Origin of the sequence: Streptomyces sp. NPDC056734 (genome assembly GCF_042790455.1) — a bacterium.
In the GTDB taxonomy this organism is placed as follows: domain Bacteria; phylum Actinomycetota; class Actinomycetes; order Streptomycetales; family Streptomycetaceae; genus Streptomyces.
This window is the reverse complement of sequence record NZ_JBHTZD010000007.1, coordinates 82,061-197,403: the sequence shown is the minus strand read 5'-3', so window position 1 is coordinate 197,403 and position 115,343 is coordinate 82,061. Positions and strand designations below refer to the sequence as shown.

Below are 115,343 nucleotides of genomic sequence, written 5' to 3'. Positions count from 1 at the left end.
GATCTGTGGACGGCCCCGCTGAACAAGATCTACATACAGCACCCGAGACTGTCGGACGATGAACTCGCCGAGGCCGCCCGCCAGGCCGCCGGCGGTTTCGTCAGCGTCGCCATGGCCGGTGAGGGCGTCGTCGAACTCCTCCCCCTGGGCCTCTCCAAGGCGACCGGGCTCTCCCTCGCCGCCCGCCGTCTCGGTCTGAAGGCCGCCGACACCATCGCCTTCGGCGACATGCCCAACGACGTCCCCATGTTCGGCTGGGCGACCCGGGGCGTGGCCATGGCCAACGCCCATGCCGAACTGAAGGCGGTGGCCGACGAGGTGACCTCCACCAACGACGAGGACGGCATCGCGGCGGTCCTGGAACGCCTGCTGGGTTGAGCGGGTTCGGTCGTACCGGGTTGAGCGTGAGCGGGCCTGGTCTTGCCGGGTTGAAGGTGAGCATGCCTGGTCGTGCCGGGTTGAGCTGACCCTGCGCTGCGGGACCGAGGCGCGCCCCGGTCGCGCCGGGTTGAGACGGGCCCGGCCCTGCGGCTACGTTCGCCCGTCATGCGATCACGTGAGTACGACCTGGACTTCCGCGACCGGGCCGGGCGGATACGGGCCTGGGGTCTCGCCCTGCTCGTGGTGGCGGGGGTGCTGTGGACGTGGTGTGCGGTGCTGCTGGTCACGCCGTACTCCGCCGACCGCCACCCCGACGACCAGTACCCCGACGACTGCGAGTCCCGCCTCTTCACCGTCCGCGGCACGGCCAACGAGGGCATCCAGAACGGCGACTACTGCGCCGACGAACGCGACTGGCCCGAGATCGTCACCCTCCTCGGCCTCTCCGTCCCTCTCTCCCTCACCGGCGCCACCCTCTTCACCACCGGCTCCCTCCGCCGCCAGCTGAGCGCCCACGCCGAGGCCATGCGAGAACTGGACCGCATCGCGGACGCGAGAGAAGAGAGGGAGGCCGCGGGGGGTTCTTGAGCGGAGGGTTCCTGAGCGGAGGGTTCCTGAGCGGGTGGGGCTTGGGCGGGGTGGGCTGTCAAGAGCGATCACTCGTCAGCAGGCGCCACCCCCAACCCCCCAGGGGCGCGGGGAACTGCGCGACCAGCCCCCACCCGCCCGCACCGAACCAATCCCCCCGGGTGGGCGGTCCACGCGAAGCCCCTGGCCTCACGTGCTCGAAGCGACCGCCCGGGAGCCGAACGCACTGTCGTGCAGGGACATCGCCCGGCTCCACCCCCGTTCCTGGCGCCGATCCGATCCGGCATCCGGGACATAAACCACTGTGCCGGTGCGGGAAGTTGGACGCCACCGAATTCCGGTGCGGAAGGGACAGCACGGGTCGGCGCCAAGTCGGCACCGCGACGGCACCCGGACCACACCCCGGGCGGACAGCCGCCCCCCACTACTCCCGGTGCCACCTGTGCCGACGCCCCTTGCTGAAGAACCACCCCGCGGGCGGCTCGTCCGAGCGCCACGGCTGCGGCTCCGGCGCCTTGCGGCTCCACCGGGCGGCCAGCATCCGGGCGCGGGCGGACGGCTCGGTCGTCCCGGCGGAGTGGATGAACTCCTCGTCCAGGACCAGGTCCTCGTCGTCCCAGTCCCCGGCACGATCCCCGGCACGGTCATCCTCGTGGTCGCCGGTGGCCGGCGTCTTGTCTGCCATCCCCGTTCCTTCCCGACGTGTGTCCCCCGTGGATTCAGGCGTTTTCGGGACATCTCCGCTGTCCCGTCCCGCCAGTGTGCCTCGGTGCCGGTGAAGCCCCTGTCAAGACCGGGAGCCGCACCGGCGGGCCCGCGAGGGTGCTGTCACTCCTCCCCGGCGAGCGTCAGCGTGCGCAGCTTCTGCCCGGCGTACCAGGTGGCGAGGACCGTCACCGCGACCAGCAGGACCGTCGCCGTGGTCAGGCTCACGTCCGAGGTGACCAGGTCACCGCCGGAGACCTTCTGGGCGACCGCCAGCGACCACTGCTGGACGCTGAGGGTGCGCGCGCCCGGCACCAGGGAGCCGAACAACGCCTCCCAGACCAGGGCGTAGACCAGGCCGAACACCACCGCGTGCCGGGAGACCGTGCCCAGCAGCAGGAACAGCGCCGCGTACGCGATCGAGGCGACCAGCGCGGCCACGGTGTAGGCGATGGCCACCTGCTGTCCGTTGCCGTTGAGGATGTATCCGGCGATCAGGGTCGGCAGCGCCGAGAAGACCATGGTCACGGCGATCGCGACGATCAGCTTGGTGAAGATGATCGTCGGCCGCTTGATCGGCTTGGACAGCAGATACACCACCGAGCCGTCGTCGATCTCCGGGCCGATCGCGCCGGTACCGGCGATCACTCCGATGAGCGGCACCATCGTGGCGAGCGCGAGGCCGCCGAGCAGGTCGCTGGTGGTCTGATCGTCCGTGCCGACCAGAGCGCGCACGATCACGGCGATCACGATCAGCAGCATCGGCAGCGCGCCGAGGATCAGGGCCCGGCGCCGGCCGAGCAGGGCCCGGTAGGTGAGCCGGGCGACTGTGGGGTCGTACATCTTGGCCTCCTACGCCGCGACGAGATACGAGAACACGGATTCGAGCGACTCGTCGGACGGCGAGACCGTGTGCAGACGGATGCCGTGGTCGCGGGCGACCCGCGGCAGCAGGGTGGTGAAGCGGCCGAAGTCGACGGCCTGGATACGCAGTGCGCCTTCGGCGAGGTCGACCTCGATGCCGGATGTCGACGGGTCGGCGATCAGCGCGGCGGCCAGCGCGCGGTCGTCGCTGGAGCGCACCAGATAGCGGTGCGGCCGGTCGGTCATCAGGCGGCGGATCTTGCGGAAGTCACCGCTGGCCGCGTGGCGTCCGGCGACCACGACCTCGATGTGCCAGGCGAGTTGCTCGACCTCTTCGAGGATGTGGGAGGAGAACAGGACCGTACGGCCCTCGTCGCCCATTCTGCGCAGCAGGTCCATCAGCTGCATCCGCTGGCGGGGATCCATGCCATTGAAGGGCTCGTCGAGCAGGAGCAGCGAGGGCTCATGGACCAGGGCGGACGCCATCTTCACGCGCTGGCGCATGCCCTTGGAGTAGGTGGCGATCTTGCGGTCCTGGGCGTACTCCATCTCGACGGTGGCCAGTGCCCGCTGCGCCTCCTTGTCGCCCAGGCCGTGCAGTTCGGCGTTCGCGACGACGAATTCGCGGCCGGTGAGGAAGTCGTACATCGCCTCGCGCTCGGGGACGACTCCGATGTGCCGGTAGATCTGCTCATTGCGCCAGACCGGCTCGCCGTCGAGGGTGACCGTGCCGGTGGAGGGGGCCAGGAAGCCGCCCATCATGTTGATCAGGGTGGATTTTCCGGCGCCGTTGGGGCCGAGCAGGCCGGTGACGCCGGGGCCGATGGTCATGGTGATGTCGTTGACGGCGACCACGTTGCCGAACCAGCGGGAGACATGGTCGATGGAGAGCGTGGTCACAGTCCGGCCTTTCGGTAGCGGCGCATCAGGAGGCCGTAGCAGGCGGCGATGGAGCCGAGGACGGCGAGGACGAAGACCACGCCCGCTCCCGTGGAGGGGCCGGTGCCGCCGGGGAACGCCGAGGTCGCACCGAGGAACGCGGTCTGTACGCCGTCGATCAGGGTGATCGGGGAGAACAGCCCGATCCATGGGACGGCCCCGGTGCTGCCCTGGACCTCGGCGATGGACTGGAGGGTGGAGACCGCGCCGTAGGAGATGGTCAGGACGGCGATGACGGCGGCGATACCGAAGCCGCGGCGCGGGGTGACCGAGGCGATGACCAGGCCGAGGCCGGCGAACAGCAGGGAGAGCAGAGCCACGGAGACGAGTCCCTGTGCGAATCCCTTGGTCTGGTCGGCGAAGTCCAGCTTGGCCAGCAGGGCGCCCACGTACAGCACCAGCAGCGGGGCGGCGGTCAGGACGAACAGCGCGGAAGCCAGCGCCGCGAACTTGGCGCGCACGTAGTCGGAGGTCTCGATCGGCCGCGAGAAGTACAGCGGGACGGTCTTGAAGCGCAGGTCGCGCGACACCGACTGGGGCGCCTGCGAGGCGACGTACAGGCTGATCACGGCCTGCATCACGATCGCGTAGCGGGTGTAGTCGAGGGGGAGTTCCTTGGCGTTGGTGGCGACGGCGACGGCGACCATGATGGCCGCGGGCACGCACATCACCACGAACAGCAGCATCGGCAGCACCTTGGACTTCACCGAGCGGCCGAGGCCGTAGGCGCCGCGCAGGGACTGCGAGTACAGCGAGCGGCGGGCGTAGGCGCGGCCGAGGCGGGGGCCGTCGTAGTTGCGGTATCCGATGTTGTGGATACGGGTCTGGTCGCCGGGCGGGGCGACGGGGTGCTCAATTGCCATGGCCGACCGCCTCCTTCCGCTCGCTCCGGGGCACGTCGGCCATGTCTGCCGCGTCGTCCTTGAAGACCTCTGCGATGTGGTGCCGGCGCTGCTCCATGCGCACCAGGCCGAGGCCGAGGTCTGCCACCAGGTCGCGGACCACGTCGTATGTCTCCTCGCCCCGCGCGGTGAGCAGCAGGGTGTGGCCGGCGCCGGGCAGGCCGCTGCCGTCGTGGACCTCCAGCCCGCGGGCGGTGAGTGCCTCGCGCAGGGTGCGCGTGCCATCGGGGTGGGTGTCGGTGTCGGTGACCTCGATGGCGAGGGTGGTGGTGATCTGGGTGAAGTCGGTGGTGGAGCTGGAGCGCAGCAGCTTGCCGCCGTCGACCACCACCACGTGGTCGCAGGTGCGCTCCAGCTCGCCCAGCAGATGGGAGGTGACCAGGACGGAGATGCCGAAGTCGGTGTGGATGCGGCGGATCAGGCCGAGCATCTCGTCGCGGCCGACCGGGTCGAGGCCGTTGGTCGGCTCGTCGAGGAAGACCAGCTTCGGGTCGTGGACCAGCGCCTGGGCGAGTTTGACGCGCTGCTTCATGCCCGTGGAGTAGCCGCCGATGGGGCGGTAGCGCTCCTCGTACAACCCGACATGACGCAGGGTGTCGGCGGTGCGCTCGCGGGCGGCGGTGGGTGGGAGGCCGGACATCCGGGCCATGTGCACGACGAACTCGGTGGCCGAGACGTCGGGCGGCAGGCAGTCGTGCTCCGGCATGTAGCCGACACGCTCGCGGATGTCGGCGCCCTTCGTGGCGACGTCGAGGCCGAGCACTTCGGCGCGGCCCTCGGTGGCGGGGGACAGACCCAGCAGGATCTTGATCAGTGTGGACTTGCCGGCTCCATTGGCTCCGACGAGTCCGGTCACACCGGGCCCGACGTCCACGGAGAGCCGGTCAAGAGCGGTCACCCTGGGGAACCGCTTGCTCAGGCTTTCGGTCGCGATCACAGTCACAGGTACGAAGGTAGTGATCCGGGCCACGCCAGTCGTCAGACCGGAGAGCCGTCTTCTCGTCACTCTGGAGTAGTAGGGGATCCCTAAGGTCCCCCTGAAGGGGGGTCCGGGACCCACCCCGAGAGGGCCACCCCAGAGAGCCGGGGAGTGGCCGGCCGGCATCACCCTTGTTGACCCGTGCTCTAACAACTGCGAGATTCGGCGAAGCCAGGTGACGACCACGTACCGCGACCGATGGGCGGGGATTCCATGAGGACGGCGGGCGGAGAAATGGCGCAGGGTGACGGAGGCATGGCCTCCCTCGAAGGGGCGCGGGAGCGCCGGGTGGCGACCGGCGGCGTCGAGCTGTGCGTCGTCGAGCTGGGCGACACCGCGGCGCCGACAGTCGTACTGGTGCACGGATACCCGGACAGCAAGGAGGTGTGGTCGAAGGTCGCCGTCCGGCTCGCCGGCCGCTTCCATGTGGTGCTCTACGACGTCCGGGGCCATGGCCGCTCGACGGCGCCGCAGCCGTTGCGGGGCGGATTCACGCTGGAGAAGCTCACGGACGACTTCCTGGCGGTGGCGGACGCGGTCAGCCCGGACCGGCCGGTGCATCTGGTGGGGCACGACTGGGGCTCGGTGCAGTCGTGGGAGTTCGTGACCGTCGCGCGCACCGAGGGACGTATCGCCTCTTTTACGTCGATGTCGGGCCCGTCGCTCGATCACTTCGCCCACTGGATCGACCGGCGTCTGAAGCGCCCCACCCCGCGCCGGGTCGGCCAGCTCCTCGGCCAGGGCGCCAGGTCCTGGTACGTGTACGCGCTGCACACGCCCGTGCTGCCGGAGCTGGCCTGGCGCGGCCCGCTCGGCAGGCGCTGGCTGAAACTCCTGGAGCGCGTCGAGCAGATCCCCGGCGACGGCTACCCCACCCCGTCACTGCCCCAGGACGCCGCCCATGGCGCGTGGCTGTACCGGGACAACGTACGGCGGCGGCTGGGCAGGCCGCGCCCCGACGCCTACGCGCGCGTGCCGGTGCAGCTCATCACGCCGCTGGGCGACGCGTTTCTGTCCGAGCGGCTGTACGACGATCTGGAGCGGTGGGCTCCGCGGCTGACCCGCAGGACGCTGCCCGCCAAGCACTGGATCCCGCGCACCCGGCCCGATCAACTGAGCGCGTGGATCGAGGAGTTCGTCATGGGCGTCGAGGGCGGCCGGACCAGGCCGCACAAGGCCACCGGCCGCCACTCCGACCGGTTCGGCGGGCAGTTGGTGCTGGTCACGGGCGCGGGCAGCGGCATAGGGCGGGCGACGGCGTTGGCGTTCGCCGCGGCGGGCGCGCGGGTGATCGTGGTCGACCGGGACGCCGAAACCGCCGCCGGGACCGCCGAGATGGCCCGGGTGATCGGCGCGCCGGGCGCCTGGGCGAAGACGGTCGACGTCTCCGACGAGCGGGCCATGGAGAGGCTCGCGGAGCAGGTCGCCACCGAGCACGGCGTGGTGGATGTGCTGGTCAACAACGCCGGTATAGGGCTGTCCGGTTCGTTCTTCGACACCACCACGGACGACTGGCGCGAGGTCCTGGGCATCAATCTCTGGGGCGTGATCCATGGCTGCCGCCTCTTCGGTCGGCAGATGGCCGAGCGCGGACAGGGCGGCCAGATCGTCAACATCGCCTCGGCGGCGGCCTATCAGCCGTCCAAGGTGCTGTCCGCCTACGGCACCACCAAGGCGGCCGTGCTGATGCTGAGCGAGTGCCTGCGGGCCGAACTCGCGGGCCGGGGCATCGGAGTCACCGCGGTGTGCCCCGGTCTGGTCAACACCAACATCGCCTCCACGGCGCATTTCGCGGGGGTGGACGAGGAGGAGGAGAAGCGCCGCCGAAAGCGCACCGCGCGGCTGTACGGACTGCGCAACTACCCGCCGGAGAAGGTCGCCGACGCGATCCTGCGGGCCGTGGTGCGCAATGAGGCGGTGGTCGCGGTGACGCCCGAGGCGCGTGGGGCGCGGCTGCTGGCGCGAGTGATGCCGAGGGCGCTGCGGGCGCTGGCACGGGTGGAACCGCCCATATAGGGCGGTGAGTTGGGTAACTCAGCCCACCTGGATCAGATTTCGCCAAATCGCTTGTATCCGCGCTTTCTTCGCGAAAGCCGTGGAAACGAGAGGCCGTTGTCCACAGAACCGCCAATTCCCCTGTGGATAACTACAGTTGGTTGTGGATCAAACCTGGCCCGCAAAATCATCTGCGTGATTCAGGTCTCGCCCGGCACTCTGGTGCGATGGATGAAAGACGCACGGTGAAGGTGTCGAAGTATCTCTCCAAGCACCTTCGCCACCAGCCCGACCGGATCGGGCTGGTCCTCGACGAGGGCGGCTGGGTCGAGATCGACGCGCTGATGGCCGCGGCGACGGCCCATGGCTTCCGGTTCACCCGCGAGGAACTGGACCAGGTGGTCGCCACGAACGACAAGAAGCGGTTCGCGATCGAGGACGGCCGGATCCGCGCCAGCCAGGGCCACAGCGTCGACGTGGACCTCGGCCTCCCGCCGGCCGCCCCACCGCCGTACCTCTACCACGGCACCGTCGCCCGCCATCTGGACGCGATCCGCGCGCAGGGACTGCGGCCGATGAACCGGCACGACGTGCACCTGTGGCCGACCGCGAGACCGCCACGCGCGTGGGCGCGCGCCGGGGACGGCCGGTCGTGCTGGCCGTGGACACCGGGGCCATGCATCGGGACGGGCATGTCTTCCACGTCAGCGCGAACGGGGTGTGGCTGACGAAGAGGGTGCCGCCGGAGTATCTGCGGTTCCCTGGGACGCGGTGACGGCCAGGGTGACGGTCAGGGTTCTGCGGCTTCCGGTGCACACCGACGGTCGCGGCGACTTCCGGGCGCCCTGAACACCCGGGCACCCGGAAACACTGACAGTCGCGTAAGCCGCGCTCTTCGTCGCATGATCGTCCTATGGAACACCTTCCCACCACCGAGGCCGCCGTCACCGCCCTCCGGGCCATCGCCGCGGAGTACGCCCGTGAGATCGAGGTCAGCCATGACATCGGCGCCGACCAGACCTCGCGCCGCAGCGCGTCGGGCGTCGGCGTCACCACCGACCCGGACGGTTCGCTGCCGCACGAGGCATACGTCGAGTTCGGCGGCTCCCCCGTGGTGGACGTCCGCCTCTTTCCCGACGACGACGCGCTGATCAAGGTGGACGGCGTGGAGTTCCACGACGTCCCGCGCGACGAGGTGCCCGGCTTCCTCCGCTCGATATTCGGCGGCCTGGCCTATGTCAAGGGCCGTTTCTTCCCGCCCGGCTACTTCCTGATCGTGCCCCTGCCCGGCGACCGCACCTACAAGGAGGCGGTCACGATGATCAGCCTCACACCGTGGCTGAGCGGACGCGTACGGTGACTGTTTCACGTGAAACAGGCCCCGGCCGCTTACGCTCGGAGGCATGAGCCTGCACCTGAGCACCGTGATCCTTCCGCATCGCCGCTGGCAGGAGGGGGGCCGGGCGTCCTGGGAGCGGGCCGAACAGCTCGGGTTCCATACCGCGTACACCTACGACCATCTGTCCTGGCGCAGCTTCCGCGACGGCCCGTGGTTCGGTGCCGTGCCGACGCTGACGGCCGCCGCCGGGGTCACCGAGCGGATGCGCCTGGGCACGCTGGTCACCTCGCCGAACTTCCGGCATCCGGTGACCCTCGCCAAGGAGCTGATCTCGCTCGACGACCTCTCCGGCGGACGTTTCACGCTCGGGATCGGCGCCGGGGGCACCGGCTTCGACGCCACCGCGCTCGGGCAGGAGCCGTGGACGCCGAAGGAGCGCGCCGACCGCTTCGGCGAGTTCCTGCCGCTGCTCGACCGGCTCCTCACCGAGGACTCCGTGTCGTACGAGGGCAACTACTACTCGGCGCACGAGGCCCGCAACATCCCGGGGTGTGTGCAGCGCCCCCGGCTGCCGTTCGCCGTCGCCGCGACCGGGCCGCGCGGGCTGCGGCTCGCCGCCCGCCACGGTCAGGCGTGGGTGACCACCGGGGACCCGAAGCTGTTCGAGCACGGCACCCCGGAGCAGTCGGTACGGGCCATCCGGGAGCAGGCCGAGCGGCTGGCGGACGCCTGCGCCGAGCTGGGCCGGGACGTGATCGGGCTGGACAAGATCCTGCTCACCGGGTTCACCCCGGACCGGCAGCGCCCGCTGGAGTCGCTCAACGCGTTCGTGGACTTCGCCGGGCGCCACCAGGAGATCGGCTTCACCGAGATCGTGATCCACTGGCCGATCCCGGACACGGACTTCGCGGCCGACGAGAAGGTCTTTCAGCAGATCGCGATGGAGGCGGTGGCACAGCTCGGATAGCGGCCCCGTCGGCAGCTCGGACAGCGGCCCCGTCGGCCGGTATCCGCCCGGGTGGGGCGGCCATGAGGCGGATACGTCGACTCCCACCCGGTCGTACTGGCATATGCGCGACAATGGCCGGGTGACCTCAGCGACTCGACAGCCCGACCTCCCGGCCGCCGCCGCGCCGCCCCGCCTGATCGCCACGGACCTCGACGGCACCCTGCTGCGCGACGACAAATCGGTCTCCCCACGGACCGTCGCCGCCCTCGCGGCGGCCGAGGAGGCGGGCATCGAGGTCTTCTTCGTCACCGGCCGCCCCGCCCGCTGGATGGACGTCGTCAGCGACCATGTCCACGGGCACGGCCTCGCCATCTGCGGCAACGGCGCCGCCGTCGTCGATCTGCACGGCGGGCCGGGCAGCCACCGGTTCGTGAAGGTGCGCGCGCTGGCGCGGGAGAACGCGCTGGACGCCGTAGGACTGCTGCGGGACGCGGCGCCCGGCACGGTGTACGCGGTGGAGCAGACGTACGGCTTCAACCAGGAGCCCGACTATCCCCAGCTGCACCTGGAGATACCGGACACGCTGGCCCCGGCCGAGGAACTGCTGGCCGGGGGCGCGCAAGGGTCCGCCGAGCCGGTGCTCAAGATCCTCGCGTACCACCCCGCGATGGACCCCGACGCCTTCCTCACGGTCGCCCGGCTCGCCCTCGGCGACCGCGCCAACGTCACCCGCTCCAGCCCCAGCGCACTGCTGGAGATCAGCGGCCCCGGCGTCTCCAAGGCCAGCACCCTCGCCCTGTGCTGCGCCGAGCGCGGGATATCGCCCCGGGAGGTCGTGGCCTTCGGTGACATGCCCAACGATGTCGAGATGCTGACCTGGGCCGGACAGTCGTACGCCATGGGGAACGCCCACCCGGACGTCATCGCCGCCGCGTCGGGACGGACGGTCGCGAACAACGAGGACGGGGTGGCCGTCGTGATCGAGCGGATGCTGGCGGAGCGGGTGGGGTAGCGGGCCGCCCTGCCTCCGCCTCCTGTCCCCCGCCGCCCGCAGGCCGGCGCGTCTCACAGCCCCACCCCGCGCGCCCCGAGCCACGGCATCGGGTCCACGCCCGAGCCCAGTTCCGGGGTGATCCGTACCTCGAAGTGCAGGTGCGGCCCCGTGGAGTTGCCGGTCGTGCCGGCCTGGCCGATCCACCGGCCCGGCACCACCCGTTCGCCCTGGTCGACGGCGACGGACGCGAGATGGGCGTACTGCGTGTAGTAGCCGCCGGGGTGCTGGAGCACGACCTGGATGCCGAAGGCGCCGCCGCAGCTCACCCGCACCACCCGGCCAGCCCCGACCGCCCGCACCGGCGTGCCGATCGGCACCGCGAAGTCCTGCCCGGTGTGCCGGTTGGCCCAGCGCGCCCCGCCGCTGCCGAACCCGGCCGACAGTTCGTACGTCTCCACCGGCGCCACCCACTCCCGTGCGAGCCGTTCCTCCGGCTGGTCCAGCCGTACGGCGCCCCGGCAGTTGCCCGCGGCGGCGGACGCGTCGGCCTCACCCTGCAACCGGCCCCGCGCCCGCTCCAGCTTCGCCTCGATGTCCTGCTTCAGCTCGGCCAGTTCGGCGGTGTGCTCCTCCAGCTCCCGCCAGGCCGCCGCGGCCCTCGCCTCGTCGGCGGCGAGCCGTCGCTCCGCGCGGACGCTCTTGTCGATGGCGTTGCCGACGGCCGTGTTCGTCTGGGCGAGAACACGCTGATTGCGCATCAGCTCCTCCGGACTGACCACGAGCAGGATCCGCGCGGCGGTCGGCAGCCCGCCGCCATCGCGGTACTGGGCGCGGGCGATCCGCCCCAGATCCTCGTGGAGTACGGCGATCTCCCGCCGTCGCTCGTCGAGCAGCCCCTCCAGCCGCCGGGCCTGCGTCCGCTGCCGCTCCGCCCCGCGCCGGCCCTCCTCGTACCGCCGGGCCGTGTCGGCCGCGTCCTCGTACAACCGGGCCACCCGCGCGGCCGTCCCACCGTCCGCGCCGCCGCCGCTCTCCGACGGCCCGGTCGGCCGAGCCGCGAGCACGGCGGCGGCACACAGCAGCACCGGAACGAGCAAGGGGCGGCGACGAAGTGAGCGCATGTCAGCGATCGTGTCCCGCGCGGGCGTACGGCCGCATGTTCACGTCGTACGGGTGGGGGACGGGTTGCTGCGGACGGGTGCCACGGTCGGCGTGTCGGTGGCGGTCCGTGCCTTTCGAGGCCGGTGTGGGGAGTTGGCGTGCGGGGTTGAGTCGTCAGCGGGGCGGGGTCAGCAGTCGAGACGGGGTGCGTCACGGGGACCAGGTACGCCACGGAGACCGGGTGCGTCACGGGGACCAGGTACGTCACGGGGACCAGGTACGTCACGGGGACCGGATCGGCAACCGAGACTCGGTGCGCCAGGGACCGGACCGGGTCGGTAACCGACACAGGATGCGCCACGGCCATGGGGGCCGAGTGGCGCCGCTGGAACGCCGCAAGGCGTCGCCGGGCAGCCGCAAAGGAGACGGCCGGACCTAGTACGGCGCCTCCCACACCACCGTCGTCCCGCCCCCGTCCGCCCCGACCCCCGGCCCGTACCAGCTGGCGCCGCCCAGGGACTCCGCGCGGAGTCCGAGGTTTCTCAGGCCGCTGCGCCGACCGCCCTCGCGGATGCCGACACCGTCGTCGGCGACCGTGAGGCGGACACCCGCCCGGCCGTCCGGCAGCCGTACCGTCGTGTCCACGACCACGTCGATCCGTGACGCGCCCGCGTGCCGGAAGGCGTTGGAGAGGGCCTCGCGCAGGGCCGCGATGAGGTTCTTGCCGGTCAGCTCGCCCACCAGGGCGTCGACAGGACCGACGAACCGGTGTCCGGGCTTGAAACCGAGCGGTACGGCGGCCGTGTTGATCTCCCGCAGCACCCGGGTGCGCAGCCCGGCCGGCGCCTCGGCCGGGCCCTGCTGGAGCGCGAAGATGGCCGTACGGATCTCCTGGATGGTGACGTCGAGTTCGTCGACCGCCCGGCCCACACCGTCGCGGACCTCTGGCACCACCGACCCGCGCTGTGCGCTCTCCAGCATCATGCCGGTCGCGAACAACCGTTGGATTACCAAATCGTGCAGGTCACGGGCGATCCGGTCGCGGTCCTCGAACACCGCGAGCCGCTCCCGGTCCCGCTGGGCCTCGGCCATCATCAGCGCGAGCGCCGCCTGCGAGGCGAACTGGATCGCGAGCGTGCGCTCGGTCTCGGTGAAGGGGCGCTCGCCGCGCGCCCGGGGCAGCACCAGGGTGCCGAGGATCCGGCCCTCGCTCTGGAGCGGCAGCAGCATCGTCGGGCCGTACGCACGGGCGAGGTGGGTGACCATCCGGCCGTCGGTGGCGGCGTCCTCGACGAACACCGCCCGTCCGTCGAGGAGTTCGGCGACGATCCGGCTGTCCGGCGGGACGACCAGACCGAGCGCGCTGGACGCCGGCTCGGAGGCCGCCACGGCGACGACCTCCAGACCGCCCTCTTCGGCGGGCAGCAGGACGAACCCGGCCGCCGATCCGGACAGTCTGCGGGCCTGTTCGGCGACGACCTGGAGGGCGTCATCGGCGTCCTGCCCGGACAGCAACGCGGTGGTGACGGCCACGGATCCGTCGATCCAGCGCTCGCGCTGCGTGGCGGCCTCGTACAGCCGGGCGTTGCCGATCGCGATGCCCGCCTCGGTGGCCAGCAGCCGCACCATCCCGAGATCGTCCGCGTGGAACGGCTCGCCGCCGCGTTTCTCGGTCAGATACAGATTGCCGAAGATCTCGCCCTGCACCCGGATCGGGACGCCCAGGAAGCTGTGCATCGCCGGGTGGTGCGGCGGGAATCCGCAGGAGCGCGGGTCGGATCCAAGGTCGGCGAGCAGCACCGGGTCGGGGTGGTGGATGAGCGCGCCGAGCAGGCCCCGGTGCCCGTCGGGCAGCCGCCCGATCCGCCGGGCCGTCGCCTCGTCCACGCCGTGGTAGACGAAATCGACCAGCCCGTCCCGGTCCTCGGCGACCACACCGATCGCCGCGTAACGCGCGTCGGTCAGCGAGACCGCGGTCGTGCAGATCCGGTGCAGCGTGGAATGCAGCTCCAGCCCGCTGCCGACGGCCCGCATCGCCTCCAGGAGCCGGGCGACCCGGGGATCGGGGCCACTGGGCAGGTCCCAGGGGGACGCGTCGCCGGGATCCCCGTCATCGGCGGGACCGGCGGGCGGTAGGGCAGTCATGCCCCGAGGGTAATTAGTCCCACTTGTCACGGAAAGTCGGACTCATGGGAGGAGTCAGAAAATCGGAACGCTTGGCCGAGGAGGGGACCATGCGGACGAAACCCTGCGGCCCAACACAGGGCCGCCTTACGGTCGGGACCCTGCGACCCGCAACAGTGCCTGACCCGCCACGCCCACCCACAGCCTGGCCACCCATACCGCCCCACCCCTACCGCCCCACCCCCACCAGCACCTCCGTCTCCGCCTCCCGCGCCGCCAGTTCCCGCAACGGCCCCTCCACGGCCGTCAGCTCGGCGTACGTCCCGCGCTGCACCACCCGTCCCGCGTCCAGCACGACCACCTCGTCGACGGCTTGCAGACCGGCCAGCCGATGGGTGATCAGCAGGGTCGTACGGCCCTCGGTCGCGGCCAGCAGATCCGCGGTGAGCGCGTCGGCCGTGGGCAGGTCGAGATGCTCGGCGGGCTCGTCCAGGATCAGCACCGGGAAGTCGGCGAGCAGCGCGCGGGCCAGCGCGAGCCGCTGCCGCTGGCCGCCCGACAACCGGGCCCCGTGCTCGCCGATCATCGTCTCCAGCCCGTCGGGCAGGCCCTTTACCCACTCCAGCAGCCGGGCGCGGGCGAGCGCGTCACACAGTTCGGCGTCGGTCGCGTCGCGCTTGGCCAGCAGCAGGTTCTCCCGCACGGAACTGTCGAAGAGGTGCGCGTCCTGGGCGCACAGCCCGACCAGCCGCCGTACGTCGTCCCCGTCGAGGGCGTACGCGTCCACCCCGGCCAGCGTGTACGCGCCGGACCCGGCGTCCAGGAACCGCAGCAGCACCTGGGCCAGCGTGGTCTTGCCCGCCCCGGACCCGCCCACGACGGCGATCCGGCGCCCCTCGCCGAGGGTGAGGTCGACCCCGGCGAGCGCGTCCCGCTCCTGACCGGCGTACCGGGCGGTGAGCCCCTTGAGGACGACCGGGAACGGTGACGCGGGCGCCTGCCGGGGCCGCTCCGGCTCCCGTACCGGCTCCGGCGCGTCCAGCACCTCGTACACCCGCTCGGCGCTCTTGTGCACCCGCTGGCGGAACCGCACCGCGATCGGCATGCCGAGCACGGCCTCGAAGGCGGCCAGCGGGGTGAGGACGACGACCGCCAGGAGCAGCCCGTCCAGCCGTCCGGCGGCGACCGCCTGGACGCCGACCAGTGCGGCGGCGGCCACCGTGAGGCCGGTGATCAGCGCGGTCAGTCCGTCGCCGAGCGCGGTGGCGGTGGCGGCGCGCGAGGTGATCCGGGTGAGCACCGAGTCGGCCTCGCGGGTCGTGGCGAGCCGGGCGGGCAGGGCGCCCGCGACGGTGAGCTCGGCGGTGCCGGTGAGCAGGTCGGTGACGCGCGTGGCCAGTTCGCCACGGGCGGGGGCGAGCCGGCGTTCCGCGCGCCGGGACACCGCCCCGGTGATCAGCGGCACCCCGGCGCCGGCCAGCAGCAGCCCCACCGCGAGCACCGCGCCCGCCTCGGGCAGCAGCCAGGCCGTGAAGCCGACGGACGCGGCGGAGACCGCCACGGCGGCACCGGCGGGCAGCAGCCAGCGCAGCCAGTAGTCCTGGAGCGCGTCCACGTCGGAGACCAGCCGCGACAGCAGATCGCCCCGGCGGGTCCGGCGCAGCCCGGCGGGCGCCAGCCGCTCCAGCCGCCGGTACACGGCCACCCGGGTGTCCGCGAGCATCCGCAGCACCGCTTCGTGCGACACCAGCCGCTCGGCGTAGCGGAACACGGCCCGGCCGATGCCGAAGGTGCGGGTCGCCGTGACGGCCACCATCAGATACAGCACCGGCGGCTGCTGCGAGGCCCGCGAGATCAGCCACCCGGAGGTCGCCATCAGTCCCACGGCACTGCCGAGCGCGAGGCTCCCGAGCAGCAGGGCGAGCAGGAGCCGCCCCCGCCGGGCACCCGACATCGCCCGCACCCGCGCGAGCACATGCGCCGGAGCCTGCTCGGAACCGTCGGCGGATGCCATCGCGTCGCCGGGTTCGGTCACCGCCTGCTCCGCGCCCGGAACCCCGTCGAACGGCCACGCCTCGGTGACCGGAGTCTCCTCGCCCGGCTGCCGCTCGGCGGTCGGTTCGGCGATCTTGGCCACCGGCTCCGGTGCCGCCGTCTCCGCCAGCCGCACCACCCGGTCGGCCACCGCCAGCAGCGCGGGCCGGTGCACCACCAGCAGCACGGTCCGCCCGGCCGCCAGCCGCCGTACCGCGTGCACGACCTCCGCCTCGGTCTCGCCGTCCAGCGCGGCCGTCGGCTCGTCCAGCAGCAGTACGGGCCGGTCGGCGAGGAAGGCGCGGGCCAGCGCGAGCCGCTGCCGCTGCCCCGCCGACAGCCCGGCCCCGTCCTCGCCGAGCACGGTGTCGGCGCCCTGCGGCAGCGCGTCGACGAACTCCAGCGCGCCCGCGTCCGCGAGCGCCTGCCGTACGGCGGTGTCGTCCGCGTCGGGACGGGCCAACCGGACGTTCTCCGCGATGCTCGCGGCGTACAGGTGCGGGCGCTGCGGCACCCAGGCGATCCGGGACCGCCACCGGGCCACGTCGATGTCGGCGAGGTCGGTGTCCCCGACCCGCACCCGCCCCTCGACCGGCCGGACGAAGCCCAGCAGCACGTTCAGCAAGGTGGACTTGCCGACGCCACTGGGTCCGACCAAGGCGACCGTCTCACCGGGCGCCACCAAGAAGGAGGCGCCGGAGACCGCGTCGACGGCCCGCCCGGGGTAGCGGACGGTGACGTCCTCGAAGGACAGCGCGTCTGCCGGGGAGGCACCGGTGCCCACGGGGAGGGCATCGGCGTCCGCCCGGGAGGTACCGGTGGCCGCCGGGGCCGTTCCCCCACGCCCGGGGGCCGCACCGATCTCTCCGGGGGCCGTACCGATCTCCCCGGAGGCCACACCGCAACCCACCGAGCCGGTACCGCCCCCCGTACCCCCCTCCGGCCCCGCAGTCTCCAGCACCGCGAAGATCTCCTCGGCCGCCGCCAGCCCCTCGGCCGCCGCGTGGTACTGCGCGCCGACCTGCCGCAGCGGCAGATACGCCTCCGGCGCCAGGATCAGTATCACCAGACCGACATACAGGTCCGATTCGCCGTGCACGAGCTGCATGCCGATGGTGACGGCGACCAGGGCGACCGAGATCGTGGCGAGCAGTTCCAGGGCGAACGAGGAGATGAAGGCGATCCGCAGCGTCCGCATGGTCGCCTGGCGGTACTCGCCGGTGATGCGCTTGATCGACTCGGCCTGCGCCTTGGCCCGTCCGAAGACCTTCAGCGTGGGCAGCCCCGCCACCACGTCCAGGAAGTGCCCGGACAGCCGGGACAGCAGTTCCCACTGACGGTCCATCCGGGACTGGGTCGCCCAGCCGATGAGCACCATGAAGACCGGGATGAGGGGCAGCGTGGCCACGATGATCGCGGCGGACACCCAGTCCTCGGTGACGATCCGCGCCAGCACCGCCACCGGAACCACCACCGCGAGCCCCAATTGCGGCAGATAGCGCGAGAAGTAGTCGTCCAGCGCGTCGATACCACGGGTGGCGAGCGCGACCAGCGAGCCGGTCCGACGGCCGCTGAGCCAGCCGGGACCGAGCGCGGCGGCCCGCTCCAGCAGCCTGCCGCGCAGCTCCGATTTCACGGCCGCGCCGGCCCGGTTCGCGGCGAGTTCGGTGAGCCAGGAGACCAGCGCCCGGCCCAGCGCGACGGCCACCAGCAGCAGCAAGGGGGTGCGCAGTTCGGCGACCGGCATTCCGCCCTGGAAGGCCCCGACCACCACTTCGGCGATCAGCATGGCCTGGGCGATCACCAGACCGGCCCCGAGGACGCCGAGGCCGACGATCGCCACCAGGAAGAGCCGGGTGGCACGGGCGTAACGCAGAAGACGCGGATCGATTGGTTTCACGTGAAACAGGCCCTTCGGGTCCGATCGGTCTGATCGGTCTGATCGGTCTGATCGGCGCCAGTCGGTCCGATCGGTGCCAGGGGGGCGTTTCACGTGAAACACCCCCCTGTGCCTGACCTAGTGCGCGGGGTCGGCGATGTGCTGCGTACCGATCCGCTTGCGGAACACCCAGTAGGTCCACGACTGATAGAGCAGCACGATCGGTGTGGCGATCGCCGCGCACCAGGTCATGATCTTCAGGGTGTACGGGCTCGACGAGGCGTTGGTGACCGTGAGGCTCCAGTCCGCATTGAGCGAGGAGGGCATGACGTTCGGGAAGAGCGAGAGGAACAGCATCGCCACGGCCGCGATGATCGTCACCCCGGACAGGGCGAACGACCATCCCTCACGCCCCGCCTGATTGGCACCCAGCGCCGCGACCAGCGCCACGACCGCCACGATCATGGCGACCAGGCTCTCGCCGTTGCCGTCCCGGACCTGCGTCCACAGCAGGAAGCCCAGCGCCGCCACGGCGGTGAGCAGACCGACCCGAAGGGCCAGCTTGCGCGCCCGCTCCCGGATGTCCCCGACCGTCTTGAGCGCCGTGAACACCGCGCCGTGGAAGGTGAACAGGGTCAGCGTCACCACACCGCCCAGCAGGGCGTACGGGTTGAGCAGATCCCAGAAGTTGCCGACGTACTCGAAGTTCTGGTCGATCTTCACGCCGCGCACGATGTTGCCGAAGGCCACACCCCACAGGAACGCCGGGATCAGCGAGCACCAGAAGATCGCGCTCTCCCAGTTGCGCTGCCACTTCTCCTCGGGTCGCTTGGCCCGGTACTCGAAGGCCACGCCCCGGACGATCAGACAGACCAGGATGATCAGCAGGGGCAGATAGAAGCCCGAGAACAGGGTGGCGTACCACTCGGGGAAGGCGGCGAAGGTCGCGCCGCCCGCGCTGAGCAGCCACACCTCATTGCCGTCCCAGACGGGGCCGATCGTATTGATCAGCACCCGCTTCTCGGGCCGGTTGCGGGCCAGCAGCTTGGTGAGCACCCCGACCCCGAAGTCGAAGCCCTCCAGGAAGAAGTAGCCGATCCACAGGACGGCGATCAGGACGAACCAGACATCGTGCAGTTCCATGACTGTGCAGCTCCCTCGGCCTAGTACGAGAAGGCCATCGGCTTGTCGGCGTCACGGGAGTCGCCGCCGATCTTCGTGGGCGGGTTCAGGTCGGCCTCGGTCAGCTCGGGCGGCCCGGCCTTGACGTACTTGACGAGCAGCTTGACCTCGATCACGGCGAGGATCGCGTACAGCGAGGTGAAGACGATCATCGAGGTGAGGACCTCGCCCTGGGACACCCCGGGGGAGACCGCGTCGCGGGTCTGGAACAGTCCGTAGACGACCCAGGGCTGGCGGCCCATCTCGGTGAAGATCCAGCCCCAGGAGTTGGCGATCAGCGGGAAGGCCAGGGTCCAGACGGCCAGTCGCCAGTACCACTTGCTGAGGCGGGAGCCGAGCGGCTTGTGGAACAGCACCAGATGCGGCACCTCGTCCTCGCCCGTCCGGTGCGCCCGTGGCAGCAGGAACTTCCTGCGGGTGAGCCACAGTCCGATCAGACCGATGGCCAGCGAGGTCATCCCGAAGCCGATCATCCAGCGGAAGCCCCAGTAGGCGACCGGAATGTTGGGCCGGTAGTCGCCCGGCCCGTACTTCTCCTGCTCGGCCTTGTTGACATCGTTGATGCCAGGGACGAACGAGCTGAAGTCGTTGTGGGCCAGGAAGGACAGCAGTCCCGGAATCTCCAGGGCGACCGTGTTGTGGCCCTTGTCGACGTCGCCATAGGCGAAGACCGAGAAGGGCGCCGGTGCCTCGCCGTCCCACAGGGCCTCGGCCGAGGCCATCTTCATCGGCTGCTGCTCGTACATGATCTTGCCGAGGGTGTCACCGCTGATCGCGGTGAGCAGTCCGCCGATCGCGACGGTGACCAGGCCGAGCCGCAGCGAAGTCCGCATCTCGCGGATGTGCCGCTTGCGCAGCAGATGGAAGGCGGCGATACCGACCATGAAAGCGCCACCGGTGAGGAAGGCCGCCGACAGGGTGTGGAACGCCTGGGCCAGCGCGGTGTTCTGCGTCAGCACCAGCCAGAAGTCGGTCAGCTCGGCCCGGCCCCGCTCTCCGTTGATCTTGTAGCCGACCGGGTGCTGCATCCATGAGTTGGCCGCGAGGATGAAGAACGCGGACAGGATCGTGCCGATCGACACCATCCAGATGCAGGCCAGATGGATCCGCTTCGGCAGCCTGTCCCAGCCGAAGATCCACAGGCCGATGAAGGTCGACTCGAAGAAGAAGGCGATCAATGCCTCGAAGGCCAGAGGCGCTCCGAAGATGTCACCGACGAAACGGGAGTAGTCGGACCAGTTCATACCGAACTGGAACTCCTGCACGATGCCGGTGACCACGCCCATCGCGATATTGATCAGGAAGAGCTTGCCCCAGAACTTGGTGGCCCTGAGGTACTTCTCCTTCCCCGTGCGCACCCAGGCGGTCTGGAGCATGGCCGTGAGGGCCGACAGCGAGATCGTCAGCGGGACGAACAGGAAGTGGTAGACGGTGGTGATGCCGAACTGCCAACGCGCCAGGGTCTCTGGCGCCAAAGCCATTTCCACGTCGTCGGTCTCCTTAAATCGCCGTGGACACAGTGGCAGTTTGCCCCTTACGTCACACCCAACCTGGGAGCAACCGGGACACGCTTGTGAACGCGTTCACATTCACAAGCCATTATGACGTACCGATTTTCGACTCTTGACAGGGGGTACCCCTTGGGGTCGCAAGGGGCGCGGGGCGTCCGGCGGAGGCCCTCGGCCGGGCATACGGAAGGGCACGACACCTGTGGCGTCGTGCCCTGTGACTGTGGCCGGGACGGAGGCGGGGGGCGGCGGGGGCCGGGGGGCGGCGGGGGGGGCGGACCGGTGCCGGCCAGCTGACCGCCGTACGTATCACTCGCGGGGCCCTACAGCCGCCGCACCCTACAGCCGCCGCAGCCCTACCCCTCCTTGAGGTACGCCTCCGCGACCTTCAGGAAGATGTCGTTGCCCTCGGTCTCGCCGATGGTCACCCGGACCCCCTCGCCCGCGAACGGCCGCACCACGACCCCGGCCTGCTCGCACGCCTCCGCGAAGGTCACCGTGCGCTCCCCCAGCCGCAACCACACAAAATTGGCCTGCGTCTCCGGCACCGTCCAGCCCTGGGCGCGCAGCCCCTCGGCGACCCGGGTGCGCTCACCCACCAGCGACCCGACCCGGCCGAGCAGCTCGTCCTCGGCCCGCAGCGAGGCGATCGCCGCCTCCTGCGCCAGCTGGCTCACCCCGAACGGCACCGCCGTCTTGCGCAGCGCCGCCGCCACCGGCTCATGGGCGATCGCGAAACCGACCCGCAGCCCGGCAAGCCCGTACGCCTTGGAGAAGGTCCGCAGCACACAGACATTCGGCCGGTTCCGGTAGATCTCGACGCCGTCCGGCACCTCGGGGTCGCGGATGAACTCCCGGTACGCCTCGTCCAGCACCACCAGGACATCGCCGGGCACCCGGTCCAGGAACCGCTCCAGCTCGGCCCGCCGCACGACCGTGCCGGTGGGGTTGTTGGGGTTGCAGACGAAGATCAGCCGGGTCCGCTCGGTGATCGCGTCGGCCATCGCGTCCAGATCGTGCACCTCGCCGCCGGTCAGCGGCACCTGCACCGGGCGCGCACCGCTGATCTGCGTGATGATCGGGTACGCCTCGAAGGACCGCCAGGCGTAGATCACCTCGTCGCCGGGGCCCGCCGTGGCCTGGACCAGCTGCTGGGCGACCCCGACCGAGCCGGTACCGGTCGCCAGATGCGTCAGCGGCACCCCGAACCGGTCCGCCAGCTCGTTCATCAGCCCCGTACAGGCCAGGTCGGGGTAGCGGTTGAAGGACGAGACGGCGGCGGTGACGCGCTCCAGCACCCCGGGCAGCGGGGGATAGGGGTTCTCGTTGGAGGACAGCTTGTACGCCTCCGGCAACCCGGAAGCGGCCGGCTTCCCCGGCTTGTAGGTGGGGATCCCCTCCAGCACAGCGCGCAGTCTGGGGCTCGTCTCGGTCACCACGGTCCTCCTCGCGACCACCGGCGGCCCGTCCCTGGCCCCCGGCATCCATTGCTCCACACCTTAGGAGGCTTCGGCCGCACTGTGTAACGGTCGGGGGTGAGGTCATGGCCTCCGGGTTGCGTGGCGACCAAGATCCCTGGCCCGCCGCGATTACCGCCCGGTGCCGCACCTGTCCCCGACGTTCACCGGCTCTCCGCGATTCGTTCGAGTCGGCCTCACCCGTCACACCGGCATCAGGGGCATCACCGTACGAACATGTACGAATCCGGGGGGCGCCTCACATATATCTATGCGCCGGTGGCTCACGCCGTGGCGCGCATCCCCCGTGAAGGTGAGTTGAGACCTCTTCGAAACATCGAGCACTTGGCAGGCGGGCGCTCGCCGACAAGTCACGTACTGCACCACGAGCCGCCAAGTCCCTTACATTCCAAGGCATTTACTCCCGAACGACCTTGCAGAAACGTGCCTGTCAACGGGTGCATATGCGCCCGCACTACCCCACCGCATGAGCCCTACTATCGGCTCGCCATGACAGCAGCAGGGAAGCACCAGGTGAGCCGCGCGGAAACCTCACGTCGAGGCAGCCGGCCGGGCCGGGCGGGCATCAGAGACGTGGCCGCCGCCGCCGGAGTGTCCATCACGACCGTCTCCGACGCACTGAACGGCAAGGGCAGACTTCCCGATGCCACCCGACGCCATGTCCGCGAGGTCGCCGAGCGGCTCGGTTACCGCCCCTCGGCGGCGGCCCGGACCCTCCGTACCGGCAAGTCGGGACTGATCGGCCTGACCGTGACGACGTACGGGGATGAACCTTTCACCTTCACCGAGTTCGCGTACTTCGCCGAGATGGCCAGGGCCGCCACCTCCGCCGCGCTCGCCCGCGGCTATGCCCTGGTCATCCTGCCCGCGACCTCGCGTCACGACGTCTGGTCGAACGTCGCCCTCGACGGCACGGTCGTCGTCGATCCGTCCGACCAGGACCCGGTGGTCAGTGAGCTGGTCCGGCAGGGTTTACCCGTGGTCTCGGACGGCCGCCCGGGTGGCGCGCTGCCGGTCACCGCGTGGGTGGACAACGACCACGAGGCCGCCGTGCTCGGCATCCTCGACCACCTCGCCGACGCAGGCGCCCGCCGGATCGGCCTGCTGACCGGCACCACGACCGACACCTACACCCACCTCTCCACCACCGCATACCTTCACTGGTGCGAACGCGTGGGCCAGGACCCGGTGTACGAGGCGTACCCCGCCCACGACCCGTGCGCGGGTGCCGTCGCGGCCGACCGGCTGCTCGCCCGCCCGGACCGGCCGGATGCGGTCTACGGACTCTTCGACCCGAACGGCACCGATCTGCTGGCCGCCGCCCGCCGCTACGGCCTGCGGGTCCCGGAGGACCTTCTCCTCGTGTGCTGTAGCGAATCCACGGTGTACGCCAGCACCGAGCCGCCCATCACCACGCTCTCGCTGAAGCCGCGCCGCATCGGCACGGCCGTGGTCCAGCTGCTCATCGACGCCATCGAGGGCGTCGAATCCGACCGACCCCTTGAGCAGGTGATACCGACGGAACTGATCATCCGGACCTCGTCCCAGCGACGGCCACCGCGAACGACGGTGAGCCCGCCGAGGTCACCGGAGCGGCGGTAGCCCCGCCGGGGCGGTGACGCGGGCACGGAAGTCGCAAGGGCGGGACCGACGGTCGTCGGGTCCCGCCCTTGGCATGTCGACGGTGAGATGGCGAGAGTGGGTGTGGGTATGTCGGAGGGGTGTGCCGGGCGGAGGCGAGCCGGTGCGGGTACGTCGGCCGGGGTACGTCGACGGAGGGGTGCCGGCGAGGAGGGCTCGGGCGCTGATGGCACTGTGCCGCTGCTGTCCCGGCGGGTCGGCGCGAACCCGTCGACGGCCGTGGCACTGCCGTCCCGGCGGGTCGGCGTCATCCGGTCGGTGGCCGTGGCGCCCCGCGGAGGGCGGGCAAAGCCCGGCCCAATCGGGGCGAAAGCCGCGGTGAACAGGAGTCTTGGCCCGATTCACCACCCCTGGGTCATCACATGGCACGATCCGCATTCCTATGATGGGCCCACGACACCGCGGGCCGCTGCGACCAGGCAGTCCGAGGCGGTGCACAGGCGGCGATGGTGGAGGGGTCGATGACTCAGGGGGCCGGTCAGGGACCCGAGGTGGAGCGGACGGCGACGTTGCGCGACTTCCGGGTGCCCGCGTACGTCCATGAGGCCGGCCCGTACGCCCCCAGCACACACCCCGGTGAAGCCGCCGGCCCCGGCGCCGGCGGGCCCGTCACCCAGCCCGTCGAGGAACCCGAGGGGTACACGCCGACCCAGCGTGACCTGCCGGTCATCAACCGGGGGGACACTCTCCAGGTGACCGTCGATCCGGCCGCGGACCCCGGGCCCGCCGCACCCCCCGACACCGGCCCCGGCCCGCTCTACGTCGTCGGCGACGTACACGGCTACCTCGACGAACTCGTCGCCGCCCTCCAGGACAAGGGCCTGATCGACGACGCCGGGCAGTGGTGCGCGGGCACCACCCGGCTGTGGTTCCTCGGCGACTTCACCGATCGCGGCCCCGACGGCATCGGTGTCATCGACCTGGTGATGCGGCTGTCCGCCGAGGCCGCCGCGGCGGGCGGCTACTGCAAGGCCCTGATGGGCAATCACGAACTGCTGCTCATCGGTGCCAAGCGGTTCGGCGACACCCCGGTCAACTCCGGCGCGGGCACGGCCACCTTCCAGGCCGCCTGGCTGCTCAACGGCGGCCAGAAGTCCGACATGGACCGCCTCCAGGACCATCACCTCCAGTGGATGGCCCGCCTAGACGCGGTCGAAGAGGTCGACAGCCATCTGCTCGTCCACTCCGACACCACCGCCTACCTCGACTACGGCCGGTCCATCGAAGAAGTCAACGACACCGTCCGCGAGACCCTCACCCGCAACGATCCGGACGAAGTCTGGGACCTCTTCCGCAAGTTCACCAAGCGCTTCTCCTTCCGCGACGAGGGCGGCGCCGACGCCGTGCGCTCACTCCTCGATACGTACGGCGGCACCCGGATCGTTCACGGTCACAGCCCCATTCCCTATCTGCTCGGCGAGGTCGGCTCCGAAGAGGGCGAGGACAGTGCCGGGCCGACGGTCGAGGGGCCGCATCTGTACGCCGGCGGGCTCGCCATCGCCATGGACGGTGGAGTGACCATGGCCGGGAAGCTGCTGGTGCAGCAACTTCCCCTGACTGTCTGACCCCTGCCCGATGCATACCTGAGCGATTCCGGGGCAGGCGACCCCTCCCCTGCCCTCGCTCCAGGTCCCACCGGAACCGCGAAACTGGGGCGCAGAACACCAGGCAATTTCGGTAAACCCCCTGTCACCGTGTGCCGTCACCGCTCTACCATCGGCTTATCCGTAGCAGGCTCCCCTCCGTTTCTGCCCGACGGCTCGTCCGCATGCGAGCCCCAAGCCCTACGGAGCATCGGGGGATGCACATGAACAGCGTTCCGCAGCACCTGCTGAGCGAGGACCGCCAAGAGTACGAGCGGATCCTCGATGAGGCGCTGCGCTCCGCACCACACCGTCCGGAGCTGGCCGCGGTCGGCCAGCGGCTCAACCCGGAACAACTGCGCACCATGGCACTCAACGCCACGTCTGTGATCACGGCCGCCGCGGCAACCGAGTACCAGCACTATGTGAAGGTCCGCGAGGAACTGCGCCACCCGGCGCCGTCCACCCCGTCGTCCGTCCATGACTCCGGCTCCACCGAGTCGGGTTCGGGCTCGGTGGGGCTCGCCACCACCATGGGAGAGGTCACCGAGGGGGCCGGCGCGGGTGCCGTCGCCCTCGTCGCGGTCCTGGCTCCCGTCCTCGCCGGCACGGCCGCGGCGATATTTCTGCTGGTCGGCTACCTCCTCAGGATGGCCGCGCCCGATCTGACGTTCGGCGAGACCCTGCTCACCACGGGCTGGGTGTTCGGTGCCATCACCGCCGTGGCGATCCTGGTCGCCGCCGTCGGACTGCTGATCACCGCGCTGCGCAACCGGCCGTCCCGGGAGAGCGGTGCCTACGGCGAACCGAACGGGGAGGTGGCACTGGCCAGGGAAGCCTGGCGCGAAGCGCTGCTGGAGCGCGGCGTCATGCCGTTCCTGCGCGACGCGCTCGCCGGCCCCGGCCCGGCCGCCCTGTACGGTACGACGCCGTCCGCACCGACCAGCCGCATGCCGCACCTGGGCTACGACCGCCCCGGCTTCACCAGCCCCGGCGACGGGTCCTCGAGTTCGCGCCCGAGTTTCAGCAGCCCGGACTACACCAGCCCGGACTTCGGGGGGCCGGACCACAAGCCGGAGTAGTCCGCGCTGTGCGTCCACAACCGCTCCCGCACGGACGCCGACGGACCGGAACCGAGCCGGGTATGCCTGCCGAGGAGGCGGGACACCCGACCGGTGACGGTCCCTACGGGTCCGTGCCGGGGGCGTCTGCGTGAGTGGCCTGCGCCCACCCTCTGCCGCACGGGGACCCGACCCCTGGGCTCACAGGTACCCACGTCTCTGCCTCACCGGGACCCACGCCTTCGGTCTTGGGGAACCCAGCCCCAAGGCTCAAAGGATCCCGGCGCGCCCCGCTGCCGTGATCCAGCTCGGGAACTCCGACAGCAGCCGGTCGTACAGCTCCGCGTCGGGGACCGTACTGATGTCGTCCACCGCGAAGAACCCGACATTGTCGACCCGGCGGCCGGGCAGGGTGTCGAACCGCTCCAGCACCCCGTAGTTCGACTTCCCCAGCCCCACGAACTGCCAGAAGACCGGCTCCTCCACCGCCTCCCTCAGCTCCTTCTCGATCTGCGCGTTGCGATAGACACCCCCGTCGGAGAAGAACAGCACCAGCGTGGGCGCCGCGGCCGGATTCTCCCTGACATAGCTTCTTATCTGGGCGATCACCTTCTGTTCCTCGTTCTGGATGCCTATGGCGCGCATGTCCACCTGCCCCGGCTGAAGCCCTCGCTGTGGCTTCTTGCGGCCGAAGAGGCTCAACTGACCGACCCGCACATGCAGTCGCAGCCACTCGGGCAGCTCCCCCAGCCGCAGATCGGGCAGCCGCGCGGCGTTCGACGCGAACGTCCATGCCTGCATCTCTCCGTCGTCGTCCAACTGTGCCGCCACGGCCGCCATCCGCTCGACCACATCGGCGACCACCCCGCGCGAGTACAGGTACGACATCGACCCGGAGGCGTCGAGCACGAGGATCACCCGTGCGACGACCCCCTCGGCGCCATGCTTGCGCAGACTGACCGCCACCTGCTCCTTGCGCAGGGACAGCCGCTTGCGCATGTCCACGGGCAGCTTCTCCTCGCCCTTGGTGAGACGAGGCCCACCCGGACTCGGCGTGACCGGCGCCGCCGCCGGGGGAGGCGACGGCACGGGAGTCGCCGGAGGCGGGGCCACCGGGGTTGCCGGAGGCGCGCTCACCGGAGCCACCGATGGCGGATTCACAGGCACCGGCGGCGACGGCAGGGCCGCGGGGGCCGACTGCTCCTCGTCATCGACTCTGATCCCGAAGTCCGTCGCCAGCCCGGCGAGACCGGAGTCGTACCCCTGCCCCACCGCACGGAACTTCCACCGCCCCTGCCGCCGGTACAGCTCACCGCCGATGAACGCGGTCTCGGTCGTCGCCGTCATCTCGAACCGGGCCAGCTCCGCCGACGTCCCGGCGTCCAGCAGCCGCAGGGTCAGCCCCGGCACCTGCCCGAACGTCCCGCCGTCGGCCGAGGCGCACAGCACGACCCGCTCGACCCCCGGCTCCAGCTCCCCGAGGCGCACCCCCACCGTGTCCGTCATGCCCGGCCCCGCCTGCCGTTTCCCTAGGTGGGTCACGGCGCCGGAGGCGTGCTGCGGCTGGTTGTAGAAGACGAAGTCGACGTCGTCCCGCACCCTCCCCGCCGGGGTGAGCAGCAGCGCGGACGCGTCCACATCCGGCACACCGGGCCCCCCGGACCAGCACAGCTCGACCCGCACCTCGGCGGAGTCGACCGGAAGGTTGGCACCCTTGCTCAGCGAACTCGATGTCATTCCCCCAGTCTGCCGACCTCCCGAGGCCCTGACGCCCCCTCGCCCGCATCTCTCCCGCGACTTCCGCGGGGAACCGGACGACGGGCAGCCGTCCGAGGTGCCCACGGTCACCGCTCCGTGGGCACCGTGCTACGGAGGGTCAGTCGGCGAGGGGCAGGTACACCCGGTTACCGGCCGCCGCGAACTCCTGGGACTTCTGGGCCATGCCCTCCTCGATCTCCGCTTTGGTGCCGCCGTGTTCGCGGCGGATGTCCTGCGAGATCTTCATGCTGCAGAACTTCGGGCCGCACATGGAGCAGAAGTGGGCCGTCTTGGCGGGTTCTGCCGGCAGGGTCTCGTCGTGGAACTCACGGGCCGTGTCCGGGTCGAGGGCCAGATTGAACTGGTCCTCCCAGCGGAATTCGAAGCGGGCGTCGGACAGCGCGTCGTCCCACTCCTGTGCTCCGGGGTGCCCCTTGGCGAGGTCGGCTGCGTGGGCGGCGATCTTGTAGGTGATGACGCCGGTCTTGACGTCGTCACGGTTGGGCAGGCCCAGGTGTTCCTTGGGCGTGACATAGCAGAGCATGGCCGTGCCCCACCAGGCGATCATCGCGGCACCGATACCGGAGGTGATGTGGTCGTACGCCGGCGCGACGTCCGTCGTCAGCGGGCCGAGGGTATAGAACGGAGCTTCATCACAGATCTCCTGCTGAAGGTCGATGTTCTCCTTGATCTTGTGCATCGGGACGTGTCCCGGGCCTTCGATCATCGTCTGTACATCAAAACGCTTCGCGATCCGGTTGAGTTCCCCGAGCGTGCCCAACTCCGCGAACTGCGCTTCGTCGTTGGCGTCCGCGATCGAGCCCGGCCGCAGGCCGTCACCCAGCGAGTAGGTGATGTCGTAGGCGCCGAGGATCTCGCAGAGTTCCTCGAAGTTCTCGTACAGGAACGATTCTTTGTGGTGGGCCAGGCACCAGGCCGCCATGATCGAGCCGCCGCGCGAGACGATGCCGGTCTTGCGGTTGGCGGTGAGCGGCACGAACGGCAGCCGCACACCCGCGTGGACGGTCATGTAGTCCACGCCCTGCTCGGCCTGCTCGATGACGGTGTCCTTGTAGATCTCCCAGGTCAGTTCCTCGGCCCGGCCGTCGACCTTCTCCAGGGCCTGGTAGAGGGGGACCGTGCCGATCGGGACGGGGGAGTTGCGCAGCACCCATTCACGGGTGGTGTGGATGTTGCGGCCGGTGGACAGGTCCATGACCGTGTCGGCGCCCCAGCGGGTCGCCCAGGTCATCTTCTCCACCTCCTCCTCGATGGAGGAGGTGACCGCGGAGTTGCCGATGTTGGCGTTGACCTTCACCAGGAACCGTTTGCCGATGATCATCGGCTCGATCTCCGGGTGGTTGATGTTGGCGGGCAGCACGGCCCGTCCCGCCGCGATCTCCTCGCGTACGACCTCGGGCGAGACGTTCTCCCGGATCGCCACGAACTCCATCTCGGGTGTGATCTCGCCCCGGCGGGCATAGGCGAGCTGGGTGACCGCGGCTGAGTCGCGGCTGCGACGCGGCTGGCGGGGGCGGCCGGGGAAGACCGCGTCGAGATTACGCAGCCCGCCGCGCGGCGAGGTGTGCTTGAGGCCGTCGTCCTCGGGACGGACGGGACGGCCCGCGTACTCCTCGGTGTCTCCGCGCGCGATGATCCAGTTCTCCCGCAGCGGAGCGAGCCCCCTGCGGACGTCGGGCTCGGCGAGCGGATCGGTGTACGGGCCCGATGTGTCGTACAGCGTGACCGACTGCCCGTTGGTGAGGTGCACCTGGCGGACCGGCACGCGCAGATCGGGGCGCGAGCCCTCGACGTACGCCTTGTGCCAGCCGATGGACTTCCCGTTCTCCCCTTCGCCGGAGACCCCGTTGGTGCCGGGGTCCCCGTGGGTGGATTTCTCCGCATCGCTGGAGGTCTGCGGGGAGGCAGGCGTGCGTGTGTCCTTGATGGTCATGAGACCTACTCCCTACGCCGGCATTACCCGGTAACAGGTTCGGCGGTCGACGCAGCGATTTCCGTCCCCCGACGCTTCATGGGATCCATCACCTGTGGTGGCTGATGTTCCACGTGAAACATCGCGAAGACGAAGGTCAGCGCCCTCTCAGCCCGGTGCTCCGAGCTCCCGCGTGTACAAAGGTGCCTCCACGCTAGCGTCAATTCGGGCGCGGTGAACAGAGGGCCTCTGCCGTTCTTGCGATGATCGGTCGGTGACCACACCGCAGGATCCCCCCTTTCCCCCGCCCGACCCGCCTCGCGGACCGGGCGGCCCTTCCGGCGCCGGCACCGGTCCCGGCGTCGGCTCTGCTGCCGGTACCGAGTCCGATACCGGCTCCGGTACCGGGTCCGGCCCCCACTCGGGGCCGGACTATGAAACCGGCTCCGTGCGTCGCCTTGGGGCGCGTTCCGGGCCGGGGGGTGCGGCTGGCGGGCAGCCGGGGGGGATGTCTGGCGGGCAGGTGCCTCGGCCAGGAGGGCAGGTTCGGCCCAGCGAGCGAGGGCGGGGCTCGGGTGGTTCTCCCCACGCACAGGATTTCGGTGGGCTTCCGGGGCAGGGCGTCGGGGCCGGGCCGATGGAGGGCTCGTACGGTCCGAACGTGGGGGCCGGGCAAGGGACGGAGCACAGCCAGGGTGGTCAGGGCCACGATCACGGCCAGGGACCCGGTGGTGAGTACGGCCGGGAGTACGGGGGCGGCTCCGGACCTCAAGGAAGCAGACCGGGCAATCGTCCCGACGCCGGCCACGGATCGCCCGGGCAGGAACACCACGACGGGCAGGGCGGCGGAGACGGGCACGGACACGGCCCCGGTGGCGGAGGACACGGCCACGGCGGAGGAGGGCTCGGAAGCGGACCCGGTGGAGGGGGGCTCGGCGGTGGGCACGGTCACAGCCACAGTCACGGCCCCGCCGCCCCCGTCTCCGTCCATCTGAGGAAGATCATCGCGGCCATCCTCGTACCGTTCGGCGTGGCCGTGCTGGTCGGGCTGGCGGTGCTGTGGCCCGGTGGCGCACCGGCGCACGAGCGGACCGGTGTCGGGTTCGACCGGCAGACCCAGGAGGCCACGGTCACCAAGGTCGAGCAGGTGGACTGCGCCTCGGTGAACGCCTCCGGGGGCACGCCGACCGGCGACACCTCCACCGCCGAGGGCTCGTCCGCCGTGCAGCAGGCGAACGGCACCTGCAAGCGGGCGACGATCCGGGTCGACACCGGCGCGGACAAGGGCCGTACGTTCACGGAGATCGTGCAGCCCGATCAGACCCGTCAGCTGGAGCAGGACCAGAAGGTCATCGTCGCGTACGAGCCCTCCGCTCCCGCCGATCTCCAGTACTCGGTGGCGGACGTCAACCGGCAGGTACCGATGGCGCTGCTCGCCGGGATCTTCGCGCTCGCCGTGGTGGTCGTCGGACGGCTGCGCGGTCTGATGGCGCTGGTGGCGCTGGCGATGAGTTTCCTGATCCTGAACTTCTTCATCCTGCCCGCGATCCTCCAGGGCTCGAACCCACTGGTCGTGGCCGTGGTCGGGGCGAGCGCGATCATGCTGATCGCGCTGTATCTGTGCCATGGGCTGTCGGCCAGAACCTCGGTGGCGGTGCTCGGCACGCTGATCTCGCTGCTGCTGATCGGTGTCCTCGGCTCGCTGTTCATCGGCTGGGCCGCGCTCACCGGGAACACGGACGACAACACCGGCCTGATCCACGGCCTGTATCCGTCGATCGACATGAGCGGTCTGCTGCTGGCCGGGGTGATCATCGGGTCGCTCGGCGTGCTCGACGATGTGACGGTCACCCAGACCTCGGCGGTCTGGGAACTGCACGAGGCCAATCCCACGATGGGCTGGAAGGGGCTGTACCGGGCCGGTATCCGCATCGGCCGCGACCACATCGCCTCGGTCGTCAACACCCTCGTCCTCGCCTACGCGGGCGCCGCGCTCCCCCTGCTGCTGCTCTTCTCGATCGCGCAGAGCAGCGTGGGGACGGTCGCGAACAGTGAACTGGTGGCGGCGGAGATCGTGCGGACGCTGGTCGGTTCGATCGGGCTGGTCGCGTCGGTGCCGGTGACCACCGCCCTCGCGGCCCTCGTCGTCTCGGCCGACCGTCCGGCGACGGGACGGCAGCCGGTGGGACAGGCGGTGCCCGCGGGGCCCATGGGGTCGGCGGCATCACCGGGACCGTCCGGAGCGGGTTCGGCACCCGTGGGCGTACGCACTCCTGCCGCCCTCGGCCGGAGCGGACGGGGACGACGGCGGAAGCGCTGAGGGGGGACGGCCGGGGAGAGGTAGCCGCGCAGGAGGAGGGCTGGGGGCCGGAGTGTCTGAGGGCCCGGTGACCCGGGGCGGCCGATGTCCCCAGGGCCCGGCCTCCTCGGGGAACCGTTACTGCACGCCCCCCGAGCCCCGTCCCACCCCCACGTGGGCCCACCGACCGCCGACTGAGGAAGCGTTACGCCGCCTCGATCGGCGGACGGCTCAGCCCGCGCTCTGTTCCTCGGCCAGGATGCGGTCCAGCGCCTCGTCGAGATGGGCGTCGAAGTCGGCGAGCGCGCCCTCCTGGCCGAGCGGGACCAGTTTGTCCGTGCGGTCGAGGAACGCCACGAGCGGCGCCGCCGAGGAGCGGAACAGGGCCTGGTCGCTGCCGACCTGAAGCCGGATCAGGATCTCGCCCAGCGTGTCGGCCTCGGCCGGTGCCACGTGCACATCGCCCTCGCCGCAGGGTCCCGCGATCCCGTCGACCAGCAGCTCCCGTCCGAAGGCCCAGGTCACGGGCGCGTCCCCGGGCAGATGGAAGGTCAGCCGCACGGCGTAGGGATCAGGGGCCTCGTAGCGCAACTCCACCGGGATACGGAATGACAGTTCCTCGGAGACGAGAAAGCTCATCATGACCTCTGCTTGAACTGTCTGTACGGATTCGCGCATCGCCTATCCCGCCATGTACCGGTGGACTGGCCGGGAATGTACCCCGACATTTCTTGGCATCTTGCTGAACGTACACAGCAGATCACAAGGAGTGAGTTTTCAGATACTGATAGAGATCGCAAGTGACCCGAGCAGGCGACCGATCTCGTCCTGGAGTTGACGAGTGGCGGGCAGCAGCCGGTCTGCCTGCTGGGCGGGCAGGGAGAGGGCGATCGTCGCCGCCGTGCTGCCGACCGTGATGGGGATCGCGGCGCACACCGTGCCCAGCGCGTACTCCTGGCGCTCGACGACCGGCGCCATCCGCCCCGTCCGTTCCAGGCGGCGCAGCAGGGCGTCTTCGTCACGCACGGTGTACGGAGTGATGGCCCGGACGGGGTATCGGTCGAGGTGGTCTCGGCGGGCGTCCTCACCGAGCTGGGAGAGCAGGCACTGTCCGATCGCGTGCGCGTGGGCGGTCTCGCGGAAGTCGGCCCATTCCTGAACCGCCGGGATGCCCGGGGTGTCGGAGACACAGCTGATCTCGATCTCGCCCCCGCGGTACATGGCGTAGTACACGGGTGCACCGATCGAATCCCGCCAATGTGCGAGCGCCTCGACGATCGTGCTGCGACGTTTCTGCCGTGCCGCGCTGCCGCTGAGCCGCTCGGCGGCCTCGCCGAGGAAGAACAGTCCCTTGTCGCGGCGCAGATATCCCTCGTGGCTCAGGGTGCGCAGCAGATGGTAGGCGGTGGGCAGGGCCAGGCCGGTCTCGCGGGCCAGTTGCTTGGCCGGGGCGCCGTGCTCGTGCTCGGCGACGCTCTCCAGGAGCCGCATCGCGCGCTGCACGGAGCCGATGAGGGTCGAGGGCTGTGGCTGCTGCGGGCGGGTGCCCGCCGGTTCCGCGGGCGACCGGTGCAGTTGCCGTACCGGGGGCGGCAGGGGGCGGGGGCGTACCGGGCGGGCGCCTGGGGGGACGGGCTGCTCGGGAGGTCGTACCCGAAGGGCCGGCACGGGGAGGGACCGGGCCGATGAGGTGTGTGCGTGGGGCACAGCGGATGCGCCGGTAGCGGCGGAGGGGGTGTCTACCGTGGCCAAGGGTGGCTCCCGGAGCGCGAGGGGGCGGCCCGTGCGGGGACACGGGAGGGAGGAGGGGGTGCGCCGGCGGCGAATGGTGCCGCGGCGGGTTCCGGACTTTAACCGTCCACCCTGGCCGGACGGCGGCGCGTCCGGGAAACTTCCCCCGCCCGAGGGACCCGTGACATACGTCACCGGGCCGTCGGTCACCCCTCCGCGCTCACCAGTCGCCGTGCGACGAGGAACTGGAGGTGAACTTCCGTACGACGTAGATCAGTCCGCCGACCAGGGCCACGAAGACCAGCAGCTTGAAGAGCAGGCCGATCACGAAGCCCAGCACGCTCGCTATCAGGCCGCCGAAGACGACCAGAGCGATGACCGGCACCGCGATCCACTTCACCCACCACGGCAGTCCCGCGAAGATCTCTCGCATCGCCCTTGTCCTTCTCTCTCCACCTGTCGGCCGTACCGGGCCCGTTGTGCCCTGCCCGGCCGGCAGGTCGTGTGATGTTCTGCCATCGATGCTAGGACGCCGGGGAGGCGTACGGGGGTCTCGCGCCCCTTGTCCTCCCCTGACCGGTCCCCTAGGGAATCCGGGGGCGGCGGGTCGTTTCTGCGGCGGAGAGGTGGGGGTGTGGCCCCAGGGGCGCGGTTCTGGTCCCCTGGGGAATTCGTTCCCGTGCCGGTCCCGTGCCGTTCCCGTGCCGTTCCCGTCGCCCGAGATCAGCTCTCCGGCGGGGAGAAGATCACCAGTACCCGCAGATCCTCGCTGATGTGGTGGAACTTGTGTGCCACGCCCGCCGGGACGTACACCACGCTGCCGCGCGCGACCTGGGTGGTCTCCATGCCGACGGTGATCGCGGCCCGGCCGCTGACCACGAAGTAGACCTCGTCCTGTTGGTGCGGCTGCTGCGGGTCCTGCTGGCCCGCGTCGAGCGCGTACAGGCCGGCCGACATGTTCCGCTCGCGCAGGAACTGGAGGTATGCGCCGTCGTTGGCGGCACGCTCCGCCTCCAGTTCGTCCAGCCGGAATGCCTTCATCGTATTGTCGCCCTCACGCCCGTGCTCGTAGCCGATCTGGTCTGCCACGATCAGACACATGAAGAATTTCGTAGTCAAGACGATCGCCAACGCGGGCGCCCTGGCGGTCGCCGTGTGGCTGCTCGACAAGATCACGCTCACCGGGGACAGCACGGGCAAGAAGATCGGCACGCTGCTGTTGGTCGCGCTGATCTTCGGTGTGGTGAACTTCATCGTGAAGCCGCTCGTGCAGTTGCTGAGCCTGCCGCTGCTGATCCTCACACTGGGCCTGTTCACCCTGATCGTGAACGCCCTGATGCTGCTGCTGACCTCGTGGCTGGCCGACAAGCTCGACCTGAGTTTCCAAGTGGACGGCTTCTGGACGGCGGTCCTGGGCGGCCTGATCATCTCGATCGTGTCCTGGGCGCTGAACATGCTCCTTCCCGATGGCGACTGACCGGCAGGAACTGACCCAGGTCTGAGCGGCAAGGACTGACAGGGACTGACAGGGACTGACAGGCAAGGACTGAAACGAGGGCTGAACGGCATGACCTATCGCGTCTGCTTCGTCTGCACCGGCAACATCTGCCGCTCACCGATGGCCGAATCCGTCTTCCGCGCGCGCGTGGCGGACGCCGGGCTGGCGGACCGGGTGGTGGTCGACAGCGCCGGTACGGGCGGCTGGCACGAGGGCGATCCCGCCGACCCGCGCACGGTGTCCGTACTGGAGGCGCACGATTACGACGGCGGCCACTCCGCGCGGCAGTTCCGGGTGTCCTGGTTCGCCGGCCTCGATCTCGTCATCGCGCTCGACAGCGGCCATCTGAAGGTGCTGCGCGGTCTCGCGCCCACCGCGCGGGACGCCGCCAAGGTGCGGCTCCTGCGCGCGTACGACCCCGCCGCGGGCGACGATCTCGACGTCCCGGACCCGTATTACGGGGAGATGGAGGGGTTCGAGGCGTGCCTTGAGATGGTGGAGGCCGCGAGCGACGGGCTGCTCGCGGCTGTGAGAGCGCACCTGGAAGGGCAGGCGGCATGAGTGATTCCGCTTCGACACGCCGAGACACGCCGAGGGGACACGGCACCCGCGCGGTGCATGCCGGGCTGCCGGAACCGACGGCGTTCGAGCCGGCCCTGCCGGGTCCCGTCTTCGCGGCGCACTTCCATCTGCCGGGCGAACCCACGGGACCGTACACCTACGGCCGCGACGAGAACCCCACCTGGACGCATCTGGAGCGCGCCCTGAGCGAGCTGGAGGCGCCCGGGGAGGACGACGTACAGGCGCTGGTCTTCCCGTCCGGCATGGCGGCGATCTCGGCGGTCCTCTTCTCGCAGCTGCGCGCGGGGGACGTGGCCGTCCTGCCGGACGACGGCTACCAGGTGCTGCCGCTGGTGCGCGCGCAGTTGGAGGCGTACGGCATCGAGGTGCGGACCGCGCCGACCGGGGGTGACGCCCAGCTCGGTCTCCTCGACGGCGCGAAGCTGCTGTGGATCGAGACGCCGTCCAACCCCGGGCTCGACGTGTGCGACATCCGGCGCCTCACCGACGCGGCGCACGCGCGCGGGGTGCTCGTCGCCGTCGACAACACGCTTGCCACGCCGCTCGGACAGCGCCCCCTGGAGCTGGGCGCGGACTTCTCGGTCGCCAGCGGCACCAAGCAGCTGACCGGGCACGGAGACCTCCTGCTGGGGTATGTCACCGGCCGCGACGCCGGGGCCATGGCGGCCGTACGGCGCTGGCGGAAGATCGTCGGGGCCATCGCGGGCCCCATGGAGGCCTGGCTCGCGCACCGGTCGATCGCGACGCTCCAGCTGCGGGTCGACCGGCAGAGCGCCACCGCCCTGGCGGTCGCCGAGGCACTGCGCGACCGGCGCGAGGACCTCGCCGTGCGCTACCCGGGGCTGCCGACCGACCCTTCCCATGCGGTGGCCTCGCGGCAGATGCGGCGCTTTGGATGCGTGGTGTCGTTCACGCTGCCCTCCCGCGCGCGTGCCGAGCGGTTCCTGGAGTCACTGCGGCTGGTCGAGGACGCCACGAGCTTCGGTGGCGTACGGTCCACGGCCGAGCGCCGGGGACGCTGGGGCGGCGACGCGGTACCGGAGGGCTTCGTCCGGCTGTCGGTCGGCGCGGAGGACCCGGAGGACCTGCTCGCGGACATCCTGGGGGCGCTGGAAGCGTCGGCGGGGTAGGCGGGGTGGCCGGGGGCTGCTCCGGCCTTTGCGGGCGGTGGCGCGGGTTCCCCGGTCGAGGTCGCTCAGAGGGCACGGACGGTCCGAGCCTCCCCCCCCCTCGACGAACGGATCGGCTCCGAGAACCTGCGCCGCAAGGGCGCGCCCACCTGGGTGCAGCGGGCGGCTGCGGGGTGGGGGTGACGGGGGAGGAGGGGAAGACGGAGGGAGCAGGAGGACGAGGCAGGAGGGGAGGTGAACGGCTGCTTTCCTCCGGGTTTACGGTGTGAGCAGAGAGGGTGACGCTTCGCGATGTTTCACGTGGAACCAGCCGGGCCACATTTCTCCCATGACCGTCCGACCCGTGGTCAAGCGCACCGCGCGTGCCGTTCTCCTGGACGGAGATGACCTGATCCTGATCAAGCGCACCAAGCCGGGCGTCGATCCGTACTGGATCACTCCCGGCGGTGGGGTCGAGCAGGACGACACAACCGTCGTCGACGCCCTGCACCGCGAGGTGTACGAGGAACTGGGCGCCAAGATCACCGATGTGGTGCCGTGCTTCGTCGACACCGTCGAGCACATCGGCGCGGACGGCGGCGCGACCGGGGTGAAGGTGCAGCACTTCTTCGTGTGCCACCTCGCCTCCATGGACCCGGCGCTGCGTCATGGGCCCGAAATGGACGAGCCCGCCGGTGAGTACGAGATCGTCCGCGTGCCGTTCACCCGGGTCGGGATCGCGTCCGTCCACCTCGTACCGCTGTCGCTGCGGCACTATCTCGACGGGAACATCGAGGGCGTACGGGCCATGCACGCGCCTGATCTGGGCTGAGCGGAGGCGGACGGGGCGGCGCGGGGCGGCGCCGGGCCTGGCTGGCACTGGTTGATGCTGGTTGATGCTGAGCTGAGCGGCTGGGGCTGTGCGCAGGCCAGCGGGGTGAGGGCGGTTCAGGTGCCCGCCGCCACCAGTTCCTCCACCGAGTCGTGGCGTATGCGGTCCGAGGGGACGCCGATGTCCCTGAGGGTGTTCACACCGCTGCGGATCATGCCCGGCGGGCCGGATAGATAGGCGTCGTACTCCATCCAGGGGCCGTACTCCCGCAGGACGTCCGTCAGTTGGATGTTCGCCTGCTCTTCGATGATCGCTCGGACCGAGAGCCAGGGGTGCGACTGCTGGAGGCGCAGCATCGTGTCGATGTCGTAGAGGTCGTGGTCGGTGCGGGCCCCGTAGAACACCTCCACGGGTCGCCGCTCACCGTGCTCGGCGACGTCCTCGACCAGGGCCTTGATCGGCGCTATGCCGGTGCCGCCGCCCAGGCAGAGCAGTCCGCTGTCCGAGGTGTGGTCCACGGTCATGGAACCGGCCGGAGGGCCCAGCCGGACGACATCGCCGGGGCGGGCGCGATGCACCAGGGCGTTGGAGACCCAGCCCGCCGGGATCGCCTTGACGTGGAAGGTGAGCAGACCGTCGGAGCGGGGTGCGGAGGCGAAGGAGTAGTGCCGCCAGACCCGTGGCCACCAGGGCGTCTCCAGGCTGGCGTACTGGCCCGCGAGGAAGGGGTAGGGCTGGTCGGGGCGGACGGTGAGCACGGCGATGCCGGGGGTCCGCAGTTCGTGCGAGACGACCTCGGCCTGCCACCACGCCGGTGCGCGCAGTTCGTCCACGGCGGCGGCATCGATCATCACCTGCGAGATCGTCGTGTACGCCCGGACCCAGGCGGCCTCGGTCTCGTTGTCCCACACGGCCGCGGCGTGCCGGCTCAGCGCGCCGATGAGGCACTCGCCGACGGCCGGGTAGTGCTCGGCCTTGGTGCCGTACTTGCGATGCCCGCGTCCGAGGTTCTGGAGGTAGTCGACAAGGACCGCGCGGTCGTCCAGGTGCTCGGCCGCCGTCAGCAGCGCCCTGAGCAGCCGGTCCCGCTGGGCATCCATCGCGGCCGGGAACAACTGGCGCAGATCGGGGTGGCGGACGAAGAGCAGGGCGTAGAAGTACGAGGTGACCTTGTCGGCCACCGGGCCTATCTCGGCCATGGTCCGCCGGATGAGCAGGGCGTCGGGGGACCCGGGCTGCGCGCTCAGCCGGGCCAACGTCTCCGGGGGCACGGACGGCACGGACTGTGATGCGGGTGTGGGCGTGGGCTGGGGGTGCGGCTGGGGGACGGACTGCGGAGGCCCGGGGCGTTCCGTGGTCGCCGTGGGCGCGGGCCGTTGAGCGGGGACGCGCTTGGCGAGGCTCGGCACCGGGGGGTGGGTGATCGCCGGGGCCGCCGTGAGGGAGGCGGTGTTCAGGGAAGCGGTACTTGGGGCGACGGTGGCTGCGGCGGCGGTGCCTGGGGCGGGGCTACTTGGGAAGGCACCACTTGGGGAGGCACCACTTGGTGAAGGCGCACCCGGGGTGGCGGTCTCCGGAGAGTCGGCCATCGCCCCGTCCGGTATTCGCTCCGCGTCGGCCGCCGACTCCCCCGGCCCGCCCTCGGCATCGGCAGCCGCGTCGGCGGCTTCGTCATCGGTATGCGCGCCGGCAGCCCTGTCGGCAGGCGCATCGCCCGGCCCGTCCGTCGGGACGTTCGTCGACCCGTCCCTCGGGACGTACGCGTCCGGCGCAGCCTCGGTCGGCGCGGAGTCGGGCTCACCCCCCGACGGCTGTGCATCAGCCGAGGTCGGCGGCTTCCGGACCGTCCGCAGTCCGGCCAGCCGGCGCCCCTCGGCCGCTTTCGGCTCGCCGCCCGGAGCGGGAGCGGGCTCCTTGCGTGGCTTGAACCAGCCACCGGCGCCCCCGGACGTGCCGTTGTCGGCCGACGTGGTGGTCGGAGCGTCCATGCTGTGCCTCGCCTCGAACATCTTGCGGTCGGTCTGTGCACTTCCTCGGTCGGAAGATGCCTGCTTTCCCTCGAAGACGGCGTGCCGTGGTGATCGTGCGGCCAACTCAGCCACATTCAACCCGTATGCACAGCCAGTACGGACAAGAAAGGCCACGGTGTGACATTGGCCCCAGTACGCTCATCCGCCCTGTTTCCGGCCTCGCACCGGATCGGTGCCGCTCGCCCTCACAAGAACCGGAGTTGACCATACCGGCCATCGCCGGACGCACAAGTACCGCCCGGCCTCCGGATGAATTCCTGGGACGGCAGGCAGGGGGCGTGCGGGGGCCAACCATCCGTTCCCTCAACTACCGGGCAGGAGGCACCAATTCGTAGGCATCCCCTAGATCCTTCCCCACGTAGGCATGGGTCGCGAGCCCGGACAGATGAAGGTCGGCGTTGATCGCGACGGACACCGGAACCGCGCCGAAGAGGTCCTTGTCCGACAGGGAGTCCCCATACGCGACACAGTCGGCTCGGGTCACCCCGAACTGTTCACACAGCCGGTCCGCGATCCGCACTTTCGCCGCCGCGCTGAGCACTCCGGCAGGGTCCAGGGGTTCCGTGAACGGCACGGCGGGAAAACGGGATCCGAATGCGGCGTGCGCTCCCCAGCCGGTCAGCCGCTCGACGAAGAAGGACGGCGAGAGCGATATGACGGCGCAATAGTCGCCCGCTCGGCGGATCTCGGCCCAGACCTCGCGAATCCGTGCCATCCAGGGCGCAGCCTCGAAAGCCGCCGTCACCTGTGGGTCGGCCAGTCCGGTCCACAGCCCATAGATCCGCTCCGCGTACTGCGGCGGGCCGATCAATCCCGCCGTGATCTCCTGTTCCAGCGTCATCGTCTCGGCCTCTAAACCGAGTTGGCGCGAGATCTCCAGGGGCGCGGACGTTCCGTACAGCAAGGTGCCGTCGAGGTCGAACAGATGCAGTCTTGGCATGGCGGCGAGGCTAGCGACGGAGAGCCGGGGTTCTCCGCCCAGCCCGACGACCCAGCCCAGGCGATCCGTTCCGATGGCTCAGCCGCCACGACTCGACTTCTGCGGCTCAGTTCCTGCGACTCGATCCCTGCCGCTCAGTTCCTGCGGCTCAGTTCCTGTGCGCAGTTCCAGCGGCTCAGTTCCGACGACGCCCGCCGTTCGCCGACACCCGCGACGCCCGCCGTTCGCCGACGTTTCACGTGAAACACCCCCCGGCCGCGAAAGCGCTGCCCACCGGGCCCCGGCGTGGCCAAATGCCGGTACGTGTCAGCCGAAACGGGTGGACGGCGGGGTCGCCCGTCGGACAGCCTGACCTGCGTGCCCACCTCTTCGCTCGCCGATCTGCCCATCCGCCGTCTGACCCGTCGCGATCTCAGGGACTGCGCCGACTTGTCCGAGGACAGGGGGTGGCCTCGCGAGGAGCACAAGTGGGGCCTGCTCCTCTCCGCCGGGCAGGGTTACGGCATCGACGATCCCGACGGCGGTCTCGTCACCGCCTGTGTCGTCACCGAGTACGGCCCGCACGGCCGCCCCGATCTCGCGGCCATCGGCATGTTGCTCGTCGCCGAGCGGCATGCCAGGCAGGGCGTCGGACGCCGGTTGATGCGCCACGTCGTCACCGAGATGGGCATCACCCCGCTGACCCTGCACGCGACCCCCAACGGGCGCCCGCTCTATGAGGAGCTGGGCTTCAAGGCCACCGGCCGCGCCGAGATGCTGCGCGGGCGATTCACCCCCGGCGGGCCGACGCCCCAGGTCGCCACCCGGGCCGCCACCGCGGAGGACATCTCCGCGCTGCTCCGCCTGGACGGCACGGTGTTCGGCAGCGACCGCACGCACCTCATCACCCGGCTCCCCGCCTTCGCCGACCAGTTGCGGGTGGCCGAGAAGAACGGCCGGATCATCGGCTACGCGGCTGCCTGGCCGAACATGGACACACAGGTCGTCGGCCCACTGATCGCCCAGGACACGGAGACGGCGAAGGCTCTCATCACCTCCGTCGCCGCCCACACCGACCGCCCACTGCGCACCGACCTCGACGTACGCCACACCGAGCTGCTGACCTGGGCGAAGGAGCGCGGGCTGGCGTCCGTCTCCTTCAACACGGTGATGACGTACAGGATCGGCGAGTTGCCCGGCGACTGGAGCCGGCGGTTCGCTCCGCTGACGATCGCGGCGGGGTGAGGTGAGTTCCGGCGCGGGCGCCCGGGAGGAATGCCGGGGCCGGCGGGCGCGCCGGTATGGGTTTCGGGAGTGGCGGGCGCGCTGATTCGGCTCCACTGACTCGGGTCCCGGTCCGGGACCGCTGACGCAGGCCGCAGGTCCGTCGGCGCCCCCTGCGCCGCGACCGGGCGAAGGTCAGCGGTGGGCCGCGCCAACGCCCCGCTCACCGGCCACGGCACCACCGCCCGAGCCCGCAGCGACCGATGCGGCCGATGCGCCCGATGCGTCGCCCGGGCCGGAGACCACCGCACCGGGCGGCCCCGTACGGCGTTCCAGCGCGGCCGACACCACGGCGAGGACCAGCGCCGCTGCGGCGAGCAGCCCGCCGACCCAGTTCGGGGCGGTGTAGCCGAGGCCGGCGGAGATGACCGTCCCGCCGAGCCAGGCGGCGAGGGCGTTGCCCAGGTTGAACGCGCCGATGTTCACGGCCGAGGCGAGTGTCGGGGCGCCGTGGGCCTGGTCGAGGACGCGCTTCTGGAGCGGCGGGACGGTGGCGAAGCCCAGCGCGCCGATCAGGAAGACGGAGACCGCCGAGAGCACCTTGTCGTGCGCGGTGAGCGTGAAGAGCGCGAGGACGACGGCGAGGCCGCCCAGCGAGACATACAGCATGGGCATCAGGGCGCGGTCGGCGAAGCGTCCGCCGATGAGGTTGCCGCCGACCATGCCGAGGCCGAAGAGGACCAGCAGCCAGGTCACGGAGCCTTCGGCGAAGCCCGCGACATGCGTCATCATCGGCGCGATGTAGGTGATGGCGGCGAAGACGCCGCCGAAGCCGAGGACCGTCATCGCCATGGCGAGCAGCACCTGGACGTTCTTGAACGCGGCCAGTTCGTGCCGCAGACGCACGCCTTCCGGCCTGGGTGTGTCGGGTACGAGCCTGGCGATACCGGCCAGCCCGACCACGCCGAGCACGGCGACGATGCCGAAGGTGACGCGCCAGCCCACGGACTGGCCGATGAAGGTACCCAGCGGCACCCCGACGACGTTGGCGACCGTGAGGCCGGTGAACATCATCGCGATGGCGCCGGCCTTCCTGGTCGGGGCGACCAGTTCGGCCGCGACGACCGAGCCGATGCCGAAGAAGGCGCCATGGGCGAGTGAGGCGACCACACGGCCGGCCAGCATGACACCGAAGGCGGGGGCCACGGCGGACAGCAGATTGCCCACGATGAACAGTCCCATCAGCAGCGTCAGCATCCGCTTGCGGGAGATCTTGGTGCCGAGGACGGTCATCAGCGGGGCGCCCGCCACCACACCGAGTGCGTAGCCGGTCACCAGGAAGCCGGCCGTGGGGATGGACACCCCGAAGTCGCTAGCGACCTCGGGCAGCAAGCCCATGATCACGAACTCGGTGGTGCCGATTCCGAAGGCCCCGATCGCGAGGGCCAGGAGCGCGAGAGGCATGGGGTGAGAGACCTTCCCAGACGATTGCAGATGCTCTTTGCCTGCGTCCACATTAATTGCACACGCCGCATATCTGCAAGGGCGGGATATTGCAGCCCTGCTCTATCCTGGCCGTCAGAGGCTTCGGGACGGAGGAATCACCCATGACAGCGACGGACCCCGCGCTCACCGCCCTCGCCCAGGGCTGGTGCGCCCTCTCCCTGCTGCACGGAAGGATCGAGGCCCACATCGAGCGCGCTCTCCAGGCCGGTCACGACCTGAGCGTGCGCGAGTACTCCCTCCTGGACGTGCTCAGCAGGCAGCACGACGGCGACGATGGCCACCTCCAGATGAAGCAGGTCGCCGACGCGGTCGTGCTGAGCCAGAGCGCCACCACCCGGCTGGTCACCCGGCTGGAGGACCGGGGCCTGCTGGAGCGCTATCTCTGCCCGACCGACCGCCGGGGCATCTACACCAACGTCACCGAGGCGGGCCTGAAGCTGCTGGCGGAAGCGCGGCCGACGAACGACTCGGCGCTGCGCGAGGCCCTGGACCAGGCGGCCCGGAATCCGGAGCTGGCACCGCTGGTGCGGGTGGTCGAGACACTGAAGGTGCCCGCACGGGCCGCATAAGGTGCGGGCATGGGAGATCTTGGAATACGCCCCGCCACGAGCGAGGACGTCCCCGCGATCGTCGGAATGCTCGCGGACGACCCACTGGGCGCCCAGCGTGAGTCGCCGGACGACATGACCCCGTATCTGGCGGCGTTCGAGCGCATCGACGCCGACCCGAACCAGCAGTTGGTCATCGCCGTCCGTGACGGGCGGGTGATCGGGACCCTTCAGCTCACGATCGTCCCCGGACTCTCACGGCAGGGTTCCACGCGCTCGATCATCGAGTCCGTACGCATCCACGCCGACGAACGCGGCGGCGGGCTCGGCACGCGGTTCATCGAGTGGGCGGTGGACGAGTCGCGGCGACAAGGCTGCCGACTGGTGCAACTGACGTCGGACGCGAGCCGTGAGGACGCGCACCGCTTCTATGAACGGCTGGGCTTCACGGCGTCCCATGTGGGATTCAAGCTCCAGCTCTGAGCGGGACGGGTGCCGGATCGGCGGGCGGAGGGCGGTGCGTGGCGCGCGGTCGGTGTCCTGTTGGCCGACAGGGTGGGGTGTTTCACGTGAAACACCCCAACGACCCCCGCACCCCGGGCCTCGCACCCGGGCCGCCACTCAGCAGCAACCTCGGAAGCCCACCCCCAACCCTCCACCACCTACTGAGAGCCCAGCCACCGAGAGCCCATTTCCTGAGAGCCCCCAGTTGACGGGAGGCTCCCCCAGAGCCTTCAGAGCCCACTCTGGCCGATCCCCCGCCACCCTTCCGGGTCCACCCCACCGGGCACGGGAGCCGTCTCGTCGTACGGCTGCCGGGTGAACACGAACGACCCGAGGTCCAGGTGGCTCACGGAGCCGTCGGGCCGTCGTACGGCCTTCAGCGACTCTCCGGCGTAGTAGCCCTCCAGCCCGGTCCAGGTGCCGTCGCCGTTGGGGCGGAAGCGTGAGCGCCGGCCGTTGCCGGTGAGGGGCCCGAGGGAGATCGACCCGTCGGCGGCCAGCCGCAGGGCGAAGCCGTTCGTCCCCCAGTACCACGGGCCGGCCAGCTCCAGCAGCGCCGGATCGGCCTCCCGCAGGGGACGCCACGGCTCGGGGATCCGGGGCTCGGCCTCGGCGACGATACGGACCAGATCGGCGCCGATCAGGGAGGGCATCGGGCCGGAGGTGCAGTTGGTCAGCACGACGGCGGCGACATCGTCCTCGACGCTGATGCTGAGGTTCGCCAGAAAACCCGGCAGCGAGCCCGAGTGGCCGACGAGCAGCCGTCCGTCGTGGCGCTGGAGCTGGAGGCCGAGGCCGTAGCTGGACCCGTCGACGATGTCGGCGGCCTCGCCGGGCGTGGCGGGGACGCGCATCTCCCGTACGGTCTCGGCGCTCAGCACGCGCTCGTCGCCCCGCGTCAGGAAGACGGCGAAGCGGGCCAGGTCGGCGGTGGTGGACCACAGTTGCCCGGCGGATGCCATGACGCCGAGATCCTCAGCGGGTTCGGGGAGCAGGACGTCGGCCCAGGGATGCACCGCCCAGCCGCCCGCGTGCGGCGCCTGCGGCAGCCCACTCGTGCGGTCCAGCCCGAGCGGCTCCAGCACCTCTCGCGTCAGCACGTCTTCCCAGGGCGCACCGCGCAGCTTCTCGACGAGGGCCCCGAGGACGCTGTAACCGGGGTTGGAGTAGTGGAACCGGCGTCCGACGGGGTGCAGGAAGGGCTGCTCACCCAGTACGTCGCTCAGCTCCGGGCGCAGGGACCCGGGAGTGCGCTCCCACCAGGGCGCCGGCGACTCCGCCGCCAGTCCGCCGGTGTGGGCGAGGAGCTGGGCGACGGTGACGTCCCCGAGCCCGGTGCCCGGGAGATGCTTCTCCACCGGATCCGCGAGATCGACCAGCCCTTCCTCCCGCAGCCGCAGCACCAGCACGGCCGTGAAGGTCTTGGAAATGGATCCGATTCTGAACTGCACGTTCTCGTCCGGCACCGCCCCGTCCACGGAACTCCGTGCCCCGGTCCACACCGTCCGCCCGCCCCGCACCACGGCCGCCACCAGCGAGGGCGCCCGCCCTTCGGCCTGTCCGACGGCGATTCGGTGCAGCAACGCACGGCGCGTCTGGGGAAGCAGTTCTTCGTGAGGTGTCGTCATACCCCCAGTCCACCTGCTGAGACGCCAAACGTCGAGCATATTTTGCCTTGTGAGAGAGACGGAACGCCTTCCGTTCGAAGGAACACCTGGCCTCGTACACCCCGTATGCCACCGTGTCCCCATGACCGAGCTGACCGAACCGAACGAACCCACCGAGTTGAGCAAACTGAACGACCATGCCGAACGGGTCGAACAGGTCGAACGGGTGAATGACCAGGACGAGATCCTGTCCATCGTGAACCGGTCGGAAGCCATCCGCCGGAACTGGCTTCACCGCATCGCGACGGTCGTGTGCCGCGACCCCGACGGCCGCATCCTCGTCCACCGCCGCCCGGACGGCGCGACCCTGTTCCCGGGCCACTTCAACTGGATGCTCGGGGGCGCGGTCAACGTCGCCGAATCGTACGGGGCCGCCGCCGCGCGGGAACTGACGGAGGAGATCGGCGTCCGAGCCAGCCCGCGTTTCATACTCAAGTTCCGGTGCGAGGGGGCCATCAGCCCGTACTGGCTCGGCCTGCACGAGGTCGTCGTCGCCGGGCCGATACACCCGGACCCCGCCGAGGTCGCGTGGCACGCGTGGCTGCGGGAACCCGAGGTCCACGCTCTCGCCCAGCATCGCGCCTTCGTCCCGGACGCCAGGGAGGCCTTCGACCGCTACCGCGCCTTCTGCGGCCGGTCGAGTTCGGTGGGCCCGTAGAGAGCGACGGCCGCCCCGGTCTCCAAGGCCCAGTAGCGGTCACCGTACGACCAGTGCCACCACTCTGTGGGGTAGTTGACCAGGCCGGCGGCGGTGAGTGCCGTGCTCAGGACGCCCCGCAGGGAACGCGCCTCCGCACCGATGTTGTCGGCCCAGGTGTAACAGGCGCCCGCGCTGTCCTCCGGAGTCGCGTTCATACGACTGCCCATGTCGAGTTCACGCCCGTCGTCATCAGCAAGCGTCAGGTCGACAGCCGCCCCGGCGCTGTGCGGCGCGATCTCGGGCGGGGAGACGTAACGGCTGGCTGCCGAGCGGACGTACGCAGCGTCCCATTCCGGGTGTTCGGCACGCAGTTGGGCCGCGTACTTCTCGAAGTAGCGCCGCTGGAGGAAGGGCGGACGATACCCCTCGACGAACAGCAGCCGCATTCCGCCGGGCAACAGCGCCTGTGCTTCGAGAAGTCGACCGAGCACACCTTCTCGCAGATAGGCGAAGGCACCGGCGGAGTCCTGCCATTTCCGCTCGTCCACCAGCAGAGGGCTGTCTCGGCGCACATCCACGAGCCGCTCACCGCACTCCTCCACCGGCACGGCGGCGACCTTCGGGTCGGACATCAAGACGATCTCAGTCATGACCCGATCATCTCGCGGACCTGCGACTTCCTTGGCCCTCTTCTTAGCCGACTGCTGATCAGGGGCGGCGATCCGGCAGGGAAGGACCGGCAGGGGCAAGCCCTCTTGGCCCATGGCCCATGGCCCAGGCGCTGAATCAGGTCTGCGCCATATCCACAAACCGCGAATAGTGCCCCTGAAAAGCAACCGTGATCGTCGCCGTAGGGCCATTACGGTGTTTGGCCACGATCAGGTCGGCCTCGCCCGCTCGGGGGGATTCCTTCTCGTAGGCGTCCTCGCGGTGGAGGAGGATGACCATGTCCGCGTCCTGCTCGATCGAGCCGGATTCGCGCAGGTCGGAGACCATCGGCTTTTTGTCGGTGCGCTGTTCGGGGCCACGGTTGAGCTGGGAGAGGGCGATGACCGGGACCTCCAGCTCCTTGGCGAGAAGCTTGAGGTTACGGGACATGTCCGACACCTCCTGCTGGCGGCTCTCGGCACGCTTGGAGCCGCCGGACTGCATCAGCTGGAGGTAGTCGATGACGACCAGCCGGAGGTCGTTGCGCTGTTTCAGGCGACGGCACTTGGCCCGGATCTCCATCATCGACAGGTTCGGGGAGTCGTCGATGTAGAGCGGGGCCGCCGAGACGTCCGGCATCCGGCGGGCCAGCCGGGTCCAGTCCTCGTCCGTCATCGTGCCCGAGCGCATGTGGTGCAGGGCGACCCGGGCCTCCGCCGACAGCAGACGCATCGCGATCTCGTTGCGGCCCATTTCCAGGGAGAAGATCACGCTCGGCAGGTTGTTCTTGATCGACGCCGCGCGGGCGAAGTCCAGCGCGAGCGTCGACTTTCCCATGGCGGGACGGGCCGCGATCACGATCATCTGGCCCGGGTGCAGGCCATTGGTCAGCGAGTCGAAGTCCGTGAAGCCGGTCGGGACGCCGGTCATCTCGCCCGTGCGCGACCCGATCGCCTCGATCTCGTCGAGCGCGCCTTCCATGATGTCGCCGAGCGGCAGATAGTCCTCGCTGGTGCGCTGCTCGGTGACGGCGTAGATCTCCGCCTGGGCACGGTTGACGATCTCGTCGACGTCGTCGTCGGCCGCGTATCCCATCTGCGTGATGCGGGTGCCGGCCTCCACCAGGCGGCGCAGGACCGCCCGCTCGTGCACGATCTCCGCGTAGTACTCGGCGTTCGCCGCCGTCGGCACCGTCTGCACCAGGGTGTGCAGATACGAGGCCCCGCCCACCTTGTTGATCTCGCCGCGCTTGGTCAGCTCCGCGGCGATCGTGATCGGGTCGGCCGGCTCGCCCTTGGCGTAGATGTCGAGGATCGCCTGGTAGATCGTCTCGTGCGCCGGTTTGTAGAAGTCGTGGCCCTTGAGGATCTCCACGACGTCGGCGATGGCGTCCTTGGAGAGCAGCATGCCGCCGAGGACGGACTGCTCGGCGTTGAGGTCCTGCGGCGGGACCCGCTCGAAGGACGGCCCGCCCCCCTCCCATTCCGCGCTCTCGGACCCCCGGTCGTGCTGCTCGTCGCGCCCGCGCGTGCCGTCGCCGCGCCGTCGGGAGGGCAGACGATCACCCGGACCGCTGTCGGCCCACGGGTCGTCCAAGGGCTCGGAAATGCTCACCGAGCCACCTCCTCCCGTCCGCCCAGCGGACCTCGCCGTGCCCCTCATTTCTACGGCACGGCACTGACAAATAAGAGGCCCGGCTCCGGTTGTGGCGCGTCGGTTTTATGACGGTTCATCAGCCGTCGGAGGGAGTGGGCGAGGGTCCACGTTAGGCCCCCGGGCACCGTCAGCCAATCTGGTTATCCACAGGCCATGTGGACGACGGCCCGGATGCTGTGGAGAACCCCCCGAAACCTGTGCACGACCCGGTGGACAGTGCTGTGAACAAGCTCGGCCGATGTTCGATAGAACACCTCTGACCTGCATCTTCACCGTCCACCGGCTGTGCAGAAGAAAAACTTTCCCAGTCGGCCCAAGATCACTTCAAGCCGTACGGAGGAGCACACACACCGCAACCACAAGTAAGGGTCACTTGCGCATTGCATCTCTTACCTGTGGACGATTACATTGGTGCTCATGACACAGGCCCCCGCCGCACCCAAGGCTGTCCGGCGACAGCACGATCGCGAGATCGTCTCGCTGGCCGTCCCGGCCTTCGGCGCACTTGTCGCCGAGCCCCTCTTCGTCATGGCGGACAGCGCGATCGTGGGCCACCTCGGCACCGCCCAACTCGCCGGACTCGGCGTCGCCTCCGCCCTGTTGCTGACCGCCGTGAGCGTCTTCGTCTTCCTCGCCTACGCCACCACCGCGGCCGTCGCCCGCCGCGTCGGCGCCGGCGACCTCCCGGCCGCCATCCGCCAGGGCATGGACGGCATCTGGCTGGCCCTGCTGCTCGGCACCGTCGTGATAGCCGTCGTTCTGCCCACCGCCCCGGGCCTCGTCAACCTCTTCGGTACCTCCGACACGGCGGCCCCCTACGCCACCACCTATCTGCGCATCTCGGCGCTCGGCATCCCCGCGATGCTCGTCGTCTTCGCCGCGACCGGCGTCCTGCGCGGGCTCCAGGACACCAGGACACCGCTGTACGTCGCCATCGCCGGCTTCGTCGCCAACGGCATCCTCAATGTCGTCCTGGTCTACGGCGCCGGACTCGGTATCGCCGGATCCGCCTGGGGCACCGTCATCGCCCAGTACGGCATGGCCGCCGCCTACCTGTTCGTCGTGATCAGGGGAGCCCGTCGCCACGGCGCCTCCCTGCGTCCCGACCTCGCCGGCATAAGAACCTCCGCACAGGCCGGCGTACCGCTCCTCGTCCGTACGCTCTCCCTCCGGGCGATCCTGATGATCGCCACCGCCGTCGCGGCCGGACTCGGGGACGCCGACATCGCCGCGCACCAGATCATCCTGTCGCTGTGGAGCCTGCTCGCCTTCGCCCTCGACGCCATCGCCATAGCGGGGCAGGCGATCATCGGGCGCTATCTCGGCGCCGGAGACATCGAAGGCGCCCGGCAGGCATGCCGTCGCATGGTCGAGTGGGGCATCGCCGTGGGCCTCGCCCTGGGACTCGCGGTGATCGTCGCCCGCCCGGTCCTCCTGCCCCTGTTCACCAGCGACAGCGCGGTGACGGACGCGGCCCTGCCCGCACTGGTCGTCGTGGCCCTCTCCCAGCCCATCTGCGGTGTGGTCTTCGTCCTGGACGGCGTGCTGATGGGCGCGGGCGACGGACGGTACCTCGCCTGGGCCATGATCCTCACCCTGGCGGTCTTCGCTCCGGTGGCTCTGCTGATCCCGACCCTAGGCGGCGAACTGACCGCGATCTGGGGAGCCATGACGCTGATGATGACCATGCGGCTGCTCACCCTGTGGTGGCGCACCCGCTCCGGCCGCTGGATCGTCACGGGCGCCACGCGCTGACCCGTACGCCCTCTCGTTCCGTTGCACAGCGACGTTTCACGTGAAACGTGGTGAAACGTCGTCCCGTTTCACGTGAAACACCACCCAGCGCACCCAGTGTGCCTAGCGCGCCCAGCGCTTCAGGTAGCCCCCACCAGCACTCACCCGGACCATGCGAGAGCACCCCCGGTCACGGGAAGCGAAAGCGAAGAGGGCCGTACCCAGTGGGTACGGCCCTCTTCTCAACTGCTCAAACCAAACGCAGCGTCACGCGGCGATGACCTCGATGTTGACCTTCGCGGCCACCTCGGGGTGCAGACGCACGGACGTCTCGTGGGCGCCCAGGGTCTTGATCGGGGAGCCCAGCTCAATGCGGCGCTTGTCGACCTCGGGACCACCGGCGGCCTTGATCGCCGAGGCGATGTCGGCCGGGGTGACGGAACCGAAGAGACGACCGGCGTCGCCGGAGCGGACGGCCAGACGGACCTTGACGCCCTCGAGCTGGGCCTTCACGGTGTTGGCCTGCTCGATGGTCTGGATCTCGTGGATCTTGCGAGCGCGGCGGATCTGCGCCACGTCCTTCTCGCCACCCTTGGTCCAGCGGATCGCGAACTTCCGCGGGATCAGGTAGTTGCGAGCGTAACCGTCCTTGACGTCGACGACGTCGCCCGCGGCACCGAGGCCGGTGACCTCGTGGGTGAGGATGATCTTCATGATTCGGTCACCCTTCCCTTAGCGCGCGGTGGAGGTGTAGGGCAGCAGCGCCATCTCACGGCTGTTCTTCACGGCCGTGGCGACGTCACGCTGGTGCTGCGTGCAGTTGCCGGTCACGCGGCGGGCACGGATCTTGCCGCGGTCGGAAATGAACTTCCGCAGCATGTTCGTGTCCTTGTAGTCCACGTACGTGACCTTGTCCTTGCAGAAAGCGCAGACCTTTTTCTTCGGCTTGCGCACAGGCGGCTTCGCCATGGTGTTTCTCCTGTGTGATCAAGAAGTGTGGGATACGACCCGCCTTCGACCACGGGCACAAGGCCCGAGGGACTAGAAGGGGGGCTCGTCCGAGTAGCCGCCGCCACCGCCGCCGCCGGAGGAGCCGGAGCCACCGCCCCAGCCACCGCCGCCGCCCTGCTGCTGGCCACCGGCGGGAGTGCCGGTCGCCCAGGGGTCGTCCGCGGGAGCGCCGCCGCCCTGCTGCTGACCGCCGCCGGAGCCGCCGCCCCAGCCGCCGCCCTGCTGGCCGCCGCCACCACCGCCGCCGAACCCGCCACCCTGACCACCACGTCCGGCGGTCTTGGTGACCTTGGCCGTGGCATTGCGCAGGCTGGGGCCGACTTCCTCGACGTCCAGCTCGTAGACCGTGCGCTTGACACCCTCACGGTCCTCGTAGGACCGCTGCTTCAGCCGGCCCTGCACGACGACGCGCATGCCTCGCTGGAGCGATTCGGCGACGTTCTCCGCCGCCTGACGCCAGACCGAGCAGGTCAGGAACAGGCTTTCGCCGTCCTTCCACTCGTTGGTCTGACGGTCGAAGGTGCGGGGAGTGGACGCGACACGGAACTTCGCGACGGCCGCACCGGACGGGGTGAAGCGCAGCTCGGGGTCATCGACAAGATTGCCGATGACCGTGATGACGGTCTCGCCTGCCATGGGTGAACCTCTCGGCGGGTTTGCTGCTGGCTGCTTGCTACTCGAATCCCGGTCTCCGCTGAGCTGAGGCTCAGTGGGTCTCGGGGCGGAGGACCTTGGTCCGGAGGACCGACTCGTTCAGGTTCATCTGGCGGTCGAGTTCCTTGACGACCCCAGGCTCGGCCTGGAGGTCGATGACCGAGTAGATCCCCTCGGGCTTCTTCTTGATCTCGTACGAGAGACGACGACGGCCCCAGGTATCGATCTTTTCGACCTTTCCGCCTCCGTCACGGACGACGGAGAGGAAGTTCTCGATCAGCGGGGAGACAGAGCGCTCCTCAAGATCGGGGTCGAGGATGACCATCACCTCGTAGTGACGCATGTGGAACCCACCTCCTTTGGACTCAGCGGCCACGGTCGTTCCGTGGCAGGAGGGTTGTGATGCGTTCGCAACGGTATCGGGCGCCACTGACAATCAGAGGTCGTCGGTGGCGTTCCCGCTCCGGACCGGGCGGTATGCCCTGGTCCCGGGCTGGGCAGACACCGGTGCAGAGGGTACAGACTACCCGCACACCCGCGTCCGGTTGAAATCCGGCCGGGAGGGCCGACAATCGATACACAACGGGTGTGTATGGCGCTACGATGCGCCGCCCTCTCGCAGGAGGTGCCCCATGGCACAGGCATTGCGACCCAACACCGCCGGATCTCTCTTGGCCTCGGACGGCAAGTCCCACCCTCTCCAGGACACGCTGCTCGCCGTGACACTGACGCTCGGAATCATCGCCTTCGTCACGGCGCAGTTCCACAGCCTCCATCTGCTCAGCTCCTGGACGGGCCTGGTGGGGATCCTCACCGGCGCCTACGGACAGTGGGTCTCGGTGACCACGCGTGAGCGATTCGGTCTGATCCTGGGTCTCGGTGCCTCCGCCGTCGGCTTCTTCCTCGGCATGGCGCACGGCGGTCTCTTCGGCGGGCTCTTCTGACCCGAGCGGACCGGTGATGCCGAACGGACCGGTGATGCCGTGCGGACCGGTGATGCCGTGCGGACCGGTGGCCCCGAACGGACCGGTGATCCCGATCGGGCAGATGGGCCCGCCCCGAACGGACCCATCAGTCCCGAACGGACCCGCCGACCCGCGTCAGCCCCCATGGCCCGGATCGCACCCGCGGACCAGCCGACCCGCTCGACCCCATAGCCCGGATCGGTCCCGCCGGTCCGAACGGACCCACACCCCCGTTCGTACCGGCCGACCCGAACGAACCCATGACCCCGAACGGACCCATGACCCCGGACGGACTCGCAGACCCGAACGGGCCCGTCCACAACACCCCCATCACCCGCACAACTCGCGCAACGCATACACAACACGCCGTCGCCCGCCCCCGTACTCCTCAGGCGGGGGCGAAGGTTCCGTGCGCCCGGTCGGGCTGAAGGCCGGGCGCAGTAGGCTTCGGCGCGAGAGCCGGAGCCCCTGTACCCATGGGGACACACCAGCCCGAGGAGCGCCCCGAATGACCCTGACCCTGAGGACCATCAGCCGCGAGCAGCATCTGGCGTACATCCAGAGTCTGCCCGCGGCGAGTCACATGCAGGTCCCGGCCTGGGCGGACGTGAAGGCGGAGTGGCGCGCGGAGAGCCTGGGCTGGATCGACGACCGCAGCGGTGAACTGGTGGGCGTGGGTCTGGTGCTCTACCGGCAGCTTCCCAAGATCAAGCGGTATCTCGCGTATCTCCCCGAGGGCCCGGTCATCAACTGGTTCGCGCCCAATCTGGACGACTGGATCCAGCCGATGCTGGCGCATCTGAAGCAGCAGGGCGCCTTCTCCGTGAAGATGGGCCCGCCGGTGATCATCCGGCGCTGGGAGGCCACGTCCATCAAGAGGGGCATCCAGGACCCGGATGTGAAGCGGCTGCGGGACACCGAGGCCGACTTCATCGAGCCGCGCGCCTTCGAGGTCGCCGACAAGCTGCGCCGGATGGGCTGGCAGCAGGGCGAGGACGGCGGGGCCGGCTTCGGCGACGTACAGCCCCGCTACGTCTATCAGGTGCCGCTGGCGAACCGGTCGCTGGAAGAGGTGCACAAGAACTTCAACCAATTGTGGCGGCGCAACATCAAGAAGGCCGAGAAGGCCGGTGTCGAGGTCGTCCAGGGCGGCTTCCAGGACCTTCAGGAATGGCAGCGGCTGTACGAGATCACGGCCGTGCGCGACCACTTCCGGCCCCGCCCGCTGTCGTACTTCGAGCGCATGTGGAAGGCCCTCAACTCCGAGGACCCCAACCGGATGCGGCTGTACTTCGCCCGTCACAACGGCGTGAACCTCTCCGCCGCGACGATGCTGATCGTCGGCGGGCACGTCTGGTACTCCTACGGGGCCTCCGACAACATCGGCCGGGAGGTCCGGCCCTCGAACGCGATGCAGTGGCGGATGCTGCGCGACGCCTACGCGCTCGGCGCCTCCGTCTACGACCTGCGCGGCATCTCCGACTCGCTCGACGAGTCCGACCATCTCTTCGGCCTGATCCAGTTCAAGGTCGGCACGGGCGGGCAGGCGGCCGAGTACCTCGGCGAGTGGGACTTCCCGCTGAACAAGCTGCTCCACAAGGCCCTCGACATCTACATGTCGCGCCGCTGAGTCCGGAACATCTGTTTCCATAGCACTCACACCTCTGCTACACCGCAGGTTCATACCTCTGATACACCGCAGCCAGGAGAAAGGTTCCAGGTCCGGCCATGGCGCTCACGCTGTATGTCGACACCGCGCGCTGGCGGGCGCACCACAAGCACGTGACGGAGCAGTTCCCGGGGCTCGTCCCGGTCTGCAAGGGCAACGGCTACGGGTTCGGGCACGAACGGCTCGCGGAGGAGGCCACCCGGCTGGGCTCGGACATCCTCGCCGTCGGCACCACGTACGAAGCGGCGCGCATCAAGGACTTCTTCGGCGGTGATCTGCTGGTGCTGACGCCGTACCGGCGCGGCGAGGAGCCCGTGCCGCTGCCGGACCGGGTGATCCGCTCGGTGTCCTCGATCGACGGTGTGTACGGCCTGGTGGGCGCGCGGGTGGTCATCGAGGTGATGTCCTCGATGAAGCGGCACGGCATCAGCGAGCAGGACCTGGCGCAGCTGCACGCCGCCATAGAGAACGTCCGCCTGGAGGGCTTCGCCATCCATCTCCCGCTGGACCGCACCGACGGCTCCGACGCCGTCGAGGAGGTCATCGGCTGGATGGACCGGCTGCGCGCGGCCCGGCTGCCGCTGCACACGATGTTCGTCAGCCATCTCAAGGCCGATGAACTCACCCGGCTCCGGCAGCAGTTCCCGCAGACCCGTTTCCGGGCGCGGATCGGCACCCGGCTGTGGCTCGGCGACCACGACGCCACCGAGTACCGCGGCGCCGTCCTGGACGTCACCCGCGTCGCCAAGGGCGACCGCTTCGGCTACCGGCAGCAGAAGACGGCCTCCGACGGCTACCTGGTCGTCGTGGCGGGCGGAACGTCGCACGGGGTGGGTCTGGAGGCCCCCAAGGCGCTGCACGGCGTCATGCCGCGCGCCAAGGGCGTCGCCCGCGCCGGACTCGCCACGGTCAACCGGAACCTCTCGCCGTTCGTCTGGGGAGGCAAGCAGCGCTGGTTCGCGGAGCCGCCGCACATGCAGGTGTCGATCCTGTTCGTGCCGTCGGACGCCCCGGAGCCCAAGGTCGGCGACGAGCTGGTGGCCCATCTCCGGCACACCACCACCCAGTTCGACCGCATCGTGGACCGCTGAGCCGACACGGGAACGCCCACCCGGAACACGGGAACGCCCACAGGGAACGCAGCGACGCTCACGCGGAACACAGCGACGAAAAAGGGCCGTACGCGAACCCGCGCACGGCCCTCGGTATGACGCGTCCCATATACCGGCCTCCGCGCCCCCCTCGGGGCGTCCTCCCCTGGACGCCCCGCCCGTTCGCTCACGGCGAACGGCTGTCCTGGACGTCCCCGTGGTCCCCCCGGTCCTGGCCGTCCAAGCCATCCCAGCTGTCCCCACGGTCCGGGCCACCCCCGCCGTCCCCCCTGCCCCGGCTCCCCCACTCCACCTGCGGCCCCTCGCCGTACTCCGCGGCAACGGCGGGCCGTGACGCCCGCGCCGCCGGGCCGATCGCGAAGACGTCCGGCGCGCGGTCGAGCACCCCGCCGGACGGGTCGTCGTCGCCCGCCAGCCGGACCACGTCCCGCTCCGGCATGAGGATGTCGCGTACGACCATCACGCACAGGTAGAGCGTCCCGATCAGGTGCACGCCGATCGCCCAGTGGTAACCGTCGGTCGGCAGGCCCTTGTGGGCGTCTCCGCTGGTCGTGTAGGCGAGATACATCCAGATGCCGAGGAAGTACGCCACCTCGCACGCCTGCCAGATCAGGAAGTCCCGCCACTTGGGCCGGGCCAGCACGGCCAGCGGGATCAGCCACAGCACATACTGCGGTGAGTAGACCTTGTTGGTCAGGATGAACGCGGCGACGATCAGAAACGCCAGCTGGGCGAAGCGGGGCCGGCGCGGCGCGGTCAGGGTGAGGGCCGCGACGCCCGCGCAGCTCAGCAGCATCAGCAGCGTGGCCAGGGTGTTGACGGTCTCGGTGCTCAGCGGGTCGCTGGAGTTCTGGGCCAGGATCAGCCAGAACGAGCCGAAGTCGACGCCGCGCTCCTGGCTGAAGGTGTAGAACTTCGACCAGCCGTCGAAGGCGAACAGCATCACCGGCAGGTTCACCACGGCCCAGGCGACCGCCGCGCCCGCCAGTGCCTTGCCGAAGTCGCGCCATTTGCCCGCCCGCCAGCACAGCACGAGCAACGGCCCCAGCAGCAGGAACGGATAGAGCTTCGCGGCCGTGGCGAGCCCCAGGAGCACTCCGAAGGCCACCGAACGGCCCCGTGACCACATCAGCATCGCCGCGGCCGTCAGGGCGACCGCGAGCAGATCCCAGTTGATGGTGGCGGTCAGCGCCAGCGCGGGTGCCAGGGCGACCAGCAGACCGTCCCAGGGGCGCCGGGCGTGGGTGCGGGTGACACACACGGCGATGACGGCCGCGCACACCATCAGCATCCCGGCGTTGACCATCCAGTACCACTGCTCCTGGTGCTGGATGGTGCCGCTGCCCGTGGTGAGCCAGGAGGCCACCTCCATGAAGACACCGGTCAGCACCGGGTACTCCAGGTACTCCATGTCGCCGGGCAGCCGGTCGAAGTACGGCACCAGCCCGTCCGCGAATCCGCGCCCCTGGTAGAGGTGCGGGATGTCGGAGTAGCAGGCGTGCGTGTACTGCGAACTGGCGCCGAAGAACCAGGCCCCGTCGTAGCAGGGCGCCTTCTGGACCAGGCCGAGGGCGAACATCCCGATCGCCACGAGCGCGATGACTCGTACCGGGGTCCACCAGGACGTCCCGAGCAGGGCGCGTCGTCCGATGGGGCCCCCGATCAGCTCGCTGCCGCTCGCCGCGACCTCGTCCGTCGTGGTGGGCCGCACGGTGTCCGGCTCGCGCGCGCTCGTCTGCGTCGATTCTGCACTGGGCATGGGGGACATCCTGCCGTACGCCGCTGGGGAAACGGCGAGGGCCGCCGCATCCGGTCGATGCGACGGCCCTGCTGCCTGCGGCGGACCCTGTTTCACGTGAAACGTCGGGGGTGTTTCACGTGAAACACCCCCGATGGGCGAAACCGGCTGGCCGGTCCTGCCTCCGAAGGGCTAGCCGGTCCCTCCGAAGAGGTTTCCGTTGCCGTTGTCGTTTCCGTTGTTCCCGTTGGTTTCCCCAGGGGTCTCCGACGGATCCGGTGAGCCGGTCGCCCCGCCGTCGGTACCGCCGATATCGGTGCCGCCGCTGTCCGTGCCGCCGTTGTCGGTACCGCCGTCCGCCTCGCAGCCGAAGAAGTCGGTGCAGGTCTCACTGGGCGCGGGCGGTGACGGAGTCGTCGGCGTCGTGGAGGCGGGAGGTGTCGGGGTCGGGCTCTCCTCTTCCTCCTCGGTCTCGGTGGCCGAGGGGGTCGACGACGGAGTCGGCGGCGGGGTGTCGTTGATGATCTCGCCGATGGGCTCGGGCTCCGGGAACTTCTCGGCCTCGGTGCCCTTGAGCGCCTCTTCCATGTAGTCGTGCCAGATCTCCGACGGGAACGAGGCACCGTGGATGGAGTCCTGGGCGCCGGTCCCGTACATCGGCAGGAACGTACGGTTCTGCACGTTCTCGTCGTCCGGGTACCGGAACATGCTGATCGCGGTCGACAGCTGCGGGGTGTAGCCGACGAACCACGCCGACAGGTTGTCGTCGGTGGTACCGGTCTTACCGGCCACCTCGCGGCCGGTCAGCTGGGCGTTGGTACCCGTACCGTCCTCGACCACGGTCTTCAGCACGTCGGTGACGTTGTCGGCGACCTTCGAGGTGAACGCCTGCTTCGGCGTCCCCGTGTGCTCGAAGACCTCGCCGTCCTTGCTGGTGACCTTGGTGACCGAGAACGGGTCGTTCTGCTCGCCGCTCTCGGCGAAGGTGGCGTACGAGCCCGCCATGCGGATCGCGCTGGGGTCGGAGACACCGAGGGAGAAGGACGGGAAGTCCATGCCGGCCAGGCTGTCCTCCAGCAGGCCCGCGTCGACGGCCGCCTCCGCCACCTTGTCCAGGCCGACGTCCATGCCGAGCTGCACATAGGCGGAGTTCACCGAGTACTGCATGGCCGTACGGAGGTCGATGTCGTAGTCCGGCTCCTCGCCGTACGTCTCGTCACCGTCGTTGACCTGGAGCCATTCCTTTCCGTCCTCGTCCTGCCAGACCGAGCCGTCGTAGTTGTTGATCTTCAGCTTGTTCTCGCCGCTGTACAGGCTCTCCGGGGAGGCCTGGGTGCGTTCGTCCTGGGCCTGCACCGGGCCCAGCTCCGGGTCTCTGACACCCCAGTTCATCGCGGCGGCCAGGACGAACGGCTTGAAGGTCGAGCCGACCTGGGCGCCGGTCTGGTCGGCGTTGTTGGTGAAGTGCTCGGTGGCGTCCGCACCGCCGTAGATGGCGACGATGGCGCCGGACGCCGGGTCTATCGAGGCACCGCCGAACTGGACGTGGGTGTCCGTGTCCGGGCGCTTCTCCGGGTCGATGTTCGCCTTCTGGACGTCCTCGACCGCCTTCTCCAGCTGCTCGACCTTCTTCTTGTCGAAGGTCGTGTGGATGGAGAGGCCGCCCTCGCGCAGCCGCTGCTCGGAGACGCTGGTCGTCTCCTCGTTGTTGACCAGATAGCCGTTGGCGAGGTCGACGAGGTAGCCGATCTGACCGCTCAGGGCGGTGTTGGAGCGCGGGTTCTGGACCTCGGGAAGCTCGGTGTACTTCGCCCGCTCCTCGGCGCTGAGGTGGCCGTACTCGACCATCTTGTTCAGCGTGTCCTGCATCTGGAGCAGCGCCCGCTTGCTGTTCGCCTCCGGCGTGGCAGCGGGGTCGATGGCGGTCGAGCCTGCCGGGTCGTAGTAGGTGGCGCCCTTGAGCGTCGCCGCCAGGAAGGCGCATTCGCCCGCGTTCAGGTCGATGGCGTCCTTGTTGAAGTACGCGCGCGCGGCGGCCTGAATGCCGTAGGCGTTGCGGCCGTAGTACGCGGAGTTCAGGTAGCCCTCCATGATCTCGTCCTTGGGGACGGAGGTGCCTACCTTGATGGAGACGAACAGCTCCTTGAACTTGCGGGTGAGGGTCTGCGACTGATCGTCCAGCATCGCGTTCTTCACGTACTGCTGGGTGATCGTGGAGCCACCCTGGGTGTCCTCGCCCTGGGCCATGTTGTACACGGCACGGGCGATGCCCATCGGGTCGACGCCGCTGTCCGTCTCGAAGGTCTTGTTCTCCTGCGAGATCACCGCGTTCTGCATTTCCTTGGGGATCTGCGAGAGGTTGATGATCTGCCGGTTGGTCTCACCACCGGTCGACACCATCTCGGTGCCGTCGCTCCAGTAGTAGACGTTGTTCTGCGCGGTGGCCGTCAGCGCCACGTCCGGCACGCTCACCAGCGCGTAGCCGACACCGGCGACGGCCACCAGGCTGCCGAAGAAGGCCAGGCACAGCCCGGACATGAGCCTCCACGACGGCACCCAGCGGCGCCAGCCGTCCCGGTCCACGCGCGGATAGTCGATGATCCGCTTCTTTCCGGGCGCGGCTCCGCGCGCTCTGCCCCGGCCGGGCCCGGTGGTACCGGCGCGGCGGCCTCCCCGGCCCGGTTCCGCCGCCCTGCGGCGGCCTCCTGCGCTTCTCTGCGCCGCGCGGCGGGCCTCGGCGCGGCCGCCGTACGGCCGGTCCTCGCCTTCCGACCCGTCATCCGAGCCATAGGCGTCGGAGGGAGACCCGGTGGCGCCTCGCGGTGCCGCACTGCGGCCGGAGGACGAGGCGGCCGGGCCGCGGCGGGCCTCGGCACGGCCGCCTCCCTGCGGCGGCGGCGGTTTGCGACGGTGCTCGCTCATCGAACGGTTACTCCTCGGGCAGGCGCATCCGTGCGCGCCTGGAAACAGCGGCTGGTTTCCGGTCCCCCCGAAGTACGGATGTGGTCTGTTCCGCATTCACCCGTACTGCACCGAGGACCATGACGTCCTCACGCGCCACGTGGTTCCCGGTGGTTCGCATGGCGGACAGACTACGCACCGTCAAAACCCGCCTAGCCCCGAAGTTCACCCCAAAACAGGCAACTTGCTCCCTACGAATCAGTGATGTGACGCCGTTCACCGTTCTCCCTCTTGTCCCACCCGGAAGGCCGTTCTATCGTCTAGATGTATCGAGTCGATACATCAGCGCGACATAAAGACCGTCACGGTGCCCGTCCGACGGGCCGCGGCAGAGAGGAGGCGACATGAGCCGGCGCTCAGGGATCCTTGAGTTCGCCGTTCTCGGCCTGCTCCGCGAATCCCCGATGCACGGCTATGAGCTGCGCAAACGACTCAACACATCACTGGGAGTGTTCCGGGCGTTCAGCTACGGCACGCTGTACCCCTGCCTCAAGACGCTGGTCGCCAACGGCTGGTTGATCGAGGAACCGGGGAACAGCACCGAGGACGCCCTCGCCGCCCCCCTCTCCGGCCGCCGTGCCAAGATCGTCTACCGGCTGACCGCGGACGGTAAGGAACATTTCGAACAGCTGCTCTCGCAGACCGGCCCCGACGCGTACGAGGACGAGACCTTCGCCGCCCGGTTCGCCTTCTTCGGGCAGACCTCGCGCGATGTCCGGATGCGCGTGCTGGAGGGCCGCCGGAGCCGGCTGGAGGAGCGCCTGGAGAAGATGGGCGCCTCGCTGGCCCGCACCCGGGAGCGCCTCGACGACTACACGCTTGAGCTCCAGCGCCACGGGATGGAATCCGTGGAGCGCGAAGTGCGCTGGCTGAACGAGCTCATCGAGAGCGAGCGGGCCGGCCGGGACCTCAGAGGTCCCGGCACCACGGGCTCCGCTCACCAGGACATACAAGACATCACTGGAGCGCCGGGCGGCCTGCCCCGGACCGGGGACATCTCCCGGCCGGATTCGCCCGACGACACCGCCACGTGACGCCCGTCAGGGCCTCACCGAGTACACACAGGGAGCAACCGGAATGGGTTCGGTTCGCGTAGCCGTCGTCGGCGTGGGCAACTGCGCCGCGTCGCTGGTGCAGGGCGTCGAGTACTACAAGGACGCCAACCCGGCGTCCAAGGTGCCGGGCCTGATGCACGTACAGTTCGGCGAGTACCACGTCCGTGACGTGGAGTTCGTCGCCGCGTTCGATGTCGACGCGAAGAAGGTCGGTCTCGACCTCGCGGACGCCATCGGCGCCTCCGAGAACAACACCATCAAGATCTGCGACGTGCCCTCCACGGGCGTGACCGTGCAGCGCGGCCACACTCTCGACGGTCTCGGCAAGTACTACCGCGAGACCATCGAGGAGTCCGCCGAGGAGCCCGCCGACGTCGTCCAGATCCTCAAGGACAAGCAGGTCGACGTCCTCGTCTGCTACCTGCCCGTCGGCTCCGACGCCGCGGCGAAGTTCTACGCCCAGTGCGCCATCGACGCCAAGGTCGCCTTCGTCAACGCCCTCCCGGTCTTCATCGCCGGCACCAAGGAGTGGGCGGACAAGTTCACCGAGGCGGGCGTCCCGATCGTCGGCGACGACATCAAGTCGCAGGTCGGCGCCACCATCACGCACCGCGTCATGGCGAAGCTGTTCGAGGACCGCGGTGTGGTCCTGGACCGCACGATGCAGCTCAACGTCGGCGGCAACATGGACTTCAAGAACATGCTGGAGCGTGAGCGCCTGGAGTCCAAGAAGATCTCCAAGACGCAGGCCGTCACCTCGCAGATCCCCGACCGCGAGCTGGGCGCGAAGAACGTCCACATCGGCCCGTCCGACTACGTGGCGTGGCTGGACGACCGCAAGTGGGCCTACGTCCGTCTGGAAGGCCGCGCCTTCGGCGACGTCCCGCTGAACCTCGAGTACAAGCTGGAGGTCTGGGACTCCCCGAACTCGGCCGGTGTCATCATCGACGCCGTGCGCGCCGCGAAGATCGCCAAGGACCGCGGCATCGGCGGCCCGATCCTCTCCGCGTCGAGCTACTTCATGAAGAGCCCGCCCGTCCAGTACTTCGACGACGAGGCCCGCGAGAACGTGGAGAAGTTCATCAGGGGCGACGTCGAGAGCTGACCCGACGCGCCAGGACAGGCCCCGGCGGGCGGGGGAGCGGGCAGGACGGCTCCCCGGCCCGGCGGGTCCGGCGGTCCGTAGAGGGTCCCCGGGCATTGCGCCCGGGGACCCTCCCCGTATGTGAGGCTGTGCCCCATGGCCGTCGTACGTGATCTGCGCGTTCTGCTGCGCTTTCGGGACTTCCGGCGCCTGCTCGCCGTACGGCTGCTCTCCCAGGGTGCGGACGGCGCGTACCAGGTCGGCCTCGCCACGTACGTCGTCTTCTCCCCCGAGCGCCAGGCCTCACCGGCCGAGATCGCCTCCGCGATGGCGGTGCTGCTCCTCCCGTACTCCCTGGTCGGCCCCTTCGCCGGCGTCCTGCTCGACCGCTGGCGGCGCCGCCAGGTCTTCGTGTACGGCAATCTGCTGCGCGCCCTGCTGGCCACCGGCACCGCCCTGCTGATGGTCAGCTCCGTGCCCGACTGGCTGTTCTACGCCTCCGCGCTGTGCGTCACCGCCGTCAACCGCTTCGTCCTTGCGGGACTGTCCGCCGCGCTGCCCCGCGTGGTCGACGCCGACCGCCTGGTCATCGCCAACTCCCTCTCCCCGACCGCCGGAACGCTCGCCGCGACCGCGGGCGGCGGCGCCGCCTTCGTCGTACGGCTGCTGTTCGCGGACTCCGACGCCGCCGTGGTCCTCGTCGGGGCCGGGCTCTATCTGTGCGGGGCGCTCGCCTCGCTGCGCATCCCGCGCGACCGGCTGGGCCCCGACCCGGCGCTGGTGCAGCCCCGCCTCGGCATGGCGCTCGCGGGCACCGCGCGGGATCTGATGGCGGTGGTACGCCATCTCGCCGCCCCGAAGCGCCGGCAGGCCGTGTGGGCGCTCGGCGCGATGACCCTGATGCGGTTCTGCTACGGCGCCCTCACCGTCACCGTCCTGATGCTCTGCCGGTACGCCCTGACCTCGACCCCCGAGGACGGGCTCGCCCTGCTGGGGCTGGCGGTGGGCGTCTCGGGGGCCGGGTTCTTCGCGGCGGCCGTGCTGACGCCCTGGGCGGTGGGGCGCTTCGGGCCCATCGGCTGGATCGTGGTCTGCTCGACGGCCGCGGCCGTGCTGGAACCCGCGCTGGGGCTGCCGTTCGCGACCGCGCCCCTGCTGGCCGCCGCGTTCGTACTGGGGCTGACGACCCAGGGCGCGAAGATCGCCACGGACACCATCGTGCAGTCCACGGTCGACGACGGCTTCCGGGGCCGGGCCTTCTCCGTCTACGACGTTCTGTTCAACGTGGCCTTCGTCGGCGCGGCCGGAGTCGCCGCCCTGATGCTGCCGCCGGACGGCCGCTCGGCGCCGCTCGTGCTGACCGTCGCCGCGATCTATGCCGTGGTTGCGGTGGCTATGGCCCGCTTTGGACGCCGGTAAGTGTCACATCAAGGCCACAGACACCGCCGAGAGGGCCGTGTTGTCAGTGGGGGCCGATAACTTACGTGGGTCTTAAGCGCGGTCAATTCGCGCTGCTCACCCATTCGTTCCATTCAGGGGGATCCCCAAGTGACTACGCCGCCTCCCCAGGGCAACCCGTTCGCCCAGAACCAGCCGCAGGGCCAGAACCCGTTCGCCCAGGGCCAGACCCCGCCGCAGGGCGATCTCCCCCAGCAGCCGGGCATCCCGCAGCAGGGCAACCCCTATGGTGCGGTGCCGCCGGAGCAGCCGCGCCGGAAGCTCAGCTTCAAGACCATCAAGAACATCGTCATCGCCGTCGTGGTCGTCAGCGTGGCCATCGGCGCGTTCATAGCCAGCCGGGACGACGCCGACCAGGCCGCCGTGGGCGACTGTCTGAAGTCCTCGTCGTCGTCCTCGGACGAGATGGAGATCGTGGAGTGCACCTCCACCGACGCCGAGGTCGAGGTCCTCAAGAAGGTCGACGGCAACTTCACGTCCCTCACCGCGGAGACGGAGTGCCGCACGGTCGAGGAGGCCACGAGCTTCTACGCCCAGACGGGCGACGGCGCTGAATTCCTGCTGTGCCTCAAGGATGTCTGATCGCGGGCGGGTAGTCCGGGGCGTCTGATCCGGGGCGCAATCCCGGGGCGTCCGATCCGGGGCGTCCGATCCAGCAGGGGTCGATGATTCACCAGCAGGGTCGATGTTTCACGTGAAACATCGAGAGGTTCGCTGAGACAAGCGGGGCCATGTTTCACGTGAAACATGGCCCCGCTGTCATGCTCCCGGGCCGACCGGTGGCCCGGCGGCCACCGGCTCATGCCTCCGGCTGCTCCGCCCACCATTCCTTGAGCGCGGCCACCGCGTCGCCGTGCTCCATCGGCCCGTTCTCCAGCCGCAGCTCCAGCAGGTGCTGGTACGCGGTGCCGACGGCAGGACCGGGCTTGATACCCAGGATCTGCATGATCTCGTTGCCGTCGAGATCGGGTCGGATCGCATCCAGCTCCTCCTGCTCCTTCAGCTGGGCGATGCGCTCCTCCAGCCCGTCGTAGGCCCGGGAGAGCGCGATGGCCTTGCGTTTGTTCCGCGTCGTGCAGTCCGAGCGGGTCAGCTTGTGGAGACGCTCCAGGAGCGGACCGGCGTCACGGACATAGCGGCGGACCGCGGAGTCGGTCCACTCACCGGTGCCGTAGCCGTGAAAACGGAGGTGCAGCTCGACCAGGCGGGAGACCTCCTTCACCAGCTCGTTGGAGTACTTCAGCGCCAGCATCCGCTTCTTGGTCATCTTGGCGCCGACGACCTCGTGGTGGTGGAAGGAGACCCGGCCGTCCGTCTCGAAGCGCCGGGTCCGCGGCTTGCCGATGTCGTGCAGCAGCGCGGCCAGGCGCAGGGTGAGATCGGGGCCGTCCTGCTCCAGCGCGATCGCCTGCTCCAGGACGATCAGGGAGTGGTCGTAGACGTCCTTGTGCCGGTGGTGCTCGTCACTCTCCAGGCGCAGCGCGGGCAGCTCAGGCAGGACGTGGTCCGCGAGGCCGGTGTCGACGAGGAGTGTCAGGCCCTTGCGCGGGTGGGTGGACAGCAGCAGTTTGTTCAGCTCTTCCCGGACCCGCTCGGCGGACACGATCTCCAGCCGGGCGCCCATCTCCGTCATCGCCGTGACGACCTCGGGGGCCACCTCGAAGTCGAGCTGCGCGGCGAAACGGGCGGCCCGCATCATCCGCAGCGGGTCGTCGGAGAAGGACGCCTCCGGCGTGCCCGGCGTCCGCAGCACGCGGGCCGCGAGATCGTCGAGGCCGCCGTGCGGGTCGATGAACGTCTTCTCCGGGAGCGCCACCGCCATCGCGTTCACGGTGAAATCCCGGCGGACCAGGTCCTCGTCGATGGAGTCCCCGTAGGACACCTCGGGCTTGCGTGAGGTCCGGTCGTAGGACTCCGAGCGGTAGGTCGTGACCTCGATCTGATAGCCGTCCTTCTGGGCTCCGACCGTGCCGAAGGCGATGCCGACCTCCCAGATGGCGTCGGCCCAGGGGCGCACGATCTTCAGGACGTCCTCGGGCCGGGCGTCGGTCGTGAAGTCCAGGTCGTTGCCGAGCCGGCCGAGCAGCGCGTCCCTGACCGAGCCGCCGACGAGGGCGAGGGCGAACCCGGCCGCCTGGAAGCGGCGGGCGAGATCGTCGGCGACAGGGGTGATCCGCAGCCGGTCGCCAGGCTCGCGGTCGGCCACCTGGCCCGGGGCGGTGAGGTTGTCTTCGTTGGCGTTCGGCACAACAGAAAAGGGTACGTGGCCCCGGCGCCTGCGAGCGCCTCGATTAACGGCGGCCGGAGCCGCCCCGCCCCGCCCCCTCCGCCTCCCCGCCCTTGATCTCCCCCTTAATAGCGCCCTCCCCCTATATACAGGCACATAGAGGCAGACCCGCAGGGCCTCCGAACGGACCCAGGCGGCTCCCCGGGCGATCCGCCCCGTCCCTCCCCGATCTTGTGAAGCGGTCCGCGGCACTTCCCCTCAGCGCGCATCGTTACCATGCGTGGACGCACATTCCGACGAGCACTGACGACGACTAGGGACGGGCGAGCGCGTGGCCGAGGCGGCAGACATCCAGGGGACGTGTCCCTCACCTGCCCGCCCACCTGCCCGCCGATGGCTACGGCGCACAGGAGTCCTGCTCGCGAGCGCCCCGCTGCTGGCGGGTCTGTTCCAGCTGACCGCCGCGCCGTCCGCCCAGGCGGAGCAGTCCTCGGTGCAGGCCGCGTCCGGTTCGCGCACGGTCGGCGTCTCCCTCGACTCGCTCTCCCCGAGCATCCCCGGCGAGGGCGACACCATCACGGTCTCCGGCACGCTCACCAACAACGGCAAGCAGGCCGTCACGGACGCCACCGTCGATCTGCGGATCGGCCCCGAGCTGACCACCCGCTCGGACATCGACGACGCCGCCGAGCGCACCGGATACACCCCGGGCGCGGACGGCTCCCCGGTCGGCGACGAGTACGCCCAGGACTTCGCCCGGCTCGCCCCGGGCGTCGCCCAGCGCTTCAGCATCTCCGTACCGGTGGACGAGCTGGGCCTCGGCGGCAGCGGTGTCTACCAGCTCGGGGTGGCGCTGTCCGGCGAGACCGCCGCGCAGCAGTGGGAGCAGGTGCTGGGCTTCCAGCGGACGTTCCTGCCGTGGCAGCCGGACGGGACGGACGTCCGCACGAAGACGACCTTCCTGTGGCCGCTGGTGTCCACCGTCCACATGTCGGCGGAGACGGACTCCAACGAGCAGCAGACGCCGGTCTTCCTCAACGACGACCTCGCCAAGGAGATCGCCCCCGGTGGCCGCCTGGAGCAGCTGGTGGCGCTGGGCAAGGAACTCGACGTCACCTGGGTGGTCGACCCGGACCTGCTGGCGTCGGTGGACGCCATGACGCGCAGCTACGAGGTGCAGGGCCCCGGTGACACCACCACGCCCGGCACCCACCAGGAGGTCGCCAAGCAGTGGCTGGCGGACCTCCAGGGCGCGGTGGCGGGCAAGGAGGTCGTCGCGCTGCCGTTCGGCGACCCGGACCTGGCCTCGCTCGCGCACAACGGCACGAATGTCACCGGCTCGCTCAGCCGCCTCAAGGAGGCGACCGACGTCGTCGCCAACACGGTGGAGCCGATCCTGCACGTGCAGCCGACCACCGACTTCGCCTGGCCCGTGGACGGCGCCCTCGACCCGTCGATCGTGAAGGTCGCCACGTCCGCCGGCGCGGACAAGGTGATCGCCCGCAGCGACAGCCTGGAGGAGACCGGCGGGCTGCCGTACACGCCCTCGGCGGCCCGGCCCATCGGCGGTGGCACCACGGCCGTGGTGGCGGACTCGCGGATGTCCACCGCCTTCGAGGGCGATCTGACGACGGCGTCGGCGGACTCGCTCGCCGTGCAGACGTTCCTGTCGCAGAGCCTGATGCTGAACCTCCAGTCGGACCAGCAGCGCAGCATCGTCGTCGCCCCGCAGCGGATGCCGACCGCGAGCCAGGCCCGCGCGATGGCGACGGCACTGACCGCGCTCCAGGGCAGCGGCTGGTCCGAGGCGCAGAACCTCACCGCGGCGGCCGAGGCCAAGCCGGACCCGGGCGCCACCACCAAGGTGCCGTCCGCCTCCGCGTACCCCTCGTCGCTGAGCAAGCAGGAGCTGCCGGCCACGGCCTTCGACGAGATCGCCACCACGCAGGACAAGCTGGACAACTTCAAGGTGATCCTCACCGACGAGTCCCGTGTGGTGACGCCGTTCGGGCGGGCCATGAACCGGGAGATGTCCACCTCCTGGCGGGGCCTGGCCACGGAGGCCGCGAGCTTCCGCAACGGCGTGGAGAACTATCTCGACGATCTGGCCGGCCAGGTCAGTCTGATCCAGAAGTCGGAGACCAAGCTCTCCGGCCGCAGCGCCACGATCCCGGTGTCGGTGCAGAACAACCTGGTCCAGGGCGTCGAGAATCTGGTGCTGCGGCTCACCTCCACCAGCCCGACCCGTCTGGAGATCGGCGGCAACGCCTACGCGGAGCAGCCGGTGACGGTCTCCGGCGGGCACAGCCAGTCGGTGAAGTTCGACACGTCCGCCAACGCCAACGGCCGGGTGACCGTGATCGCCCAGCTGTTCACCGAGGACGGCCAGGCCTACGGCCAGCCGGTCACGTTCGACGTGAAGGTCACCGAGATCACCGCCACGGTGATGCTGGTCATCGGCGGCGGTGTCCTGCTGCTCGTCCTCGCCGGGTTCCGGATGTACACCCAGCGCAAGCGCGCCGCGCGGGAGGCGGCCGAGGCCGGGCCGGACGACGGGGACGACGCTGACAACGCCGATGCCGGAGCCGACGCCGATGGCGGCACCGCCGACGGCACCGCTGAGAACGCCCCCGACGCAGGCCCCGCCGCCGACCCCCGGGAATCCGCCGGGAGCCCAGCAGACGCCGAGGACGCTCAGAGCACCGACAGCACCGAGCCCCCCGGGCGACCCGATGCCCCGAAGAGTGCCGAGCCCTCGAAGCACCCCGAAGGCACGGATCACCCCCGAAGCGCGAAACACCCAGAAGACACCGAGACCGCCGAAGGCACCGAGACCCCCGAGGACGCGGAGAACCCCGCGGACCCCGGCCACCGTCCCCAGTCCCAGGACCCTCACGCACAGGAGTCCGGACCCCGGCCGGGGGCACACGACCCTCAGCAGCCGAGTGACCTGACGCCGGACACCGCAGCGGAAAGCGCCGACCCGTCCCGGCCGGGTGAGAGAGTGGACCGTTGAGGATGTCGTGGCCGGTCGGCCCGGGACGATGAGGTGGGGTAACCATGAACGCGCCGTACGACGGTGACCGCGGCCAGGCCGCGGGCAGCTCGGGCCACCCCGAGGGCCCGCCGCCCGAGCCCGGCCAGGTGCCGCCGCAGCACTCGGCGGACATGTACCTCCAGGACGCCTACGACCAGGACCCGTACCGCGCGCAGGACCTCACCGCGCAGGACCCGGTCGCCGAGGCGCTCTACGACCGGGCCGCGCACCCCCCGCCGCCCCCCGGCACCTACCCGCCGCAGCCCATGTACGGGCAGCCGCAGCAGTCGCCGTACGCTCCCGATCCGCGCGTGTGGGCGCAGACGCCCGCCCCGGAACCGGAGGGCCCCACCCAGTACCTGCCGCACGGCGACGACCCGCGCACCACCCAGTACGTGGGCGTCGACGACCTGGTCACCCAGGCGGGCGACCAGCGCCACGAGCCCGACGCCTTCGCCCATCTCTTCCGGGACCAGCAGCACAACGGGGTGCGCCCGCCGACCGACCACCACCCGGCCGCGCCCCCCCAACAGGGCATGCAGGCCGACGGTTACCACAACGGGTCCTACGCGCCCGCGCAGTACGCGCAGAGCCCGTACCAGGAGGCCGGCGGCCACCAGCAGGCCCAGTACGCGGCCCCCCAGTACCAGCAGGCCCCGCAGTACGGCGTCCAGCAGGCCGCCGGGCAGGGGCAGTACGGCATCGCGCAGGCGCCCTACCAGCAGCCCGGGTCCCCGGCGCCGGAGTCCCTGGCGCCCGAGCCGCCGGAGGCACCCGCCCCGCCCGCCGCCGGTTCCTCCACCGCCGCGAAGAAGGGCCGGGCCGGCGGGCTGCTCAAGTCCAGCGCGGTGATGGCCGCGGGCACGATGGTGTCGCGGCTGACCGGCTTCGTCCGCTCGGCCCTGATCGTCTCCGCCCTGGGCGTCGGCCTGCTCGGCGACACCTTCCAGGTCGCCTACCAGCTGCCGACGATGATCTACATCCTGACCGTCGGCGGCGGCCTCAACTCGGTCTTCGTCCCGCAGCTCGTGCGCGCGATGAAGGACGACGAGGACGGCGGCGAGGCGTACGCCAACCGGCTGCTGACCCTGGTCATGGTGTCCCTCGGCCTGCTCACCGTGCTCGCCGTGCTCGGGGCGCCGTATCTGGTGCGCGCCCTGTCGAACCCGGTCGCCACCAACCCGGCGGCCAACGACGCGGCCATCACCTTCACCCGCTACTTCCTGCCCACGATCTTCTTCATGGGCATCCATGTGGTGATGGGCCAGATCCTCAACGCCCGCGGCCGGTTCGGCGCGATGATGTGGACGCCGGTCCTGAACAACGTCGTCATCATCGCGACCCTCGGCATGTTCCTGTGGGTCTACGGCAGCGCCGCCGACTCCGGGATGACGGTCGACAACATCCCGCCGGAGGGCGAGCGGCTCCTCGGCGCCGGCGTGCTGCTCGGCCTGGTGGTCCAGTCGCTCGCGATGATCCCGTATCTGCGCGAGACCGGCTTCCGGATGCGGCTGCGCTTCGACTGGAAGGGCCACGGCCTCGGCAAGGCCGCGATGCTCGCCAAGTGGACGATCCTGTTCGTCCTCGCCAACCAGGCCGGCGCCCTCGTCGTCACCCAGCTGGCCACCGCGTCCGTCTCCGACACCAACATCGCGGGCACCGGCTACAGCGCCTACGCCAACGCCCAGCTGATCTGGGGCCTCCCGCAGGCCATCATCACCGTCTCCCTGATGGCCGCCCTGCTCCCGCGGATCTCCCGCTCGGCCCACGAGGACGACGCCGGAGCCGTCCGCGACGACATCTCCCAGGGCCTGCGCACCACCGCCGTCGCCATCGTCCCGATCGCCTTCGGCTTCGTCGCGCTCGGCATCCCGATGTGCACCCTGATCTTCGGCTCCTCCGGCACCGGCGCCGCCACCAACATGGGCTACATGCTGATGGCGTTCGGCATCGGCCTCATCCCGTACTCCGTGCAGTACGTCGTCCTCCGCGCCTTCTACGCGTACGAAGACACCCGCACCCCCTTCTACAACACCGTGATCGTGGCCGCCGTCAACGCCGGTGCGTCCGCGGCGTGCTTCCTGCTGCTGCCGGCCCGCTGGGCGGTGATCGGCATGGCCGCCTCGTACGGACTCGCCTACGTCATCGGCGTCGGCGTCGCCTGGAGCCGGCTGCGCAAGCGGCTCGGCGGCGACCTCGACGGCGCCCGCGTGCTGCGCACCTACGCCCGGCTGAGCATCGCCGCGGTCCCGGCCGCGCTGCTCGGCGGCGCGGCCTGCTACGGCATCACCCACCTCCTCGGCCAGGGCGTCCTCGGCTCCTTCGGCGCACTGATCGGCGGCGGCACCGTCCTGCTCGGCATCTTCTACATCGCCTCGCGCCGGATGCGCATCGAGGAACTCAACTCGATGGTGGGCATGGTCCGCGGGCGTCTGGGGCGCTGAGAGGGGTACGCGCACAACCATCGTCCGCCACTGTGTGTCGTGCATAGCGGCGGACTGTGGGCACAATTGGTTTCGGCGTCGTACGGGGCGCAACGGATGGGGAGGCAGGGACGACGGTGGCGGAACGGAGCAGGGCTGCCGTCGACGTGGCAGACGACGGCGGCGACAAGCCGCCGGCCGCCGAGGCGGACCAGGCGGACCAGGCGGACCAGTCCACGGGCGACGGGTTGGACCAGAGCGGGGACCAGACCGGGGAGCGGGACACGGAGCACGACGAGGCACAGGTCAGTGGCGCGAGCGAGCATCCCGGGACGGCCGCGCCGTCCGAACTGCACAGTGGCCACAAACTCGCCAAGCGCTACCGCCTGGAGGAGTGCGTCACCCGTCTGGACGGATTCAGCAGCTGGCGGGCGGTGGACGAGAAACTCCGCCGGGCCGTCGGCGTCCATCTCCTGCCCGCGGACCACTCGCGGGCGCGTTCGGTCCTCGCCGCGGCCCGTTCCTCCGCGCTGCTGGGCGACCCCCGTTTCGTCCAAGTCCTCGACGCCGTCGAGGAGAACGACCTCGTCTACGTCGTGCACGAGTGGCTGCCCGACGCGACCGAACTGACCGCGCTGCTCGCCGCCGGCCCGCTGGGACCGCACGACGCCTACCAGATGGCCAGTCAGGTCTCGGCCGCCATGGCCGCCGCGCACCGTGAGGGCCTCGCGCACTTGCGGCTCAGCCCCAACGCCGTGCTGCGCACCTCCACGGGCCAGTGGCGTATCCGCGGGCTCGCGGTCAACGCCGCGCTGCGCGGCATCGGTTCCGACACCCCGCAGCGCGCCGACACCGAGGCGATCGGCGCCCTGCTGTACGCCTCGCTGACCCAGCGCTGGCCCTACGAGAGCAACGCCTACGGGCTGTCGGGCCTGCCGAAGGGCGTCGGCCTGATCGCCCCCGACCAGGTGCGCGCCGGGATCCACCGCGGGCTGTCCGAGCTGGCGATGCGCGCCCTCGCCAACGACGGCGCCACCGCCTCCCGTCACGAGGCGCCGTGCACGACGCCGGAGGAACTGGTCAAGGCGATCAGCGAGATGCCCCGCATCCGCCCGCCGGAGCCGGCCTTCACCGCCCCGCCCGAGTACCAGCGCACGACCTATCAGCAGGGCTCCTACGGCCGTCAGGCGCCGCGCCCCGGCGAGACCCAGCCGGTGGCCCCGCCGCCGCCCCCGCTCCAGAGCCGCACCGGCAAGGCCCTGAAGTGGGCCGTCTCGGCGCTGCTGCTCGCCGCGCTGGGCCTGGGCAGCTGGCAGCTCGCGGACGCCCTGCTGGACCAGGGCGGCAAGTCCGACGACACCAACCAGACCCAGACGACGGACGGCGAGGACAAGACCAACGGCGAGACACCGAAGCCCCCGCCGCCGATAGAGATCGCCGGCGCCCAGGAGTACGTGGCCAAGGGCGAGGCACAGGCGACGGACGAGGTGCCGCACACCTACGACGGGGACCCGTCGACCATCTGGCGCACGAAGAGCTTCGTCGACGGCCCCGAGATGAACCCGATCTTCAAGCCGGGTCTCGGCATCGTCTACGACCTCGGCACCGACCGGGAGGTCGAGTCGGCGGACATCGGCCTGCTGTTCGGCGGCGACCACACCACGGTCACGCTGTACGCGACGGACTCCATGAGTTCCTCGGTACCGATCTCCTCGATGACCGAACTGGGTACGGTGACCACCAGCGACACCTCGGCGCACGTACAGATCGACAAGCCGGTGGCGAGCCGGTACGTCCTGGTGTGGTTCACGGCGCTGCCCTACGCGTCGGGCGACGAGTTCAGCGACTCCGGCTACAAGCAGGCCGTCACGGATCTGAAGTTCACCGGCTGACGACGGCACGGAGGGGGAGGTCGGATGGCGGACGACGTCACCTACGGCGACGTGAACGACAGTGACCTCCTCGCCCGTCATGTGGGCGGCGATCCGCACGCCTTCGGCGAGCTGGTCCGGCGCCACCGGGACCGGCTCTGGGCCGTCGCCCTGCGCACCCTCGGGGACCGCGAGGAGGCCGCCGACGCCGTGCAGGACGCGCTGGTCTCCGCCTACCGGGCCGCCCACACCTTCCAGGGGAAGGCGGCCGTCACGACCTGGCTGCACCGGATCACGGTGAACGCCTGTCTGGACCGGGCCCGCAAGGCGGCCTCCCGCAAGACCTCGCCGGTCGACGACACCGAGCGGCTGGAGCAACTCCTGGAGCCGCACGAGTCGGCGTCGGCCCCGGCCGAGCGCAAGGATCTGCACCGCCAGCTGATCAGGGCGCTGGGCACCCTGCCGCCCGATCAGCGGGCCGCCCTCGTCCTGGTGGACATGCAGGGCTACCCCGTCGCCGAGGCCGCCCGGATCCTCGGTGTGCCGACCGGGACGGTGAAGAGCCGGTGCGCCCGGGGCAGAGCCAGACTCCTTCCCCTCCTCACCCATCTGCGTCCGGACGGCACGAGCGGCGGGACGGGTGGGGAACGGAACCGGACGCAGGGGACATCCGTCCCACCGGCAGCGGGACCGCCCGATGCCGGGTCCCGTCAGATCGGGCCGAGTGATCCAGCTGCTGTGAAGGGCGGAGGTGGGCGAGCGTGACATCCACGACAGACATGACAGGGCACCCGGACGTCACCGAGATCGCCGACCTCACCGAGGGGCTGCTGCCCCCGTCACGGACCGCGGACGTCCAGCGGCATCTGGACTCCTGCGAGCTGTGCGCGGACGTCTCCGCATCGCTGGAGGAGATCCGGGACCTGCTCGGCGTGGAGCGGGAGCCCGTGACCATGCCCGCCGACATCGCCGAGCGGATCGACGTGGCACTCACGGCCGAGGCTCTACGAGCGGCGGAGGCCCCACGAGCGGCTGAGACTCTGCGAGCGGCGGAAGCCCCCCAACCGATCGGCCCGGCAACCGACAGCACACAGGTTTCACGTGAAACACCGCAGAGCGCGACGGGAAGCGTGACCGTTTCACGTGAAACGCAGGACTACGCGCGTCCATCTCCGGACAGTGACAGTGACAGCGACAGCGACGCCCATGTTTCACGTGAAACATCGGTCGCCGCAGACCGCCCCACAGGCCATGCCCGCCCCTCCACCACCGGCCCCGGCCGTAAGAGGCCGGATCGCTCGGATCGCTCGGATCGCTCCAGGCGCCGCCGGGTGACCGTGATCGGCGCCGCCTTCGCGGCGGCGGCCGTGGGGCTCGGCACGGTACTGCTGTCCTCGCTCATGGGCGGTGGCGCCCCCGGCCCCGTGGCGGGCGACGACCAGACCACCTCCGCGTCGGACACCTTCTCCACAGAGTCCCTCGAACGCCAGGTGACCGATCTGCTCTCCACGGAGCCGATCGACCAGGAGGCGACAGTCAGTGGCTCCAGCAACCCACAGAGCAGCATGGGCGTGGACGGGGGCGACGACGTGGTCTCGCCCAGGGTGTTCCAGACACCCTCGGTACCCGACTGTGTCCGCAAGGGCATCGGCCGGCAGGACGCGGCGCTCGCCGTGGACGAGGGCGTCTACAAGGGGACCGACGCGATGCTCGTCGTGCTGCCCGACGCCAATGACGTCAGCCGGGTCACCGCGTACATCATGGACTCCACCTGCGTGAAGCAGGCGTCCTCCGACATCGCGAAGATCTTGTTCCAGACCTCGTACGCGCACCCCTGAGCTTCGGCGGGCGGCACCCGTCGTGTGCCCGGCCACAGTGGGAATGCTCGACCCTTAGGATCCGTTGGGTGGGATGAGAGTCCTGAAAGGGACGCCCACTGGAAACTGATGAGTCCAGAGACGAGGAACCCAGCCGTGAGCGACGTCCGAAACGTGATCATCATCGGCTCTGGGCCCGCCGGCTACACGGCGGCCCTGTACACCGCACGCGCGTCGCTGAAGCCCCTGGTGTTCGAGGGCGCAGTCACCGCCGGCGGTGCCCTGATGACCACCACGGAGGTGGAGAACTTCCCCGGCTTCCAGGACGGCGTGATGGGTCCGGAGCTGATGGACAACATGCGCGCCCAGGCCGAGCGCTTCGGCGCCGAGCTGATCCCCGACGACATCGTCTCCGTGGACCTCTCCGGTGAGATCAAGACCGTCACGGACACAGCGGGTACGGTGCACCGGGCGAAGGCCGTCATCGTCGCCACCGGCTCGCAGCACCGCAAGCTGGGCCTGCCCAACGAGGACGCGCTCTCCGGCCGCGGCGTCTCCTGGTGCGCCACCTGTGACGGGTTCTTCTTCAAGGACCACGACATCGCCGTGATCGGCGGTGGTGACACCGCGATGGAGGAGGCGACCTTCCTCTCCCGGTTCGCCAAGTCCGTCACGATCGTCCACCGTCGCAGCAGCCTGCGGGCCTCCAAGGCGATGCAGGACCGCGCCTTCGCCGACCCGAAGATCAAGTTCGTCTGGGACAGCGAGGTCGCGGAGATCCAGGGCGACCAGAAGCTCACCGGGCTGAAGCTGCGCAACGTCAAGACCGGTGAACTCGCGGACCTGCCGGCCACCGGTCTGTTCATCGCGATCGGCCACGACCCGCGGACCGAGCTGTTCAAGGGACAGCTCGACCTCGACGGGGAGGGCTACCTGAAGGTCGAGGCTCCCTCCACCCGGACGAACCTGACGGGCGTCTTCGGCGCGGGCGACGTCGTCGACCACACCTACCGCCAGGCGATCACGGCCGCCGGCACCGGATGTTCCGCCGCCCTCGACGCCGAGCGCCACCTCGCCGCGCTCGCCGACGAGGCGCAGGCCGAGTCCGAGCAGGCCGCCGCCGTCTGATCCGACCTTCTGTCCTCCCCGCAACCCATGTAAGGAGCCCGCTGTGGCCGATCTGAAGCATGTAACCGACGACTCCTTCGATCAGGACGTCCTCAAGAGCGACAAGCCTGTTCTGGTGGACTTCTGGGCCGCGTGGTGCGGTCCGTGCCGCCAGATCGCGCCGTCCCTGGAGGCGATCGCCAAGGAGCACGGCGACAAGATCGAGATCGTCAAGCTGAACATCGACGAGAACCCGGGCACGGCCACCCGGTACGGCGTCATGTCCATCCCGACCCTGAACGTCTACGTGGGCGGCGAGGTCGCGAAGACCATCGTCGGCGCGAAGCCGAAGGCCGCGATCCTCCGCGACCTTGAGGACTTCATCGCCGAGTGACACCGTTGCCGGGCACGGCGGCTGCGACACCGCCACACCCGCTGCGGCGATGTTTCACGTGAAACACGAATGGGCCGACCCACAAGGGTCGGCCCATTCGCATGACAGCCCCGCCTGAACGGGCGCTGCTAGAGCGGCCGAAGCGCCGGTTCCTTCCGGGCACCGCCCAGCAGCCGGTCGATCGCCATCTCCACGTCCTCCCGCCAGGACAGCGCCGTCCGCAGCTCCAGCCGCAGCCGCGGATACGTGGGATGCGGGCGGACCGTCTTGAAGCCCACCGCCAGCAGATGATCGGCGGGCAGCACACAGGCGGGCTCCTTCCAGCGGGCGTCGCCGAACGCCTCGATCGCTCTGAAGTCCCGCCTCAGCAGATCCTTGGCGACCGTCTGGACCATGACACGGCCCAGTCCCTGCCCCTGGTACCCCGGCATGATGAAGGCCGTCATCAGCTGGACGGCGTCGGACGAGACCGGGCTCGTGGGGAAGGCGGTGGAGCGGGGAACGTAGGCGGGCGGCGCGTAGAGCACAAAGCCCACCGGGACCTCGTCCACATAGACGACCCGCCCGCAGGACCCCCAGTCCAGCAGCACCGCGGAGATCCAGGATTCCTTCGCCCGCGCGGGTGTGCCCGCTTTCACCGCGGCTTCTCCGCTGACCGGGTCCAGTTCCCAGAAGACACACGACCGACAGCGCCTGGGAAGGTCCTGAAGGTTGTCCAGGGTGAGCGGTACGAGCCGACGGCCCATGAAGGCTGCTCCTCGCTTCCTTCGCCCGCGGCGTCGCGGGCGGCTGTCAGAGCACTCTGTTCCCTGAGCAGGCTGCCGACGAAGCCGCCGACCGCACCAGTCCCAGTCCCGCGCTCATCGGTCCGGCCCGGCTCATCGTGCGCAGGGCCCGCCTCCCCTTGAGCGGTCCCATCAGGTGGAGGGTGCCATACCCGACGGCATGGTATCCACGATGCGATTCCACTGATACCGCCAGAAAGCAAAGAGCGGGCCGCGTCCCGGTACACACCGGACACCGCCCGCCTCACGGCCGGACGTGCCGCCTTCGGCTCGTCCGCCCACCTCGGCGATCAGCCGGGCGTGATCCACCCGGCTGATCCGAGGCTCAGTCCTCCGCTTCCTCGCCGTCGCCGTCGTCACCCTCCAGCAGGCTCTTCTGGAGCAGCAGCCGCTCGCCCGGAGCGAAGGTGCTGAGGATCCGCTCCAGATCGTCCGGAGAGGCGAACTCGACGGTGATCTTGCCCTTCTTCTGGCCCAGCTCGACCTTCACCCGGGTCTCGAAGCGGTCCGAGAGCCGGGTGGCGAGGTCGCTGAGCGCGGGCGAGACCCGGCCGCCGGCACGCGGCCCCTTGGCGCGCTGGGACTTCTGCGGACGCGACCCCATCAGGTGCACGATCTCCTCCACGGACCGGACCGACAGCCCCTCGGCCACCACCCGGAACGCGAGCCGTTCCTGCTCCTCCGAGTCGTCGACGGAGAGCAGCGCCCGCGCGTGCCCGGCGGACAGCACCCCGGCCGCGACCCGGTTCTGCACCTTGGGCGAGAGCCGCAGCAGTCGCAGCGTGTTGGAGACCTGCGGGCGGGACCGGCCGATGCGGTCCGCCAGCTGATCGTGGGTGCAGTTGAAGTCCTTGAGCAGCTGATCGTAGGCGAAGGCCTCTTCGATCGGGTTCAGCTGCGCCCGGTGCAGGTTCTCCAGGAGCGCGTCCAGAAGAAGCTTCTCGTCGTCGGTGGCCCGGACGATCGCCGGGATCGCCTCCAGACCGGCCTCACGGCAGGCCCGAAAACGCCGCTCGCCCATGATCAGCTCATAGCGGCCGGGACCCGCCGGGCGGACGACGACGGGTTGGAGAAGGCCGACCTCCTTGATGGAGGTGATCAGCTCTTGCAGCGCGTCTTCGTCGAAGTTCTCGCGCGGCTGCCGAGGGTTCGGCTTGATCGCGTCGAGAGGGATCTCGGCGAAGTGGGCACCGATCGGGGGCAGATGCCTCTCGGGGCCCGTGAAGACCGAGGGCTCCTCCGTTTCACGTGAAACAGGCGGCAGGGTCGCCACCTTGGCCGCGGCCACACCGCGCTCGGTGAGTACCGGTACGGCCGTGGGGGACGTGGACGCGGCGCCCCCCACACCGGTCTGTGCCGGGGTCCTTTCGGTCGGGGCAGCCGGGATCAATGCACCCAACCCACGACCCAACCCCCTCCGTCGCTCGCTCACTGGATCCTCTCCACCATGCTCGGGTCGCTCTGAGCGCCGATGTGGGCGTGGGTGGCGTCGTAGGAGACACCCACACCCCTCAGCGCGATTTCTCGTGCCGCCTCAAGATAGGAGAGGGCGCCGCTCGATCCTGGATCGTAGGTCAGCACCGTCTGCCCATAGCTCGGCGCCTCGGAGATACGGACCGAGCGGGGAATGCTCGTCCGCAGCACCTCGTCGCCGAAGTGGTTGCGCACCTCGTCCGCGACCTGGGACGCCAGGCGGGTCCGGCCGTCGTACATGGTGAGCAGGATCGTCGACACATGCAGGGCGGGGTTGAGGTGCCCCCGCACCAGGTCGACGTTGCGCAGCAACTGGCCCAGGCCCTCCAGGGCGTAGTACTCGCACTGGATCGGGATGAGGACCTCCTGGCCGGCGACGAGCGCATTGACCGTCAGCAGGCCGAGGGAGGGCGGGCAGTCGATCAGGACATAGTCCAGCGGCTGCTCGTATGCCTGGATCGCGCGCTCAAGCCGGCTCTCCCGGGCCACCAGGGACACCAGCTCGATCTCCGCGCCCGCGAGATCGATCGTGGCGGGTGCGCAGAAGAGGCCCTCGACATCGGGGACCGGCTGCACGACTTCCGCCAGCGGCCTGCTATCGACCAACACGTCATAGATAGAAGGGACTTCGGCGTGATGGTCGATGCCCAGGGCGGTGGACGCATTGCCCTGCGGGTCGAGGTCGACCACCAGCACCCGGCCGCCGTGCAGGGCCAGTGAGGCAGCAAGGTTGACGGTTGTCGTCGTCTTGCCCACCCCGCCCTTCTGGTTGGCTACGACGATGACGCGGGTCTGTTCTGGTCTCGGAAGGCCCTCGCCGGCTCGCCCCAGAGCCTCTACCGCCAACTGGGCAGCACGACCGATGGGAGTGTCGTCCATCGGAGGCGGTGTTTCACGTGAAACATCCTCCCCCGGAGATTCGGTACGGGGACCGGGGACCGGATCGGTCATCGGTCCCGCGATGTTGGCGTCGGACCGCAAGGATTCACTCTCCTCGACTTCAGGCTCGCAATGAACAGAGCCTCCCATGCCTTCGGGGTGGTGAACCAGCGAGGCCCGTTCTTCTGTGGAGAAATCCACCTCTGTGGACAACTCCGTGCCCCTCACGAGGGACTGACCGCTCTCTTTGGACAAGCCGGTCGTCTTTCTGAGGGACCCGAGGGGCTTGCGGTCGCGAGGTTCGGCCGCGGCGCGGCCCCGACTGATGATGCCGTGCAGCAGTGAGCGACGTTTCACGTGAAACACGATGCACAGGGCCGATGGCCGAACTGTCGCGACACTCCGTCATGCACAGGTTTGGCAGCTTGTGTGGAGTACGGCGCCTTCACGGAGCATCCCGGCCGCACAGGAAGAATCCCGAGCGAGCCGGCTGAGGACCACGCCCCCGGAGGCCGGTTCAACGCCCAGACCGAGTCCCTGAAGACCTGGCCCGGACCAAGCCCCGCACACCGGCTCAACGGCGCCTCCGTACCCGCCCCGTCCTCGCCGCCTTCGCCCGCTTGGCCGCGAACCGTACGCCACCCGGGCTCTCCCCGACCTCGACCCGGACCACCGTCGAGCGGGGATCCACCACGCCCTCGCCCACATGCAGGATCGACGTCTCCACCGCGCCGAGCTTGCTCAGCGCGGTCGCCGCCGCCTTCAGTTCCTGCTCGGCGGTGTCCCCCTTGAGCGCGAGCATCTCGCCGTAGGGCCGCAGCAGCGGGATGCCCCAGGTGGCCAGCCGGTCCAGCGGGGCGACCGCACGTGCCGTCACCACATGGACGGGCGGCAGGGTGCCCATGACCTCCTCGGCCCGGCCACGCACCACGGTCACATGGTCCAGGCCCAGCAGCTCCACGACCTCGGTGAGAAAGGTCGTCCGCCGCAGCAGCGGCTCCAGGAGAGTGATCTTCAGATCCTCCCGGACCAGCGCGAGCGGAATGCCCGGCAGCCCGGCCCCGGAACCCACATCGCAGACCGTGACGCCCTCCGGAACCACCTCCGAGAGCACCGCGCAGTTCAGCAGATGCCGCTCCCACAGCCGGGGCACCTCACGAGGGCCGATCAGACCGCGCTGCACACCCGCCTCGGCGAGCAGTTCCGCGTAGCGGACCGCGTCCGCATAGCGATCACCAAACACCGCCTGTGCCTCCTCGGGCACAGGGGGAAGCTCCGCTGCCTCCGTCACGGGGACCGTCCTTCCATACCGCCTCGACGCGCCGGGCGCCGACCACCAGGGCTCAGGGATCTACCGGGGGACCGTCAGCCGTTCAGGACCAGGCTGACAAACTTCGGCCCCGTCTGCGCTACAGACGGGGCCGGTGGAACACACGACTACGGGGGCCGTCGGGCCAGATCCTAGGCGGGCAGTACGACGACGAACCGCTGCGGCTCCTCGCCCTCGGACTCGCTGCGCAGTCCCGCGGCCTTCACCGCGTCGTGCACGACCTTGCGCTCGAACGGCGTCATCGGATCCAGCTTCACCGGGGCGCCGCTGCTCTTGACCTCGGCCGCGGCCTTGGCGCCCAGCTCGGCCAGCTCGGCCCGCTTCTTGGCCCGGTGGCCGGCGATGTCCAGCATCAGCCGACTGCGGTCCCCGGTCTCCCGGTGCACGGCCAGGCGGGTCAGCTCCTGGAGCGCCTCCAGCACCTCACCGTCCCGGCCGACGAGCTTGTGCAGATCGCGGGTGCCCGCCTCGCTGATGATCGAGACAGCGGCGCGGTCGCCCTCGACGTCCATGTCGATGTCGCCGTCGAGATCGGCGATGTCCAGCAGACCCTCCAGGTAGTCCGCCGCGATCTCGCCCTCCTGCTCCAGTCGGGTCAGGGTGTCTACGCCCTCGGCAGCAGCGGAGGTGGTGCCTTCCGTCACGGGATGGACTCCTTCTTACTTCTTGGTCGGGGACTTGGGCCGCTGGGGGCCGCCCTTGCGCTGACCGGACTGGGCCCGGCTGCGCGACGAGCCGTTGCCGGACTTGGCCGCCTGCTTCCCGGCGCCACCGCCCGGCTTGGCGTCGGCCGGCTCGTCGGACTTGGTGAGCGAGTGCGGGGAGGTCTTCTCAGCGTCGCCCGCGGACTTGGCACCGCCCTGGCGCTGGGACTTCGACTGCCGCTTGGGCTGCTGGCGCCTGGGGGCGGCAGGCCCGGTGGTGGTGGTCGTACCGTCCTCGTGCTCCACGGTCACCGCGTCGTCGCTCTTGGCCACCGTGCCATCGGCCTGGGCGGCGAGTCCGGCCTTGCTCAGGCCGTTGATGAACTTGCGCTCATGGTCGTTGCGGTCCCGGCCCTTGGCGACGATCGCCTTCACGATGGCGCGCTCGCGCCGGCTGCGGGTCTTGCCGTGCTGCGTGACGTGCTTGTGGAGGCGCTCCAGGTGGGACGCTTGGGCCTTGGAACCCGGGGTCGGGTTGTTGTGGATGACATACATCTGCTGGCCCATGGTCCACACGTTGGTGGTCAGCCAGTAGACGAGGACACCGACGGGGAAGTTGATGCCGAAGACCGCGAAGATGACGGGGAAGACATACATCAGCATCTTCTGCTGCTGCATGAACGGCGTCTTCACCGAGGTGTCGACGTTCTTCGTCATCAGCTGGCGCTGGGTGTAGAACTGCGACAGCGACATCAGCACGATCATGATGGCGGTGACGACCCGCACATCGGTGATCGTGGAGCCCAGCGCCGTGACCTCGGCGGAGCCGTCGGTGAACTTCGACGCGAGCGGGGCGCCGAAGATGTGCGCCTTCTGGGCACTGGCCAGCAGCCGCTCGTTGATCACACCGATGGTGTCGTTGTTGGCGATGCTGTTCAGCACGTGATAAAGGGCGAAGAAGAACGGCGACTGCGCCAGGATGGGAAGGCACGAGGAGAGCGGGTTGGTGCCCGTCTCCTTGTACAGCTTCATCATCTCTTCGGACTGACGCTGTTTGTCGTTCTTGTAGCGCTCCTGGATCTTCTTCATCTCGGGCTGGAGCGTCTGCATCGCCCGCGTCGCCTTGATCTGCTTCACGAAGAGCGGGATCAGACAGATACGGATGAGGATCACCAGCGACACGATGGACAGGCCCCAGGCCCAGCCCGTGTCAGGGCCGAAGATCGCACCGTACAGCGAGTGGAACTGGACGATGACCCACGAGACGGGTGTGGTGATGAAGCTGAAGAAGCTGGCAATCGTGTCCACTAATCATGCTCCTTGGGCATGGGACGAGTTCTCTGCGGCCGGGCTCGAAGCAGAGGTCCCTTCGGTGGCCGGTTCGGCGGCGGAGGGCCCGCCCTTGCGTGCGCGCCACGCGTTGCGCAGCATCTCGTGCCACCGCGGGCGCTTGCGCGGCGGGACATGGTCCACACCACCCAACGACCACGGATTGCACCGGAGGATGCGCCAGGCGGTCAGTGCCGTGCCCTTGACCGCACCGTGCCGGTCTATGGCCGTGTAGCCGTAGTGGGAACACGACGGGTAGTACTTGCACACCGGCCCGAGCAGCGGGCTGATGGTCCACTGGTACAGCTTGATCAGTGCCAGCAGCGGGTACTTCATCGCGCGCCCCCTCCCAGCAGCCGCTGTAGGGCGGCATCCAGGTCTCGGGCCAGCTGTGCATGGTCGGCGTCACCCGCACCGGGCAGCGCTCGTACCACTACCAGGCTACCGGGGGGCACCAGGGCGACTCTGTCTCGCATGAGATGACGCAGTCGGCGCTTGACAGCGTTGCGTACGACCGCGCCACCCACCGCCTTGCTCACGACGAAACCCGCACGTGCCGGAGGAGCGCTCTCCCCAGGCGCGTGCGGGTCCGTGGTACCGCTACGAAGGTGGACGACGAGGGTCGGGCGGCCTGCCCGGCGACCTCGTCGGACCGCGGTCGCGAAGTCCTCGCGCCGCCTCAGCCGGTTCTCGGTGGGCAGCACGACGTCATGACCTGATCGAGATCAGGCGGACAGACGGGCGCGACCCTTGCCACGGCGGGACGCGAGAATCGCGCGGCCGGCACGGGTGCGCATCCGCAGCCGGAAGCCGTGGGTCTTGGCGCGACGACGGTTGTTCGGCTGGAAGGTGCGCTTGCTCACTCGGGGGCTCCAGAAGAGATCGGGGTTCTGCGGGGTGCCGTCCTGGCTGTCACCGTGCGCCCACGAGTAGCTCGCGTCACGCCCGAGTGCACCGCTTTCCGATCACCTGACGTGACCTGTGCCCATCGGAGGCAGGCGGCAGCAGCCATCGACAACTCGACCTGGTTACGGTACGCGCGGCTGCGCCATCCGGTCAAACCAGCGGTCGATGGGAGACACTGTCCACAGGCTGGGGACAACAACTTGAACCGCACCCGTCGCGCTGACTACCGTGGCGGGACTCCGATTCGTTCCCTTCTCCCCGCCGGCGCGGGATTGCCCCAGCAGACCCGGACCGCCCCGGACCCTTCCGGGACCAGCCCGGACGGACCTGTCCCTCCGGATCCCGACCGTCCGCGAACCACACGTTCGTGGGACCCACGAGAGAGCGTGCCCTGTGGCTGACGTACCTGCCGATCTTGCCGCAGTGTGGCCACGAGTACTGGATCAGCTTCTCGGTGAGGGCCGCGGTCAGGGCGTGGAGGGCAAGGACGAGCACTGGATCCGCCGCTGCCAGCCGCTGGCGCTGGTCGCGGACACCGCGCTGCTCGCCGTACCGAACGAATTCGCGAAGGGCGTCCTGGAGGGCCGGCTCGCGCCGATCGTCAGCGAGACGCTGAGCCGTGAGTGCGGGCGCCCGATCCGGATCGCGATCACCGTCGACGACTCGGCGGGCGAACCCCCCACCCCTTCCCTCCCGCCGCAGCGCTACGAGGAGCCGGAGCTTCCGTCGGGCCCCTATGAGGGCGGCCCTTACGAAAACGCCTCCTACAAGGACGCCCACAACGACTCCTACAAGGAGCCCTCCCGCGAAGGCGCCCCCTATGAGGGCGCTTCGTACGAGGGCCCCGCGCGGGACAGCGACTACGACCGCTACGGCCGTCCCCGCCAGGACCAGCACCCCGGATCCCCCGGCGACCAGCTGCCGACCGCCCGCCCGGCCTACCCCTCGGAGTACCAGCGCCCCCAGCCCGGCGGCTGGCCGCGCCAGGGCGGGCAGGACGACTACGGCTGGCAGCAGCAGCGCCTGGGCTTCCCCGACCGCGACCCGTACGCGTCCCGCGACTCCTACGGCGGCGGACCGGACTACCGCGGCCAGGGCCGCGAGCGCCCGCCGTACGACCAGCGCGGTTCCTACGAGCGGGAGCGGGCGTCGTACGAGCAGCAGCGCTCCGAGTACGACGGTCCGCGCGGCGACTACGACCCCGGACGGGGCGACTACGACCAGCGCGACTCCCGGCGCGAACTGCCCGAGTCCTCCGGCGGACCCGGCGGCCATCGCGGCGGGCCGGGCGGGCTCGGCGGCCCGGCGCTGCCCGGGTCGCCGTCCTCCGGTGGGCCCCCCGGTCCGCTGGCCTCGAAGCCCGCGCCGGCCGCCGGGCCAGGTGAGCCCACCGCGCGGCTGAATCCGAAGTACCTCTTCGACACGTTCGTCATCGGCGCCTCCAACCGGTTCGCGCACGCGGCGGCGGTGGCGGTCGCCGAGGCGCCCGCGAAGGCGTACAACCCCCTGTTCATCTACGGGGAGTCGGGGCTCGGCAAGACGCATCTGCTGCACGCGATCGGGCACTACGCGCGCAGTCTGTATCCGGGCACGCGCGTGCGCTATGTCAGCTCGGAGGAGTTCACCAACGAGTTCATCAACTCCATCCGCGACGGCAAGGGCGACAGCTTTCGCAAGCGGTACCGCGAGATGGACATCCTGCTCGTCGACGACATCCAGTTCCTCGCGGACAAGGAGTCGACGCAGGAGGAGTTCTTCCACACCTTCAACACGCTCCACAACGCGAACAAGCAGATCGTGCTGTCCTCGGACCGGCCGCCCCGGCAGCTGGTCACCCTGGAGGACCGGCTGCGGAACCGTTTCGAGTGGGGGCTGATCACCGACGTCCAGCCGCCCGAGCTGGAGACGCGCATCGCGATTCTGCGCAAGAAGGCGGTCCAGGACCATCTCAGCGCCCCGCCGGAGGTGCTGGAGTTCATCGCCTCCCGGATCTCGCGCAACATCCGCGAGCTGGAGGGCGCGCTGATCCGGGTGACGGCGTTCGCCTCGCTCAACCGGCAGCCGGTGGACCTGGGCCTGACCGAGATCGTCCTGAAGGATCTGATCCCGGGCGGCGAGGACTCCGCGCCGGAGATCACCTCCACGGCCATCATGAGCGCCACCGCCGACTACTTCGGGCTGACGGTGGAGGACCTGTGCGGCACCTCACGCGGGCGCGCGCTGGTGACCGCGCGGCAGATCGCCATGTATCTGTGCCGTGAGCTGACCGATCTGTCCCTGCCGAAGATCGGCGCGCTGTTCGGCGGCCGGGACCATACGACGGTCATGCACGCCGACCGCAAGATCCGCAATCTGATGGCCGAGCGGCGCTCGATCTACAACCAGGTCACCGAGCTGACCAACCGCATCAAGAACGGCTGAGCGGCACCGGGCCCCTCCAGTCCCTCCGCGCCCCTCCTGCCGCCCCCGCCGCCCCTGAGCGCCCCCGCCACCCCGCGGGGGCGCTCAGGGCCTCTGCGCGACCCTTGAGACCTCTCCTCAGCCGCCCCGGCCACCCCAAGCCCTCACACATGCCCTCACGCACGCGCCCCTCGCAGAAGCGCTCAGCCAGCGCTCGCGGATGCCCTCACGCACGCCCAAGGGCGTTCCGGGACCACCACCCCGGGACGCCCTTCGTCGTCCCACAGCCATCCGGTGTTCGAATCCGGGCCGGGTTACGGCCACTCTCCACAGATTCGGTGACTTTCTGTCGTCCACATCCTGGGGACTGCCGAGTTGTCCAGATCTCTTCCACAGGCCGATCGGTTGAAGGACCATCAGACCAGGTCACCTGCCTGTGGATTGGTGGACAAACGATCTCCACAGGCTGTGGACAAAGTGGTGATCCACAACCTGTGCACAAAGTTGTCCACGGGCTACCCACAGGCTGGGGGCGGTTGTCCCCAGTGATCGGCGGCTTCTCCACACCTCTGTCCACTGTTCGGCAACGCGACGCGCCTGATCACCGGGTCGAGTGAAAGGCGTCACACCAAGCTGCCAGGTTGGGCTGTGGGAAACGTGGGTAAAGCTGGGGACGGATCTGGGGAGAAGTCGCCTCTCCCTGTGTACGGAGTGTGCAGAACTTTCTGTTCTCCACAGCCGAGGCCGGTTTTCCACCGCCTCCACCCACAGGACCCGTGGACAAAATTTGGGGTCTGAGCTGGGAAAACGGGGTTATCCACGGTATCCACAGCCCCTACTACTACTCCCAACTAGAGAGAGCTGGGAATCCGTTTCGAAGCGGGCCCTGTGCACAACTCGGCCCTCGTGGCCCGGCAGCCCCTCGTCACGACTTGACCCCGAGAGGCACCTACTGTCAGTGGTGTGCGTCAGACTGTTCCCGGTGTCCTTCCCGTCGCCGGGACCGATGACACCGCGACAGACAGACGAGCCAGGCAGGGCGAGCAGGCCGGCAACAGCAGGAGGCGGCAACAGTGAAGATCCGGGTGGAACGCGACGTACTCGCGGAGGCCGTGGCCTGGGCGGCACGCAGCCTCCCGGCCCGTCCGCCGGCGCCGGTCCTCGCCGGCCTGCTGCTGAAGGCCGAGGACGGCCAGCTGAGCCTGTCCAGCTTCGACTACGAGGTCTCCGCGCGGGTCTCCGTCGAGACCGAGGTCGAGGAGGAGGGCACCGTCCTGGTCTCCGGCCGGCTGCTCGCCGACATCTGCCGCGCGCTCCCGAACCGGCCGGTGGAGATCTCCACGGACGGTGTACGGGCGACCGTGGTCTGCGGCTCCTCCCGCTTCACCCTGCACACCCTGCCGGTGGAGGAGTACCCGGCGCTGCCCCAGATGCCCTCCGCGACCGGCACGGTCCCCGGTGAGGTCTTCGCCTCCGCCGCCTCCCAGGTCGCCATCGCCGCGGGCCGTGACGACACGCTGCCGGTGCTCACCGGCGTGCGCATCGAGATCGAGGGCGACCGGGTCACCCTGGCCTCCACCGACCGCTACCGCTTCGCGGTCCGCGAGTTCCTGTGGAAGCCGGAGGACCCGGAGGCGTCCGCCGTCGCCCTGGTGCCCGCCAAGACGCTCCTGGACACCGCCAAGGCGCTGACCAGCGGCGACAGCGTGACGCTCGCGCTGTCCGGGTCGGGCGCGGGTGAGGGTCTGATCGGTTTCGAGGGCGCGGGGCGGCGGACCACGACCCGCCTCCTGGAGGGCGACCTCCCGAAGTACCGCACGCTCTTCCCGACCGAGTTCAACTCCATCGCCGTGATCGAGACCGCCCCCTTCGTGGAGGCCGTCAAGCGGGTGGCGCTGGTCGCCGAGCGCAACACCCCGGTGCGGCTGAGCTTCGAGCAGGGCGTGCTCATCCTGGAGGCCGGTTCCAGCGACGACGCACAGGCTGTGGAGAGAGTCGACGCGCAGCTGGAGGGCGACGACATCTCGATCGCCTTCAACCCGACCTTCCTGCTGGACGGCCTGAGCGCGATCGACTCCCCGGTGGCCCAGCTGTCGTTCACGACGTCGACCAAGCCGGCGCTGCTCAGCGGCAAGCCCGCGCTCGACGCCGAGGCGGACGAGGCGTACAAGTACCTGATCATGCCGGTGCGGCTCAGCGGCTGACCGGCTCGTCGGCCGGAACAGCGCCGAGCGGAACAGCGCAGGTCGGGGCATACGTTTGAGCGGGTATGCCCACAGATGTGGAGGAGCCCCCGGGGCTAGGCTCGGACACGGGTACGACAGTGCCCACGCAGCCTCATGCCACATCGCAACCTAAGGATCACTTGATGGAGCTCGGTCTCGTCGGCCTCGGCAAGATGGGCGGCAACATGCGCGAGCGGATCCGCCGCGCGGGCCACACCGTCGTCGGATACGACCGCAATCCGGACCTCGCCGATGTCCACAGCCTCCAGGAGCTGGTGGACGCGCTCAAGGGCCCGCGCGTCGTCTGGGTGATGGTCCCGGCCGGGGACGCCACCCAGACCACCATCGACGAGCTGGCCAAGCTGCTGGAGCCGGGCGATGTCGTCGTGGACGGCGGTAACTCGCGCTGGACGGACGACGAGAAGCACGCCGCCGAGCTGGCCGCGAACGGCATCGGCTTCGTCGACTGCGGTGTCTCGGGCGGCGTCTGGGGCCTGGAGAACGGCTACGCGCTGATGTACGGCGGCGACCCGGAGCATGTCGCCAAGGTGCGGCCGGTCTTCGAGGCGCTCAAGCCGGAGGGCGACTTCGGGGCGGTCCACGCGGGCCGGGCCGGCGCCGGCCACTTCGCGAAAATGGTCCACAACGGCATCGAGTACGCCATGATGCAGGCCTACGCCGAGGGCTGGGAGCTGCTGGAGAAGGCCGGCTCCGTGACCGATGTCCGGGAGGTCTTCCGGTCCTGGCAGGAGGGCACGGTGATCCGGTCCTGGCTGCTGGACCTCGCGGTCAACGCGCTCGACGAGGATGAGCACCTGGAGCGGCTGCGCGGCTTCGCCCAGGACTCCGGCGAGGGCCGCTGGACGGTGGAGGCCGCCATCGACCACGCCGTGCCGCTCCCGGCGATCACGGCCTCGCTGTTCGCGCGGTTCTCCTCCCGCCAGGAGGACTCGCCGCAGATGAAGATGATCGCGGCGCTGCGCAACCAGTTCGGCGGCCACGCGGTCGAGACGAAGCAGCCGTAGCCGGCCCCGGTGCGAGCCGAGCGGTACGCAAAAGAGCAGTACGAGCAATGGCCAGAGCAGTACGCAAGCTGAGCAGGACAGACAGCAGTACGGAAAGTGATCCGCAGGACCGTTTCGGCGGTCCATAACCTCGGGGGAGGCCGGCGCACCACCATGCACGTCACGCACCTGTCGCTCGCCGACTTCCGCTCGTACGCCCGGGTCGAGGTTCCGCTGGACCCGGGCGTCACGGCCTTCGTCGGACCCAATGGGCAGGGCAAGACGAATCTGGTGGAGGCCGTCGGCTATCTCGCCACCCTCGGCAGCCATCGCGTCGCCTCCGACGCCCCGCTCGTCCGCATGGGCGCCGAGCGGGCCGTCATCCGCGCGCAGATCCGCCAGGGCGAGCGGCAGCAGCTGATCGAGCTGGAGCTGAACCCCGGCCGGGCGAACCGCGCCCGGATCAACCGGTCCTCGCAGGCCAGACCGCGCGATGTGCTGGGGATCGTCCGGACCGTGCTGTTCGCGCCCGAGGACCTCGCCCTGGTCAAGGGCGACCCCGGGGAGCGGCGGCGGTTCCTGGACGAGCTGATCACCGCGCGGGCGCCGCGCATGGCGGGCGTCCGCTCCGACTACGAGCGGGTCCTCAAGCAGCGCAACACCCTGCTGAAGTCGGCGGCCCTGGCGCGGCGGCACGGCGGACGCTCCATGGATCTGTCCACGCTCGACGTCTGGGACCAGCACCTCGCCCAGGCGGGCGCCGAGCTGCTCGCCCAGCGGCTCGATCTGATCGCCGCGATCCAGCCGCTGGCCGACAAGGCGTACGAGCAGCTGGCGCCCGGCGGCGGACCGGTCGCACTGGAGTACAAGCCGTCGGCGCCGGGTGAGGCGCACACGCGCGAGGCGCTCTTCGAGCAGCTCATCGCGGCGCTCGCGGACACGCGCAAGCAGGAGATCGAGCGGGGCGTCACCCTCGTAGGACCGCATCGGGACGATCTGGGGCTGAAGCTCGGGGAGCTGCCCGCCAAGGGGTACGCCTCGCACGGCGAGTCGTGGTCCTACGCGCTGGCGCTGCGGCTGGCCTCCTACGATCTGCTGCGCGCCGAGGGCAATGAGCCGGTGCTGATCCTGGACGACGTCTTCGCCGAGCTGGACACCCGGCGCCGGGAGCGGCTCGCCGAACTGGTCGCGCCCGGCGAGCAGGTGCTGGTGACGGCCGCGGTCGACGACGACGTACCGCATGTGCTGAGCGGGGTGCGGTACGAGGTGTCGGGCGGGGCGGTGGAGCGCGTATGAGCGGCGACGGGGCGGCAGCACGCAAAGGGCAGGCGCGCAGGGTGTCCCAGGCGGCCCCGGTGCCGTCGGGGAATGCCTCCGGGGCCGGCGTGCAGGGCGGTCCCTCCGGAGTCGACCTCGCGCGGGTCGCCCTGCGGGCGGCGAAAGAGGCGGCACGCGCGCGGGGCGACGCGGCGCAGCAGAAGAAGCAGGCGCGGCGCGTCGGTCTGCGCTCCGGCGCGCGCGCCGACGGACGCGACCCCATGGCGCTGGGCGCGGCGATCAACCGGCTGATCACCGAGCGCGGCTGGGAGACACCGGCCGCGGTGGGCGGGGTGATGGGCCGCTGGCCGCAGATCGTCGGCGACGACGTGGCGGGGCACTGTGTGCCGGAGCGGTACGACGAGGAGGAGCGGGTGCTGGTGGTGCGCTGCGACTCCACGGCCTGGGCGACGAATCTGCGGCTGCTGGCGCCGACGCTGGTGGCGCGTCTCAACGAGGATCTGGGCCATGGCGCGGTCCGGGCGATCAAGGTGCAGGGTCCGGGCGGCCCGGTGCGGCGGTACGGGCCGCTGCGGGCGCCGGGGAGCAGAGGGCCCGGCGACACCTACGGGTGAGGGGGCCGGGTGCGGTGACCGGCGGGCGCGGCCGTGTTCGTCAGGTCCCCGCGCGGCACTTGATCCGGACCCCGGGCGCATGGTCTGGACCATATATATGCGGGCTCGCACGGTTGTGCTGTCGGTCTGCGCAGGGCCTGTGGTCGGTCTGCGCAGGGCCCGTACAGGGCGCCGGCACCGGCTCGGCAGCCGTTTCGTGTCGGCGAGTGAGCGACTTCACAGTGGGCTGACAGCAGTCATGGATGCTCCGTGCGCGACCCGTCGCGGACCCGGCGATCCGTAGGTGATCTGAGAGCGACGTCACGTCCGCGGCCCTTGTTCGGGCCTGGAGTGGCCCTGCGTGCCCCGGTTATCCACAACCTGTGGACCGAATGTCGTACGAATCACCCACAACCCCCATCTCAAGGCGCACACAGTTGCGAATTTCGGCCTGACCCCGGAGTAGCGAAGGGTTGACATCCCGAAGCGCTGAGTGGCTCTGTGAGCCTCCTGAAGCCCCCATCCGCATATCGGGACCCGGCGGAGGATGGTTCAGGGCGGCACATGCGGACTCAGGTACCGGCAAACGCCCATCAGTGTCAGTGCTACCGGTAGACTGAGAGCTAATCCCGCCCCGAACGTGGGGACCGTCCGGGAAAAGCTGAGCAACCCTGAGCAACGCTGATCAAGGGCTTACCAACGCAACATGCCGCAGCCGCTCCGGCAACCTGCCGACGAGCTTGGTTCGTGCTGTGCCAGAAAGGGCGCTTCGTGGCCGATTCCGGCAACCCCAACGAGAACATCCCGTCCACCGACGCCGGCGTGAACGACGCGGCCCATGGCTTGAGCGGCGAGGTCACGGCCTCGTACGACGCCAGTGCGATCACCGTGCTCGAGGGCCTGGACGCGGTGCGCAAGCGACCCGGTATGTACATCGGTTCCACCGGTGAACGCGGTCTGCACCACCTGGTGTACGAGGTCGTCGACAACTCCGTCGACGAGGCGCTGGCCGGTCACGCGGACACCATCGACGTGACGATCCTGCCGGACGGCGGGGTGCGGGTGATCGACAACGGCCGTGGCATCCCGGTCGGCATCGTCGCCTCCGAGGGCAAGCCGGCCCTGGAGGTCGTGCTGACCGTGCTGCACGCGGGCGGCAAGTTCGGCGGCGGCGGCTACGCGGTCTCCGGCGGTCTGCACGGCGTGGGCGTGTCCGTGGTGAACGCCCTGTCGTCGAAGGTCGCCGTCGAGGTGCGCACCGACGGCCATCGCTGGACGCAGGACTACAAGATGGGCGTCCCCACCGCCCCGCTGGTCAAGCACGAGGCCATCGAGCACACGGGCACATCGGTCACCTTCTGGGCAGACGCGGACATCTTCGAGACCACCGACTACTCCTTCGAGACGCTCTCGCGGCGCTTCCAGGAGATGGCGTTCCTCAACAAGGGCCTCACCATCAAGCTCACCGACGAGCGCGAGTCGGCGAAGGCGACCTCCGGGGCGGACGAGGCGGGCGCCGACGAGAAGGCCGAGGCCAAGACCGTCACGTACCACTACGAGGGCGGCATCGTCGACTTCGTGAAGTACCTCAACTCCCGCAAGGGCGACGTGGTGCACCCCACCGTGATCGACCTGGAGGCCGAGGACAAGGACAAGTCCCTGTCCCTCGAGGTCGCCATGCAGTGGAACAGCGGCTACAGCGAGGGGGTCTACTCCTTCGCCAACATCATCCACACGCATGAGGGCGGTACGCACGAAGAGGGCTTCCGCGCGGCGCTCACCAACCTGATCAACAAGTACGCGCGCGACAAGAAGCTGCTGCGCGAGAAGGACGACAACCTCACGGGCGACGACATCCGCGAGGGCCTGACGGCGATCATCTCGGTCAAGCTGAGCGAACCGCAGTTCGAGGGCCAGACCAAGACCAAGCTGGGCAACACCGAGGCCAAGACCTTCGTGCAGAAGGCGGTCTACGAGCACCTCAACGACTGGCTCGACCGCAATCCGAACGAGGCGGCGGACATCGTCCGCAAGGGCATCCAGGCGGCGACCGCGCGCGTGGCGGCCCGCAAGGCGCGCGACCTGACCCGCCGCAAGGGCCTGCTGGAGAGCGCCTCCCTGCCGGGCAAGCTCTCCGACTGCCAGTCGAACGACCCCACCAAGTGCGAGATCTTCATCGTCGAGGGCGACTCCGCCGGCGGCTCGGCCAAGTCCGGCCGTAACCCCGAGGTCCAGGCGATCCTCCCGATCCGCGGCAAGATCCTGAACGTCGAGAAGGCCCGGATCGACAAGATCCTCCAGAACCAGGAGATCCAGGCGCTGATCTCCGCCTTCGGTACGGGTGTGCACGAGGACTTCGACATCGCGAGGCTCCGCTATCACAAGATCATCCTGATGGCGGACGCCGATGTCGACGGCCAGCACATCAACACCCTGCTGCTGACGTTCCTGTTCCGCTTCATGCGCCCGCTGGTCGAGGCCGGCCATGTGTTCCTGTCCCGCCCGCCGCTCTACAAGATCAAGTGGGGTCGGGAGGACGTCGAGTACGCCTACTCCGACCGTGAGCGCGACGCGCTCCTGGAGATGGGCCGCCAGCGCGGCAAGCGGATCCGCGAGGACTCGATCCAGCGCTTCAAGGGTCTCGGCGAGATGAACGCCGAGGAGCTGCGCGTGACCACGATGGACCAGGAACTGCGCGTTCTCGGCCAGGTCACCCTGGACGACGCCGCCCAGGCCGACGAGCTGTTCTCGGTGCTGATGGGCGAGGACGTGGAGGCCCGCCGCCAGTTCATCCAGCGCAACGCCAAGGACGTCCGCTTCCTCGACATCTGAGTCGGTCTCAGCTGACCGCACCAGGAAGGATCTTCACCAGCAATGGCCGACGACATCACCCCAGCCACGCCCGGCACCCCCGTCGCACCCGTCACGCCCGAAGCGGAGGGCCGGAATCTGCGCGTCGAGCCCGTGGGGCTCGAGACGGAGATGCAGCGGTCGTACCTCGACTACGCGATGTCCGTCATCGTCTCCCGCGCGCTGCCGGACGTCCGTGACGGCCTCAAGCCCGTCCACCGCCGGGTGCTGTACGCGATGTACGACGGCGGCTACCGCCCCGAGCGCGGCTTCTACAAGTGCGCCCGCGTGGTCGGCGACGTCATGGGCAACTACCACCCCCACGGCGACTCCTCCATCTACGACGCCCTGGTCCGGCTCGCCCAGCCGTGGGCGATGCGGATGCCGCTCGTCGACTCCAACGGCAACTTCGGCTCCCCGGGCAACGACCCGGCCGCCGCCATGCGCTACACCGAGTGCAAGATGGCGCCGCTGTCGATGGAGATGGTCCGCGACATCGACGAGGAGACCGTCGACTTCACGGACAACTACGACGGCCGCTCCCAGGAGCCGACCGTCCTGCCCTCCCGCTTCCCGAACCTGCTGATCAACGGCTCGGCGGGCATCGCGGTCGGCATGGCCACCAACATCCCCTCGCACAATCTGCGCGAGGTCGCGGCCGGCGCCCAGTGGTACCTGGAGCACCCGGACGCCTCGCACGAGGAGCTGCTGGACGCGCTGGTCGAGCGGATCAAGGGCCCGGACTTCCCGACCGGCGCGCTGGTGGTGGGCCGCAAGGGCATCGAGGAGGCGTACCGCACCGGGCGCGGTTCGATCACCATGCGCGCGGTGGTCGAGGTCGAGGAGATCCAGAACCGCCAGTGCCTGGTGGTCACCGAGCTGCCGTACCAGACCAATCCGGACAATCTCGCGCAGAAGATCGCCGACCTGGTGAAGGACGGCAAGATCGGCGGCATCGCGGACGTCCGTGACGAGACGTCCTCGCGCACCGGCCAGCGGCTGGTCATCGTGCTCAAGCGGGACGCGGTCGCCAAGGTCGTCCTGAACAACCTCTACAAGCACACCGACCTCCAGACCAACTTCGGTGCCAACATGCTGGCGCTGGTCGACGGGGTCCCGCGCACGCTGTCGCTCGACGCGTTCATCCGGCACTGGGTGACGCACCAGATCGAGGTCATCGTCCGCCGTACGAAGTTCCGGCTGCGCAAGGCCGAGGAGCGGGCGCACATCCTGCGCGGTCTGCTCAAGGCGCTGGACGCGATCGATGACGTCATCGCGCTCATCCGGGCCAGCGACACGGTCGACATCGCGCGGACGGGCCTGATGAGCCTCCTGGAGATCGACGAGATCCAGGCCAACGCGATCCTGGAGATGCAGCTGCGGCGGCTGGCCGCCCTGGAGCGCCAGAAGATCGTCCAGGAGCACGACGAGCTTCAGGCCAAGATCACCGAGTACCAGGCGATCCTCGCCTCGCCGGTCCGCCAGCGCGGCATCGTCAGCGAGGAACTCGCCGCGATCGTCGAGAAGTACGGCAACGACCGCAAGACCCAGCTGATCCCCTACGACGGTGACATGTCCATCGAGGACCTCATCGCCGAGGAGGACATCGTCGTCACCGTCTCGCGCGGCGGTTACGTCAAGCGGACCAAGGCCGACGACTACCGGGCGCAGAAGCGCGGCGGCAAGGGCGTCCGGGGCACGAAGCTGAAGGAGGACGACATCGTCGACCACTTCTTCGTCTCCACCACCCACCACTGGCTGCTGTTCTTCACCAACAAGGGCCGGGTCTACCGGGCCAAGGCGTACGAGCTGCCCGACGCCGGCCGGGACGCGCGCGGGCAGCATGTCGCCAACCTGCTCGCCTTCCAGCCGGACGAGGCCATCGCCGAGATCCTCGCCATCCGCGACTACGACGCGACGCCGTACCTGGTGCTGGCGACGAAGGCGGGTCTGGTCAAGAAGACATCTCTGAAGGATTACGACTCGCCGCGCTCCGGCGGTGTCATCGCGATCAATCTGCGGGAACGGGAGGACGGATCCGATGATGAACTGATCGGAGCCGAACTCGTCTCGTCCGATGATGATCTGCTTCTGATCAGCAAGAAGGCACAGTCGATCCGCTTCACGGCCACCGATGAGTCGCTCCGCCCGATGGGCCGTGCGACCTCGGGTGTCAAGGGCATGAGCTTCCGCGAGGGCGACGAGCTGCTCTCGATGAATGTTGTTCGACCCGGTACGTTCGTGTTCACTGCCACTGATGGCGGGTACGCGAAGCGGACTCCCGTCGACGAGTACCGCGTCCAGGGCCGTGGTGGCCTCGGCATCAAGGCCGCCAAGATCGTGGAGGACCGTGGCTCGCTCGTGGGCGCGCTGGTGGTGGAGGAGAACGACGAGATTCTCGCCATCACCCTCTCGGGCGGTGTGATTCGTACGCGAGTCAACGAGGTCAGGGAGACAGGCCGTGACACCATGGGCGTCCAACTGATCAATCTCGGCAAGCGCGATGCCGTGGTCGGTATCGCACGCAACGCCGAGGCGGGACGCGAGGCGGAGGAGGTCGACGGCGACGCGGCCGGCGACGAGTCCGCGGAGGGTGCCGTGACCAACGGCATCGTCGACGAATCCGCCGAAGGTGCCGCGACCACCGGCACGGACGAGGGTGACACGCCCTCGGCCGAGTAGGCACGAGGAGTGAGTCAGCGTGAGCGGAGCCACGGGCGCCGGTTCGTCGGCCGGTATCCCGGCCGGTGACTCCACCGGTGTGACACAGGGCGGCGGCGGTCGTGGCTCCGCCGCGCAGCTCACAGATCTGAGCATGACCGATCCGAGCCTGCCTGATCCGAGCATGACCGATCCGAGCCTGCCTGATCCGAGCATGACCGATTCGAGCATGACCGATTCGAAAATGACCGATCTGCAGATGACCGACCCACATACGACCAATCTGCAAGCGATCAAGCCCGCCAAGGCCGACTCGCACGCGCCCGACACTCATGGATCCCGGGCTCAGGGATCCCAGGGGGGAACTGTGACGGACACCCGAGGTCCGCAGACCCAGCAGTACGCGGCGTCCGGCGGGGGCTCGGCCGCGCCGGCGCAGTCCGCCGCGGCGGCCAGTGCGGCGGCCAACGCGGCGGCGGCTGCGGCGCAGGGCGCGTCGCCGCTGCCGGGTGAGCGGCAGCAGCAACAGACGGAGACGCCGTACCACCCGCCCCAGGCGTACCCGACGCAGGGCGGCCAGTCCGTGCAGACGCAAGGCGGCCAGTCCGCTCAGACCCAGGGCGCGGGGGTACGCCGTCCGCGCACCGGCGCGCGCACCACCCCGAGGGTGCGCAAGGCGCGGCTGCGGGTGGCCAAGGCCGACCCGTGGTCCGTGATGAAGGTGAGCTTCCTGCTCTCCATCGCGCTCGGCATCTGCACCATCGTCGCCTCGGCGGTGCTGTGGATGGTCATGGACGCGATGGGCGTCTTCTCCACGGTCGGCGGCACGATCTCGGAGGCCACCGGCTCGAACGAGTCGAACGGATTCGACCTTCAGTCCTTCCTCTCGCTCCCCAACGTCCTGATGTTCACGACGATCATCGCCGTCATCGACGTCATCCTGGCGACGGCACTGGCGACGCTGGGCGCGTTCATCTACAACCTGTCGGCGGGGTTCGTCGGCGGGGTGGAGCTGACTCTGGCGGAGGACGAGTGAGGCGGGGAGTCGGTGGGTGAGTGGCCCGACTGTCGGAGGCGGGTGGGCTCGGCGGTGGAGGGCGAGTCGGCCGGGCTGCGGAGGGCGAGTGGGCCCGGTGTCGCTTGATGGGTGGCCCGGCTGTCGCTCGCCGATCGGCCTGCCCGTCGCTTGATGAGTGACCCCGACTATCGATTTTGGGACTGCCGCGGTCGTGCGCTAATCTTCAGGGGTCAGCGCGCGGGACATACACCGCAGAGCGCGGCGGGGCTATAGCTCAGTTGGTTAGAGCGCATCCCTGATAAGGATGAGGCCACAGGTTCAAATCCTGTTAGCCCCACCAGTCACGAGACCCCCAGGTGAATCGCCTGGGGGTCTTTGCGTTGCCGGGGGAGGTCTGGGGGCCTTTCGGCGTACGCCGAGGTATCAGTCGGGCGGTGGTGGGGGCGGTGGCTGGGTGGGGGTGTTCAGGCGCATGGATGTCAGGCTCTTGCTGGGGGTTCGGCGGGTGCCGGCGGTGCGTTTGCGGAAGTGGTCTATGGGGGACGGGACGACGTTGTTCGGGGTGCGCAGGGCCGTGATCACCTCGGTCAGGTGGGTGCGCATGGCGGACTGTGCCGTTTCGCCGTCGCGGCGGGCGATGGCGTCACGGACGGTCTGGTGGGCGTGCCAGCCCTCGGGTTCCGCGACGATGACGATCGACACGAACGCCAGCATGGTGCGGTACTGGAGGGGCTCCAGGAGTTCCGTGAGGACCGAGTGGCGGGCCATCGACAGGAGGGCGCGCAGGTAGTGGCCGTGGGCGCGGTTCACCGCGGCGCGGTTGTGCTGGTCGAGGGCCTGGAAGCCCTGTTGGAGACAGTGGTCCAGCTGGGCCAGCTGGGCCGCGTCATGGAACTCCGCCGCCCGCTGGGCCGCCCAGGGCTCCAGACGGGCCCTCGCCTCGAACACCTCCACGATGCCGTCCAGCTGTTCCACCCCGAGGCGGGGGATGAAGGCGCCCCGGTGCGGCTGGAGTTCCACCAGTCCGCGGCCGGCGAGATTGCGCAGTGCCTCGCGTACCGGCAGGCGGGAGACGCCCAGCGCGGCGGCGAGGGTGTCGGCCACGATGTGTTCGCCGGGGCTCAGCCGCAGATTCAGGACCTGTGAGGTGAGCAGCTCGGTGACCCGCTGTTCGAGTGTGCCGGAGTGGGGCGCGGGCGCACCGGACGGTGGCGGGGCGGCTCGGGATGGCATTGCGCCAGTATCACCGACCGAGGGGGAGGGGTCCTCGGGGGCTCCGGGGTCCGCCCGGCCGGGCAGGGGGCTTGTCATGGTGCGAGGTCGTGCCGTGCACTGCCCGGGATTTTTACGATCTTCGAGGCCACGCGGCGCAACCGGGTCGGCTGGTGGGCGGTCAGTAGTACCGCCGTGCCCGACGCGGCCGTCGTCACCAGCAGGTTCTCCACCCGGTCGCTCCACGCCGGGTCCAGGTGGGCGAAGGGTTCGTCGGCCAGGAGCAGGTCCGGTGCCGGGAGCAGGGCTCTGGCCAGGGCCGCGCGGCGGCGCATCCCGCCCGAGATCTCGTCGGGGCGCAGTGCGGCGGCCGAGGTGAGGTCCAGGTGGGCCAGGAGGTTGTCGGCGCGGGTCGCTTCCGCGGGGGTGGGGCGGCGGCCCAGGCCGTAGAGGATGTTCTCGCGGACGGTGCGCCAGGGGAGTAGGCGGGGGTCCTGGAAGAGGGTGGCGCAGGTGGTCCCGGGGCGGCGGTGGACCGTGCCGGAGGTCGGGGGGAGGAGGCCGGCGGCCACCCTCAGCAGCGTTGTCTTGCCTGCTCCGGACGGGCCGTCCAGGGCGACCGTCTCTCCCTGGTGGATGGTCAGGGCGATGCCCTGGAAGGGGGTTGTCCGGCCGAAGCGGACGGTCGCGTCCTTTATGACAAGCAGGGAGAGCTGGGGCGCTCCTGCCTCTTCCGTGATTTTTGCGTTCGCTGCGGTGTCGCTTCGCATCCTCGTTCTCCCTGGTCCGGTGGCCTGGTTGCCCTCTGCCCTCGCTGTCCGCCTCGACGTCCTGATGTCCCAACGCTCCCAACGCCCTTGACGAGAGCGAGAGAGATTATATCCAATGTGGCTATGGTAAGCCTAACCTCTCTTCGGGCTGCGGGACTCTGCTGTGCCACGATGCTGGTCGTGGGCATGGCGACCGGCTGCGCCGAATCCGCCGCTGACCAGGACAACGGCAGTGAACCGCCCCGGCTGCGCGTCGCCGCGGCCGGCAGCCTCGCGCTGGCCGCCCCGCTGTCCGGGCTGGACGATTCCACCGCCCTTGCCGACACCATCTCCGGCGTCACCACGACCCCGGTCACCACGCCGGACGAGTTCAAATCCCTGCTGACCTCGTCCCGGGTCGACCTGGCCGCACTGCCGACGATCACCGCCGCCAACCTCTACAACCGGGACGTCGGTATCTCCCTCGTCGGCGTGGTGGACGCCGATCTCCTCAAGGTGCTGGCACCCGAGGGCTCCTCCGGCTGGCAGGCGCTGCGCGGACAGACGGTGTACGTCCCCTTCCAGGGCGACGCCGGTGACCTCACCTTCCGCCACCTCGCCGCCGAGAACGGGCTCACCCCCGGCGAGGACTTCGAGGTCGCCTACACCCGCAGCATCCCCGAGCTGATGACTGCCGTGGCCACCGGGAAGGCGCGGTACGCCCTGCTCCCCGAGCATTTCGCCACCCTCGCCCGCGAGCAGGCACCGGCCGGCCAGGACGGGCTCGCGGTCCTGCTCGACGTACAGGAGGAGTGGGAGCGGGCGACCGGGGCCGGGTCGTTGCCGCAGTCCGCCGTCGTGGTGCGGTCCGGGTTCGCCGAGGAGCATCCGGGCGTTGTCGAGCAACTGCGTGCGTACTTCACCAGCAACACCGCCGACCTCGCCTACGGCGACATCGGCACCGCCCGTGCCGGGGAACTGGCCGAGGCCACCGGCACCGACGCCGAGTTGGTCGCCCGGCTGCTGCCGACCCTGAACCTCAGCTTCAGCGCCCCTGACGCCGCCCGTACCGACATCACCACCCTGCTCACCAAGGCCGCCGACCTCGCACCCCAATCGGTGGGCGGGAAGCTTCCGGAGGGGGAGTTCTACGGTGAGTGATGGGGGTGGTGTGGTTGGTTCGGCTGAGTCGGCTCAGCCGGTTGGTCCGGGTGATCTGGGTGATCTGGTCGATCCGGCTGGGCCGGTCCGTTCGGTTTACGCAGGGGACGGGCCGGTGACTGAAGAGTCCGGTTCCTCGGCGCCACCATTCCGTCGTCCGCTCCCCCGTCGGGCCCTCGCCGCCGGCCTCACCACGCTCGTCCTCGCCGGTGTGTGGGTCTGGGCCTCCGAAGGGTTGCCCGAGGTCGTCCTCCCCTCCCCCTGGGCCACTCTCCGGGTGATGGGCGAACTCGCCGCTGACGGGACCCTGTTCGCCGAACTCGGCACGACTCTCCTCCGGGTGCTTCTAGGCGTCGGCATCGGCGTGGCCGGTGGGGTGGTCGCCGGGGCGCTGTCCGCCTCCTCCCCGGTCGTGGCCGGGGCGCTGGACCCGGCGCGGGTGCTGCTGACCGGCGTACCGCCCGTGGTCGTCGTGATGATGGCCATGATCTGGCTCGGGCCCGGTGGCACGGTCGTGGTGCTGGCCGTGGTCGCCGTCGTCCTGCCGCAGACGCTGGTCGCCACCCAGGACGCGGTACGGCGGGTCGATCCCGACCTGCTGGAGATGAGCCGCGGCTTCCATGTGCCCTGGCACTGGCGGGTACGGCATGTCGTCCTGCCGTCCGTGGTGCCGCCGGTCGTCGCGGCCGTCGCGGTGACCCTCGCCGGTGGGCTGCGGCTCGGGCTGATGGCCGAGGTGCTGGCCGCGTCCGACGGCGTCGGCGCCGCTGTCGCCCAGGCCCGCGGCTATCTGGAGACCGCCGAGGTCTTCGCCTGGGCCGGAGCCGCCGTCCTGTTCGCCATCGCCGTGGACGCCCTGGTGCTACGGCCCCTGCGTTGCCGTACGTCCGCCTGGCTGCCGGTCTCCTGAACCCGGCCCGGCGCCCCACCCACTGGGAGCCACCTATGCAGACCGTCCCCGACTCTCCCCCGGCCGACCCTGTCTGTCCCCCGGCCGTCCTCTCCATCGCGGAGTGCACGGACGCCATCGACCTGCTCCTGCGCAAGGTGGCGTGGTTACGGACACTGGCCGGCGACCGTTACCCCCTCTACGCCCACCAGGGCGACTGGACCCTTTCGCGGCGCGGTTCCTGGACTCCCGGTTTCTGGGCCGGGCTGCTGCGGCTGGCCGCCCGGATCGCGGGGGACCGTGCGGACCGGCGATGGGCGGACGCGGCCGTCGGCCGACTCGCCGAGCGGCTCGGCGACGACACGGTCACCCGGTCCATGACCTTCTGGTACGGCGCCGGGACCGACCGCCCCGACCTCACCCGCGAAGCCGCCCGCCGACTGGTCGCCACCGCCGACCCGGAGCGGGGGCTCATCCCGGTCGGGACCGCCTGGGACGCGGACGGGCGGCGAGTGATCGAGGTGGACTGCTGGGGGTCGGTCGTTCGGCTACTGGTCCTCCACGGGGAGGAATTGGGGTCCTGGGCCGGCACATCAGGTCGAAGGCGCGCTGCGCGGCCCCTAGCCAGTGCATGGACCGCAGGGTGCGAGAGCGCGAGGTGCACGGCGGACTGCTCAGCGAGCGCCAGCTCATGCGCGAGCACGTCTTCCTCTCCTACAGCCAGATCAGCGCCGCCCGTGAACTGACCCTGCGCGCGGCCGAAGCCCTCGACCAGGGGCGGGACGCGCGGGTGGAGGTCGCCACCACCAAGGTGGCCGCCTCCCGGGCCGCCAACGACGTCGCCGACCGAGCGGTGCAGGTGTTCGGTGCCGAGGGCCTCTCCGACGATCAGCCGCTGTCCGCCATCGCCCGGCGGCTGCGCACCACCCGCATCCTCGACGGCCCCGACCAGGTCCACATCACCAGCCCGGCGAGCTGTCTGCTCCAGACCTTCGCCTCGACCCCGTCCTTCGACTTCACCCACACCGGCGGCGATCCCACCCATTCCGCCGACCCCCTCGACCACGTACTGGAGGCGACCGCCCCATGACCCCTCTGTCCCCTACCTCGATCCTCACCCCCGACACGGCCGTCGAGGCCGCCCGCGCCCTCGTCCCCGCCCTGCGGGAACGGGCCGTGGACGCCGACGCCGAGCGGACCGTGGCCGGTGAGACCGTCACGCTGCTCGAAGAGGCGGGCCTCTTCCATATCCTTACCCCGGTCGAACTGGGCGGCTCGGGCCTGGACTTCGAGACGGCGTTGCGCACCACGGCCGAGCTGTCCCGGGGCTGCGCCTCCACCGGCTGGCTGCGGGCCGTGATGGGCGGCAACACCTGGGCCGTGGCCCAGATGGACGAGGCCGCCCGGAAGGAAGCGCTGGGCGAGCCCGGCCAGCGGATCGCCCTCCAGTTGCGGGCGAGTGGTCCGGCCGCCGAGCGGGTGTCCGGCGGCTACCGGCTGCGCCAAGTGCGTGGACGGTTCTGTAGCGGCATCGACCACGCCCGCTGGATCCTGGCGGGCCTCGACATCGAGTCCGCCGAGCCCGGACGGGCGGCCGAACCCCATGTCGTCCTGATCCCCGTCGAGGACGTCACGGTCCTGGACGACTGGCACACCTTCGGCCTGCGCGGCACCGGCAGCCGCTCCTTCGTGATCGAGGAGGCGTACGTCCCCGAGTACCGGGTGCTGCCGCAGAGCGAACTGGATCCACTGACCGCGATCCGGCCCCGTCCGGCCGGCCCGGTCTACCGGATGGCGTTCACCGCGATCGGCACGGTCGCCCTGACCGGCGTACTCCTCGGCACCGCCCGTGCCGCCCTCGATCTCTACACCGGGACCGGTCGGCACAGCGCCGCCGTGGACGTACCCGAGCTGACCGGGACCGTCGACGCGGCGGAAGCCCTGCTACTCACCGACCTCGCCCTGCTCGCCCGGTCGTCCGTTCCCGGCGGCACCCGCGTGGAGCGGGCCCGGACCCGCCGGGACATCGCCTGGGCGGGCGGGCGCTGCCGGGACGTCGTCAACACCGTTTTCCAGAACTCCGGTTCGGGCGGGGTGTACGACAGTGCACCCCTGCAACGCGTCTGGCGCGATGCCCACGCTGCCGCGCTGCATCCGACGTTCGATCTGACCCGATGGGGCGGACACTATGCGGCCGTCGTGGCGGCGGAGGGGGTGCCGGTGGAGGAGATGGCGGTGGACGGAGGGACGGCAGATGAGGAGAAGGCGATGGGCCCTTGTTTCACGTGAAACGAGGACCTCGGTTTCACGTGAAACGGCGGCATGTTTCACGTGAAACATCCGAGAGGCGCGCAGCGTGCCCACCAACCCCCGCCTCCTCAGTCCCCTGGCTTCCCGAAAGTCCCCCGACCGCTGTGCGGAGGCCGCCGGGCCGGGATGTCCCTGGACCTGACCCAGGTCGTCTCCTCCGGAGCACGGGGCGGCGAAATGGTGCTGCTGAAGTGCTCGGTACGGCGGTGACCGGCGCCATGGCAGAGGCAGCGGCCTCCGTCCTGGTCCTGGTCGCCCACCCCGACCTGCGCCGCTCCCGCGTCAACGCGGCCCTCGCCGATGCCGTACGGGGACTTCGGCACACCACCGTCCACGACCTGTACGGCAGCTACCCCGAGCGCCGCATCGACGTGCCACATGAGCGGGCGTTGCTGGGCGCTCACGACACGGTCGTCCTTCAGTTCCCCTTCTACTGGTACTCGACGCCGCCGCTGCTCAAGCAGTGGCTCGACGAGGTCGTGCCGTACAGCCGGGTGTACGGCGGGAAGAGTCTCCGACTCGCGGTGACCACCGGGTGCGCGGCCCACACCTACGGCCCTGACGGCCGTGCCGGTTTCACGATGACGGAGTTGCTGCGTCCGCTGGAGGCCGTGGCCCGGGTCACCGGCATGCGGCTGGGCGCCCCGTACGTCGTGTACGGGAGCGGGGAACTCACCGACGAGGAGCTGAAGCTGGCCGCCGAGGGCTATGCGGAGCTGCTGGCGGAGTGAAGACGTCCGACGAGGCACGGTCGCCAAACGCGGCCGGACCTGGGAATGCCCTGTCTGTACAGGTACGCAAGATCGCCAATGGGCGACGATGTCAAAGGGGAGACACAAAGATTAAGGAAGAGCCAAGGAGACGGAAGGGTCGAGGGGAAGGAGGGAGAGCCTGGGAGAAGTGTGGGCGGTGAGGAGGAGAAATGAGGTCCGGTGACGGGGGAAGCGCGGCCGGCAGGAGGACAAGAGGGACAGGCGAAGGGAGGGGCTGGGGAACGCGGCGGGGCGGCTCAACGCTGGAGCGGGGCCGTGAGGAGGGCGCCTGAGGCGTCCGTGGAGTCTGTGGCGGCCGCGGAATCTGCGGCGTTCGTGGCCTTCGTCGTCCCCTTGACGCCCGTAACTTCCGTGGCTGCCTCAGCCTGCGTGGCTGCCTCAGCCTGCATGGCTCCCGCTGCCTGCGTGGCGCCCGTTACCTCCGTGGCCCGCGCTGCTCCCGTAGCTCCCCCGGCCCGCACAACTCCCCCAGCCCGCGTAGCTCCCGTGGCTCCCGTGGCTGGCGTTGCTCCCGTAGCTCCTGTGACCCTCGTGGCACCCACGCCATCCCCGCCATCCCCGCTGCCCCTCGCGTCCGTACCGTCGACGGCTTTCTGGGTGTCCGAGGAGCGGGCCCCGTCGTCGCAGTGCTGGTCCACAGGGCTGACGGCATCGCCGGCCTCGCTCGTGGTGTCCGTGAGCGGGCGGTGGCGGCAGCTCGGGGACTTGCCGTGGGCTTCCGCGCGGATCCGCTGCTTCATCGTCGGTGGTAGCGACGTTGCCCTGGACCCGGCCCGGTGGGAGATCGCCGGCAGCGCGGTGACGGTCTCGGCGCTGGTGCGGGCGGCCTCGGTCTGCGGGGCCGCCGATGCGGCGGTGGTCGTGGTGGTGATGAGTCCCAGCGCCGTGCACAGCGCGAGGAAGGCGGTGACGATGGCGGTCCACACCGTCATGACCTTGTTCCGGGCCATGGCCCCTCACTTTCAGGTTGGGCGATTTGCGTACTTTCCTCATGATGTGTATGGGGGTCGCGAAGTGGTGGACCGACGCTCGCGGCGCGTTGATCGTCTGATGAACACCACTCGGATGGGCGCAAGGCCCTGAAAAGGGGGAGAAGACGGTGGAAGTGCGGACATAGTGACCGTCCGTAGGGGTGTGATCACCCTCCGATCGGAAAGTCGGTGTCCTCTCCTATCGCGGCTTGAGGGCCGGGAGTTGAGGGCCGCGACAGGTCACATACCGATATCGGCCGGTGTGTATAGTCGGGCGGCAGAGGTCCCCTACGTCAAGGAAAGACGAGGTCGCGCGGTGAAGAAGCTTCTCCTGGTCGTACTGGCCGCCATCGGCGGGCTCCTCGTGTACCGCCAGATCCAGGCGGATCGCGCCGAGCAGGATCTGTGGACGGAGGCGACTGACTCCGTGCCCACGGGTTCGTGAGCATCGACATCCAGTTCTGACAGTTCTGACAGTTCTGAGTGATCGGCGTTCGGTCCTGAAAACACCGATGACCGGTCCTGAAAGACCCCGGCCGCCCAAGCGGTCGGGGTTTTGCGTGTGTGGGGCGATGCGGCGCGGCAGGATGGCCCAGGTACGGAGTACAGGGCCGACTGGTGGCGAGGAGTGGCGCGTGATAGGGCGGCGGCGTACGACGTGGACGGGCGCGACGGCGGTCCTGTGGACGACATGGACGCTCCTGGTTCCCCATCCGGCGTACTCCGCCGGCAGTTCCGTGCCCTCCGAGGGCGGGTACGCCTTCGCCGAGGAGGTTCGCGCGGTGGAACCGGCCGGGTCCACCATCGACGCGGAGCGCCTGGAACCCGGCACCGCGTACCGCAGCACCCTCCCGCCCGAAGGCAAGATCTACTTCCGCCTCGAACTCGACGCGACCTCCACCACGTACGTCTCCGCCACCGCCGTACCGCCCGATGACTCCCAGGTCGTCACGGCCGACGGGCTCCGGGTCACCGTGGAGGACACCGACGGTGACTCGTGCTCGTACGACACGGAGACCATCGGCGCGGCCCGCAGCCCGCACCCGATCGTGGCGTGGGGTGCCCGCGAGGCCGGACCGGGGAGCAATCGCTGTGAGGGGGAGGGCACCTACTACGCCGTCGTGGAGCGGGTTTCCTCGGCGTCCTCCGCGCCCGACACCTGGGACCTGGACCTGGCCGTGGTGTCCGAGCCGGGGCTGACCGAGTCCGGCGGGACGCAGGCACCCGAGAGCTGGAACTCCGCGTCGCCGAAGGCGGTGACCGGCGATCCGGTCCGCCGCGAGGGTGGCGCGGGCTTCGCGTCGGCGACCCCGCTCGGCGAGGGCGTCTGGGAGGACGCGATCACACCCGGGCAGACCCTTTTCTACGAGATCCCGGTCGACTGGGGTACTCAGCTGTCGGCGACCGCCGAGCTGAGCGGTTCGGGCGAGCAGGGCGCCTATACGTCCGGCGCGCTGGATCTGACCCTGCACAACCCGGTGCGTGCCCCGGTCGAGGACGCGAGCGCCGGCTACAGCGGCCGACAGGCGTCGGCCACGCTGCAACCACTGCCGCCGGTCGAGTACGACAACCGCCATGCCATCGCGGGGCGGGTCAACGGCATGCGGTTCGCGGGCTCGTACTACCTGGTCGTCCACCTATCCGAACAAGTGGCCGAGCGGCTCGGTGGGGGGCCGTTCGGGCTGACACTGCGGGTGGGCATCGAGGGGGCCGCACAGTCCGGACCGGGGTACGAGGGAGAGCCGACACCGGAAGGGGTCTTCACGGCCGAGGGAGCGGCCGACGGACAGGGTGGCGGCACGGGAGCGTCGGTGGAGGACGGTGTGCCCAGCGCCTCCGGCGGTACGACGGGCGGCGACGGGACGATGACCGCCCTCGCCGTGGGAGGCATCGGCGCGGGGAGCGCGCTGCTGGCGTGGCTGGCCCTGTGGACGGTGACGGCGCGGCGCAGGGGGACGGGGCGGCGGACGGCGGTCTGATGCATCGTCCGTACGGGGTCGTGGGGTGGGGTGGAGTGGCGCCGGGTCGGATTCAGATGCGGGTCAGCGCCCAGAAACCCACGGCGTAGCAGGCCAAGGCCAGCAGCAGCACGGGGATCGCGACCTTGGCGGGCGGGCCGGTGCGGCTCTTGCGGCGCCGGTCGGCACGGTGTCGCGGAATTGCCTGTGCGGGAGTGGGAACCTGCGGGTCCTGAGCGGTGTACGAAGCAGTAGAGGCTTCGATACGAGGGCGGGGGGCCAGGACGTGAGTGGATTCGTGGGGGTGATGCGGGGGCGCGTGCTGGGGGTGCGGTTGTGGCTGGTGATGGGGCTGGGGGGGTGGCTGCGGCGGGAGGAGTGGGGGAGCCGGGGGCTGGGACTGCGCCTGAGGTCGAGGCTGCGGCTGCCCGGGGGCCTGGGCCCGGAGTTGGGATGTGGTGGACTGCGGCGGCGGAAGGTGGAAGCTCCCGGTGTCCGACATGCTGACCGGCGGCGCGACGGAGGGGTGTGGGTCGGCGGGGTGCCGGTCAGATGGGTGAGAGACGGGGGAAGGAGAAGGGGGAGAGGCGGTGGGCTGACGGGGGTCAACGCCGTTGGAGCCAGTACCGGTTCCCATACCGGTTCCCATACCGGTGCCTGGACCACCGCTAGCTCCGGCCCCCGAACCGACTCCGGCTCCGGCTCCGATTCCGGCTCCGGCTCCGGCTCCGGCGCCCGATCCACCCGCCCGCGGATCGAGAGACAGGGACCCGGTGCCGGGCCACACCCCGGAGGCCCCCGTGCCGGTCCCGATGCCCATGCCCATGCCCATGCTCGTGCCCGTGCCCGTTCCCGTCCCGGGGTCAACCCCCGACGCCGGCTTCAGCGGTCCTTCCGGTGCGAAGCCGCCGGGGAGGGGACCGAGTTGGTCGAAGATCTCGACCTGCTCGTCGTCCGGCCCTGGTTCAGGTAGCAGCTCCGCCGCCGCGGCCAGCGCCTTGCGCGCCCCCGTGGCGGTCCGGAAACGGGACACGGGGTCCGGCTGGAGCAGCGTGGCGACGACCTGCCAGAGCGGCTCGGGAATCCCTTGGGGCGCACCGGGGGTGCCATGCGCGGCGAAATACTGGATGAGCGCCTTGGCGTCCGGCTTGGCTCCCTCCAGGAGATACAGCGCGACGAGTCCTACGGCGAACAGGTCGGCCGGGAAGTCGGGTTCCGCGCCCATCATCTGCTCGGGGGCGAGATAGCCGGGCGTGCCCACCACGAGGTTGGTCTCGGTGAGGCGGGGTTCGCCGAAGCGCATGGCGATGCCGAAGTCCGACAGCCGCAGTCGGGGGCGGGCGGTGCCGGTGGCCTCCAGCAGGATGTTGGCGGGCTTGATGTCGCGGTGCACCACCCCCTCGGCGTGCACGGCGGCGAGCCCGGACAGCAGCTGGTCGAGCAGGGTGCAGACGAACGCGGGTGGTAAGGGCCCGTAGTCCCCGATGAGGTGGACCAGCGAACCGCCCGCCACCAGGTCCATGGTGAACAGGACCTTGTCGTCATCGGCGGCCCAGCTGGCGGGCGCGAGCACATGGGGATGGTCGATCCGCAGAGCCTGTTCGCGCACGAAGCGCAGCAGGGAGTGGGCGTCGCTCTGCTGGAGCACCTTGGCGGCCACATAGCGGCGACGGCGGTGGTCCCACGCACGCCAGACGGCGCCGACCCCTCCGCGCCCGATCGGGTCGACCAGTTCGTACCGTGCGGCGAAGACCTCACCCATGGCTGTGCGCTGCTCCTCCCCTCGGGCGGCCCTTCTCGTTCCCCTCTGCTTCCCCCGTCAGGAGCGCCATGACCCCTTCGGTTCCCCACGTTTCGGCCCGCGATCGAGCCCGTGTTCCGGTCCCACGTCTCAGCCCCAAGCTTTCTGCCCTACGATCCGGGGTTCGCCGTACCCGACGCCCCCGCGAACCACGCCCCGGCTCGGCTCGGCCCGGCCACCCAGGGAGTTCTCCCGGACGGCACCGGGAACCCTTCCCCGACCACCCTGGTCCCCGACCACCCCGGTCCCCGACCACCCGGGAAATCCTCCCCGCGTCCCCTGCGAACCCGCCCGACACCCTTCGAGAACCCACCGGGCTCCTACCAAACCCCACCCCCCGGCCGTTCCGGTCGCCGTACCCCCGTTCGGCGACCGGAGGACCGGTCAGTTCTGGTGGGACTGGTAGTGGGCGACCGCGTCCGAGGTGCGGCCGGCGCCGTAGACGCGGAGGAACTCGGCGAGTTCCGGGTGGCTGGGTGCCAGGGTGTCCGCGGCGTCGATGATGTCACCGGCGGCGGCCACCGACCGCAGCAGGGACTGGATCTCACGCACCACACGCTTGACCGTCGGAGCACCTGAACTACTCGTCGTCTGTGTGGTGTTGCTGAGCACTGAGCCCCCTTGGGATTTCTTGATCTCGTCCATGCGCTCGGTGGCCTCGGCCGCGCTCACGCTGCCGTCCGCGACCTGGCCGGCCAGCTCCTGAAGCAGCTGCACCCGCTGGACCACGGCCGGATTGCCGATCTTCGCCCGCTGACCGCTCATCAGCTGGGACAGCATCGGTGCGGACAGTCCCAGGACCCCCGCGAGACGAGCCTGGTTGAGCCCCAGGTCGTCGATGAGCTTACGGAAGAGTGCCCCCAGCGGCTCTCCGTACCAGTTCCGCTGCAGTTCCCGCGCTCTTGCGGTGGCTTCCTGCTGTGCGGCGTCCATTGCGTCTCCCCATCGCTTTCCCCAAAACGGCGGTTCGCTGTCGCGAACCACGACGAGCATCTTACGGAGAGTGGTCGCCTGCGGGGACCCCCCAATCTTTTTGCGAGAAACCGGGGGCGACCCGGTACTCTGGTCTGCGGCGCCTGCCGGTGTGGTTCGAACCGGCTTGATGCCTCTCTTCCGGGGCCTTAGCTCAGTTGGTAGAGCGCTGTCTTTGCATGGCAGATGTCAGGGGTTCGACTCCCCTAGGCTCCACACAGTCCGACCGGCCGGGCCCCCCCCCGGGGGTCCGGGCGGTCGGGGGTTGGGGGGGGTTTGCCGTGGCGTCGGCGGACGCGGAGCGATTGCAACAGTTTGCGCAAATGTTTGCGCCGAAGAGGGTGGCGGGTGTGGCCCGAAGGGGCGGCACCGGGTGTGCCGGGGGTCGGGCGGGCCGCAGGGGGGCCTATATCACCAGGCCAGCGGGATCTGTGTATGGGTTGTGAGGTGTTGTGTCAGTAAGTCTGTACGGAACCTGCACATGTCAGACGTTGCAAATGTCATCAGGAGCGTGCTGGCGAAACGGCACCACGTGCGAGGGGCGGGAGACGTTGAAGTCTCCCGCCCCTCGCGCGGAGTTGGGCCCCGCCGTGCCTGGGCCGCCGTTCGGATGAGGACTCAGTTGCCCTCGTCGCGCTTGGCCGCTTCCTCCTCGGCCTCCTTGGCCTGGACCTCGGGGTCGAGGGCGGACTGGCCGCTGCCGTCGACGGAGGCGAGACGGCCGGACTCGGGGACCTCGGTGGCGGCCGGGGGTTCGACCAGCCAGTCGGGGTTCGCCTGCTTGTCCCACCACTTCCAGGCGGCGAAGGCGCCGCCCGCCAGCACACCGAGGACCGCGACGACCTTCACCGCGCGGCCGGCCCTGGAGCGCCGCTCGTGCTTGCGGACGAGCTTCTGGATCTCCTCGGCCGTGACCCCGCCGCGCAGGGCGGCGAGGGCCGCGGAGCCGCGGCTGGCGGCCTCGTCCTTGACGGGCGTGGCGGCGGCCATGGCCTGTTCGATGCGGGGACGGGAGTACTCGGCGGCCTGCCGGGCGGCGACCCGGGCCTTGAGGGCCGCCTCGTGGGCTGCGTAGTCGACCTTCGGCGGGACATGGGTGCGGGCCTGTTCCAGGCGTGGGACGAGATGGGTCTCGTACTGGACGCGGGCCTGGTCGGCGGCCTGCGAGACCTTGGGCGCGAGCCGTACGCGGGCCTCCTGCGCGTAATGCGCGGCCCGGTCCTTGGCCGTGTCGGCGTAGGGCGCCACCACGTCCGCGGCGTGCAGCACGCTGTCCCTCGCCGAGCCGGTCGCGGCGCGCACGCTGTCGATGCGGGTCACGGGAATCCTCCTCCTCGGTGGCGTACGGTATTTCGACTTTCCACCCTTTTACGGATCATGCCTGCCGGGCGGGCGCGAGGCATGCGAAGGCGGGCATCCGGGTCATGCGTACGGCCGTGCAACGCCGTACCGGACCGTCGGTCGAGCAGTCGAGCAGTCGAGCGGTCGAGCGGTCGAGCAGTCGGCCGGGCGGCCGTCGGCCGGCCGGCAAGCGATCACATGCCATAGCGGATGAATCAAATGCAATGGCGATGAATGATGAATATTGGGCAACAGGAGCTTGTCGTCGACAATGCCACGGATCGTCGCCGCGCGCGCCCGTGTGGCGGCGGCGAGGCCGGTTTTTCGCGGGCGATGCGCCCGTCTCGCGCAAGCGATGCGCCGCTGAGCGGGACCGGAAGCGGGTGCCATGCGACGTGGCGTGCGGTCCGTGCGAGGATCGGGGAGTCACAGGAAGACAACGGAAGGCAGATCGTGGCCGAGCAGCTTTACGCCACCCTGAAGACCAACCAAGGCGACATCGAGATCCGGCTCTTCCCGGACCACGCGCCCAAGACGGTCAAGAACTTCGTGGAACTCGCCGGCGGCGAGCGTGAGTGGACCCACCCCGCCACCGGAGCGCGGTCCACGGACAGGCTCTACGACGGCACGGTCTTCCACCGGGTGATCGACGGGTTCATGATCCAGGGCGGTGACCCGCTGGGCAACGGGACGGGCGGTCCCGGATACCAGTTCGAGGACGAGTTCCACCCGGAGCTGAAGTTCACCAAGCCCTACCTGCTGGCCATGGCCAACGCCGGGCCGGGCACGAACGGCTCGCAGTTCTTCATCACCGTCTCCCCGACGGCCTGGCTGAGCGGCAAGCACACCATCTTCGGCGAGGTCACCGACGCGGCCAGCCAGAAGGTCGTGGACACCATCGCCACCGCCCAGACCAACCCGCGCACCGACCGCCCCGTGCAGGACGTGGTCATCGAGCAGGTCGTCATCGAGAAGCGCTGAGGCCACGGCCGAGGCCGGTACCGGGACCCGTCGCGACGCGGCCCCGGCATGTTCCAGAGGGAACAAAAAGCCCCGCTCATCCGTAATGATGAGCGGGGCCTCGTATTGCCCGCCGACGATACGTGAGGGGATCGCATGGACCAGGCGCCGGGCAGCCCGCAGGGCCCGGGGGAGCAGTCTCCGCCGCCCGCACAGAGCCTGCCCGTCTGCTATCGGCACCCGGGCCGGGAGACCGGCGTGCGCTGCACCCGCTGTGAGCGGCCGATATGCCCCGAGTGCATGGTCAGCGCGTCCGTGGGCTTCCAATGCCCCGAGTGCGTGCGCGGCGGTTCCGGCACCGGACACGCGCCGAGCGCCTCCACCCCCCGCACCCTCGCGGGCGGCACGATCGCGGCCGATCCCCGGCTGCTCACCAAGATCCTGATCGGGATCAACCTCGCGGTGTTCATCGCGGTCCAGGTGCGGCCCTCGCTGCTGGACAGCCTGGTGCTGATCGGCCAGTGGCCGCCGGCGCCCTGGATGCCGACCGAAGGGGTCGCGGAGGGCCAGTGGTACCGCCTGGTGACCTCGATGTTCACGCACGAGGCGATCTGGCACATCGCGTTCAACATGCTGAGCCTGTGGTGGCTCGGCGGCCCGCTGGAACAGGCCCTCGGCCGGATCCGCTACTTCGCGCTCTACATGGTCTCCGGACTGGCGGGCAGCGCCCTGACCTATCTGCTGGCCGCGCCCGGTTCGGCCTCGCTCGGCGCGTCCGGCGCGATCTTCGGCCTGTTCGGCGCCACGGCGGTGCTGATGCGCCGGCTCAACTACGACCTGCGGCCGGTACTGGCCCTGCTCGCGATCAACCTGATCTTCACCTTCACCTGGAGCAATATCGCCTGGCAGGCCCACATCGGCGGCCTGGTGGCCGGCGTGATCGTCGGCTACGCCATGGTCCACGCCCCGCGTGAGCGCCGGACCCTGGTGCAGTACGGCACCTGCGCGGCGGTGCTGGTCGTGGTGATCGGCATCACGCTCCTCAGAACGGCCCAGCTCGTCTGAGGGTCCGCCCGTATCCCCTGTCGGGCTCGCGTGTCCCCTTCCCGGGTCCGTGCCCCCTCTCGGGTTCCCGTGCCCCCTCTCGGGTCCCCTGTCCCCTGTCCGGGCTCCCGCATCCCCGTTGAGCCCGCCCGCACCCCCGTTGTCCACAGCGCGTGCCCGATCTTGTGCATAGCGTGCGG

At 69.9% G+C, this 115,343-nt stretch carries 95 protein-coding genes, 2 tRNA genes, 1 pseudogene and 1 riboswitch (1 of these 99 cut by a window edge); of the genes and pseudogenes, 53 read left to right on the top strand and 45 right to left on the bottom strand.

Annotation, left to right across the window (positions count from 1 at the left end):
• Together ACFRFC_RS12965 and ACFRFC_RS12960 are read left to right on the top strand one after the other, a co-directional pair.
• A protein-coding gene (locus ACFRFC_RS12965) for an HAD family hydrolase (protein WP_382682470.1) crosses the window boundary here: on the top strand, window positions 1-378 show its final stretch. 429 nt of this gene lie to the left of the window's left edge; 378 of the gene's 807 nt are visible here — the last part of the coding sequence; its start codon lies off the left edge, out of view; the stop codon is at window positions 376-378.
• A gap of 168 nt (window positions 379-546) precedes the next feature.
• Entirely contained in the window at window positions 547-969 is a 423-nt protein-coding gene (locus ACFRFC_RS12960) for a hypothetical protein (protein ID WP_382682473.1), read from the top strand.
• Window positions 970-1,393: 424 nt separating this feature from the next.
• On the opposite strand, the gene ACFRFC_RS12955 is transcribed toward ACFRFC_RS12960, so the two are convergent.
• The 5 genes from ACFRFC_RS12955 to ACFRFC_RS12935 form a co-directional block, all read right to left on the bottom strand.
• On the bottom strand, window positions 1,394-1,654 hold the full coding sequence (locus ACFRFC_RS12955) for a hypothetical protein (RefSeq protein WP_382682474.1): 261 nt from the start codon (window positions 1,652-1,654) through the stop codon (window positions 1,394-1,396).
• Between the two features lie 143 nt (window positions 1,655-1,797).
• A complete protein-coding gene (locus tag ACFRFC_RS12950; RefSeq protein ID WP_382682476.1) occupies window positions 1,798-2,517 on the bottom strand; it encodes an ABC transporter permease in 720 nt (239 codons plus the stop codon).
• 9 nt (window positions 2,518-2,526) lie between these two features.
• The gene (locus tag ACFRFC_RS12945; RefSeq protein WP_382682479.1) at window positions 2,527-3,438 is read right to left on the bottom strand and encodes an ABC transporter ATP-binding protein; all 912 of its coding nucleotides are present in this window, start codon (window positions 3,436-3,438) and stop codon (window positions 2,527-2,529) included.
• Window positions 3,435-4,340, bottom strand: a complete 906-nt coding sequence (locus ACFRFC_RS12940; protein WP_382682481.1) for an ABC transporter permease — start codon at window positions 4,338-4,340, stop codon at window positions 3,435-3,437. Before ACFRFC_RS12940 ends, ACFRFC_RS12945 begins: the two co-directional genes overlap by 4 nt.
• The gene (locus ACFRFC_RS12935; RefSeq protein WP_382682871.1) at window positions 4,330-5,361 is read right to left on the bottom strand and encodes an ABC transporter ATP-binding protein; all 1,032 of its coding nucleotides are present in this window, start codon (window positions 5,359-5,361) and stop codon (window positions 4,330-4,332) included. The genes ACFRFC_RS12940 and ACFRFC_RS12935 overlap by 11 nt, the downstream gene beginning before the upstream one ends.
• A gap of 252 nt (window positions 5,362-5,613) precedes the next feature.
• Between ACFRFC_RS12935 and ACFRFC_RS12930 the strand changes: the two genes are divergently transcribed.
• The 5 genes and pseudogenes from ACFRFC_RS12930 to ACFRFC_RS12910 all read left to right on the top strand — a co-directional run bounded on the left by ACFRFC_RS12930 (window position 5,614) and on the right by ACFRFC_RS12910 (window position 10,653).
• Window positions 5,614-7,374 carry an SDR family oxidoreductase gene (locus ACFRFC_RS12930; protein ID WP_382682484.1) on the top strand — a complete coding sequence of 587 codons (1,761 nt, stop codon included), beginning with the start codon at window positions 5,614-5,616 and terminating at the stop codon, window positions 7,372-7,374.
• Window positions 7,375-7,580: 206 nt separating this feature from the next.
• Window positions 7,581-8,128 (top strand): annotated as a pseudogene (locus ACFRFC_RS12925) (RNA 2'-phosphotransferase).
• A 138-nt stretch (window positions 8,129-8,266) separates the two neighbouring features.
• Window positions 8,267-8,713 carry a hypothetical protein gene (locus ACFRFC_RS12920; RefSeq protein WP_382682487.1) on the top strand — a complete coding sequence of 149 codons (447 nt, stop codon included), beginning with the start codon at window positions 8,267-8,269 and terminating at the stop codon, window positions 8,711-8,713.
• A gap of 43 nt (window positions 8,714-8,756) precedes the next feature.
• Window positions 8,757-9,659, top strand: a complete 903-nt coding sequence (locus ACFRFC_RS12915; RefSeq protein WP_382682489.1) for an LLM class flavin-dependent oxidoreductase — start codon at window positions 8,757-8,759, stop codon at window positions 9,657-9,659.
• Between the two features lie 103 nt (window positions 9,660-9,762).
• Window positions 9,763-10,653 carry an HAD hydrolase family protein gene (locus ACFRFC_RS12910; protein ID WP_382682492.1) on the top strand — a complete coding sequence of 297 codons (891 nt, stop codon included), beginning with the start codon at window positions 9,763-9,765 and terminating at the stop codon, window positions 10,651-10,653.
• Window positions 10,654-10,706: 53 nt separating this feature from the next.
• Here ACFRFC_RS12910 and ACFRFC_RS12905 read toward each other — a convergent pair whose 3' ends face one another.
• The 6 genes from ACFRFC_RS12905 to hisC form a co-directional block, all read right to left on the bottom strand.
• On the bottom strand, window positions 10,707-11,756 hold the full coding sequence (locus ACFRFC_RS12905; protein ID WP_382682494.1) for a peptidoglycan DD-metalloendopeptidase family protein: 1,050 nt from the start codon (window positions 11,754-11,756) through the stop codon (window positions 10,707-10,709).
• 415 nt (window positions 11,757-12,171) lie between these two features.
• Complete coding sequence (locus ACFRFC_RS12900) at window positions 12,172-13,881, bottom strand: GAF domain-containing sensor histidine kinase (RefSeq protein WP_382682497.1); 1,710 nt, start codon at window positions 13,879-13,881, stop codon at window positions 12,172-12,174.
• Between the two features lie 208 nt (window positions 13,882-14,089).
• Window positions 14,090-17,794 carry a thiol reductant ABC exporter subunit CydD gene (cydD, locus tag ACFRFC_RS12895; protein ID WP_382682499.1) on the bottom strand — a complete coding sequence of 1,235 codons (3,705 nt, stop codon included), beginning with the start codon at window positions 17,792-17,794 and terminating at the stop codon, window positions 14,090-14,092.
• Between the two features lie 117 nt (window positions 17,795-17,911).
• On the bottom strand, window positions 17,912-18,916 hold the full coding sequence (gene cydB / locus ACFRFC_RS12890) for a cytochrome d ubiquinol oxidase subunit II (protein ID WP_382682502.1): 1,005 nt from the start codon (window positions 18,914-18,916) through the stop codon (window positions 17,912-17,914).
• Between the two features lie 20 nt (window positions 18,917-18,936).
• Window positions 18,937-20,442, bottom strand: coding sequence for a cytochrome ubiquinol oxidase subunit I (locus ACFRFC_RS12885; protein WP_382682505.1), 1,506 nt, complete (start codon window positions 20,440-20,442; stop codon window positions 18,937-18,939).
• Between the two features lie 377 nt (window positions 20,443-20,819).
• The gene (gene hisC, locus ACFRFC_RS12880; protein WP_382682509.1) at window positions 20,820-21,899 is read right to left on the bottom strand and encodes a histidinol-phosphate transaminase; all 1,080 of its coding nucleotides are present in this window, start codon (window positions 21,897-21,899) and stop codon (window positions 20,820-20,822) included.
• 531 nt (window positions 21,900-22,430) lie between these two features.
• On the opposite strand from hisC, the gene ACFRFC_RS12875 reads away from it, so the two are divergent.
• The 3 genes from ACFRFC_RS12875 (at window position 22,431) to ACFRFC_RS12865 (ending at window position 26,247) form a co-directional block, all read left to right on the top strand.
• On the top strand, window positions 22,431-23,543 hold the full coding sequence (locus ACFRFC_RS12875; protein ID WP_382682511.1) for a LacI family DNA-binding transcriptional regulator: 1,113 nt from the start codon (window positions 22,431-22,433) through the stop codon (window positions 23,541-23,543).
• A gap of 485 nt (window positions 23,544-24,028) precedes the next feature.
• On the top strand, window positions 24,029-25,147 hold the full coding sequence (locus ACFRFC_RS12870) for a metallophosphoesterase family protein (RefSeq protein ID WP_382682514.1): 1,119 nt from the start codon (window positions 24,029-24,031) through the stop codon (window positions 25,145-25,147).
• A gap of 236 nt (window positions 25,148-25,383) precedes the next feature.
• On the top strand, window positions 25,384-26,247 hold the full coding sequence (locus ACFRFC_RS12865; protein WP_382682516.1) for a hypothetical protein: 864 nt from the start codon (window positions 25,384-25,386) through the stop codon (window positions 26,245-26,247).
• Window positions 26,248-26,496: 249 nt separating this feature from the next.
• Here ACFRFC_RS12865 and ACFRFC_RS12860 read toward each other — a convergent pair whose 3' ends face one another.
• Entirely contained in the window at window positions 26,497-27,963 is a 1,467-nt protein-coding gene (locus ACFRFC_RS12860; RefSeq protein ID WP_382682518.1) for a VWA domain-containing protein, read from the bottom strand.
• Window positions 27,964-28,102: 139 nt separating this feature from the next.
• On the bottom strand, window positions 28,103-29,938 hold the full coding sequence (gene thiC, locus ACFRFC_RS12855) for a phosphomethylpyrimidine synthase ThiC (RefSeq protein ID WP_382682521.1): 1,836 nt from the start codon (window positions 29,936-29,938) through the stop codon (window positions 28,103-28,105).
• A riboswitch (TPP riboswitch) is annotated at window positions 29,931-30,120 on the bottom strand. Its footprint overlaps the gene before it by 8 nt.
• Window positions 30,121-30,554: 434 nt before the next feature.
• On the opposite strand from thiC, the gene ACFRFC_RS12850 reads away from it, so the two are divergent.
• The gene (locus ACFRFC_RS12850) at window positions 30,555-32,237 is read left to right on the top strand and encodes a YibE/F family protein (RefSeq protein ID WP_382682523.1); all 1,683 of its coding nucleotides are present in this window, start codon (window positions 30,555-30,557) and stop codon (window positions 32,235-32,237) included.
• 210 nt (window positions 32,238-32,447) lie between these two features.
• Here ACFRFC_RS12850 and ACFRFC_RS12845 read toward each other — a convergent pair whose 3' ends face one another.
• The 4 genes from ACFRFC_RS12845 to ACFRFC_RS12830 form a co-directional block, all read right to left on the bottom strand.
• Window positions 32,448-32,894 carry an SsgA family sporulation/cell division regulator gene (locus ACFRFC_RS12845; RefSeq protein WP_382682525.1) on the bottom strand — a complete coding sequence of 149 codons (447 nt, stop codon included), beginning with the start codon at window positions 32,892-32,894 and terminating at the stop codon, window positions 32,448-32,450.
• Window positions 32,895-32,993: 99 nt separating this feature from the next.
• Window positions 32,994-33,791 carry an IclR family transcriptional regulator gene (locus ACFRFC_RS12840; protein ID WP_382682873.1) on the bottom strand — a complete coding sequence of 266 codons (798 nt, stop codon included), beginning with the start codon at window positions 33,789-33,791 and terminating at the stop codon, window positions 32,994-32,996.
• Window positions 33,792-34,167: 376 nt separating this feature from the next.
• Complete coding sequence (locus ACFRFC_RS12835) at window positions 34,168-34,380, bottom strand: DUF5326 family protein (protein WP_382682528.1); 213 nt, start codon at window positions 34,378-34,380, stop codon at window positions 34,168-34,170.
• Between the two features lie 290 nt (window positions 34,381-34,670).
• On the bottom strand, window positions 34,671-34,988 hold the full coding sequence (locus tag ACFRFC_RS12830) for a cupin domain-containing protein (RefSeq protein WP_382682876.1): 318 nt from the start codon (window positions 34,986-34,988) through the stop codon (window positions 34,671-34,673).
• 58 nt (window positions 34,989-35,046) lie between these two features.
• Between ACFRFC_RS12830 and ACFRFC_RS12825 the strand changes: the two genes are divergently transcribed.
• The 4 genes from ACFRFC_RS12825 (at window position 35,047) to ACFRFC_RS12810 (ending at window position 37,968) form a co-directional block, all read left to right on the top strand.
• On the top strand, window positions 35,047-35,424 hold the full coding sequence (locus ACFRFC_RS12825; RefSeq protein ID WP_382682531.1) for a phage holin family protein: 378 nt from the start codon (window positions 35,047-35,049) through the stop codon (window positions 35,422-35,424).
• Window positions 35,425-35,514: 90 nt separating this feature from the next.
• Window positions 35,515-36,006, top strand: a complete 492-nt coding sequence (locus tag ACFRFC_RS12820) for a low molecular weight protein-tyrosine-phosphatase (protein ID WP_382682534.1) — start codon at window positions 35,515-35,517, stop codon at window positions 36,004-36,006.
• Complete coding sequence (locus ACFRFC_RS12815) at window positions 36,003-37,157, top strand: cystathionine gamma-lyase (protein WP_382682536.1); 1,155 nt, start codon at window positions 36,003-36,005, stop codon at window positions 37,155-37,157. Before ACFRFC_RS12820 ends, ACFRFC_RS12815 begins: the two co-directional genes overlap by 4 nt.
• Before the next feature lie 328 nt (window positions 37,158-37,485).
• Window positions 37,486-37,968, top strand: a complete 483-nt coding sequence (locus tag ACFRFC_RS12810) for an NUDIX domain-containing protein (protein WP_382682539.1) — start codon at window positions 37,486-37,488, stop codon at window positions 37,966-37,968.
• 116 nt (window positions 37,969-38,084) lie between these two features.
• On the opposite strand, the gene ACFRFC_RS12805 is transcribed toward ACFRFC_RS12810, so the two are convergent.
• Together ACFRFC_RS12805 and ACFRFC_RS12800 are read right to left on the bottom strand one after the other, a co-directional pair.
• Window positions 38,085-39,977 carry a globin domain-containing protein gene (locus ACFRFC_RS12805; RefSeq protein ID WP_382682542.1) on the bottom strand — a complete coding sequence of 631 codons (1,893 nt, stop codon included), beginning with the start codon at window positions 39,975-39,977 and terminating at the stop codon, window positions 38,085-38,087.
• A gap of 328 nt (window positions 39,978-40,305) precedes the next feature.
• The gene (locus tag ACFRFC_RS12800; RefSeq protein WP_382682544.1) at window positions 40,306-40,938 is read right to left on the bottom strand and encodes an HAD family hydrolase; all 633 of its coding nucleotides are present in this window, start codon (window positions 40,936-40,938) and stop codon (window positions 40,306-40,308) included.
• Window positions 40,939-41,295: 357 nt separating this feature from the next.
• Here ACFRFC_RS12800 and ACFRFC_RS12795 point away from each other — a divergent pair, with 357 nt between their 5' ends.
• On the top strand, window positions 41,296-42,162 hold the full coding sequence (locus ACFRFC_RS12795; RefSeq protein ID WP_382682547.1) for a GNAT family N-acetyltransferase: 867 nt from the start codon (window positions 41,296-41,298) through the stop codon (window positions 42,160-42,162).
• Window positions 42,163-42,336: 174 nt separating this feature from the next.
• Here ACFRFC_RS12795 and ACFRFC_RS12790 read toward each other — a convergent pair whose 3' ends face one another.
• Window positions 42,337-43,605, bottom strand: coding sequence for an MFS transporter (locus ACFRFC_RS12790; protein WP_382682549.1), 1,269 nt, complete (start codon window positions 43,603-43,605; stop codon window positions 42,337-42,339).
• Between the two features lie 143 nt (window positions 43,606-43,748).
• Here ACFRFC_RS12790 and ACFRFC_RS12785 point away from each other — a divergent pair, with 143 nt between their 5' ends.
• Together ACFRFC_RS12785 and ACFRFC_RS12780 are read left to right on the top strand one after the other, a co-directional pair.
• Window positions 43,749-44,216 carry a MarR family winged helix-turn-helix transcriptional regulator gene (locus tag ACFRFC_RS12785; RefSeq protein ID WP_382682552.1) on the top strand — a complete coding sequence of 156 codons (468 nt, stop codon included), beginning with the start codon at window positions 43,749-43,751 and terminating at the stop codon, window positions 44,214-44,216.
• A gap of 9 nt (window positions 44,217-44,225) precedes the next feature.
• Window positions 44,226-44,678 (top strand): GNAT family N-acetyltransferase, encoded by a 453-nt coding sequence (locus ACFRFC_RS12780; protein ID WP_382682555.1) that lies wholly within the window; start codon window positions 44,226-44,228, stop codon window positions 44,676-44,678.
• A gap of 251 nt (window positions 44,679-44,929) precedes the next feature.
• On the opposite strand, the gene ACFRFC_RS12775 is transcribed toward ACFRFC_RS12780, so the two are convergent.
• A complete protein-coding gene (locus ACFRFC_RS12775) occupies window positions 44,930-46,327 on the bottom strand; it encodes a serine hydrolase domain-containing protein (RefSeq protein ID WP_382682556.1) in 1,398 nt (465 codons plus the stop codon).
• Between the two features lie 121 nt (window positions 46,328-46,448).
• Here ACFRFC_RS12775 and ACFRFC_RS12770 point away from each other — a divergent pair, with 121 nt between their 5' ends.
• A complete protein-coding gene (locus tag ACFRFC_RS12770; RefSeq protein WP_382682559.1) occupies window positions 46,449-47,024 on the top strand; it encodes an NUDIX hydrolase in 576 nt (191 codons plus the stop codon).
• Here ACFRFC_RS12770 and ACFRFC_RS12765 read toward each other — a convergent pair.
• Window positions 46,982-47,656, bottom strand: coding sequence for a M15 family metallopeptidase (locus ACFRFC_RS12765; RefSeq protein WP_382682562.1), 675 nt, complete (start codon window positions 47,654-47,656; stop codon window positions 46,982-46,984). The two genes, ACFRFC_RS12770 and ACFRFC_RS12765, sit on opposite strands and share 43 nt — an antisense overlap.
• 136 nt (window positions 47,657-47,792) lie before the next feature.
• A complete protein-coding gene (gene dnaB / locus ACFRFC_RS12760) occupies window positions 47,793-49,268 on the bottom strand; it encodes a replicative DNA helicase (RefSeq protein WP_382682564.1) in 1,476 nt (491 codons plus the stop codon).
• A 459-nt stretch (window positions 49,269-49,727) separates the two neighbouring features.
• Between dnaB and ACFRFC_RS12755 the strand changes: the two genes are divergently transcribed.
• Window positions 49,728-51,065, top strand: a complete 1,338-nt coding sequence (locus ACFRFC_RS12755) for an MATE family efflux transporter (protein ID WP_382682567.1) — start codon at window positions 49,728-49,730, stop codon at window positions 51,063-51,065.
• Window positions 51,066-51,311: 246 nt separating this feature from the next.
• On the opposite strand, the gene rplI is transcribed toward ACFRFC_RS12755, so the two are convergent.
• The 4 genes from rplI to rpsF all read right to left on the bottom strand — a co-directional run bounded on the left by rplI (window position 51,312) and on the right by rpsF (window position 53,052).
• Window positions 51,312-51,758: a 50S ribosomal protein L9 gene (rplI, locus tag ACFRFC_RS12750; RefSeq protein ID WP_365317290.1), complete on the bottom strand. Its 447-nt coding sequence runs from the start codon at window positions 51,756-51,758 to the stop codon at window positions 51,312-51,314.
• An 18-nt stretch (window positions 51,759-51,776) separates the two neighbouring features.
• Window positions 51,777-52,013 carry a 30S ribosomal protein S18 gene (gene rpsR / locus ACFRFC_RS12745; RefSeq protein WP_003949403.1) on the bottom strand — a complete coding sequence of 79 codons (237 nt, stop codon included), beginning with the start codon at window positions 52,011-52,013 and terminating at the stop codon, window positions 51,777-51,779.
• A 72-nt stretch (window positions 52,014-52,085) separates the two neighbouring features.
• Complete coding sequence (locus ACFRFC_RS12740) at window positions 52,086-52,691, bottom strand: single-stranded DNA-binding protein (RefSeq protein ID WP_382682571.1); 606 nt, start codon at window positions 52,689-52,691, stop codon at window positions 52,086-52,088.
• Window positions 52,692-52,761: 70 nt separating this feature from the next.
• Window positions 52,762-53,052 (bottom strand): 30S ribosomal protein S6, encoded by a 291-nt coding sequence (rpsF, locus tag ACFRFC_RS12735; protein ID WP_382682573.1) that lies wholly within the window; start codon window positions 53,050-53,052, stop codon window positions 52,762-52,764.
• A 289-nt stretch (window positions 53,053-53,341) separates the two neighbouring features.
• On the opposite strand from rpsF, the gene ACFRFC_RS12730 reads away from it, so the two are divergent.
• The 3 genes from ACFRFC_RS12730 to ACFRFC_RS12720 all read left to right on the top strand — a co-directional run bounded on the left by ACFRFC_RS12730 (window position 53,342) and on the right by ACFRFC_RS12720 (window position 56,434).
• Entirely contained in the window at window positions 53,342-53,653 is a 312-nt protein-coding gene (locus ACFRFC_RS12730; protein ID WP_382682574.1) for a hypothetical protein, read from the top strand.
• Window positions 53,654-54,182: 529 nt separating this feature from the next.
• Window positions 54,183-55,304, top strand: a complete 1,122-nt coding sequence (locus tag ACFRFC_RS12725) for a lipid II:glycine glycyltransferase FemX (protein WP_382682577.1) — start codon at window positions 54,183-54,185, stop codon at window positions 55,302-55,304.
• A gap of 98 nt (window positions 55,305-55,402) precedes the next feature.
• A complete protein-coding gene (locus ACFRFC_RS12720; RefSeq protein WP_382682579.1) occupies window positions 55,403-56,434 on the top strand; it encodes an alanine racemase in 1,032 nt (343 codons plus the stop codon).
• A 187-nt stretch (window positions 56,435-56,621) separates the two neighbouring features.
• On the opposite strand, the gene ACFRFC_RS12715 is transcribed toward ACFRFC_RS12720, so the two are convergent.
• Together ACFRFC_RS12715 and ACFRFC_RS12710 are read right to left on the bottom strand one after the other, a co-directional pair.
• Entirely contained in the window at window positions 56,622-58,214 is a 1,593-nt protein-coding gene (locus ACFRFC_RS12715) for a glycosyltransferase family 87 protein (protein ID WP_382682582.1), read from the bottom strand.
• A 171-nt stretch (window positions 58,215-58,385) separates the two neighbouring features.
• Window positions 58,386-61,115 (bottom strand): transglycosylase domain-containing protein, encoded by a 2,730-nt coding sequence (locus ACFRFC_RS12710; protein ID WP_382682585.1) that lies wholly within the window; start codon window positions 61,113-61,115, stop codon window positions 58,386-58,388.
• A gap of 383 nt (window positions 61,116-61,498) precedes the next feature.
• On the opposite strand from ACFRFC_RS12710, the gene ACFRFC_RS12705 reads away from it, so the two are divergent.
• The 4 genes from ACFRFC_RS12705 to ACFRFC_RS12690 all read left to right on the top strand — a co-directional run bounded on the left by ACFRFC_RS12705 (window position 61,499) and on the right by ACFRFC_RS12690 (window position 65,333).
• Window positions 61,499-62,188, top strand: a complete 690-nt coding sequence (locus tag ACFRFC_RS12705; RefSeq protein ID WP_382682587.1) for a PadR family transcriptional regulator — start codon at window positions 61,499-61,501, stop codon at window positions 62,186-62,188.
• 43 nt (window positions 62,189-62,231) lie between these two features.
• Window positions 62,232-63,314: an inositol-3-phosphate synthase gene (locus tag ACFRFC_RS12700; protein WP_382682590.1), complete on the top strand. Its 1,083-nt coding sequence runs from the start codon at window positions 62,232-62,234 to the stop codon at window positions 63,312-63,314.
• Window positions 63,315-63,449: 135 nt separating this feature from the next.
• Window positions 63,450-64,712, top strand: coding sequence for an MFS transporter (locus ACFRFC_RS12695; RefSeq protein WP_382682592.1), 1,263 nt, complete (start codon window positions 63,450-63,452; stop codon window positions 64,710-64,712).
• A 129-nt stretch (window positions 64,713-64,841) separates the two neighbouring features.
• Window positions 64,842-65,333, top strand: a complete 492-nt coding sequence (locus tag ACFRFC_RS12690) for a hypothetical protein (protein ID WP_382682595.1) — start codon at window positions 64,842-64,844, stop codon at window positions 65,331-65,333.
• A 217-nt stretch (window positions 65,334-65,550) separates the two neighbouring features.
• On the opposite strand, the gene ACFRFC_RS12685 is transcribed toward ACFRFC_RS12690, so the two are convergent.
• The gene (locus ACFRFC_RS12685) at window positions 65,551-66,999 is read right to left on the bottom strand and encodes a CCA tRNA nucleotidyltransferase (RefSeq protein WP_382682598.1); all 1,449 of its coding nucleotides are present in this window, start codon (window positions 66,997-66,999) and stop codon (window positions 65,551-65,553) included.
• Window positions 67,000-67,309: 310 nt separating this feature from the next.
• Between ACFRFC_RS12685 and ACFRFC_RS12680 the strand changes: the two genes are divergently transcribed.
• From ACFRFC_RS12680 to trxA, 7 genes are all read left to right on the top strand, one after another.
• A complete protein-coding gene (locus tag ACFRFC_RS12680; protein WP_382682600.1) occupies window positions 67,310-69,994 on the top strand; it encodes a DUF6049 family protein in 2,685 nt (894 codons plus the stop codon).
• Between the two features lie 44 nt (window positions 69,995-70,038).
• Window positions 70,039-72,459 (top strand): murein biosynthesis integral membrane protein MurJ, encoded by a 2,421-nt coding sequence (gene murJ, locus ACFRFC_RS12675; RefSeq protein ID WP_382682603.1) that lies wholly within the window; start codon window positions 70,039-70,041, stop codon window positions 72,457-72,459.
• Window positions 72,460-72,575: 116 nt separating this feature from the next.
• A complete protein-coding gene (locus ACFRFC_RS12670; protein WP_382682606.1) occupies window positions 72,576-74,330 on the top strand; it encodes a serine/threonine protein kinase in 1,755 nt (584 codons plus the stop codon).
• 24 nt (window positions 74,331-74,354) lie between these two features.
• Entirely contained in the window at window positions 74,355-75,074 is a 720-nt protein-coding gene (sigM, locus tag ACFRFC_RS12665; protein ID WP_382682609.1) for an RNA polymerase sigma factor SigM, read from the top strand.
• Window positions 75,071-76,147, top strand: a complete 1,077-nt coding sequence (locus tag ACFRFC_RS12660) for an anti-sigma factor family protein (protein ID WP_382682612.1) — start codon at window positions 75,071-75,073, stop codon at window positions 76,145-76,147. The genes sigM and ACFRFC_RS12660 overlap by 4 nt, the downstream gene beginning before the upstream one ends.
• A gap of 135 nt (window positions 76,148-76,282) precedes the next feature.
• The gene (gene trxB, locus ACFRFC_RS12655) at window positions 76,283-77,254 is read left to right on the top strand and encodes a thioredoxin-disulfide reductase (protein WP_382682615.1); all 972 of its coding nucleotides are present in this window, start codon (window positions 76,283-76,285) and stop codon (window positions 77,252-77,254) included.
• A gap of 43 nt (window positions 77,255-77,297) precedes the next feature.
• Window positions 77,298-77,627 carry a thioredoxin gene (trxA, locus tag ACFRFC_RS12650; protein WP_382682618.1) on the top strand — a complete coding sequence of 110 codons (330 nt, stop codon included), beginning with the start codon at window positions 77,298-77,300 and terminating at the stop codon, window positions 77,625-77,627.
• 128 nt (window positions 77,628-77,755) lie between these two features.
• On the opposite strand, the gene ACFRFC_RS12645 is transcribed toward trxA, so the two are convergent.
• The 9 genes from ACFRFC_RS12645 to rpmH all read right to left on the bottom strand — a co-directional run bounded on the left by ACFRFC_RS12645 (window position 77,756) and on the right by rpmH (window position 84,930).
• Complete coding sequence (locus ACFRFC_RS12645; RefSeq protein WP_382682620.1) at window positions 77,756-78,373, bottom strand: GNAT family N-acetyltransferase; 618 nt, start codon at window positions 78,371-78,373, stop codon at window positions 77,756-77,758.
• A 364-nt stretch (window positions 78,374-78,737) separates the two neighbouring features.
• Complete coding sequence (locus ACFRFC_RS12640) at window positions 78,738-79,844, bottom strand: ParB/RepB/Spo0J family partition protein (RefSeq protein WP_382682622.1); 1,107 nt, start codon at window positions 79,842-79,844, stop codon at window positions 78,738-78,740.
• Window positions 79,841-80,914, bottom strand: a complete 1,074-nt coding sequence (locus tag ACFRFC_RS12635) for a ParA family protein (protein ID WP_382682878.1) — start codon at window positions 80,912-80,914, stop codon at window positions 79,841-79,843. The genes ACFRFC_RS12640 and ACFRFC_RS12635 overlap by 4 nt, the downstream gene beginning before the upstream one ends.
• A 424-nt stretch (window positions 80,915-81,338) precedes the next feature.
• Window positions 81,339-82,055, bottom strand: a complete 717-nt coding sequence (gene rsmG, locus ACFRFC_RS12630; protein WP_382682624.1) for a 16S rRNA (guanine(527)-N(7))-methyltransferase RsmG — start codon at window positions 82,053-82,055, stop codon at window positions 81,339-81,341.
• Window positions 82,056-82,225: 170 nt separating this feature from the next.
• Window positions 82,226-82,738 carry a protein jag gene (locus tag ACFRFC_RS12625; protein ID WP_382682627.1) on the bottom strand — a complete coding sequence of 171 codons (513 nt, stop codon included), beginning with the start codon at window positions 82,736-82,738 and terminating at the stop codon, window positions 82,226-82,228.
• Window positions 82,739-82,753: 15 nt separating this feature from the next.
• A complete protein-coding gene (gene yidC, locus ACFRFC_RS12620; protein WP_382682629.1) occupies window positions 82,754-84,046 on the bottom strand; it encodes a membrane protein insertase YidC in 1,293 nt (430 codons plus the stop codon).
• 3 nt (window positions 84,047-84,049) lie between these two features.
• Window positions 84,050-84,403: a membrane protein insertion efficiency factor YidD gene (gene yidD, locus ACFRFC_RS12615; protein ID WP_382682631.1), complete on the bottom strand. Its 354-nt coding sequence runs from the start codon at window positions 84,401-84,403 to the stop codon at window positions 84,050-84,052.
• Entirely contained in the window at window positions 84,400-84,771 is a 372-nt protein-coding gene (gene rnpA / locus ACFRFC_RS12610; protein ID WP_382682634.1) for a ribonuclease P protein component, read from the bottom strand. The genes yidD and rnpA overlap by 4 nt, the downstream gene beginning before the upstream one ends.
• A 21-nt stretch (window positions 84,772-84,792) precedes the next feature.
• Entirely contained in the window at window positions 84,793-84,930 is a 138-nt protein-coding gene (rpmH, locus tag ACFRFC_RS12605) for a 50S ribosomal protein L34 (RefSeq protein ID WP_003949374.1), read from the bottom strand.
• Between the two features lie 436 nt (window positions 84,931-85,366).
• On the opposite strand from rpmH, the gene dnaA reads away from it, so the two are divergent.
• The 9 genes from dnaA (at window position 85,367) to ACFRFC_RS12560 (ending at window position 99,342) form a co-directional block, all read left to right on the top strand.
• Window positions 85,367-87,394, top strand: a complete 2,028-nt coding sequence (dnaA, locus tag ACFRFC_RS12600; protein ID WP_382682638.1) for a chromosomal replication initiator protein DnaA — start codon at window positions 85,367-85,369, stop codon at window positions 87,392-87,394.
• 1,052 nt (window positions 87,395-88,446) lie between these two features.
• Window positions 88,447-89,577 carry a DNA polymerase III subunit beta gene (dnaN, locus tag ACFRFC_RS12595; RefSeq protein ID WP_382682642.1) on the top strand — a complete coding sequence of 377 codons (1,131 nt, stop codon included), beginning with the start codon at window positions 88,447-88,449 and terminating at the stop codon, window positions 89,575-89,577.
• A gap of 164 nt (window positions 89,578-89,741) precedes the next feature.
• Window positions 89,742-90,623 (top strand): phosphogluconate dehydrogenase (NAD(+)-dependent, decarboxylating), encoded by an 882-nt coding sequence (gene gnd, locus ACFRFC_RS12590; RefSeq protein WP_382682645.1) that lies wholly within the window; start codon window positions 89,742-89,744, stop codon window positions 90,621-90,623.
• A gap of 153 nt (window positions 90,624-90,776) precedes the next feature.
• A complete protein-coding gene (recF, locus tag ACFRFC_RS12585) occupies window positions 90,777-91,898 on the top strand; it encodes a DNA replication/repair protein RecF (protein WP_382682648.1) in 1,122 nt (373 codons plus the stop codon).
• The gene (locus ACFRFC_RS12580) at window positions 91,895-92,494 is read left to right on the top strand and encodes a DUF721 domain-containing protein (RefSeq protein WP_382682651.1); all 600 of its coding nucleotides are present in this window, start codon (window positions 91,895-91,897) and stop codon (window positions 92,492-92,494) included. Before recF ends, ACFRFC_RS12580 begins: the two co-directional genes overlap by 4 nt.
• Window positions 92,495-93,220: 726 nt before the next feature.
• Window positions 93,221-95,305, top strand: coding sequence for a DNA topoisomerase (ATP-hydrolyzing) subunit B (gene gyrB / locus ACFRFC_RS12575; RefSeq protein WP_382682653.1), 2,085 nt, complete (start codon window positions 93,221-93,223; stop codon window positions 95,303-95,305).
• 42 nt (window positions 95,306-95,347) lie between these two features.
• Window positions 95,348-98,005, top strand: a complete 2,658-nt coding sequence (gene gyrA / locus ACFRFC_RS12570) for a DNA gyrase subunit A (protein ID WP_382682655.1) — start codon at window positions 95,348-95,350, stop codon at window positions 98,003-98,005.
• 193 nt (window positions 98,006-98,198) lie between these two features.
• Window positions 98,199-99,020 (top strand): DUF3566 domain-containing protein, encoded by an 822-nt coding sequence (locus ACFRFC_RS12565; protein ID WP_382682880.1) that lies wholly within the window; start codon window positions 98,199-98,201, stop codon window positions 99,018-99,020.
• Between the two features lie 245 nt (window positions 99,021-99,265).
• A tRNA-Ile gene (locus ACFRFC_RS12560) sits at window positions 99,266-99,342 on the top strand.
• An 83-nt stretch (window positions 99,343-99,425) separates the two neighbouring features.
• Here ACFRFC_RS12560 and ACFRFC_RS12555 read toward each other — a convergent pair.
• Together ACFRFC_RS12555 and ACFRFC_RS12550 are read right to left on the bottom strand one after the other, a co-directional pair.
• Entirely contained in the window at window positions 99,426-100,235 is an 810-nt protein-coding gene (locus ACFRFC_RS12555; protein WP_382682660.1) for a GntR family transcriptional regulator, read from the bottom strand.
• 74 nt (window positions 100,236-100,309) lie between these two features.
• The gene (locus ACFRFC_RS12550; protein WP_382682663.1) at window positions 100,310-100,984 is read right to left on the bottom strand and encodes an ATP-binding cassette domain-containing protein; all 675 of its coding nucleotides are present in this window, start codon (window positions 100,982-100,984) and stop codon (window positions 100,310-100,312) included.
• Between the two features lie 180 nt (window positions 100,985-101,164).
• On the opposite strand from ACFRFC_RS12550, the gene ACFRFC_RS12545 reads away from it, so the two are divergent.
• The 5 genes from ACFRFC_RS12545 (at window position 101,165) to ACFRFC_RS12525 (ending at window position 106,054) form a co-directional block, all read left to right on the top strand.
• Window positions 101,165-102,124, top strand: coding sequence for an ABC transporter substrate-binding protein (locus ACFRFC_RS12545; RefSeq protein ID WP_382682665.1), 960 nt, complete (start codon window positions 101,165-101,167; stop codon window positions 102,122-102,124).
• A gap of 115 nt (window positions 102,125-102,239) precedes the next feature.
• The gene (locus tag ACFRFC_RS12540; RefSeq protein ID WP_382682668.1) at window positions 102,240-103,034 is read left to right on the top strand and encodes an ABC transporter permease; all 795 of its coding nucleotides are present in this window, start codon (window positions 102,240-102,242) and stop codon (window positions 103,032-103,034) included.
• 622 nt (window positions 103,035-103,656) lie between these two features.
• Window positions 103,657-104,103 carry an acyl-CoA dehydrogenase family protein gene (locus tag ACFRFC_RS12535; protein ID WP_382682671.1) on the top strand — a complete coding sequence of 149 codons (447 nt, stop codon included), beginning with the start codon at window positions 103,657-103,659 and terminating at the stop codon, window positions 104,101-104,103.
• A complete protein-coding gene (locus ACFRFC_RS12530; RefSeq protein ID WP_382682674.1) occupies window positions 104,100-105,302 on the top strand; it encodes an acyl-CoA dehydrogenase family protein in 1,203 nt (400 codons plus the stop codon). The genes ACFRFC_RS12535 and ACFRFC_RS12530 overlap by 4 nt, the downstream gene beginning before the upstream one ends.
• Window positions 105,303-105,541: 239 nt before the next feature.
• Complete coding sequence (locus tag ACFRFC_RS12525) at window positions 105,542-106,054, top strand: NAD(P)H-dependent oxidoreductase (RefSeq protein WP_382682676.1); 513 nt, start codon at window positions 105,542-105,544, stop codon at window positions 106,052-106,054.
• A 278-nt stretch (window positions 106,055-106,332) separates the two neighbouring features.
• Here the strand turns inward: ACFRFC_RS12525 and ACFRFC_RS12520 are convergent, their stop codons facing one another.
• The gene (locus ACFRFC_RS12520) at window positions 106,333-106,836 is read right to left on the bottom strand and encodes a DUF6344 domain-containing protein (RefSeq protein WP_383112617.1); all 504 of its coding nucleotides are present in this window, start codon (window positions 106,834-106,836) and stop codon (window positions 106,333-106,335) included.
• A 547-nt stretch (window positions 106,837-107,383) separates the two neighbouring features.
• On the opposite strand from ACFRFC_RS12520, the gene ACFRFC_RS12515 reads away from it, so the two are divergent.
• Together ACFRFC_RS12515 and ACFRFC_RS12510 are read left to right on the top strand one after the other, a co-directional pair.
• Window positions 107,384-107,512 (top strand): DLW-39 family protein, encoded by a 129-nt coding sequence (locus ACFRFC_RS12515; protein ID WP_217788237.1) that lies wholly within the window; start codon window positions 107,384-107,386, stop codon window positions 107,510-107,512.
• A gap of 190 nt (window positions 107,513-107,702) precedes the next feature.
• On the top strand, window positions 107,703-109,046 hold the full coding sequence (locus ACFRFC_RS12510) for a hypothetical protein (protein WP_382682681.1): 1,344 nt from the start codon (window positions 107,703-107,705) through the stop codon (window positions 109,044-109,046).
• A gap of 52 nt (window positions 109,047-109,098) precedes the next feature.
• Here the strand turns inward: ACFRFC_RS12510 and ACFRFC_RS12505 are convergent, their stop codons facing one another.
• Window positions 109,099-110,787, bottom strand: a complete 1,689-nt coding sequence (locus ACFRFC_RS12505) for a serine/threonine-protein kinase (protein ID WP_382682684.1) — start codon at window positions 110,785-110,787, stop codon at window positions 109,099-109,101.
• Between the two features lie 423 nt (window positions 110,788-111,210).
• Window positions 111,211-111,759 (bottom strand): helix-turn-helix domain-containing protein, encoded by a 549-nt coding sequence (locus tag ACFRFC_RS12500; RefSeq protein ID WP_382682687.1) that lies wholly within the window; start codon window positions 111,757-111,759, stop codon window positions 111,211-111,213.
• 182 nt (window positions 111,760-111,941) lie between these two features.
• Between ACFRFC_RS12500 and ACFRFC_RS12495 the strand changes: the two genes are divergently transcribed.
• Window positions 111,942-112,014, top strand: a tRNA-Ala gene (locus ACFRFC_RS12495).
• 402 nt (window positions 112,015-112,416) lie between these two features.
• On the opposite strand, the gene ACFRFC_RS12490 is transcribed toward ACFRFC_RS12495, so the two are convergent.
• Window positions 112,417-113,118, bottom strand: a complete 702-nt coding sequence (locus ACFRFC_RS12490; RefSeq protein WP_382682689.1) for a DUF5324 family protein — start codon at window positions 113,116-113,118, stop codon at window positions 112,417-112,419.
• A gap of 474 nt (window positions 113,119-113,592) precedes the next feature.
• Between ACFRFC_RS12490 and ACFRFC_RS12485 the strand changes: the two genes are divergently transcribed.
• Together ACFRFC_RS12485 and ACFRFC_RS12480 are read left to right on the top strand one after the other, a co-directional pair.
• Window positions 113,593-114,120, top strand: coding sequence for a peptidylprolyl isomerase (locus tag ACFRFC_RS12485; RefSeq protein WP_382682691.1), 528 nt, complete (start codon window positions 113,593-113,595; stop codon window positions 114,118-114,120).
• 135 nt (window positions 114,121-114,255) lie between these two features.
• Window positions 114,256-115,164: a rhomboid family intramembrane serine protease gene (locus ACFRFC_RS12480; RefSeq protein WP_382682693.1), complete on the top strand. Its 909-nt coding sequence runs from the start codon at window positions 114,256-114,258 to the stop codon at window positions 115,162-115,164.
• The last annotated feature ends 179 nt before the right edge of the window (window positions 115,165-115,343 follow it).

Coding starts and splice junctions, on each gene's coding strand:
- ACFRFC_RS12860 (WP_382682518.1), bottom strand. CDS start 27,963: ATGACATCGAGTTCGCTGAGCAAGGGTGCCAACCTTCCGGTCGACTCC.
- ACFRFC_RS12920 (WP_382682487.1), top strand. CDS start 8,267: ATGGAACACCTTCCCACCACCGAGGCCGCCGTCACCGCCCTCCGGGCC.
- ACFRFC_RS12815 (WP_382682536.1), top strand. CDS start 36,003: ATGAGTGATTCCGCTTCGACACGCCGAGACACGCCGAGGGGACACGGC.
- ACFRFC_RS12710 (WP_382682585.1), bottom strand. CDS start 61,115: ATGAGCGAGCACCGTCGCAAACCGCCGCCGCCGCAGGGAGGCGGCCGT.
- ACFRFC_RS12800 (WP_382682544.1), bottom strand. CDS start 40,938: ATGCCAAGACTGCATCTGTTCGACCTCGACGGCACCTTGCTGTACGGA.
- gnd (WP_382682645.1), top strand. CDS start 89,742: ATGGAGCTCGGTCTCGTCGGCCTCGGCAAGATGGGCGGCAACATGCGC.
- ACFRFC_RS12940 (WP_382682481.1), bottom strand. CDS start 4,340: ATGGCAATTGAGCACCCCGTCGCCCCGCCCGGCGACCAGACCCGTATC.
- thiC (WP_382682521.1), bottom strand. CDS start 29,938: ATGACCATCAAGGACACACGCACGCCTGCCTCCCCGCAGACCTCCAGC.
- ACFRFC_RS12480 (WP_382682693.1), top strand. CDS start 114,256: ATGGACCAGGCGCCGGGCAGCCCGCAGGGCCCGGGGGAGCAGTCTCCG.
- ACFRFC_RS12915 (WP_382682489.1), top strand. CDS start 8,757: ATGAGCCTGCACCTGAGCACCGTGATCCTTCCGCATCGCCGCTGGCAG.
- ACFRFC_RS12820 (WP_382682534.1), top strand. CDS start 35,515: ATGACCTATCGCGTCTGCTTCGTCTGCACCGGCAACATCTGCCGCTCA.
- ACFRFC_RS12765 (WP_382682562.1), bottom strand. CDS start 47,656: ATGACTGAGATCGTCTTGATGTCCGACCCGAAGGTCGCCGCCGTGCCG.
- ACFRFC_RS12775 (WP_382682556.1), bottom strand. CDS start 46,327: ATGACGACACCTCACGAAGAACTGCTTCCCCAGACGCGCCGTGCGTTG.
- ACFRFC_RS12785 (WP_382682552.1), top strand. CDS start 43,749: ATGACAGCGACGGACCCCGCGCTCACCGCCCTCGCCCAGGGCTGGTGC.
- ACFRFC_RS12905 (WP_382682494.1), bottom strand. CDS start 11,756: ATGCGCTCACTTCGTCGCCGCCCCTTGCTCGTTCCGGTGCTGCTGTGT.
- sigM (WP_382682609.1), top strand. CDS start 74,355: ATGGCGGACGACGTCACCTACGGCGACGTGAACGACAGTGACCTCCTC.
- ACFRFC_RS12930 (WP_382682484.1), top strand. CDS start 5,614: ATGGCCTCCCTCGAAGGGGCGCGGGAGCGCCGGGTGGCGACCGGCGGC.
- ACFRFC_RS12845 (WP_382682525.1), bottom strand. CDS start 32,894: ATGCGCGAATCCGTACAGACAGTTCAAGCAGAGGTCATGATGAGCTTT.
- ACFRFC_RS12505 (WP_382682684.1), bottom strand. CDS start 110,787: ATGGGTGAGGTCTTCGCCGCACGGTACGAACTGGTCGACCCGATCGGG.
- recF (WP_382682648.1), top strand. CDS start 90,777: ATGCACGTCACGCACCTGTCGCTCGCCGACTTCCGCTCGTACGCCCGG.
- ACFRFC_RS12790 (WP_382682549.1), bottom strand. CDS start 43,605: ATGCCTCTCGCGCTCCTGGCCCTCGCGATCGGGGCCTTCGGAATCGGC.
- ACFRFC_RS12725 (WP_382682577.1), top strand. CDS start 54,183: ATGACCCTGACCCTGAGGACCATCAGCCGCGAGCAGCATCTGGCGTAC.
- ACFRFC_RS12950 (WP_382682476.1), bottom strand. CDS start 2,517: ATGTACGACCCCACAGTCGCCCGGCTCACCTACCGGGCCCTGCTCGGC.
- murJ (WP_382682603.1), top strand. CDS start 70,039: ATGAACGCGCCGTACGACGGTGACCGCGGCCAGGCCGCGGGCAGCTCG.
- ACFRFC_RS12900 (WP_382682497.1), bottom strand. CDS start 13,881: ATGACTGCCCTACCGCCCGCCGGTCCCGCCGATGACGGGGATCCCGGC.
- ACFRFC_RS12910 (WP_382682492.1), top strand. CDS start 9,763: ATGCGCGACAATGGCCGGGTGACCTCAGCGACTCGACAGCCCGACCTC.
- gyrA (WP_382682655.1), top strand. CDS start 95,348: ATGGCCGACGACATCACCCCAGCCACGCCCGGCACCCCCGTCGCACCC.
- ACFRFC_RS12870 (WP_382682514.1), top strand. CDS start 24,029: ATGGTGGAGGGGTCGATGACTCAGGGGGCCGGTCAGGGACCCGAGGTG.
- yidD (WP_382682631.1), bottom strand. CDS start 84,403: ATGAAGTACCCGCTGCTGGCACTGATCAAGCTGTACCAGTGGACCATC.
- ACFRFC_RS12960 (WP_382682473.1), top strand. CDS start 547: ATGCGATCACGTGAGTACGACCTGGACTTCCGCGACCGGGCCGGGCGG.
- ACFRFC_RS12805 (WP_382682542.1), bottom strand. CDS start 39,977: ATGTTCGAGGCGAGGCACAGCATGGACGCTCCGACCACCACGTCGGCC.
- ACFRFC_RS12850 (WP_382682523.1), top strand. CDS start 30,555: ATGGAGGGCTCGTACGGTCCGAACGTGGGGGCCGGGCAAGGGACGGAG.
- ACFRFC_RS12565 (WP_382682880.1), top strand. CDS start 98,199: ATGACCGATTCGAGCATGACCGATTCGAAAATGACCGATCTGCAGATG.
- ACFRFC_RS12830 (WP_382682876.1), bottom strand. CDS start 34,988: ATGAAGGCATTCCGGCTGGACGAACTGGAGGCGGAGCGTGCCGCCAAC.
- ACFRFC_RS12825 (WP_382682531.1), top strand. CDS start 35,047: ATGAAGAATTTCGTAGTCAAGACGATCGCCAACGCGGGCGCCCTGGCG.
- ACFRFC_RS12730 (WP_382682574.1), top strand. CDS start 53,342: ATGGCACAGGCATTGCGACCCAACACCGCCGGATCTCTCTTGGCCTCG.
- ACFRFC_RS12520 (WP_383112617.1), bottom strand. CDS start 106,836: ATGAAGCAGCGGATCCGCGCGGAAGCCCACGGCAAGTCCCCGAGCTGC.
- rpsF (WP_382682573.1), bottom strand. CDS start 53,052: ATGCGTCACTACGAGGTGATGGTCATCCTCGACCCCGATCTTGAGGAG.
- rplI (WP_365317290.1), bottom strand. CDS start 51,758: ATGAAGATCATCCTCACCCACGAGGTCACCGGCCTCGGTGCCGCGGGC.
- ACFRFC_RS12715 (WP_382682582.1), bottom strand. CDS start 58,214: ATGCCCAGTGCAGAATCGACGCAGACGAGCGCGCGCGAGCCGGACACC.
- ACFRFC_RS12695 (WP_382682592.1), top strand. CDS start 63,450: ATGGCCGTCGTACGTGATCTGCGCGTTCTGCTGCGCTTTCGGGACTTC.
- ACFRFC_RS12645 (WP_382682620.1), bottom strand. CDS start 78,373: ATGGGCCGTCGGCTCGTACCGCTCACCCTGGACAACCTTCAGGACCTT.
- ACFRFC_RS12705 (WP_382682587.1), top strand. CDS start 61,499: ATGAGCCGGCGCTCAGGGATCCTTGAGTTCGCCGTTCTCGGCCTGCTC.
- cydB (WP_382682502.1), bottom strand. CDS start 18,916: ATGGAACTGCACGATGTCTGGTTCGTCCTGATCGCCGTCCTGTGGATC.
- ACFRFC_RS12500 (WP_382682687.1), bottom strand. CDS start 111,759: ATGGACGCCGCACAGCAGGAAGCCACCGCAAGAGCGCGGGAACTGCAG.
- ACFRFC_RS12955 (WP_382682474.1), bottom strand. CDS start 1,654: ATGGCAGACAAGACGCCGGCCACCGGCGACCACGAGGATGACCGTGCC.
- ACFRFC_RS12740 (WP_382682571.1), bottom strand. CDS start 52,691: ATGGCAGGCGAGACCGTCATCACGGTCATCGGCAATCTTGTCGATGAC.
- ACFRFC_RS12755 (WP_382682567.1), top strand. CDS start 49,728: ATGACACAGGCCCCCGCCGCACCCAAGGCTGTCCGGCGACAGCACGAT.
- ACFRFC_RS12635 (WP_382682878.1), bottom strand. CDS start 80,914: ATGGGAGGCTCTGTTCATTGCGAGCCTGAAGTCGAGGAGAGTGAATCC.
- ACFRFC_RS12810 (WP_382682539.1), top strand. CDS start 37,486: ATGACCGTCCGACCCGTGGTCAAGCGCACCGCGCGTGCCGTTCTCCTG.
- ACFRFC_RS12770 (WP_382682559.1), top strand. CDS start 46,449: ATGACCGAGCTGACCGAACCGAACGAACCCACCGAGTTGAGCAAACTG.
- ACFRFC_RS12550 (WP_382682663.1), bottom strand. CDS start 100,984: ATGCGAAGCGACACCGCAGCGAACGCAAAAATCACGGAAGAGGCAGGA.
- ACFRFC_RS12525 (WP_382682676.1), top strand. CDS start 105,542: ATGGCAGAGGCAGCGGCCTCCGTCCTGGTCCTGGTCGCCCACCCCGAC.
- ACFRFC_RS12530 (WP_382682674.1), top strand. CDS start 104,100: ATGACCCCTCTGTCCCCTACCTCGATCCTCACCCCCGACACGGCCGTC.
- ACFRFC_RS12780 (WP_382682555.1), top strand. CDS start 44,226: ATGGGAGATCTTGGAATACGCCCCGCCACGAGCGAGGACGTCCCCGCG.
- ACFRFC_RS12865 (WP_382682516.1), top strand. CDS start 25,384: ATGCACATGAACAGCGTTCCGCAGCACCTGCTGAGCGAGGACCGCCAA.
- ACFRFC_RS12580 (WP_382682651.1), top strand. CDS start 91,895: ATGAGCGGCGACGGGGCGGCAGCACGCAAAGGGCAGGCGCGCAGGGTG.
- ACFRFC_RS12835 (WP_382682528.1), bottom strand. CDS start 34,380: ATGCGAGAGATCTTCGCGGGACTGCCGTGGTGGGTGAAGTGGATCGCG.
- ACFRFC_RS12555 (WP_382682660.1), bottom strand. CDS start 100,235: ATGCCATCCCGAGCCGCCCCGCCACCGTCCGGTGCGCCCGCGCCCCAC.
- ACFRFC_RS12875 (WP_382682511.1), top strand. CDS start 22,431: ATGACAGCAGCAGGGAAGCACCAGGTGAGCCGCGCGGAAACCTCACGT.
- ACFRFC_RS12720 (WP_382682579.1), top strand. CDS start 55,403: ATGGCGCTCACGCTGTATGTCGACACCGCGCGCTGGCGGGCGCACCAC.
- ACFRFC_RS12700 (WP_382682590.1), top strand. CDS start 62,232: ATGGGTTCGGTTCGCGTAGCCGTCGTCGGCGTGGGCAACTGCGCCGCG.
- rpsR (WP_003949403.1), bottom strand. CDS start 52,013: ATGGCGAAGCCGCCTGTGCGCAAGCCGAAGAAAAAGGTCTGCGCTTTC.